Source organism: Streptomyces sp. HUAS TT11 (genome assembly GCF_051553595.1).
In the GTDB taxonomy this organism is placed as follows: domain Bacteria; phylum Actinomycetota; class Actinomycetes; order Streptomycetales; family Streptomycetaceae; genus Streptomyces.
Window position 1 is genome coordinate 6,158,423 of sequence record NZ_CP196184.1, and the last position, 115,343, is coordinate 6,273,765.

93 protein-coding genes and 3 tRNA genes (2 of these 96 running past the window's edge) are annotated in these 115,343 nt (G+C 71.5%); 39 read left to right on the top strand and 57 right to left on the bottom strand.

The window, feature by feature from the left end; genetic code table 11:
* The 6 genes from ACSHXN_RS27390 to ACSHXN_RS27415 all read left to right on the top strand — a co-directional run.
* Positions 1-796 carry the 3' portion of a sensor histidine kinase gene (locus ACSHXN_RS27390; RefSeq protein WP_356293455.1) on the top strand. Its footprint begins 410 nt before the window's first position, so the window shows 796 of its 1,206 coding nt (coding positions 411-1,206); its start codon lies off the left edge, out of view; it ends in the stop codon at positions 794-796.
* Positions 793-1,449, top strand: a complete 657-nt coding sequence (locus ACSHXN_RS27395) for a response regulator (RefSeq protein ID WP_059131491.1) — start codon at positions 793-795, stop codon at positions 1,447-1,449. Before ACSHXN_RS27390 ends, ACSHXN_RS27395 begins: the two co-directional genes overlap by 4 nt.
* Positions 1,450-1,713: 264 nt before the next feature.
* Entirely contained in the window at positions 1,714-1,893 is a 180-nt protein-coding gene (locus ACSHXN_RS27400; RefSeq protein WP_356114930.1) for a hypothetical protein, read from the top strand.
* Positions 1,893-2,111 carry a hypothetical protein gene (locus ACSHXN_RS27405; protein WP_355139447.1) on the top strand — a complete coding sequence of 73 codons (219 nt, stop codon included), beginning with the start codon at positions 1,893-1,895 and terminating at the stop codon, positions 2,109-2,111. The genes ACSHXN_RS27400 and ACSHXN_RS27405 overlap by 1 nt, the downstream gene beginning before the upstream one ends.
* 687 nt (positions 2,112-2,798) lie before the next feature.
* Positions 2,799-3,545 carry a DNA repair protein RecO gene (gene recO / locus ACSHXN_RS27410; RefSeq protein ID WP_355139449.1) on the top strand — a complete coding sequence of 249 codons (747 nt, stop codon included), beginning with the start codon at positions 2,799-2,801 and terminating at the stop codon, positions 3,543-3,545.
* A gap of 32 nt (positions 3,546-3,577) precedes the next feature.
* Positions 3,578-4,411: an isoprenyl transferase gene (locus tag ACSHXN_RS27415; protein WP_355139451.1), complete on the top strand. Its 834-nt coding sequence runs from the start codon at positions 3,578-3,580 to the stop codon at positions 4,409-4,411.
* 344 nt (positions 4,412-4,755) lie between these two features.
* On the opposite strand, the gene ACSHXN_RS27420 is transcribed toward ACSHXN_RS27415, so the two are convergent.
* The 4 genes from ACSHXN_RS27420 to ACSHXN_RS27435 all read right to left on the bottom strand — a co-directional run bounded on the left by ACSHXN_RS27420 (position 4,756) and on the right by ACSHXN_RS27435 (position 7,952).
* Positions 4,756-5,175 (bottom strand): Fur family transcriptional regulator, encoded by a 420-nt coding sequence (locus ACSHXN_RS27420; RefSeq protein WP_355139453.1) that lies wholly within the window; start codon positions 5,173-5,175, stop codon positions 4,756-4,758.
* Between the two features lie 136 nt (positions 5,176-5,311).
* A complete protein-coding gene (locus tag ACSHXN_RS27425) occupies positions 5,312-6,214 on the bottom strand; it encodes a metal ABC transporter permease (RefSeq protein WP_355139455.1) in 903 nt (300 codons plus the stop codon).
* Entirely contained in the window at positions 6,214-6,978 is a 765-nt protein-coding gene (locus ACSHXN_RS27430; protein WP_355139457.1) for a metal ABC transporter ATP-binding protein, read from the bottom strand. The genes ACSHXN_RS27425 and ACSHXN_RS27430 overlap by 1 nt, the downstream gene beginning before the upstream one ends.
* A gap of 17 nt (positions 6,979-6,995) precedes the next feature.
* The gene (locus tag ACSHXN_RS27435; RefSeq protein WP_355803599.1) at positions 6,996-7,952 is read right to left on the bottom strand and encodes a metal ABC transporter substrate-binding protein; all 957 of its coding nucleotides are present in this window, start codon (positions 7,950-7,952) and stop codon (positions 6,996-6,998) included.
* A gap of 198 nt (positions 7,953-8,150) precedes the next feature.
* On the opposite strand from ACSHXN_RS27435, the gene ACSHXN_RS27440 reads away from it, so the two are divergent.
* The gene (locus ACSHXN_RS27440; RefSeq protein ID WP_355139461.1) at positions 8,151-9,533 is read left to right on the top strand and encodes a glycine--tRNA ligase; all 1,383 of its coding nucleotides are present in this window, start codon (positions 8,151-8,153) and stop codon (positions 9,531-9,533) included.
* A gap of 139 nt (positions 9,534-9,672) precedes the next feature.
* Here the strand turns inward: ACSHXN_RS27440 and ACSHXN_RS27445 are convergent, their stop codons facing one another.
* The gene (locus tag ACSHXN_RS27445; protein WP_438303938.1) at positions 9,673-10,725 is read right to left on the bottom strand and encodes a chitinase; all 1,053 of its coding nucleotides are present in this window, start codon (positions 10,723-10,725) and stop codon (positions 9,673-9,675) included.
* A 219-nt stretch (positions 10,726-10,944) separates the two neighbouring features.
* On the opposite strand from ACSHXN_RS27445, the gene ACSHXN_RS27450 reads away from it, so the two are divergent.
* Both ACSHXN_RS27450 and ACSHXN_RS27455 read left to right on the top strand, forming a co-directional pair.
* Positions 10,945-11,949 carry an aldo/keto reductase gene (locus ACSHXN_RS27450; protein ID WP_438303940.1) on the top strand — a complete coding sequence of 335 codons (1,005 nt, stop codon included), beginning with the start codon at positions 10,945-10,947 and terminating at the stop codon, positions 11,947-11,949.
* A gap of 26 nt (positions 11,950-11,975) precedes the next feature.
* Positions 11,976-12,581 carry a TetR family transcriptional regulator gene (locus tag ACSHXN_RS27455; protein ID WP_355135096.1) on the top strand — a complete coding sequence of 202 codons (606 nt, stop codon included), beginning with the start codon at positions 11,976-11,978 and terminating at the stop codon, positions 12,579-12,581.
* On the opposite strand, the gene ACSHXN_RS27460 is transcribed toward ACSHXN_RS27455, so the two are convergent.
* From ACSHXN_RS27460 to ACSHXN_RS27470, 3 genes are all read right to left on the bottom strand, one after another.
* The gene (locus ACSHXN_RS27460) at positions 12,578-13,033 is read right to left on the bottom strand and encodes a VOC family protein (RefSeq protein WP_355135094.1); all 456 of its coding nucleotides are present in this window, start codon (positions 13,031-13,033) and stop codon (positions 12,578-12,580) included. The two genes, ACSHXN_RS27455 and ACSHXN_RS27460, sit on opposite strands and share 4 nt — an antisense overlap.
* Positions 13,034-13,122: 89 nt before the next feature.
* Complete coding sequence (locus tag ACSHXN_RS27465) at positions 13,123-13,329, bottom strand: hypothetical protein (protein ID WP_355135092.1); 207 nt, start codon at positions 13,327-13,329, stop codon at positions 13,123-13,125.
* 97 nt (positions 13,330-13,426) lie between these two features.
* Complete coding sequence (locus ACSHXN_RS27470) at positions 13,427-14,854, bottom strand: MFS transporter (protein WP_359449276.1); 1,428 nt, start codon at positions 14,852-14,854, stop codon at positions 13,427-13,429.
* 113 nt (positions 14,855-14,967) lie between these two features.
* Between ACSHXN_RS27470 and ACSHXN_RS27475 the strand changes: the two genes are divergently transcribed.
* Positions 14,968-15,885 carry a helix-turn-helix transcriptional regulator gene (locus tag ACSHXN_RS27475; protein ID WP_383353755.1) on the top strand — a complete coding sequence of 306 codons (918 nt, stop codon included), beginning with the start codon at positions 14,968-14,970 and terminating at the stop codon, positions 15,883-15,885.
* 4 nt (positions 15,886-15,889) lie between these two features.
* Here the strand turns inward: ACSHXN_RS27475 and ACSHXN_RS27480 are convergent, their stop codons facing one another.
* Complete coding sequence (locus ACSHXN_RS27480; protein WP_355135090.1) at positions 15,890-17,335, bottom strand: MFS transporter; 1,446 nt, start codon at positions 17,333-17,335, stop codon at positions 15,890-15,892.
* Positions 17,336-17,433: 98 nt separating this feature from the next.
* Here ACSHXN_RS27480 and dusB point away from each other — a divergent pair, with 98 nt between their 5' ends.
* Positions 17,434-18,597, top strand: coding sequence for a tRNA dihydrouridine synthase DusB (dusB, locus tag ACSHXN_RS27485; RefSeq protein ID WP_355135088.1), 1,164 nt, complete (start codon positions 17,434-17,436; stop codon positions 18,595-18,597).
* A 12-nt stretch (positions 18,598-18,609) separates the two neighbouring features.
* On the opposite strand, the gene ACSHXN_RS27490 is transcribed toward dusB, so the two are convergent.
* Positions 18,610-20,265, bottom strand: coding sequence for a hypothetical protein (locus ACSHXN_RS27490; RefSeq protein WP_356293509.1), 1,656 nt, complete (start codon positions 20,263-20,265; stop codon positions 18,610-18,612).
* A 785-nt stretch (positions 20,266-21,050) separates the two neighbouring features.
* Positions 21,051-22,988 (bottom strand): amylo-alpha-1,6-glucosidase, encoded by a 1,938-nt coding sequence (locus ACSHXN_RS27495; RefSeq protein WP_355135086.1) that lies wholly within the window; start codon positions 22,986-22,988, stop codon positions 21,051-21,053.
* Positions 22,989-23,839: 851 nt separating this feature from the next.
* On the opposite strand from ACSHXN_RS27495, the gene ACSHXN_RS27500 reads away from it, so the two are divergent.
* Together ACSHXN_RS27500 and ppdK are read left to right on the top strand one after the other, a co-directional pair.
* Positions 23,840-25,060, top strand: coding sequence for an ROK family transcriptional regulator (locus ACSHXN_RS27500; RefSeq protein ID WP_355135084.1), 1,221 nt, complete (start codon positions 23,840-23,842; stop codon positions 25,058-25,060).
* Between the two features lie 430 nt (positions 25,061-25,490).
* Positions 25,491-28,232, top strand: coding sequence for a pyruvate, phosphate dikinase (gene ppdK / locus ACSHXN_RS27505; protein ID WP_356113047.1), 2,742 nt, complete (start codon positions 25,491-25,493; stop codon positions 28,230-28,232).
* Positions 28,233-28,386: 154 nt separating this feature from the next.
* On the opposite strand, the gene ACSHXN_RS27510 is transcribed toward ppdK, so the two are convergent.
* The 7 genes from ACSHXN_RS27510 to ACSHXN_RS27540 all read right to left on the bottom strand — a co-directional run bounded on the left by ACSHXN_RS27510 (position 28,387) and on the right by ACSHXN_RS27540 (position 35,429).
* A complete protein-coding gene (locus tag ACSHXN_RS27510) occupies positions 28,387-29,151 on the bottom strand; it encodes an SDR family NAD(P)-dependent oxidoreductase (RefSeq protein WP_355135080.1) in 765 nt (254 codons plus the stop codon).
* Positions 29,152-29,221: 70 nt separating this feature from the next.
* Complete coding sequence (locus ACSHXN_RS27515) at positions 29,222-29,803, bottom strand: TetR/AcrR family transcriptional regulator (protein ID WP_355135078.1); 582 nt, start codon at positions 29,801-29,803, stop codon at positions 29,222-29,224.
* A 29-nt stretch (positions 29,804-29,832) separates the two neighbouring features.
* On the bottom strand, positions 29,833-30,204 hold the full coding sequence (gene nirD / locus ACSHXN_RS27520; RefSeq protein ID WP_355135076.1) for a nitrite reductase small subunit NirD: 372 nt from the start codon (positions 30,202-30,204) through the stop codon (positions 29,833-29,835).
* Positions 30,201-32,816: a nitrite reductase large subunit NirB gene (nirB, locus tag ACSHXN_RS27525; RefSeq protein ID WP_356293462.1), complete on the bottom strand. Its 2,616-nt coding sequence runs from the start codon at positions 32,814-32,816 to the stop codon at positions 30,201-30,203. Before nirB ends, nirD begins: the two co-directional genes overlap by 4 nt.
* Positions 32,816-34,051, bottom strand: coding sequence for an NAD(P)/FAD-dependent oxidoreductase (locus ACSHXN_RS27530; protein WP_438303948.1), 1,236 nt, complete (start codon positions 34,049-34,051; stop codon positions 32,816-32,818). Before ACSHXN_RS27530 ends, nirB begins: the two co-directional genes overlap by 1 nt.
* Before the next feature lie 68 nt (positions 34,052-34,119).
* The gene (locus ACSHXN_RS27535) at positions 34,120-34,788 is read right to left on the bottom strand and encodes a class F sortase (RefSeq protein ID WP_438303950.1); all 669 of its coding nucleotides are present in this window, start codon (positions 34,786-34,788) and stop codon (positions 34,120-34,122) included.
* A gap of 116 nt (positions 34,789-34,904) precedes the next feature.
* Complete coding sequence (locus tag ACSHXN_RS27540) at positions 34,905-35,429, bottom strand: hypothetical protein (RefSeq protein WP_438303952.1); 525 nt, start codon at positions 35,427-35,429, stop codon at positions 34,905-34,907.
* 341 nt (positions 35,430-35,770) lie between these two features.
* On the opposite strand from ACSHXN_RS27540, the gene ACSHXN_RS27545 reads away from it, so the two are divergent.
* Positions 35,771-36,370 carry an NADPH-dependent FMN reductase gene (locus ACSHXN_RS27545; RefSeq protein ID WP_355135066.1) on the top strand — a complete coding sequence of 200 codons (600 nt, stop codon included), beginning with the start codon at positions 35,771-35,773 and terminating at the stop codon, positions 36,368-36,370.
* 47 nt (positions 36,371-36,417) lie between these two features.
* Here ACSHXN_RS27545 and ACSHXN_RS27550 read toward each other — a convergent pair whose 3' ends face one another.
* Positions 36,418-37,308, bottom strand: a complete 891-nt coding sequence (locus ACSHXN_RS27550) for an aminoglycoside phosphotransferase family protein (RefSeq protein WP_438303954.1) — start codon at positions 37,306-37,308, stop codon at positions 36,418-36,420.
* 100 nt (positions 37,309-37,408) lie between these two features.
* Positions 37,409-39,055, bottom strand: coding sequence for a M4 family metallopeptidase (locus ACSHXN_RS27555; RefSeq protein WP_383353768.1), 1,647 nt, complete (start codon positions 39,053-39,055; stop codon positions 37,409-37,411).
* Between the two features lie 179 nt (positions 39,056-39,234).
* Between ACSHXN_RS27555 and ACSHXN_RS27560 the strand changes: the two genes are divergently transcribed.
* Both ACSHXN_RS27560 and ACSHXN_RS27565 read left to right on the top strand, forming a co-directional pair.
* Positions 39,235-39,672, top strand: coding sequence for a gamma-glutamylcyclotransferase family protein (locus ACSHXN_RS27560; RefSeq protein ID WP_355135060.1), 438 nt, complete (start codon positions 39,235-39,237; stop codon positions 39,670-39,672).
* Positions 39,673-39,862: 190 nt separating this feature from the next.
* Positions 39,863-40,771 (top strand): protocatechuate dioxygenase, encoded by a 909-nt coding sequence (locus ACSHXN_RS27565; RefSeq protein ID WP_438303958.1) that lies wholly within the window; start codon positions 39,863-39,865, stop codon positions 40,769-40,771.
* On the opposite strand, the gene ACSHXN_RS27570 is transcribed toward ACSHXN_RS27565, so the two are convergent.
* Positions 40,751-42,928 carry a molybdopterin oxidoreductase family protein gene (locus ACSHXN_RS27570; protein WP_383353772.1) on the bottom strand — a complete coding sequence of 726 codons (2,178 nt, stop codon included), beginning with the start codon at positions 42,926-42,928 and terminating at the stop codon, positions 40,751-40,753. The two genes, ACSHXN_RS27565 and ACSHXN_RS27570, sit on opposite strands and share 21 nt — an antisense overlap.
* Positions 42,929-43,056: 128 nt before the next feature.
* Positions 43,057-43,752, bottom strand: a complete 696-nt coding sequence (locus ACSHXN_RS27575; RefSeq protein ID WP_355135054.1) for a SanA/YdcF family protein — start codon at positions 43,750-43,752, stop codon at positions 43,057-43,059.
* A gap of 278 nt (positions 43,753-44,030) precedes the next feature.
* Here ACSHXN_RS27575 and ACSHXN_RS27580 point away from each other — a divergent pair, with 278 nt between their 5' ends.
* The 6 genes from ACSHXN_RS27580 to ACSHXN_RS27605 all read left to right on the top strand — a co-directional run bounded on the left by ACSHXN_RS27580 (position 44,031) and on the right by ACSHXN_RS27605 (position 51,644).
* Positions 44,031-44,933 carry a sirohydrochlorin chelatase gene (locus ACSHXN_RS27580; protein ID WP_383353774.1) on the top strand — a complete coding sequence of 301 codons (903 nt, stop codon included), beginning with the start codon at positions 44,031-44,033 and terminating at the stop codon, positions 44,931-44,933.
* Between the two features lie 85 nt (positions 44,934-45,018).
* Positions 45,019-46,392 (top strand): deoxyguanosinetriphosphate triphosphohydrolase, encoded by a 1,374-nt coding sequence (locus ACSHXN_RS27585; protein ID WP_355135050.1) that lies wholly within the window; start codon positions 45,019-45,021, stop codon positions 46,390-46,392.
* A 104-nt stretch (positions 46,393-46,496) separates the two neighbouring features.
* Positions 46,497-47,762 (top strand): NAD(P)/FAD-dependent oxidoreductase, encoded by a 1,266-nt coding sequence (locus tag ACSHXN_RS27590; RefSeq protein ID WP_355135048.1) that lies wholly within the window; start codon positions 46,497-46,499, stop codon positions 47,760-47,762.
* A 141-nt stretch (positions 47,763-47,903) separates the two neighbouring features.
* Complete coding sequence (dnaG, locus tag ACSHXN_RS27595) at positions 47,904-49,811, top strand: DNA primase (protein ID WP_355135046.1); 1,908 nt, start codon at positions 47,904-47,906, stop codon at positions 49,809-49,811.
* A gap of 109 nt (positions 49,812-49,920) precedes the next feature.
* Entirely contained in the window at positions 49,921-50,250 is a 330-nt protein-coding gene (locus ACSHXN_RS27600) for a hypothetical protein (protein WP_438303962.1), read from the top strand.
* Positions 50,251-50,351: 101 nt separating this feature from the next.
* Positions 50,352-51,644 carry an RNA polymerase sigma factor gene (locus ACSHXN_RS27605; RefSeq protein WP_355135042.1) on the top strand — a complete coding sequence of 431 codons (1,293 nt, stop codon included), beginning with the start codon at positions 50,352-50,354 and terminating at the stop codon, positions 51,642-51,644.
* Between the two features lie 35 nt (positions 51,645-51,679).
* On the opposite strand, the gene ACSHXN_RS27610 is transcribed toward ACSHXN_RS27605, so the two are convergent.
* The 4 genes from ACSHXN_RS27610 to ACSHXN_RS27625 form a co-directional block, all read right to left on the bottom strand.
* On the bottom strand, positions 51,680-53,608 hold the full coding sequence (locus tag ACSHXN_RS27610) for an ABC transporter ATP-binding protein (protein WP_356113063.1): 1,929 nt from the start codon (positions 53,606-53,608) through the stop codon (positions 51,680-51,682).
* Complete coding sequence (locus ACSHXN_RS27615) at positions 53,608-55,341, bottom strand: ABC transporter ATP-binding protein (protein WP_355135038.1); 1,734 nt, start codon at positions 55,339-55,341, stop codon at positions 53,608-53,610. The genes ACSHXN_RS27610 and ACSHXN_RS27615 overlap by 1 nt, the downstream gene beginning before the upstream one ends.
* Before the next feature lie 226 nt (positions 55,342-55,567).
* On the bottom strand, positions 55,568-57,013 hold the full coding sequence (locus tag ACSHXN_RS27620; RefSeq protein ID WP_355135036.1) for an FGGY family carbohydrate kinase: 1,446 nt from the start codon (positions 57,011-57,013) through the stop codon (positions 55,568-55,570).
* A 117-nt stretch (positions 57,014-57,130) separates the two neighbouring features.
* Positions 57,131-57,436: a YtxH domain-containing protein gene (locus tag ACSHXN_RS27625; RefSeq protein ID WP_355135034.1), complete on the bottom strand. Its 306-nt coding sequence runs from the start codon at positions 57,434-57,436 to the stop codon at positions 57,131-57,133.
* A gap of 165 nt (positions 57,437-57,601) precedes the next feature.
* Here ACSHXN_RS27625 and ACSHXN_RS27630 point away from each other — a divergent pair.
* The 4 genes from ACSHXN_RS27630 (at position 57,602) to ACSHXN_RS27645 (ending at position 59,202) form a co-directional block, all read left to right on the top strand.
* Positions 57,602-57,674: transfer RNA gene (locus ACSHXN_RS27630), tRNA-Asn, on the top strand.
* A gap of 5 nt (positions 57,675-57,679) precedes the next feature.
* A tRNA-Asn gene (locus ACSHXN_RS27635) sits at positions 57,680-57,752 on the top strand.
* Positions 57,753-57,918: 166 nt separating this feature from the next.
* Positions 57,919-57,992 (top strand) — tRNA-Ile (locus ACSHXN_RS27640).
* Positions 57,993-58,278: 286 nt separating this feature from the next.
* Positions 58,279-59,202 carry an alpha/beta fold hydrolase gene (locus tag ACSHXN_RS27645; protein WP_355135032.1) on the top strand — a complete coding sequence of 308 codons (924 nt, stop codon included), beginning with the start codon at positions 58,279-58,281 and terminating at the stop codon, positions 59,200-59,202.
* 33 nt (positions 59,203-59,235) lie between these two features.
* On the opposite strand, the gene fxsT is transcribed toward ACSHXN_RS27645, so the two are convergent.
* From fxsT to fxsBH, 4 genes are all read right to left on the bottom strand, one after another.
* A complete protein-coding gene (gene fxsT / locus ACSHXN_RS27650; protein WP_355135030.1) occupies positions 59,236-63,171 on the bottom strand; it encodes an FxSxx-COOH system tetratricopeptide repeat protein in 3,936 nt (1,311 codons plus the stop codon).
* Complete coding sequence (locus ACSHXN_RS27655; protein ID WP_355135028.1) at positions 63,168-64,484, bottom strand: TIR-like protein FxsC; 1,317 nt, start codon at positions 64,482-64,484, stop codon at positions 63,168-63,170. Before ACSHXN_RS27655 ends, fxsT begins: the two co-directional genes overlap by 4 nt.
* Positions 64,485-64,591: 107 nt before the next feature.
* On the bottom strand, positions 64,592-65,356 hold the full coding sequence (locus tag ACSHXN_RS27660) for an AAC(3) family N-acetyltransferase (RefSeq protein WP_356113068.1): 765 nt from the start codon (positions 65,354-65,356) through the stop codon (positions 64,592-64,594).
* A gap of 1 nt (position 65,357) precedes the next feature.
* Entirely contained in the window at positions 65,358-67,523 is a 2,166-nt protein-coding gene (gene fxsBH, locus ACSHXN_RS27665; RefSeq protein WP_438303968.1) for a radical SAM/SPASM protein FxsBH, inactivated beta-hydroxylase extension form, read from the bottom strand.
* Between the two features lie 565 nt (positions 67,524-68,088).
* Here fxsBH and ACSHXN_RS27670 point away from each other — a divergent pair.
* Positions 68,089-69,003 (top strand): DUF4231 domain-containing protein, encoded by a 915-nt coding sequence (locus ACSHXN_RS27670; protein WP_355135022.1) that lies wholly within the window; start codon positions 68,089-68,091, stop codon positions 69,001-69,003.
* Between the two features lie 43 nt (positions 69,004-69,046).
* On the opposite strand, the gene ACSHXN_RS27675 is transcribed toward ACSHXN_RS27670, so the two are convergent.
* From ACSHXN_RS27675 to ACSHXN_RS27690, 4 genes are all read right to left on the bottom strand, one after another.
* Positions 69,047-69,514 (bottom strand): hypothetical protein, encoded by a 468-nt coding sequence (locus ACSHXN_RS27675; RefSeq protein ID WP_355135112.1) that lies wholly within the window; start codon positions 69,512-69,514, stop codon positions 69,047-69,049.
* A 296-nt stretch (positions 69,515-69,810) separates the two neighbouring features.
* Entirely contained in the window at positions 69,811-70,848 is a 1,038-nt protein-coding gene (locus tag ACSHXN_RS27680; RefSeq protein WP_355135020.1) for a rod shape-determining protein, read from the bottom strand.
* A 231-nt stretch (positions 70,849-71,079) separates the two neighbouring features.
* Positions 71,080-72,426, bottom strand: a complete 1,347-nt coding sequence (locus ACSHXN_RS27685) for a carboxyl transferase domain-containing protein (RefSeq protein WP_438303971.1) — start codon at positions 72,424-72,426, stop codon at positions 71,080-71,082.
* The gene (locus ACSHXN_RS27690; protein WP_355800818.1) at positions 72,419-73,867 is read right to left on the bottom strand and encodes an acyl-CoA synthetase; all 1,449 of its coding nucleotides are present in this window, start codon (positions 73,865-73,867) and stop codon (positions 72,419-72,421) included. Before ACSHXN_RS27690 ends, ACSHXN_RS27685 begins: the two co-directional genes overlap by 8 nt.
* 545 nt (positions 73,868-74,412) lie before the next feature.
* On the opposite strand from ACSHXN_RS27690, the gene ACSHXN_RS27695 reads away from it, so the two are divergent.
* Positions 74,413-75,294, top strand: a complete 882-nt coding sequence (locus ACSHXN_RS27695) for an ATP-grasp domain-containing protein (protein WP_438303973.1) — start codon at positions 74,413-74,415, stop codon at positions 75,292-75,294.
* Here ACSHXN_RS27695 and ACSHXN_RS27700 read toward each other — a convergent pair.
* Positions 75,278-75,874, bottom strand: a complete 597-nt coding sequence (locus ACSHXN_RS27700) for a hypothetical protein (protein ID WP_438303975.1) — start codon at positions 75,872-75,874, stop codon at positions 75,278-75,280. The genes ACSHXN_RS27695 and ACSHXN_RS27700 overlap by 17 nt on opposite strands.
* A 336-nt stretch (positions 75,875-76,210) precedes the next feature.
* Here ACSHXN_RS27700 and ACSHXN_RS27705 point away from each other — a divergent pair, with 336 nt between their 5' ends.
* Positions 76,211-76,984 carry an IclR family transcriptional regulator gene (locus tag ACSHXN_RS27705; protein ID WP_355135010.1) on the top strand — a complete coding sequence of 258 codons (774 nt, stop codon included), beginning with the start codon at positions 76,211-76,213 and terminating at the stop codon, positions 76,982-76,984.
* Positions 76,981-77,826: an SMP-30/gluconolactonase/LRE family protein gene (locus ACSHXN_RS27710; protein ID WP_355135008.1), complete on the top strand. Its 846-nt coding sequence runs from the start codon at positions 76,981-76,983 to the stop codon at positions 77,824-77,826. The genes ACSHXN_RS27705 and ACSHXN_RS27710 overlap by 4 nt, the downstream gene beginning before the upstream one ends.
* 43 nt (positions 77,827-77,869) lie before the next feature.
* Here the strand turns inward: ACSHXN_RS27710 and ACSHXN_RS27715 are convergent, their stop codons facing one another.
* From ACSHXN_RS27715 to ACSHXN_RS27760, 10 genes are all read right to left on the bottom strand, one after another.
* Positions 77,870-80,821, bottom strand: a complete 2,952-nt coding sequence (locus tag ACSHXN_RS27715) for a beta-galactosidase (RefSeq protein ID WP_438303978.1) — start codon at positions 80,819-80,821, stop codon at positions 77,870-77,872.
* Positions 80,822-81,573: 752 nt separating this feature from the next.
* On the bottom strand, positions 81,574-83,154 hold the full coding sequence (locus tag ACSHXN_RS27720) for a substrate-binding domain-containing protein (RefSeq protein ID WP_438303981.1): 1,581 nt from the start codon (positions 83,152-83,154) through the stop codon (positions 81,574-81,576).
* Positions 83,155-83,327: 173 nt separating this feature from the next.
* Positions 83,328-84,983, bottom strand: a complete 1,656-nt coding sequence (locus ACSHXN_RS27725; protein ID WP_438303983.1) for a pyridoxal phosphate-dependent aminotransferase — start codon at positions 84,981-84,983, stop codon at positions 83,328-83,330.
* A 164-nt stretch (positions 84,984-85,147) separates the two neighbouring features.
* Positions 85,148-86,302 carry an aldose epimerase family protein gene (locus tag ACSHXN_RS27730; protein WP_438303985.1) on the bottom strand — a complete coding sequence of 385 codons (1,155 nt, stop codon included), beginning with the start codon at positions 86,300-86,302 and terminating at the stop codon, positions 85,148-85,150.
* A gap of 57 nt (positions 86,303-86,359) precedes the next feature.
* Positions 86,360-87,604, bottom strand: coding sequence for a multiple monosaccharide ABC transporter permease (mmsB, locus tag ACSHXN_RS27735; protein ID WP_438303987.1), 1,245 nt, complete (start codon positions 87,602-87,604; stop codon positions 86,360-86,362).
* Positions 87,601-89,151 (bottom strand): multiple monosaccharide ABC transporter ATP-binding protein, encoded by a 1,551-nt coding sequence (gene mmsA, locus ACSHXN_RS27740; protein ID WP_355134996.1) that lies wholly within the window; start codon positions 89,149-89,151, stop codon positions 87,601-87,603. Before mmsA ends, mmsB begins: the two co-directional genes overlap by 4 nt.
* A 44-nt stretch (positions 89,152-89,195) precedes the next feature.
* Positions 89,196-90,302: a multiple monosaccharide ABC transporter substrate-binding protein gene (chvE, locus tag ACSHXN_RS27745; protein WP_355134994.1), complete on the bottom strand. Its 1,107-nt coding sequence runs from the start codon at positions 90,300-90,302 to the stop codon at positions 89,196-89,198.
* A 5-nt stretch (positions 90,303-90,307) separates the two neighbouring features.
* The gene (locus ACSHXN_RS27750) at positions 90,308-91,312 is read right to left on the bottom strand and encodes a hypothetical protein (protein ID WP_438303990.1); all 1,005 of its coding nucleotides are present in this window, start codon (positions 91,310-91,312) and stop codon (positions 90,308-90,310) included.
* Between the two features lie 124 nt (positions 91,313-91,436).
* Positions 91,437-92,441, bottom strand: coding sequence for a zinc-dependent alcohol dehydrogenase (locus tag ACSHXN_RS27755; protein WP_355134990.1), 1,005 nt, complete (start codon positions 92,439-92,441; stop codon positions 91,437-91,439).
* Positions 92,438-93,595 carry a mandelate racemase/muconate lactonizing enzyme family protein gene (locus ACSHXN_RS27760; protein ID WP_355134988.1) on the bottom strand — a complete coding sequence of 386 codons (1,158 nt, stop codon included), beginning with the start codon at positions 93,593-93,595 and terminating at the stop codon, positions 92,438-92,440. The genes ACSHXN_RS27755 and ACSHXN_RS27760 overlap by 4 nt, the downstream gene beginning before the upstream one ends.
* Positions 93,596-93,863: 268 nt before the next feature.
* On the opposite strand from ACSHXN_RS27760, the gene ACSHXN_RS27765 reads away from it, so the two are divergent.
* Positions 93,864-94,646 carry an SCO2400 family protein gene (locus tag ACSHXN_RS27765; protein WP_438303992.1) on the top strand — a complete coding sequence of 261 codons (783 nt, stop codon included), beginning with the start codon at positions 93,864-93,866 and terminating at the stop codon, positions 94,644-94,646.
* Between the two features lie 119 nt (positions 94,647-94,765).
* Here ACSHXN_RS27765 and ACSHXN_RS27770 read toward each other — a convergent pair whose 3' ends face one another.
* On the bottom strand, positions 94,766-95,200 hold the full coding sequence (locus tag ACSHXN_RS27770) for a MarR family winged helix-turn-helix transcriptional regulator (protein WP_355134984.1): 435 nt from the start codon (positions 95,198-95,200) through the stop codon (positions 94,766-94,768).
* Between the two features lie 100 nt (positions 95,201-95,300).
* Here ACSHXN_RS27770 and ACSHXN_RS27775 point away from each other — a divergent pair, with 100 nt between their 5' ends.
* Entirely contained in the window at positions 95,301-96,323 is a 1,023-nt protein-coding gene (locus tag ACSHXN_RS27775; protein WP_355134982.1) for an NADP-dependent oxidoreductase, read from the top strand.
* Between the two features lie 183 nt (positions 96,324-96,506).
* On the opposite strand, the gene ACSHXN_RS27780 is transcribed toward ACSHXN_RS27775, so the two are convergent.
* Positions 96,507-97,418, bottom strand: a complete 912-nt coding sequence (locus ACSHXN_RS27780; protein WP_438303995.1) for a hypothetical protein — start codon at positions 97,416-97,418, stop codon at positions 96,507-96,509.
* A 406-nt stretch (positions 97,419-97,824) separates the two neighbouring features.
* Between ACSHXN_RS27780 and rfbA the strand changes: the two genes are divergently transcribed.
* The 4 genes from rfbA to rfbD all read left to right on the top strand — a co-directional run bounded on the left by rfbA (position 97,825) and on the right by rfbD (position 101,453).
* A complete protein-coding gene (gene rfbA, locus ACSHXN_RS27785; RefSeq protein ID WP_355134978.1) occupies positions 97,825-98,769 on the top strand; it encodes a glucose-1-phosphate thymidylyltransferase RfbA in 945 nt (314 codons plus the stop codon).
* Between the two features lie 50 nt (positions 98,770-98,819).
* Positions 98,820-99,449 carry a dTDP-4-dehydrorhamnose 3,5-epimerase family protein gene (locus ACSHXN_RS27790; protein ID WP_438303997.1) on the top strand — a complete coding sequence of 210 codons (630 nt, stop codon included), beginning with the start codon at positions 98,820-98,822 and terminating at the stop codon, positions 99,447-99,449.
* Between the two features lie 130 nt (positions 99,450-99,579).
* A complete protein-coding gene (gene rfbB / locus ACSHXN_RS27795) occupies positions 99,580-100,554 on the top strand; it encodes a dTDP-glucose 4,6-dehydratase (RefSeq protein ID WP_355800791.1) in 975 nt (324 codons plus the stop codon).
* The gene (gene rfbD, locus ACSHXN_RS27800; RefSeq protein WP_355134972.1) at positions 100,551-101,453 is read left to right on the top strand and encodes a dTDP-4-dehydrorhamnose reductase; all 903 of its coding nucleotides are present in this window, start codon (positions 100,551-100,553) and stop codon (positions 101,451-101,453) included. The genes rfbB and rfbD overlap by 4 nt, the downstream gene beginning before the upstream one ends.
* Before the next feature lie 109 nt (positions 101,454-101,562).
* On the opposite strand, the gene ACSHXN_RS27805 is transcribed toward rfbD, so the two are convergent.
* Entirely contained in the window at positions 101,563-102,837 is a 1,275-nt protein-coding gene (locus ACSHXN_RS27805; RefSeq protein ID WP_355134970.1) for a glycosyltransferase, read from the bottom strand.
* A gap of 6 nt (positions 102,838-102,843) precedes the next feature.
* Entirely contained in the window at positions 102,844-103,455 is a 612-nt protein-coding gene (locus ACSHXN_RS27810) for a tetratricopeptide repeat protein (protein ID WP_355134968.1), read from the bottom strand.
* Positions 103,456-103,774: 319 nt separating this feature from the next.
* Here ACSHXN_RS27810 and ACSHXN_RS27815 point away from each other — a divergent pair, with 319 nt between their 5' ends.
* Positions 103,775-104,566 (top strand): EI24 domain-containing protein, encoded by a 792-nt coding sequence (locus ACSHXN_RS27815; protein ID WP_356113089.1) that lies wholly within the window; start codon positions 103,775-103,777, stop codon positions 104,564-104,566.
* On the opposite strand, the gene ACSHXN_RS27820 is transcribed toward ACSHXN_RS27815, so the two are convergent.
* Positions 104,553-105,818 carry a pyroglutamyl peptidase gene (locus ACSHXN_RS27820; RefSeq protein WP_355134964.1) on the bottom strand — a complete coding sequence of 422 codons (1,266 nt, stop codon included), beginning with the start codon at positions 105,816-105,818 and terminating at the stop codon, positions 104,553-104,555. The genes ACSHXN_RS27815 and ACSHXN_RS27820 overlap by 14 nt on opposite strands.
* A gap of 149 nt (positions 105,819-105,967) precedes the next feature.
* Positions 105,968-106,546, bottom strand: coding sequence for a TetR/AcrR family transcriptional regulator (locus ACSHXN_RS27825; RefSeq protein WP_355135110.1), 579 nt, complete (start codon positions 106,544-106,546; stop codon positions 105,968-105,970).
* A gap of 102 nt (positions 106,547-106,648) precedes the next feature.
* Here ACSHXN_RS27825 and ACSHXN_RS27830 point away from each other — a divergent pair, with 102 nt between their 5' ends.
* Positions 106,649-109,105, top strand: a complete 2,457-nt coding sequence (locus ACSHXN_RS27830; protein WP_438304003.1) for a beta-glucosidase H — start codon at positions 106,649-106,651, stop codon at positions 109,103-109,105.
* A gap of 84 nt (positions 109,106-109,189) precedes the next feature.
* Here ACSHXN_RS27830 and ACSHXN_RS27835 read toward each other — a convergent pair whose 3' ends face one another.
* Together ACSHXN_RS27835 and ACSHXN_RS27840 are read right to left on the bottom strand one after the other, a co-directional pair.
* Entirely contained in the window at positions 109,190-110,200 is a 1,011-nt protein-coding gene (locus tag ACSHXN_RS27835; RefSeq protein ID WP_356113095.1) for an aldose epimerase family protein, read from the bottom strand.
* 10 nt (positions 110,201-110,210) lie between these two features.
* A complete protein-coding gene (locus tag ACSHXN_RS27840; RefSeq protein WP_438304005.1) occupies positions 110,211-111,113 on the bottom strand; it encodes an SGNH/GDSL hydrolase family protein in 903 nt (300 codons plus the stop codon).
* A 240-nt stretch (positions 111,114-111,353) separates the two neighbouring features.
* Between ACSHXN_RS27840 and ACSHXN_RS27845 the strand changes: the two genes are divergently transcribed.
* Entirely contained in the window at positions 111,354-111,848 is a 495-nt protein-coding gene (locus ACSHXN_RS27845) for a DUF3145 domain-containing protein (protein ID WP_355134956.1), read from the top strand.
* Between the two features lie 72 nt (positions 111,849-111,920).
* Here ACSHXN_RS27845 and fabF read toward each other — a convergent pair whose 3' ends face one another.
* The 4 genes from fabF to ACSHXN_RS27865 all read right to left on the bottom strand — a co-directional run.
* Complete coding sequence (gene fabF / locus ACSHXN_RS27850; protein WP_355800777.1) at positions 111,921-113,192, bottom strand: beta-ketoacyl-ACP synthase II; 1,272 nt, start codon at positions 113,190-113,192, stop codon at positions 111,921-111,923.
* Between the two features lie 122 nt (positions 113,193-113,314).
* Entirely contained in the window at positions 113,315-113,563 is a 249-nt protein-coding gene (locus tag ACSHXN_RS27855) for an acyl carrier protein (RefSeq protein ID WP_043440034.1), read from the bottom strand.
* Between the two features lie 103 nt (positions 113,564-113,666).
* On the bottom strand, positions 113,667-114,698 hold the full coding sequence (locus tag ACSHXN_RS27860; RefSeq protein ID WP_355800775.1) for a ketoacyl-ACP synthase III: 1,032 nt from the start codon (positions 114,696-114,698) through the stop codon (positions 113,667-113,669).
* A 16-nt stretch (positions 114,699-114,714) separates the two neighbouring features.
* Positions 114,715-115,343, bottom strand: partial view of an ACP S-malonyltransferase gene (locus tag ACSHXN_RS27865; RefSeq protein ID WP_355134950.1) — the 3' portion only. It continues 286 nt past the right edge of the window; the window shows 629 of its 915 coding nt (coding positions 287-915); its start codon lies beyond the right edge, outside the window — the gene reads right to left on this strand; the stop codon is at positions 114,715-114,717.

Sequence of the window (115,343 nt, forward strand, 5' to 3'; positions counted from 1 at the left end):
CGCGTACATCGCCACACGGCTGCTGTGCGGATGGGCCGTCGGCATGTCGGCGGAACTGGCCGTGGTCCTGGTGTCGGTGATCAGCTGGCTGCTCGGCGACTCGGCACACCAGGCCCGCGTACACGCCGAGCGGCTGAGCGCACAGGCCTCGGCGCAGGCGGTGACGGCCGAACGGCTGCGTATCGCCCGGGAGATGCACGACACGGTGGCCCACAGCATCGGCATCATCGCCCTCCAGGCAGGGGCGGCGGCCCGGGTGACGGCGACTCAGCCGGAGGCGGCGCGCGAGGCGATGCGGGCGGTGGAGACGACGGGCCGTCAGACGCTGGCGGGGCTGCGGCGGATGCTGGTCGCACTCCGTGCGGCCGACGCGGGGCACGGGGACGGCACGGCCGCGGAGGCACGGCCCGCGGGGCTGGCCGACGTGGACCGGCTGGCCGCCGCGACGACCGCGGCGGGCGTACGGGTCGAGGTGAGGTGGCTCGGTGAGCCCCGCCGGCTTCCGCCCGACATCGACCTGTCGGCGTTCCGGATCGTCCAGGAGTCGGTGACGAACGTCGTACGGCACTCGGGGACGCACGCGTGCCGGGTGACCGTGGACTACGGCGAGGACGACATCTCCCTCGAGGTGACGGACGACGGCCGGGGGCACGGCACGTCGACCGACACGGGCTTCGGGCTGGCGGGCATGCGCGAGCGCGTGGCGCTGCTGCACGGCAGGTTCAGCGCCGAACCCCGTCCGGAGGGCGGCTTCCGGGTCGCGGCCCGGCTGCCCGTGCCGGTGTCCGTCCGATGACCGTCCGGGTGGTTCTCGCCGACGATCAGGAGCTGATCCGTACGGCGCTGCGCATGGTGATGGCGGACATCGAGGACATGGACGTGGTCGGGGAGGCGGCCACCGGCGCGGAGGCCGTGGCCCTGACCGGGGAACTCGCCCCGGATGTGGTCGTCATGGACATCCGTATGCCGGAGATGGACGGCATAGAGGCGACGCGCCGCATCACCGCCGGGTCCACGGACACCCGGATCGTGGTCCTGACGACCTTCGACGACGACGACCACGTGTACGGGGCGCTGCGCGCCGGTGCGTCGGGCTTCCTGGTGAAGGACATGGCGCTGGACGACATCATCGGCGCGGTACGGGTGGTGGCGGCGGGCGACGCACTGATCGCCCCCGGTGTGACGCGCCGGCTGATCCAGCACTTCGCTGCGCGTCCCGGGCCGGCACGCGGACGCCGGGAACTGCGGGGCATCACGGACCGGGAACGGGAGGTCCTCACCCTGGTCGGCACCGGCCTGTCCAACGCGGAGATCGCCGCCGAACTGTGCATCAGCGTGGCGACCGCGAAGACGTATCTGACCCGTCTGCTGACCAAACTGGACGCGCGGGACCGCGTGCAGTTGGTCATCACCGCGTACGAGGCGGGGCTGGTGTCGGTGGCGGGCTGACGTCGTCGGACGCACTCCGCCCATGCCGCCGGGCCGGTGATCCGGTCACTCCCGTGGTACACGCGTTCCCGGTCCGCCCGGGCCCAATACCCCTTTGCGCTTGCGCACTCGCCGGGCGCAGGCACCTGCCGAGTGTATATGCAGAGCGTCATCAGGGTGATGCGAAGAGTAAAAACAGGGTGGGCCGGGCAGCAGGCTGGCTGCAGTACACGTACCACTCGGGGGACGACATTCGGCGTGCTGCGCCGAAGAGGCGGAGGAGCAGTGAGGGAATCGCGGGCGGCGCTCGCAGACGCACGGACCGTGGTGCCGTCGCTCCGGCTCGACCCGGCGGGTCCCGCGCGCGGGATTCCCCGTCCGCCCGCCGAACCGGGCGGCCGCCGCGTCGACTTCGCCGCCCGGCGGGTGGCGGCCATGCGCGCACGGCGGGCCGCGGAGGCGTGATGGAGAGGCCGCCGATCGGTTCGTACGCCGTCGACGTCCGCACCGGGCGGGTGGGCGTGGTGATGGGACACGAGGGTCCGTACGTCCAGCTCAGACCGTACGGCGGGGGCAAGGAATGGGACGTGGAGCCGGAGGCGGTGCGCAGTGCGACCCAGGCGGAGCGGCTGAGGGCCGCGACCGCGTACGCGAACGCCCGCAGTCGGGGCGAGGTCTCTTGAGGCGGCTCGGGCCGCTGCTCCCGCGCAGGGCATGACGTGGCGCCCAGAGGCACGGTCCGGTCAGGCCCGACGCGGTGGAGGAAGCGGCGGGCAGAGCGCCGGTGGCCCGCCCGGTCCACGCGGTGCCGGCTGTGGACGGTGCCGTCGAGCGCGCCGGCCGGCGGTGACCGGGACGCCTCACGGACCGCCCGTCACCCCCGCGCGGCTCGGCGACGACGCGGCGGGCAGAGCGCCGGTGGCCCGCCCGGTGCCGCGCGGTGCCGGCTGTGGACGGTGCCGTCGAGCGCGCCGGCCGGCGGCGACCGGGACGCCTCACGGACCGCCCGTCACCCGCGCGCGGCTCGGCGACGACGCGGCACGGCGGTGACCGGGCGGCCGGGGGGAGAGCGCCTCGTGGGAGATCGGGCCGCCCGGCGACCCGGCGGGCACCGGCTGCCGGGCACGGGCCCGACGGCTCCCGGGTATCTCGCCGCCGGCCCGGGACGCGGCCCCGTGCGCCGACTTCACCCGCCGGGGCGCCGGCCGCGAAGAGCCGGCCCACCACGATGCCGCGCAGGCCGTCGCCGAGGTGCGTCCGCCCGTCCTGCTCGACCCGGCGGACCGGTCCCGGTCGCGGGAAACCGGCTCCGACGGACGGCATGCACCACCCCGGCCACGCGCGCCGACGCCGTACGCGAGAATGGCCGCATGAGTCTGTTCCGCGACGACGGCATCGTGCTGCGCACCCAGAAGCTGGGTGAGGCGGACCGGATCATCACGCTGCTCACCCGAGGTCACGGGCGCGTGCGCGCCGTGGCACGCGGAGTGCGGCGGACCAAGTCGAAGTTCGGGGCCCGGCTGGAGCCCTTCTCGCATGTGGACGTGCAGTTCTTCGCGCGCGGCAGCGAACTGGTGGGGCGCGGGCTGCCGCTGTGCACGCAGAGCGAGACCATCGCTCCCTACGGGGGCGGGATCGTGACGGACTACGCGCGCTACACGGCCGGGACCGCCATGCTGGAGACCGCCGAGCGGTTCACCGATCACGAGGGCGAGCCGGCGGTGCAGCAGTATCTGCTGCTCGTCGGGGGTCTCAGGACTCTCGCCCGCGGTGAGCACGCGCCGCATCTCGTCCTCGACGCCTTTCTGCTGCGTTCCCTCGCCGTCAACGGCTACGCGCCCAGCTTCAGCGCCTGCGCGAAGTGCGGCATGCCCGGGCCGAACCGGTTCTTCTCGGTGGGCTCGGGCGGGGTCGTCTGCGGCGACTGCCGGGTGCCCGGCAGCGTCGTACCCTCACCGGGGGCCCTCGAACTGCTCGGCGCGCTGCTGACGGGAGACTGGGAGACCGCGGACGTGTGCGAGCCGCGGTACGTCCGGGAGGGCAGCGGACTGGTGTCGGCGTACCTGCACTGGCACCTGGAGCGCGGACTGCGTTCGCTCCGGTACGTGGAACAGTAGAGCGATCTGAGATCGAGGGAGACGAGAAGCACATGGCTGTACGCGGGTTCCTGGGGCGGCAGCGCCGCGAGGTCAAGACGCCGGAGCCGCACCCGTCCGGGGCCCGGCCGCCGAAGATCCCGGGTGAGCTGGTCCCGAATCATGTGGCGATCGTCATGGACGGGAACGGCCGGTGGGCCAAGGAACGGGGCCTGCCGCGCACCGAGGGGCACAAGGTCGGCGCCGAGCGGGTGCTGGACGTGCTGCAGGGCGCGATCGAGATGGGCGTCGGCAACATCTCCCTGTACGCCTTCTCCACCGAGAACTGGAAGCGGTCGCCCGACGAGGTGCGCTTCCTGATGAACTTCAACCGCGACTTCATCCGCAAGACCCGGGACCAGCTCGACGAACTCGGTGTCCGGGTGCGCTGGGTGGGCCGGATGCCCAGGCTGTGGAAGTCCGTGGCCAAGGAGCTCCAGGTCGCCCAGGAGCAGACCAAGGGCAACGATCTGCTGACGCTGTACTTCTGCATGAACTACGGCGGGCGGGCCGAGATCGCGGACGCGGCGCAGGCGATGGCCGAGGCCGTGCGGCAGGGCACGCTCGACCCGGCCAAGATCACGGAGAAGACCCTGGCGAAGCACATGTACTTCCCGGACATGCCCGACGTGGACCTGTTCCTGCGGCCGAGCGGCGAGCAGCGCACCTCCAACTTCCTCCTCTGGCAGAGCGCCTACGCCGAGATGGTCTTCCAGGACGTGCTGTGGCCGGACTTCGACCGGCGTCACCTGTGGCGGGCGTGCCTGGAGTTCGCCTCCCGCGACCGCCGCTTCGGCGGCGCCATCCCGAACGAGGAACTGCTGGCCATGGAGGGCAGGCAGGAGTAGCCCGCCCGCTGCCCGTCAGGGGCGTGCCACGCGGTGGGGACAGCGCCGGTGTCGCGTTCGGGGTGCGGTTCGCCGTGCGACGGGCGCGGCTGTCCCCGGCGCCCCGCGCATCCGCGGGCCGGCTGCCGTGGGTTGGACGGTCCGCGCCCATCTCGACTCGCGCAGGGCGTGGGACGGTTGCGGCAGTGGCGCCGGGGCCGGTCGCCGCCGCGTGCCGCGCGGCCCCGACCGGGCCGGTACCCGTGCGGTGGTGGTGCTCGTCGACCGGGGCACACACGCCCCGCAGGACGTGGAGCGGTCGCGCACCCCGCCGGACGGCGGACCGTCCCGGATCCGAGTCCCGCTCAGCCCTGGGCGGCCGCGGCGCAGTCCGCGCACGTGCCGAAGATCTCCACCGTGTGGGCGACGTTGACGTACCCGTGCTCCGCGGCGATCGCCTCGGCCCACTTCTCCACCGCGGGGCCCTCGACCTCTACGGCCTTGCCGCAGATCCGGCAGACCAGATGGTGGTGGTGCTCGCCCGTCGAGCACCGGCGGTAGACGGACTCCCCGTCGGAGGTGCGCAGGACGTCGACCTCACCGGCGTCGGCGAGGGACTGCAACGTGCGGTAGACCGTCGTCAGGCCCACCGAGTCGCCCTTGTGCTTCAGCATGTCGTGAAGCTCCTGCGCACTGCGGAACTCGTCGACCTCGTCGAGCGCCGCAGCCACGGCGGCACGCTGGCGAGTGGATCGTCCCTGTACGGGCTGGCCGGCGGTCGTCACCGTTGCCTCCTTCGTGATGGCTCGCTCGCCTACGGGGCGCCTTGAGTCGCTGCCGGGACCGCGGCGCCCCTTCGGCTCTCGCACGGCTCACGTCTGCGCCTTGCCGGGCCATTGTGCCAGCCCGGCCCGTGCCCGGTCAGGCTCCGACCTCCTCCGCGGCCCCCCGGGTGGCCGGAATCGCGCACTCCACGGGGTCCCCGGCGGAGTGCGCGGCGGCGGACGCACGGGCGCGGCGGCGGGCCAGGGGAGTGGCCAGCGCCGTCAGGACGACGAACGCGGCGATCGTCAGCAGCACGATCGTCGCGCCGGGCGGAACGTCCTGGTAGTACGACGTGACGGTGCCGCCGAGGGTCACGGTCACGCCGATGGCCACGGCGATCGCGAAGGTGGCCGCGAAGCTGCGGCCCAGCTGCTGCGCCGCGGCCACCGGGACGACCATCAGGGCCGAGACCAGGAGCAGGCCCACCACCCGCATCGCGACCGTCACCGTCACCGCCGCCGTGATCGCCGTCAGCAGGTTCAGCGCGCGCACCGGCAGGCCCGTGACCCGTGCGAACTCCTCGTCCTGGCTGACCGCGAAGAGCTGGCGGCGCAGGCCCAGGGTGACCAGGACGACGAAGGCCGCCAGCAGGCAGATCGCCACGACGTCCGACTGCGAGACCGTCGAGAGCGAGCCGAACAGATACGACGTCAGATTGGCGTTGGAGCCACCCGGCGCGAGGTTGATGAACATCACGCCGCCGGCCATGCCGCCGTAGAAGAGCATGGCGAGCGCGACGTCGCCGCGCGTCCTGCCGTACCAGCGGATCAGCTCCATCAGGATCGAGCCGAGGACGGAGACGGCCGTCGCCATCCACACCGGGGAGGTGGAGAGGAGGAAGCCGAGTCCGACGCCCGTCATCGCCACATGGCCGATGCCGTCGCCCATCAGGGCCTGGCGGCGCTGCACGAGGTAGATGCCGACGGCCGGCGCGGTGATGCCGACCAGCACGGCGGCGAGCAGTGCCCGCTGCATGAAGGCGTAGTCCAGGAAGTCCATCAGCTCAGCAGTCCCGTACGGCTCGGTGCGGCGCCCGCCGCATGCGGGTGCACATGGTCGTGACCGGGCAGGGCGTGCTGGCCGACGGCCTTCGGAGGCGGTCCGTCGTGCAGCACACAGCCGTCGCGCAGGACGACGGCCCGGTCGATCAGCGGTTCGAGGGGGCCCAGCTCGTGCAGCACCAGCAGCACGGTGGCACCCGCGTTCACCTGGTCCCGCAGCGTCCTGGCCAGCACCTCCTGGCTCGTCAGGTCCACGCCCGCCATCGGCTCGTCCATGATCAGCACCTCGGGCTCGGAGGCCAGCGCCCGGGCGATCAGCACCCGCTGGTGCTGGCCCCCGGAGAGCGCGTCGACGGAGTCCTTGGCGCGGTCCGCCAGGCCGACCATGTCCAGGGCCCGTCGTACGGCCTCGTGGTCGGCCTTGCGCAGAACTCCGAAACGGGTCCGGGAGAGCCGGCCGGAGGAGACCACCTCGGTCACCGTGGCGGGCACGCCGCCCGCGGCCGTGGTGCGCTGCGGGACGTACCCGACCCGCCGCCAGTCGCGGAAGCGGCGCAGCGGGGTGCCGAACAGCTCGATCTCGCCGGCGCTCGGCGGCACCTGCCCGATGATGCTGCGCACGACCGTCGACTTGCCCGAGCCGTTCGCCCCGAGCAGCGCGACGACCTCACCGCGGTGCACGGCGAGGTCGATGCCGCGCAGAACGGGGCGCGAGCCGAGGTCGGCGCGGATGCCGCGCAGGGTGATGAGGGGCTCGGTCATACCGTCCTCCATGACGATCACTTGGCGCCCAGGGCCGTCTGCAGCGCCTTGAGGTTCGCCTCCTGGACCGCGAAGTAGTCCTTGCCGCGCGACTTCGGCGTGATGCCCTCGATCGGGTCGAGGACATCGGTCTTGAGGTGCGCGTCCTGGGCGATGGTCCTGGCGGTCTTGTCGCTGACGAGCGTCTCGTAGAAGACCGTCGTGACGCCGTCGGCCTTCGCCATCGTCTCGAGGTCCCGGACGCGGGCGGCGCTGGGCTCGGACTCGGGGTCCAGACCGTTGATGGCCTCCTCGGTGAGGCCGTAGCGCTCGGCGAGGTAGCCGAAGGCGGCGTGTGTGGTGACGAAGACCTTGCCCGCGGTGTTCCGCAGCCCGGACGCGAACCGCGCGTCGAGGTCGTCGAGCTTCTTGACCAGGGCGTCCGTGTTCGCCCTGTAGGTGTCCGCGTGCTTCGGGTCCGCCTTCTCGAAGGCCGTGCCGACACCCTTGGCGACCGCGGCGTAGCGCACCGGGTCGAGCCAGATGTGAGGGTCCTTGCCGCCCGGTTCCTCCCCTTCGTGGGAGTCGTGGGCGGCCGCGTGCCCGCCGACCTCGTTGCCGTGCTCCTCGAGGGTGGTCAGGGAGGCGGCGTCGATCTTGGTCCCGATCTCGGACTGGGCCACCGCCTCGTCGACGGAGGGCTGGAGGTTCTTGAGGTAGAGCACCGCGTCGGACTCCTGGAGCTGCGCGGTCTGCTTGGCGCTGATCTCCAGGTCGTGCGGCTCCTGACCGGGCTGGGTCAGACTGGTCACGTGGACGTACTTCCCGCCGATCTGCTCGGCGAGGAAGGCCATGGGATAGAACGAGGCGACGACGTCGAACTTTCCGGTGCCCCCGGCCGCGGTGCTCGAGGAGCAGGCGGAGGTCGCTGCGAGGGTCAGTGCGGCGACCCCGGTCAGGGCGGTCACGGGTATCAGGCGTCGGCGTACGTTCATGACAGTCATTTTCATCAAATATGGAAACCGTTGTCAATAAGTTCTCGGGGCTTGGACCGGGCCGACCCGGGGACCGGCTTCAGGGCCCGTACCGATTTGATTGGAGGGGAGCCCCCGCCGGTAACCTGAAGCATTCGCTCTGAAGCAATGCTCTGAAGCAGTCGCTTCGTCGCCCGTCGTCGTAATGAAGAGAGCACCGTGGCCGCCGACAAGATCGACACCATCGTCAGCCTGAGCAAGCGCCGTGGCTTCGTATTCCCCTGCAGCGAGATCTACGGCGGCCAGCGCGCCGCCTGGGACTACGGACCGCTGGGTGTCGAGCTCAAGGAGAACATCAAGCGCCAGTGGTGGCGCTACATGGTGACGTCGCGCGAGGACGTCGTCGGTATCGACTCGTCGGTGATCCTGGCGACCGAGGTCTGGGTGGCCTCCGGACACGTCGCCACCTTCACCGACCCGCTCACCGAGTGCACCTCCTGTCACAAGCGTTTCCGCGCCGACCACCTGGAAGAGGCGTACGAGGCCAAGCACGGCCGCCAGCCGGAGAACGGCCTCGCGGACATCAACTGCCCGAACTGCGGCAACAAGGGCATGTTCACCGAGCCCAAGCAGTTCTCGGGTCTGCTCTCCACCCACCTCGGTCCGACGCAGGACAGCGGCTCGATCGCGTACCTGCGCCCCGAGACCGCCCAGGGCATCTTCACCAACTTCGCCCAGGTCCAGCAGACCTCGCGCCGCAAGCCGCCGTTCGGTATCGCGCAGATGGGCAAGTCGTTCCGCAACGAGATCACGCCGGGCAACTTCATCTTCCGCACCCGCGAGTTCGAGCAGATGGAGATGGAGTTCTTCGTCAAGCCGGGCGAGGACGAGAAGTGGCAGGAGTACTGGATGCAGGAGCGCTGGAACTGGTACACGGGCCTCGGTCTGCGCGAGGAGAACATGCGCTGGTACGAGCACCCGAAGGAGAAGCTCTCCCACTACTCCAAGCGCACGGCCGACATCGAGTACCGCTTCCAGTTCGGCGGCTCCGAGTGGGGCGAGCTCGAGGGTGTCGCCAACCGCACCGACTACGACCTGGGCGCCCACTCCAAGGCCTCCGGTCAGGACCTGTCCTACTTCGACCAGGAGGCGAGCGAGCGCTGGACGCCGTTCGTCATCGAGCCCGCGGCCGGTGTCGGCCGCGCGATGCTGGCGTTCCTGCTCGACGCCTACGTCGAGGACGAGGCGCCGAACGCCAAGGGCAAGATGGAGAAGCGCACGGTGCTGCGCCTGGACCACCGCCTGGCGCCCGTGAAGGTCGCGGTGCTCCCGCTGTCCCGCAACCCGGAGCTGTCCCCGAAGGCCAAGGGCCTGGCGCAGGCGCTGCGCGGGCACTGGAACATCGAATTCGACGACGCGGGCGCCATCGGCCGCCGGTACCGCCGTCAGGACGAGATCGGCACGCCGTACTGCGTGACGGTCGACTTCGACACGCTCGAGGACAACGCGGTGACCGTGCGCGAGCGTGACTCGATGAAGCAGGAGCGCGTGTCCCTCGACCAGATCGAGGGCTACCTCGCGGGCCGCCTCGTCGGCTGCTAGTCGCCACCCGAACGCCGGGCGGGCCGGATCGATCCGGCCCGCCCGGCGTTTTCGGCAGGGTCCCGGCAGGGGGCCCGCTCCGGGACCGCGGTGCGTCCGTCGGGGGTTCCCCGCCGACCCGACGTGCGCGGCCCGGCCGTCAGCGGCCCTGCAGGGACTTCACGTTGTCACCGAAGGTCCAGTTCTTGGCGCCGTCCCAGTTGATCGACCAGGTCATCAGGCCCTTGAGCGAGGTGCCGTAGTGGCGCCAGGCCTGGGAGACCAGCGCCGGTGACATATAGCCGCCGCCCGCCCCCGACTGGGCGGCCAGGCCCGGTACCTGCTTGTCGTACGGGACCTTCACCGTGGTGCCCTGTACGACCAGTCCCTTGTTCAGGCAGTCCGTCTGCGCGGTGAAGCCCGCCACGGTGCCCGCCGCGTACGAGTCGCCGGAGCAGCCGTACATGCTGCCGTTGTAGTACTGCATGTTCAGCCACCACAGCCGGCCGTTGTCCGCGTACTTCTTGACGATCGGCAGATAGGCACCCCAGATCGAGCCGTAGGTGATGCTGCCGCCGGTGACGTAGGCCGTCTCCGGGGCCATCGTCAGACCGAAGTTCGACGGCATCTGCGCCAGCACTCCGTCGATGATGCGGATCAGGTTGGCCTGGGACGTGGAGAGCCGGCCGATGTCGCCGCTGCCGACCAGGCCCGTCTCGATGTCGATGTCGATGCCGTCGAAGTTGTACTTCTTCAGGATCGGCACGATCGTCGAGACGAACCGGTCGGCGACCGCCGTGGAGCTGAGGTCGATGCCCGCCGCCGCGCCGCCGATCGACAGCAGGATCGTCCGTCCCGCGGCCTTCGCCGCGCACATCTCCGCCGGGGTGGCCACCTTCACCCCCGCGTCCATGCCGTCCTCCCACAGCGCGGTGCCGTCGGAGCGGATGACCGGGAACGCCGCGTTGATCACGTTGTAACCGTGGGTGGCGATACGCGAGTCGGTGATCGGGGTCCAGCCGAAGGGTGGGTGGACGCCGTTGGCCGCGCCGTCCCAGTTCTCCCAGTAGCCCTGGAGGACCTTGCCGGGCGGGCGCGACTTCACGGCGCAGGTGTCGGCCGCGGATGCGGCGGGGGCGGTGGCGATCGACAGTGGTGCGAGAACGGCCGCGGTGAGCGCGGCGGCGAGCAGGCGCAGCCTGTGGCGGATCATGCGAGGCCTCCCGGTGGGGGTGCGGTGAGGTGTCGTAGGCATGACAGTGCTCGTGGTCCAGACCTCTCGTCAATAGGTCTGGACCAGATCGGCCGCAGACGTATCGCTTCGTGTAACAGGTGACAGATGACAGATATTGAAATCTGTCATCTGTCATGCGAGGCTGGAGTCAGACGTCCTGAAACGGATACCCCTGAAACGGATACCAAGGAGTTCCTCATGCACACCCGCACCCTCGGCACCACCGGTCCCCGGGTCTCCGCCCTCGGCCTCGGCACCATGGGCATGTCCGCGATGTACGGCGAGGCCGACCGGGCCGAGTCCGTCGCCACCGTCCATGCCGCCCTCGAAGCGGGCGTGACCCTGCTCGACACCGGTGACTTCTACGCCATGGGCCACAACGAGATGCTGGTCGGCGAGGCGCTGCGCACCGCGCCCGCGGCACGCCGCGAACAGGCGCTGGTCAGCGTGAAGTTCGGTGCCCTGCGGGATCCCGGCGGCAGCTGGCTCGGCTACGACGGCCGTCCCGCCGCCGTGAAGAACTTCGCCTCGTACTCGCTCCAGCGCCTCGGCGTCGACCACATCGACATCTACCGGATCGCGCGCCTCGACCCCGCCGTGCCGATCGAGGAGACGGTCGGTGCGATCGCCGAGCTGGTGGAGAAGGGGTACGTCCGGCACATCGGGCTCAGCGAGGTCGGCGCCGACACCGTCCGCCGGGCCGCGGCCACCGCCCCGATCTCCGATCTCCAGATCGAGTACTCGCTCATCTCACGCGGCATCGAGGAGCACATCCTGCCCACCACACGCGAACTGGGGATCGGTGTCACGGCCTACGGTGTGCTGTCCCGTGGCCTGATCTCCGGCCACTACACCCGGGACCGGCAGCTGGCCTCCAACGACTTCCGCTCCTTCTCGCCCCGGTTCCAGGGCGAGAACCTCGACCACAACCTCGGTCTGGTGGAGGCCCTGCGGAAGATCGCCGGCCAGAAGGGCGTGAGCGTCGCACAGCTCGCGATCGCCTGGGTCCTCTCGCGCGGCGAGGACATCGTCCCGCTGGTCGGCGCCCGCACCCGCGAGCGCCTGTCGGAGGCGCTCGGCGCGACCGCCGTGACCCTGGAGGAGGCCGATCTGGCGGCGATCGAGGCGGCCGTGCCGTCGGACGCGGCGGCCGGTGACCGCTACCCCGCGGCCCAGATGACCCACCTCGACAGCGAGCGCTGACACCGGCCCCGGGTACCGTCTCGACCATGGCACCGACCACCGAGACCCTGACCGCCGAGCGCATCCTCGAAGCGACCGAGGAGGTGCTGCGCCGCCACGGCCCCGCCAAGGCCACCGTGGTCGACGTGGCCCGTGCGCTCGGTGTCAGCCACGGCAGTGTGTACCGCCACTTCCGTACCAAGGCGGCACTGCGGGAGGCGGTCACCAAGAGGTGGCTGGACCGTACGGCGCTCAGGCTCTCCGCGATCGTCGGTCAGGACCGCCCGCCGGAGACGCTGCTGCGGGAGTGGCTGGAGGCCCTGTTCGACGCCAAGCGCCGCAAGGCCGGTGACGACCCCGAGCTGTTCGCCACGTTCAGCGTGCTCACCGACGAGAACAGCGGCGTGGTCGATCAGCACATCGCGGACCTCACCGCCCAGCTCACCGAGATCGTCCGCAACGGCGTCGCGCGCGGCGCGTTCACGGCGAGCGACCCCGCTCTCGCGGCCCGTGCCGTCTTCCAGGCGACGGGCCGTTTCCACGATCCCGCCTATGCGAGCCGATGGCTGCAGCCCTCTGTGCGGACCGAGTTCGATGCGGTGGTCGACCTCCTGCTGAGGGGGCTGCGGGCGGCCGACCACCCCGCTGGCTAGGCCACGCAGAACTCATTGCCCTCGGGGTCCCGCATGACCGTCCAGCGGCCCGCCGGGCCCTTGTCGACCTCCTCGACCCGGGCCGCGCCCAGGGACTCCAGGCGCACGACCGTCGCGTCCCGGCCGTCCGGGCCGGAGTGCACGTCGATGTGCAGACGGTTCTTCGCCGTCTTGGACTCGGGGACGTCCTGGAACAGGACGCGCCGGCCGTGGCCGATGCCCGTCTCCGCGTCGTACGGGTCCAGGGGGTGCCGAATCGCCGCGAAGCCCCGGAAGACGCGGATGCCGTTGTGCTCGGCGACCGCCTCCTCCGGCAGCCGGCCGGCTGCCAGCAGACGGGAGATCAGAGCGCTGTTGTCCTCCACCTCGTAGCCCAGCGCCATCGCCCAGAAGTCCGCGAGGGCGGTGGCGTTGCGCGTGTCGACGACCAGTTTCCAGTCCAGAGCTGCCATGCGACCAGTTCTATCGTCGCCGGCTTGCACCGGGGGCCCGGAGCCGGAAACCGTCTCCCGCGGGCGACCGGGTGTCCCCCGGGCACTGGCTACTCGTCCGCGGGATCCACGGTCGCCTGGTGCGCCTCGGCGAGGTGTTCCTCCGCCTTGAGCCACGGAAGGAACTGCGCGCTCTTGCGCCAGCCGCACGTGTCGCACCTGATCGTGCGCTGCGCCCCGGTCCGCTGGACCCGCACGACGTGTTCCCGCCCGTGCTGGTCCCAGCGGCTGACCTTGCTCGTGTTGATCTGCAGCATGACGCCTCCAGGAAGTACCTGTCCGCTTGCGCAGCAAGGAGTGTGCAGCAACTGGAAGATCAATGGGGGTTCTTGAACGACGACTTGACGCGGCGCGTCAGCCGATCGTCCGCGGCAGGCGCAGACTCAGGGCGATCGTCAGGGCGATCCCGGCCAACTGGACCAGGAGCGTGATCACCAGCGCGTCCCGCATCCCCAGGCCCGGCACCAGGGCCAGGAACAGGGAACCGAGCGTCGCGACGCCCAGCGCCAGCGCCGACTGCTGGGTGGTGATCATGACGCCGCCGCCGACGCCCGCCCGGGCCGGCGGCACCTCCGACAGGACGAGCCGCAGGACGACCGGGAGCTGGAGCGCCTGGCCCGCACCGGCCACCGCCGCGCCCGGCAGCAGCTCCAGCACGCCCAGATGCGGCCAGGCGCGCCAGGCCGCGAGCACCATCAGGGTCACGCCGACCGCCTGGACCGCACCGCCGGCGCTGACCACCCGGGTGCCGAAGCGGGCCACCAGCCGCGGTCCGCACAGCGACACCACGAAGAACGCCACCGCCATCGGCGTCAGTGCCAGACCCGCCGAGACCGGACCGAGCCCGGCGCCCTGCTGGAGCGCCACCGCGATCACGAACATGAATCCGCTGAAGCCGATCGAGAACGGCACGATCATCACCAGTCCGCGGCGCAGCGACATCAGCGCGAACAGACTGGGCGGCACCAGCGGCGTACGGCCGTGCCGGTCCGCGCGGCGCTCCACCGCGTAGAACGCCCAGGCCGCGAACGGGAAGACGGCGAGCGCGAGCCAGGTCCACAGCGGCCAGCCGGCCGCGCGGCCCTCGGTGAGCGGAGCGAGGAGGGTGACCAGCGCCACGGCGAGCAGCACGGTGCCGGGGCCGTCCACCGGCTCGGGGTGCTGGGAGCGGGTCTCCGGCACGGTCCGTGCGGCGAGGAACAGGCCGACGACGACGACCGGGACGTTGACGAGGAAGACCGAGCGCCAGCCGGTGCCCGCGATGTCCGCGGCCACGAGCACACCACCGAGGATCTGCCCGGCCACCATGGAGAGTCCGGCCGTGGCTCCGTACAGGCCCATCGCCTTGGCGCGGCGCGGGCCGCTGGTCGCCGACTGGATCGTGGCGAGCACCTGGGGGAGCATCGCCGCGGCCGCCGCGCCCTGCGCGACACGTGCCGCGACCAGCGTCCACGCGTCGGGCGCGAGTCCGCACGCCAGCGAGGTCACGCCGAAGGCCGCCATACCGCCCAGGAAGAACTCGCGGCGCCCGAAGAGGTCGCCCAGCCGTCCGCCGAGGACGAGCAGGACGGCGTACGAGAGCCCGTACCCGGCGACGACGAGTTCGAGGACGGCCTCGCTCGCGTGCAGGTCCCTGCCCATCGTCGGGAGGGCGACGTTGACGATGAAGAAGTCGATGAGCGGCAGTGCCGCCGCCAGCAGCACCGTGAAGAGTCCGAGCCCGCTCAGCCCCGGTGCCGTCACCGGCGAGCGGGCGGTACGGGAGGTCAGGGTCGAAGACAGTGATTCGGTCACGCCGTCGAGCCTCCGTCGACCCTCAGCGTGGTACCAGAGTGTCCTTATCCTGGTACAAGCACTACCTGGCAACAGGGTCGGGGGCACGGCAGGCTGAGGACATGGCGACCATGGTGCAGGAGACGGCGACAAGCCGGAAGACCGGGGACCGCAGGCTTCACGAGACACCGGCGTCCGAGGTGCGGCGGCACGAACTGGCCGCCTTCCTGCGGCACCGGCGCGAGCACATCACCCCCGAACAGCTCGGGCTGCCCCGCGGCAGGCGCCGCCGTACCCCCGGGCTGCGGCGGGAGGAGGTCGCGCACCTCTCCGCGGTCGGTGTCACCTGGTACACCTGGCTGGAGCAGGCCCGGGACATCCAGGTCTCCGTCCAGGTCCTCGACGCCCTCGCCCGCACCCTCCTGCTCGACGCCAGCGAGCGGGCCCATCTGTTCAATCTGGCCGGGGCCGTCGACCCCGCCCCCGGCTCGCACTGCTCGTCCGTCACGGACGCCCAGCGCATTGTGCTCGACCAGTTGGAGCCGCTGCCGGCCTGCATCACCAACAGCCGGTACGACATCCTCGCCTACAACCGCACATACGGGCTGCTGATGTGCGATCTGGACGCCGTCCCTCCGATGGACCGCAACTGCATGGTGCTCTGCTACACCAACCCGGACTGGCAGGCGGCGACCGTCGATCTCGAGGGCGCCATGCGCCTGATGGCCGCCAAGTTCCGCGCCAATATGGCCGAACACCTGGGCGAGCCCGCATGGAAGATCCTGCTCAAGCGGCTGATGACCGAGTCCGCCGAGTTCCGCGAGGCCTGGGAGCGGCACGAGGTGGTGCGATCCCTGACCAAGCGCAAGCAGTTCCTCAACGCCCATGTGGGCCATCTGAACCTGGACCACACGGACCTGTGGCTCGGCCCGCACAACGGGGCGCGCATGGTGACGTACGCGCCGGCCGACGAGGAGTCGCGCAGGAGGCTCGAGCAGCTCCGGACCATTGCCCTCGGGCGGGGGCGCGCGGCGGCCTGACGTCCTACGCGCCGACCCCCGCCGCGTCCCGAATCTCCGAGGCCTGGAGCCGGTCCGCCGTGCGCTCCGCCGTCCCGCGGGCCCAGCGACCCGTCGTCAGGGCGCCCAGCAGCAGGACCGCGAGCCCGCAGGCCGTGAGGATCCACCAGCCGGGGCGTGCGGCGGAGACGAAGACCTCCCGGTAGGGGCCCGTGTGCACGCCCGAGGCCAGGACCGAGCCGACCACCGCGACGCCGAGGGTGCCGCCGATCTGGCGGCTGGTGGAGGCGACGGCGGCGGCCACACCCGCCTGGGTGCGGGGCATGCCGGACACGGCCGTGTTGGTGATGGGCGCGTTCACGAAGCCGAAGCCCAGGCCGAAGAGGACGTAGCCGATCACCAGCGTGACGTCGGACGTCTCCGCCTCGAAGGCGGCGAACAGCAGGCCGCTCGCCGTCATCGCGATCCCGGCCGTCACGAGGGAGAAGCGCGGGCCGCGGCTGCCGACCAGACGTCCCGAGAGCGGGGCGCACACGAAGCACATGACGGCCATCGGCAGCATCCACAGGCCCGCGTGCAGCGCGTCCAGACCGCGTACGTTCTGCAGGTACAGCGTGGACAGGAACAGGAAGCCGCTGAGTGCCGCGAAGGCGCTGACCGCGACGACCGTCGCCCCGCTGAACGGCGCCGATCGGAAGAAGCGCAGGTCGATCAGGGGTTCGTCCCGCCGCGGCTCGTACCACAGCAGGGCGAGCAGTGCGATCAGCGCGACCGCGGCGAAGGCCAGCACGCCTGCGGCCGACGAGCTGGGCGCCTCGATGATGGCGTAGGTCAGGGAGCCCAGCAGGGCGATCACCAGGAGCTGGCCCACCGGGTCCGGGCGGCGGGCCTTCGGTGCGCGGGACTCGGGCACGAACAGAACGGTCAGCAGCAGCGCGGCCAGCCCCACCGGCAGGTTGATCCAGAAGATCGAGCGCCAGCCGACCGAGTCGACCAGCAGCCCGCCGACGATCGGGCCGGCGGCCATGGATATGCCGACCACACCGCCCCAGACGCCGATCGCGCGAGCGCGCTCGCGGGGGTCGGTGAAGGTGTTCGTGATGATCGACATCGCGACCGGGTTGAGCATCGAGCCGCCGACGGCCTGCACCATGCGGAAGACGATCAGCGAGTCCAGGTTCGGGGCGAGGGAACAGAGCAGCGAGCCGATCGTGAAGATCACGAGGCCCGCCTGGAAGACCCTGCGGCGGCCGATGCGGTCGGCCGTCGAGCCCGAGAGCATCAGCAGCGAGGCGAGGACCAGGGTGTAGGCGTCGATCGTCCACTGCAGGCCGGACACGCTTGCGTGCAGTTCCTTCTGCATGGAGGGGAGTGCGACGTTCAGGACGGTGTTGTCGAGGCTCACGATCAGCAGGCTCATGCAGCAGATCGCGAGCACCAGAAGACGTCGTCGGTGGCTGAGCTCGGGCATGGGACCCATCGTACGCCGATGTCGATAGTGCGGTTAACTAATGACCTCTACACGATCACAGGTGCCGAGTACCCGCCGATGTACGTGACAATGGGGGAATGTCCACGCCCACGACGAACCCGACCACGACGGACCCGGCCCTGCGGATCGGCCCGCACGACGCGCGGGTCCCCGTCGTGCTCGCCCCCATGGCCGGGATCACGAACGCGCCGTTCCGCACGCTGTGCCGGGAGTTCAGCGGCGGCAAGGGCCTGTTCGTGAGTGAGATGATCACGACCCGGGCGCTGGTGGAGCGCAACGAGAAGACCATGCAGCTGATCAGGTTCGACGCGACCGAGCGGCCGCGCTCCATCCAGCTGTACGGCGTGGACCCGGCGACCGTCGGCAAGGCCGTCCGCATGATCGCGGAAGAGGACCTGGCCGACCACATCGACCTCAATTTCGGCTGCCCGGTGCCGAAGGTGACCCGCAAGGGCGGCGGTTCCGCGCTGCCCTACAAGCGCAACCTGCTGCGGGCGATCCTGCGTGAGGCCGTGAGCGGCGCGGGTGACCTGCCGGTCACGATGAAGATGCGCAAGGGCATCGACGACGACCACATCACCTACCTGGACGCCGGGCGGATCGCCGTCGAGGAGGGCGTGACGGCCGTCGCGCTGCACGGTCGCACGGCCGCCCAGCACTACGGCGGCACTGCGGACTGGGACGCCATCGCGCGGCTGAAGGAGCACGTGCCGGAGATCCCGGTGCTCGGGAACGGCGACATCTGGTCGGCCGAGGACGCGCTGCGGATGGTGCGTGAGACGGGCTGCGACGGAGTCGTGGTGGGCCGCGGGTGCCTCGGGCGGCCCTGGCTGTTCGCGGATCTGGTGGCCGCCTTCGAGGGGCGGACCGATGACATCGCGCGGCCGGTGCTCCGCGAGGTCGCGGACGTCATGGTCCGGCACGCCACCCTGCTCGGCGAGTGGATCGGCGACGAGTCGCGCGGGGTCATCGACTTCCGCAAGCACGTGGCCTGGTACCTGAAGGGTTTCGCGGTCGGCTCGGAGATGCGCAAGCGGCTCGCGATCACCTCCTCGCTCGCGGAACTGCGGGCCGGCCTGGACGAGCTCGACCTCGACCAGGCCTGGCCGGTGGGCGCCGACGGACCCCGCGGCCGCACGTCCGGCAACAACCGCGTGGTGCTGCCGGACGGCTGGCTGAAGGACCCGTACGACTGCGCGGGGGTCGGCGAGGACGCGGAGCTGGACACCTCCGGGGGCTGAGCCCCGGCGGGGTCAGCGCCCCGACGGATGCGGGGTCGAGCCGTACGCCGTCAGGAAGCGGTCGCGGAACGAACTCATCTTCCACACCGGGGCGTTGTGGGCGGGCCGCAGGCCGTCCGTCCAGCCCCAGTCGGCGATCTTGTCGAGCACCTTCGGGTCCTTCGCGACGATCGCGCAGGGCACGTCCCGGCTGGCGTGGTTCCCGCTCACCCGGGAGATCGGCTGGTGGTCGCCGAGGAAGACGAGCACGGTGTTGTCGTTGCCGTAGCGCTCGAGCCACTGGGTCAGGGCGGTCACCGAGTACTGGACCGACTTGCCGTACCCCTCCTTCGACCGGGTGGAGTCGGCGATGACGTCCGCCGGCTTGGTGCCCGCCTTCTCGATGGCGTCGAAGATCGAGCCGTTGCCCAGCTGGTCCCAGTCGACCATCTTGGGGATCGGCGCCCAGGGCTGGTGGCTCGACGTCAGGATGACGAACGAGGCCAGCGGCTTGTCCCGCTTCTTGCTGTGCTCCAGCTTCTGGAACTGCTCCAGCGTGAACTGGTCCGGCATGGTCGACCAGCTGAACTTCGGGCCCTGGTAGCCGAGCTGGAAGGCGTTGCGGACCTTGTCGAGGCCGTACCACTTCGCCTCCGGCCAGCCCTTCTGCACGCCGGGCATGATGCCGACCGTGTCCCAGGCGCCGGTCTTCTTGAACGCCTCGGTGAGGGTGAGATGGTCGCTCGAGGTGACCGTGCGATAGCGCTGCTGGTTGTCGACCCACAGGCCCGACATGAACGTGGAGTGCCCGAGCCAGCTGCTGCCGCCGTAGGTCGCCGACGTCAGCCAGCCGCTCTTGGCGTGGAAGCCTGCCTGCGCCAGGGCCTGAGTGCTCGCGTCGAGCGTCCTGTCGACGCCGGGGGCCATGATCGGGTCCTCGACGGCACTGCGCCCGTAGCTCTCGATGAACGTGAAGATCATGTCCTTGCCGCGCAGATCGGGCACGAGCTGGGAGGCAGGGGTGTTGCCGAACTTGTCGGCCTGCGCGGTCCTCGTGAACTCCCGCTCGTCGCGGAGCGTGGTGCGAACGTTCTCGGCACGTGCCTGGAGCAGCGTGACGGTGCGGTCCGAGGCCAGTTGCGTGCCGCCGACCTGGAGGCCGAGGGCCGTGGAGGTCATCCACACCAGGCTGAGGACGAGCACGGTACGGGTGGTGGCGGCACGGTGCCGGGCCATCACATTGCTGACCCGGACGACGGACAGCGCCGAGACGGCCGGTATGAACAGGACCAGCGCGATGACCGCTGCCAGGGCCCCCAGGGCTCCCGTGCCGCCCAGGGTGTCCTTGAGGTAGGCGTAGGCGTCGGCGAAGAGCGACCAGTCGAGGATGATGTTGAAGCCTCGTCCGAGGTACTGGTAGAAGCCGATGTCGAGCAGGTTGAGCAGGGTCAGCACACCGAGCACGATCCCGCCGAGCCAGGCCAGGACCAGCCGCGGCCGCCGCGGCAGCGCGGTCAGCACGACGGCGCCGATCAGCGCCTCCACCGGAACGCTCAGGAACAACGCGGGCCGGACGTAGGGCTTGTTGGGCAGGAGGAGCGAGGCGACGACGAGCGCACCGGCGAGCACGGTGACCGTGATGCCGATGGCGCGGGCGGCCACGGGGTGGTCGGCACGCCAGTTGCGCAGACGGCGCGGCCGGGGACGGGCGGCGGGCGGCGGGTCGGCGTCGGCGCCGCCGTCCGCCGCGGCGTCGGAGTCTCCTTCGGCGGCGGCCCCGCCGTCCACTGTGCCGGCTGCGGGTGCGTCGGTGTCCGCGGTGGTGGCATCGGAGTCGGCTTCGGCGGAGGGTGCGTCGGGGTCTGCGGTGGTGGCAGTCGACTCGGTGTCGGCGGGGGTGTCGGTGCCGTCGGCTTCGGCCCGGCCGTCGCCGGCTTCCGTCCCGGCCTTCGCCGCCCCGCCGGTCGCGGATTCGCCGCTGCTCTCCGATTCGGGTGCCTGCGCGGTGGTGGCCTCGGCGTCCGGCTCGGGCACCTGCGCGGTGGTGGCGTCGGCGTCCGGCTCGGGTGCCTGCGCGGTGGTGGCCTCCTCCTGTTCGGACACGGCGTCGGACCCGGGTTCCGGTGAGGGCTCCCGGGCGGGTGCGGGTACGGACGCGGTGGACCCGGTGGCCGGTTCGGACCCGGCGTCCGGGCCCTGGAGCTGCTCCTCCGCCGTCTCCGACCGTTCCGCCTCCCCCGGCAGTGCCTCGTCCGTGGCTGCCCCAGCCTTGTCCGTCTTCTGTGGTGAGCGCGTGTTGAGAGGCAACCCGAGGGTCCTTCCGTGCGAAGCCCGTGGTGGAGGGGCGGGCCACGCTGGGGAGGCCGGACCCGCCGTCATCCCGTACGGGCGCTCGCACGGATGTGTTCAAACAGGGCGCCCCAGCGCCCGGCAAACACTCGGCAAATCCCAGGTCAACACGGTTCGGTGCCGGGTCAGGCGCCCCCGACCGCGGTGAGCAGGGCCAGCGGCGTCGCCGCCGAGCGGGATTCGCGGACGCACGCGTGGGGGTACGGCACCGGCTCCGGATGGGTGTCGCGGCCGTACCCGGCGAGCACCTCCGGGAGCCGGTGCCCCGTCGCCATGGCCGCGTCGACCAGCCCGTGCGCGACCGTGCGGGCCTCGTCGTGCAGCCCGTAGCGGGCGAGCCCCAGCGCGATCAGCGCGTTGTCGTGCGGCCAGACCGAGCCGCGGTGGTACGACATCGGGTGGTACGCGGCCTGACCGGCGGCCAGGGTGCGCACACCCCAGCCCGAGAAGAAGTCGGGTTCCAGCAGGCGCCGGCCCACCAGCTCCCCGTACTCCTTGTCCAGCAGACCCGACCACAGCAGATGGCCCGCGTCCGACGCGAGGGCGTCGACCTGACGGCCGTCACCGTCCAGGGCCAGCGCCGGGAAGGCGCGCGCGTCCATCCAGAAGTCCCGCTGGAACCGGTCGCGCAGATCTCCGGCCGTCTGCTCGAGAAGCGCCGCGTACACCTCGTCGTCCCACACCGTGCGCGCCAGATGCGCGGTGCGGCGCAGCGCGTCGTACGCGTACCCCTGGGCGCCCGCCGCCATCACCGGGCCGCCCGGACGGCTGCCGTCGGCCCAGCAGATGGCGCCGGGGGAGTCCTTCCAGTTCTGGTTGGCGAGGCCGCCCCGATCGGCGCGGTAGAGGAGATAGCCACGCGAGGTGAGCCCGCCGTGGTCCAGCATCCAGCCGATCGCCGCGCGGGCATGGGGCTCCAGGCGGCGGGCGGCCGTCACATCACCGGTCTGCTCGACGTACGCGCCGAGCAGCACGAGGAACAGCGGGGTGGCGTCGACGGAACCGTAGTACCGCCCGTAGGGGACCTGCCCGAAGTGCGCCAGCTCCCCGTGCCGCACCTCGTGCACGATCTTCCCCGGCTGGGCCACCGACCGTGTGTCCACCGCGGTCGCCTGGGTCGCGGCGAGTGCGAACAGCGTGGCCGCGGCCGACCTGGGACGGTAGGGCAGGGCGAAGAGCGAGGTGAGGAGTGCGTCGCGACCGAGGAGCGTGAGGAACCAGGGCGCCCCGGCGGCGGGCACGTGCAGTTCCTCCCCGTCCGGGCCCGTCGCCGGAACCTGGAGCGCGGCGAGGTCGGACAGTCCCCGCGCACAGGCAGCCGCCAGCTCGGGCCGGCCGGTGGCGAAGGCCACGTCCTCCATGAACTCGCCCTCCAGTGCGAGCAACTGGCCGCCTGCGACGGCCGGGGACGCCGGGATCGAGGGTGCCGCTGCCGCGCCGTGCGGCCGTGCCGCGACCCGTAACGCGAGGTGTGTCGAGCCGTGCGGCTCCAGGTCCAGCGTCCAGCAGAGGCGGCGCGCGCCCGTGCCGGTCTCCTCCACGGCGTCCGGCGGAGGGTCCGCCGTCACGGTCGTACGGGACCACCACTCGCCGCGCCGGTAGCCGAACTCCACGCCGTCCTCGAGGACCTGACGGGAGCGAACGGCACCCGACTTGGCGTACGTACGGTGGTCGGACCGCAGTTCGAACTGGTCGGTGAAGTCGGCGTCCGCGGTGACCGCGACGCGCACCGTGGTCGGCACCGGGCGGTTGCTGGTGACGCGGAGCGACTCCACGAATGCCGCTTCGACGACGGCCTGTTCACGGAAGAGGGTGTGCGCGGGCGGCTCGTCTCGGCCGCCGCGCGGCACCAGGACACAGCGGGCGGTGTCCCCGCCGGCGACCGGTGCGAGCGTCTCCGGCACGGCTCCGTCGACGGTGAGCTGCCACCGGCTCAGATGCCGTGCGTCGCGTACGAACAACCCCGCCGGGGAACCGACGCCCCGCACCCCGCTGATGTCCCCGCTGTCGCCCACGGCGGCGAACGTCCCGCCGCGCACGAGCAGATGATGCCGGTCCGTCATCCCCGGTCCCCTTCCTCGTCACTCCTGTCGAACGTGTCGATGCCCATGGAGGGCACGGACAGCAGCCCGGCCCGCGACCGGTCTCCTTCGCAGGGACACCCTCGCCGAGCGACTCCGGGACCCCGCTTCCGGCCCGGGATCGCCGAGGCGAGCCCGGCACCGCCCGGGTGGCGGCGGTGCGGCGGCCATCCGGGCCAGGAGGCCGACCCCGGTGGAGCCGGGACGGAAGGCCGCGTGTCCGGGACGGCCGGGGCACGGACCGGTGCACCGCCCGGGCGGCCGGCGCGTGCACCGGTGGCCGCGCGACGCCCGGGGTCTGTACGGTGCGCGGGGCGCCCGCAGCGCGCCCGTCGGCCGGGGCGCGACGGAAGCCGGGGCCCGGGAACCAGCAGTCCAGCGGCGTGGAGAGGTCGGGAGCGATGGACACGATCCGCCCGTCCCGGCGCCCGGACGCCGAGCGGTGTCTCCGGCTCATTCCGCGGCGGCGACGGCCGACGCGGCCCGCGCACGATGAACGCCGAGTCCCAGGAGCGCCGGTGCGGATACGGCCCGCGCGACGGCAGGGTGGACGTCCCGGTGTGCAAGGACCTGTGCAAGGACCCGACGGGCCCGGGCGGACGGTATGCACCGGACCCGGGGCCGATGTCCTCCCGCGGACCGGGCGCCGTCGGCGGCCCGGCGGCGCCCACGGCACCCGTGCGGTGGGCGGTGAGTCGGGTTGTGCGGTCCACTCAGGTCTCCCCGAACGACGTCCGGCCGAGCGGTTCGGCCCCAGCTACCGTAGAGTTACGTCTATTTGACGCGCAAAACCCAGCATGTAATGCAAGGTTGACGAACGCAAGGGGGTGCGCATGAGCGCGAGGGCCGGGAAGGCGGGCGGTCAGGCCAGTGCGGGAGATCTGCTCGAGCTGGTGCGCAGCGGCCGCGCGACGACACGGGGTGCCCTGCAGCAGGCCACGGGGCTGTCCCGGGCCACGGTCGGTCAGCGCCTCGACCGGCTCTTCCGCGCCGGCTGGCTGCGCGAGGGTGCGGGTGGACCGGTCGGCTCCCCGCTCGGCGGCCGCCCCTCGATCACCCTGGAGTTCGACGACGCCCACGCGGTGGTGCTGGCCGCCGACCTCGACACACGACACGGCCGCGCGGCGGTGCTCTCCCTGGCCGGCGAGATCCTGGCGGAGCACTCCGCGCCCCTGGTCGTCGAGGACGGCCCGGACGCCGTCCTCGGGGAGCTGGGCCGCTGGTTCGCCGAACTGCTCCCGAAGGCGGGGCGCGGGGCGCAGGAGGTCTGCGGGATCGGGCTCGCCGTTCCCGGACCGGTGGAGCGTGACACAGGCCGGGTCGTCCAGCCGCCGATCATGCCGGGCTGGGACGGCTTCGACATCCGGGGGCGGCTGGGCCGGGCCTTCGCCGAGCATGCGCGCTCCGGCGCCGACGTGCCCGTCCTGGTCGACAACGACGCCAATCTGATGGCCTACGGCGAACAGCGCACGGGACATCCGGACTGCTCGGCCTTCGTGCTGGTCAAGGTCTCCACCGGTATCGGCGCGGGTGTGATCGTCGACGGGCGCATCTACCGCGGCATCGACGGCGGCGCCGGGGACATCGGGCACATCCGCGTCCCCGCGGGCGCGGAGGCGTTGTGCCGCTGCGGCTCCTACGGCTGCCTGGCCGCCGTGGCGAGCGGCGGAGCCGTGGCGCGACGGCTCGCGGAGGCGGGCGTTCCGGCCGCCTCCGGATCGGACGTACGGGACCTGCTGACCGCCGGGCACCCGGAGGCCGCCGCGCTCGCCCGGGAGGCCGGGCGGCAGGTCGGGGACGTTCTGGCGACCGTGGTGACGCTGCTGAATCCGGGAGTACTGATGATCGCCGGGGATTTGGCCGGAACCCCCTTCCTCACGGGCCTGCGGGAACTGCTGTACCAGCGGGCGCTGCCGCGCTCCACCGCGCATCTGGACGTGGTGACCTCGCCGCTCGGGGAGCGGGCGGGCCTGGTGGGGGCGGGTGCCCTGGTCGTCGAGCATCTCTACGCCCCGGACCGGGTGGAGGAGCGGCTGCTCGCGCTCGGTGTGTGAGGGGCGTCCGCAGCCTGCGACGGGAAAGCCGTGTTTCCGCCCGGATCCCCGTCCACATGGTGAAACCGGACCGCTCCGTATAGCGTGATTCTCGCCACCCTTGATAGGGGCTCCGCTCAGATGAGCGGATCATGTCCGGCTGCACTTCTCCAAGGAGTGGCACTGAGTGCCACCCGCCGATCGTTCATCGATCGAAATCAGACGTGTGGCGAGCTGCTCATCTGAGCAGAAAATCCGGACTGCTGGACGGTGATGCGTTCAAGAAGTGAAAACCTCACCCGATGGGCGGTTGCCAAGCTTTGACTTTCGATCCGGTGGCGGACGAGTGGTTACAGCGGCATGACGCACAAGTGGACGTACCCAGACGCCTTTGATCTGGGTATGTTCCTCGCCGTCAGGGCAGCCACCGCGTCCTCGAGGAGTCGAGACCGTGTCGGAAAACAAAGATCCCCACGTAGCTGAAAACGGCGCCGAGGGCGTGAAGTTCGTTTACGACTTCACCGAAGGCAACAAGGACCTCAAGGACCTCCTCGGTGGCAAGGGTGCCAACCTCGCCGAGATGACCAACCTGGGTCTGCCCGTCCCTCCGGGTTTCACCATCACCACGGAGGCCTGCAAGGTCTACCTGGACAGCGGTGAGGAGCCCGCGGCACTGCGTGACGAGGTGAGTGCGCACCTCGCGGCGCTCGAGAAGCGGATGGGGAAGAAGCTCGGCCAGGCCGACGACCCCTTGCTGGTTTCGGTGCGTTCCGGTGCGAAGTTCTCGATGCCCGGCATGATGGACACGGTCCTGAACATCGGTCTCTCCGACAAGTCGGTGCAGGGTCTGGCGAAGCAGGCCGGTGACGAGCGCTTCGCCTGGGACTCCTACCGCCGCCTCATCCAGATGTTCGGCAAGACCGTGCTCGGTGTCGAGGGCGACCTCTTCGAGGACGCGCTCGAGGCGGCCAAGCACTCCAAGAAGGTCTCGGTCGACACGGAGCTGGAGGCCGCGGACCTCAAGAAGCTGGTCACCAAGTTCAAGAAGATCGTCAAGACCGAGGCCGGGCGCGACTTCCCGCAGGACCCGCGCGAGCAGATGGACCTGGCCATCAAGGCGGTCTTCGACTCGTGGAACGGCGACCGGGCGAAGCTCTACCGGCGCCAGGAGCGCATCCCGCACGATCTGGGCACGGCCGTCAACGTCTGCTCGATGGTCTTCGGCAACCTGGGCCCCGACTCGGGCACCGGCGTGGCCTTCACCCGCGACCCCGCCTCCGGCCACCAGGGCGTGTACGGCGACTACCTGCAGAACGCGCAGGGCGAGGACGTCGTCGCGGGCATCCGCAACACCGTGGTGCTCGCCGATCTGGAGCAGATCGACAAGAAGTCGTACGACCAGCTGATGCAGATCATGGAGACGCTGGAGAACCACTACAAGGACCTGTGCGACATCGAGTTCACCATCGAGCGCGGCCGGCTGTGGATGCTGCAGACCCGCGTCGGCAAGCGCACCGCGGGCGCGGCCTTCCGCATCGCGACGCAGCTCGTGGACCAGGGCCTGATCGACGAGGCGGAGGCGCTGCAGCGGGTGACCGGTGCCCAGCTGGCGCAGCTGATGTTCCCGCGCTTCGACGAGCACGCGAAGGTCGAGCAGGTCGGCCGGGGCATCGCGGCCTCGCCGGGCGCGGCGGTCGGCAAGGCGGTCTTCGACTCGTACACCGCGGTGAAGTGGTCCCGCTCGGGCGAGAAGGTCATCCTGGTGCGCCGCGAGACCAACCCCGACGACCTGGACGGCATGATCGCGGCCGAGGGCATCCTGACCTCGCGCGGCGGCAAGACCTCCCACGCGGCCGTCGTGGCGCGCGGCATGGGCAAGACCTGTGTGTGCGGCGCCGAGGAGCTGGAGGTCGACACCAAGCGCCGGCGGATGACCGTGCCCGGCGGGCACGTCGTCGAGGAGGGCGACCTCATCTCGATCGACGGATCGAGCGGCAAGGTGTACCTCGGTGAGGTCCCGGTGGTCCCCTCACCGGTCGTGGAGTACTTCGAGGGCCGGATGCACGCGGGTGCCGACGACGCCGACGAGCTGGTCGAGGCCGTGCACCGGATCATGGCGTTCGCCGACCGCAAGCGGCGCCTGCGCGTACGCGCGAACGCGGACAACGCCGAGGACGCGCTGCGCGCGCGGCGCTTCGGGGCGCAGGGCATCGGCCTGTGCCGCACGGAGCACATGTTCCTCGGTGACCGGCGCGAGCTGGTCGAGCGCCTGATCCTGGCGGACACCGAGGCCGAGCGCGAGGAGTCCCTCAAGGAGCTGCTTCCGCTGCAGAAGCAGGACTTCGTGGAGCTCTTCGAGGCGATGGACGGCCTCCCGGTGACGGTCCGGCTCCTGGACCCGCCGCTGCACGAGTTCCTGCCCGACATCACCGAGCTGTCGGTGCGCGTGGCGCTTGCGGAGTCCCGTCAGGAGCCGCACGAGAACGAACTGCGCCTGCTCCAGGCCGTGCACCGCCTGCACGAGCAGAACCCGATGCTGGGCCTGCGCGGCGTGCGCCTCGGCCTCGTCATCCCGGGACTGTTCACCATGCAGGTGCGGGCCATCGCGGAGGCGGCCGCCGAACGCAAGGCCGCCAAGGGCGACCCGCGCGCGGAGGTCATGATCCCGCTCGTCGGCACCGTCCAGGAGCTGGAGATCGTGCGCGAGGAGGCCGACCGGGTCATCGCCGAGGTCGAGGCGGCCTCCGGCGCGACGCTGAAGCTGGCCATCGGCACGATGATCGAGCTGCCGCGCGCCGCGCTGACCGCCGCTCAGATCGCCGAGGCCGCCGAGTTCTTCTCCTTCGGCACGAACGACCTCACCCAGACGGTGTGGGGTTTCAGCCGGGACGACGTGGAGGCGAGCTTCTTCACGGCATACCTGGAGAAGGGCATCTTCGGCGTCAGCCCGTTCGAGACGATCGACAGGGACGGCGTCGGTTCCCTGGTGGAGGCCGCCGCCACGGCCGGCCGCGCCACCCGCCCCGACCTCAAGCTCGGGGTCTGCGGCGAGCACGGCGGCGACCCCGAGTCGGTCCACTTCTTCCACGAGGTCGGCCTCGACTACGTCTCCTGCTCCCCGTTCCGGATCCCGGTGGCCCGCCTGGAGGCGGGCCGGGCGGCATCGTTGGCGGAGGGCAGCGACCACCGCTGACGCCGGCGCGAGACCTCCGGGGCCGTCGTCGGTCACCCCGACCCTCACCGAACCGACACGAGGGCGGTACCGGACACCGAGAGGGGGCGGCACCCCTGTGCGGGGGGTGCCGCCCTCTCGCCGTGCCCGGTCCGTGCGCGGTGGGCCGCGGGCGTCAGAGCGAGCCGCCGCTGTCCACCACGAGGTCGGTGCCGACGACGGAGGCGGCGTCGGCGGAGGCGAGATACAGCACGGCGGCGGCCACCTCCTGTGTCGCCGAGATCCGGCCCAGTGGGAGCGTGGCCCTCGCGCGCTCGGTGCGCCCGGCCTCCGTCTCGCCCGATCGCAGTGACATCGGGGTGTCGGTGGCGCCCGGGCTGACCACGTTGATACGGACCCCGTCGCGGATGTGGTCCAGGGCGGCGCCGCGGCTGAGCGCGGTCACGGCGGCTTTGGAGGCGGAGTAGGCGGCGGCCCCGGGGGTGGTGGTGTGCGGTCCGAAGGTGGAGGAGACATTGACGATGGCGCCACCCGACGGCTGGGTCCGCATCCGGCGGATCTGGGCCCGCAGAGCCAGGAACATGCCGCTGACGTTGGTGTCGAGCTGGTGGTGCCAGTCGGCCTCCGGAAGGTCGGCCAGGGGCTGTCCGCCCCGGAAGACGCCGGCGTTGTTGACCGCCACGTCGAGCGAGCCGTAGTGGTCAACCGCCGTCCGGACCAGTGCCTCGGCGTCGCCGGGGCGTGCGACGTCGGCGGTCGCCGCGAGCGCCGTCCCGTGCCGATCCTCGATGAGCCGGACGGTCTCCTCCAGCGGTCCGCGCCGTCGTCCGGCGACGACGACCCGCGCGCCCTCCGCGGCCAGCGCCTGCGCGATCGCCCGGCCGATGCCGGAGCCGGCGCCGGTGACGAGGGCGGTGCGGCCGGAGAAGCGAGTGCTCATGGTCTCTCCTTTTTTGGACCGATCGATTCAGTATGGCGGCATGCAGGGGGCCAGGACCGCGCGAGTGCAGTCAGTCGAGCACGGACAGCGCCTGCTCCGCCGCGTCCCGCACGCGCGCGGGGTCCGACGAAGCCTTCCCGGCGACCCGCAGCCCCTGCATCACCACCAGCAGCATGCGGGCGAGGGCGCGCGGATCGCGGTCGCCGGACAGTTCCCCCTGTGCCTGTGCGCGGGCCAGCGCCGAGTGCAGCAGGGTCTCGGTGCAGTCCCACCGCTGCTCGACGCGGCGGGCCGCCTCCGGGTCGTGAGGTGCCAGTTCGGCGGCCGTGTTCGTGACAAGACAGCCGCTGAACCGCTCCTCGGCGGCCGCCTCCGCGGCGAACCGGCGCAGGACGGCCCGCACGGCGGGCAGCGCGGGCCCCGGCTGGGACAGCTCCCGCAGCAGGACGGCGTCGCGGTTCTCGCCGTAGCGGTCGAACGCCTTGAGGTAGAGCTCGTGCTTGCTGCCGAACGTCGCGTACAGGCTGGCGCGCCCGATCCCCAGGTGCTCGACCAGGTCGGACATGGACGTCGCCTCGTAGCCGCGCCGCCAGAACAGCTCCAGGGCGGCCTGCAGCGCGGCGTCGGGGTCGAACTCCTTGGTCCTCGCCATATGCGGGAGCCTAGGATTTTCCGGAACGATCAGTCAAGCAAAGGGTCGAGCGCGGTACGCACCTCATAGGTCGCCACCCGTACCGCCTCGTCGTCCAGGCACCGGCCGGAGAGCAGGTCGAAGCGCTGCTTCAGCAAGGGGGAGGCGACGAACGGCCGGCCGTCGTGGGTGCCCGTCAGACCGCGGGAGAGCACCGCCGCGCCGCCGAAGGGGTCCCGGTTGTCGATGCCGTACAGCCGGCCGGAGCGGTCGCGGAAGAGCGCCACCTGGCGGCCGTCCGGCAGCAGCGCCGCCACGCCCCTGCCCGCGGTCAGCAGGCTCAGGTCGCAGACCGTGAACCAGCCGTCCCCGTCGAGGCGGAGCTGGACCTTCGGACCGGTCGTCCCCGATGCCAGGGTCATCGTGCGGCACTTCCTTCCAGGACGTCCTCGGCGGGACGGGTGCCGATGGCGAGCAGCGGCAGGTCGGGCTTGATCTGGTCGCGCTCGGGCACGAACCCGACGACGGGGTCCGGGGTGTCCGGCGCGTTCACGAACGACACGAAACGGGCCAGCTTCTCGGGGTCGGCGACGGTCTCGGCCCACTCGTCGCGGTAGTTCGCCACATGGGCCGCCATCAGGGACTCGAGCTCCGCACAGATGCCGAGGGAGTCGTGGACCACCACGTCCCGTACGTGGGCCAGGCCCCCCGGGATCCGCTCCAGCCACACCGAGGTGCGCTCCAGCCGGTCGGCGGTGCGGATGTAGAACATCAGGAAGCGGTCGATCGTGCGGACGAGCTCGGTGTCGGAGAGGTCCTGGGCGAGCAGATCCGCATGGCGCGGGGCGGCACCACCGTTCCCGCCCACGTAGAGGTTCCAGCCGTTCGCCGTGGCGATCACCCCGAAGTCCTTGGACCGGGCCTCCGCGCACTCGCGGGCGCAGCCGGAGACCGCCGACTTCAGCTTGTGCGGGGACCTGAGTCCCCGGTAGCGCAGCTCCAGGTCGATCGCCATGCGCACGGAGTCCTGGACGCCGTAGCGGCACCAGGTCCGGCCCACGCAGGACTTCACGGTGCGCAGCGCCTTGCCGTAGGCATGGCCGGACTCGAAGCCGGCGTCGACCAGCCGTGTCCAGATCAGCGGCAGTTGCTCCACCCGCGCGCCGAACATGTCGATGCGCTGGCCTCCGGTGATCTTCGTGTAGAGGCCGAAGTCACGGGCGATCTCACCGATCACGATCAGCTTCTCCGGGGTGATCTCACCGCCGGCGATACGGGGCACGACCGAGTAGGAGCCGTTCTTCTGCAGGTTGGCGAGGAAGTGGTCGTTGGTGTCCTGAAGTGCCGCCTGCTCGCCGTCCAGCACATGTCCGTCGGCGCCGAGTGCCGGGGCCAGGGAGGCGATGATCGAGGCGACCGTGGGCTTGCAGATCTCACATCCGTCCCCGCCCCGCGCGTGTTGGTGCCCGAACCGGTCGAGCAGCCGGCGGTAGGAGGAGATCCGCAGGCTGAGGACGATCTCGTACAGCTCCTCACGTGTCTGCGGGAAGCAGCCGCACAGGCCCTTGTCGGCCTCGACACCGCTCGCCGCCAGCTCGTCCGAGAGCAGGCCGCCGAGCACCTTGACGCAACTGCCGCAGCCCGTGCCCGCCTTGGTGCACTTCTGCACCTCCGGCACGGTGGTGCACCGGTGCCCGGTGATCGCGTCGCGGATCGTGCCCTTGGTGACGTTGTGGCAGGAGCAGACGACCGCCTCGTCCGGCAGCGCGGACGGGCCGAGCGGGGCGGGGGCCCCGGCTCCGGCGGGCAGCACCAGCGACTCCGGTGGGACGGGCGGCACCGAACCGGTGAGCGCGCGCAGCGTCCCGTAGGCCTCCGCCTCACCGACCAGGATGCCGCCGAGCAGTTCCCCGTCCCGGCCGACGACCAGCTTCTTGTACGTGCCCGAACGCGAGTCCGCGTAGGTGACGTCGAGTGAGCCTTCGGTGGTGCCGTGCGCGTCCCCGAAGGACGCGACGTCGACGCCGAGCAGCTTGAGCTTGGTGGACAGGTCGGCCCCGGTGAACGCGGCCTCGTCGGCGGCGATCGTGGCCGCGGCCGTCTCCGCCATCTCGTAGCCCGGCGCGACCAGCCCGTACACCCGGCCGTCGGAGGCGAGCGCGCACTCGCCGATCGCGAACACCCGGGGGTCCGCGACCGTGCGGCACTGCTCGTCCACGGCGATGCCGCCGCGCTCGCCCACCGTCAGCCCGCAGTCGCGGGCGAGCCGGTCGCGCGGGCGGACACCGGCCGAGAACACCACCATGTCGGTGGCCAGCTCGGAGCCGTCGGACAACTTCATGGCCGTCACCGCGCCGTCCGCACCGGCGACGATCTCCTGGGTGCCCGTGCCGGTGTGCACGGTCAGGCCCATGTCCTCGATGGTGCGCAGAAGGGCGGCCCCACCGCCCTCGTCGACCTGCACGGGCATCAGCCGCGGCGCGAACTCCACGATGTGCGCGGAAAGGCCCAGCCCCTTGAGCGCGCCCGCCGCCTCCAGGCCGAGCAGCCCACCGCCGACCACGGCGCCCGTGCGGGCCCGCGTCCTCGCGTACTCCTCGATGGCCAGCAGGTCCTCGATGGTGCGGTAGACGAAGCAGCCCTCCGCGTTCTTGCCGGGGACCGGCGGGACGAAGGGGTAGGAGCCGGTGGCGAGGACGAGCGTGTCGTACCCGACGGTGAGCCCGGAGCGCGCGGTGACCGTGCGGGTGTCCCGGTCGATCCTTCCGGCGGGGTCGCCGATGTGGAGTTCGATCCCGTGCCTGTTGATGAACTCCGGGTCGGCCATGGACAGTTCCTCGGGCGTGGTGCCCGAGAAGTACGAGGTGAGCCGGACCCGGTCGTAGGCGGGACGCGGCTCCTCGCACAGCACGACCACGCGGTGTGTGGCGGTCAGGCCGCGCTCGGCCAGCGCTTCCAGGAAGCGCTGGCCGACCATGCCGTGGCCGACGAGCACGATCGTGGGGCGGCCCCCGCCGCATGCGGTCGTGGACATCAGGAGCCTCCATCGGTGGTGAGCAGATGCAGCAGCGGGGCGCCGCCCATGGGAAGCGGCTCGGCGCCCTCCCAGGCGCGGGCGAGGGCGCCGACGGTGCCGAGGTCGCCGACGAGCACCCCGCCGACCAGGCGGTCCTCACGGACGACGACCTTGCGGTAGGTGCCGCGGGTGGCGTCGGCGAGCCGTACGACGTCGTCGCCGGGGCGGGGGTCCGGCTCGCCGAAGGCGGCGAGGTCGAGGACGTCCCGTCCGGCGAGGGTGAGCCGGGTGAGGGAACGGGTGCCGGTGTAGCGGCGGGCCGGGTCTCCCGCGCCGCCCGCCCCGCCCGCGAGCAGCTCGGCGAGGACGGCGGCCTGTTCGAGTGCCGGGGCGGCGAGCCCGTACACGATGCCGGCGTGCTGGGCGCAGTCCCCGATCGCCCGGATGTGCGGGTCCGAGGTGCGCAGTTCGTCGTCGACGAGGACGCCGCTGCCCACGGCCAGGCCCGCCTGCCGAGCCAGGCCCACCCGCGGAAGGACACCGCAGGCCAGTACCACGAGGTCGGTGTCGAGGGCGTAGCCGTCGGCCATCTCCACGGAACGGACCGCGCCGGCCCGGGTGCGCACACCGCGGGCCCGCGTCTCGGTGTGCACCTCGACACCCAGGCCGGTGAGATGGCGGTGCACCAGCGCCGAGGCGGCCGGGTCGAGCTGGCGTTCCATCAGCCGTTCCGCCTGCTGGGCGAGGACCACCTGGGTGCCGCGGGCGGCGAGGGCGCGGGCGGCGGAGACACCCAGCAGCCCGCCGCCGACGACAACGGCCCGCACGCCCTCGCGTACCGCCCCGGTGAGCCGGAGGCAGTCGTCCATGGTGCGGAACGCGTGCACGCCCTCGGGCAGTTCGGTCCGGCCGGGGGCGAGCAGGCCGCGCAGGGGAGGAAGCACCGGGTTGGATCCGGTGGCCAGGACGAGCGTGCCGTATGCGATCACCGAGCCGTCGGAGCAGTGGAGCTCACGGGCGGCCCGGTCGATCCGGGTGACCCGGGTGCGCACCAGGCGCTCCGGCGCCGGCAGGGAGATCACCTCGGGTGGGTAGCGGCCGGCCAGGACGTCGGCCAGCAGCACGCGGTTGTACGGGGGGTGCTCCTCGTCGCCGACGAGCAGGGCGGGCGTGCCGAGTTCGCCGAGGCGCCGGGCGAGACGGACGCCCGCGAGCCCGGCTCCGATCACCACCACACGCGTATTCGAGGTCATGCATCGCAGCGTGCGGTGCCGACGTTACCCGCCCGCATCATGGCTGTTTCCCGTGCGGAACGCTGCCCTCAGCCGAGGCGGAGCGGGAGTGTGAGGGCCGGGTGGCCGAGCGTGAAGCGGGCGAAGACCACCACGTTCCCCCGGTAGCCCGTCCTGCGGGAGTAGCCGCCGCCGCATGTGATCACCCGGAGCTCGGGGCGGGCGGCGGGACCGTAGACCTTGGCGTCGGGGAAGTCCTTCTGCTGGAAGACCTGGACCGCGTACACGGTGAAGACGGCGGTCGAGCCGTCGCGCCGGTGCACATCGATCGTGCTGCCCTTCGTCAGCGCGCCGAGGTCGTAGAAGACGGCGGGGCCCGCCGTGTTGTCGACGTGGCCGGCGACGACCGCGGTGCCCGCTTCGCCGGGCGTGGCGCCGTTCTCGTACCAGCCGGCGAGGTTCTTGTCGGCGGCGGGTGGGGCCTGGAGCGCCCCGGTGCCGGTCAGGCCCAGGCCGGTGAGGGGGGCGTCGACGTGCAGGGAGGGGATGCGGATGCGGTCCGGCGGCGAAGGCGGCAGGGCGGGTGGGCCGAACCGCTCCTGGTCCGTGCCGAGGGCGGCCTGAGCGGCCGTCGGCTGCGGGGGCGACGCGGGCTCGGTGGCGCCGTGCAGCAGCCATATGCCGGCCAGGAGGGCGACCGTCGTGACCGACGCTATCGCGGCGTCACCGGCGGTGCGGGACGTGCCGACCTTGCGCACATGAGCCTCCTTGCGGGATGGGGGTCTCCCGGGCCCCCTCCGGGCCGCGAGGGGCATCGGACCCGGAGGGGGAGCGGGGTTGGCGGTACCGGCCGACGGACCGCGGAGGGTGTCCGTCAGATCCCGTCGCCCTTCACCCGGCGATGCAGGAGCCAGGTACCGCCCGCGGCCGCGACGGCAAGAGCCGCCACGCCGGCCGCGGTCTTCACGGGATCGGGGCCGAGTGCGCCGCCGACCCCCGTCTTCACGCTTCCCTGCGGAAGCGCCGGGTCCTTGACCGCGGTAAGGGAGACCACCAGGTCCCCGGTCACGGTCGTGTGCTGCTTGCCGGAGCACGTCGCGACGATCTCGTACGTCCCCGGCTGGGCGCCCGCGGGCACCCGGAACCGCGCCGTCGCCTTCTCCTCGTGCGTGCCGGGCACGAGCGTGAACGTTCCGGCGCCGACCGCCGAGGCGTCGCCGGCCGCCGAGCCGTCCGGGCCGCAGGCCGTCGTGTCGACGGTGACCTGTTCCCCGGGCACGGCGATCGTGGGAGAGACCGCCAGCTCGTCGTTGTTCACGCCGTACGCGGGTGCGGCGGCGAGCGCCGCGGCGGCGACGGCGAGCGCGGGACCGGTGACCAGGCGGGCCGTTCGTCGCATCGTGGTGCTCCTCGGAGCGAGAGCACGGCCCGCGACATCCCGAGTGTGCCGCTGCGTAGGTCGTGCCCCTGCCCTTTCGAGGAAAGCGGCAGTCGACCGCTCCCGCTTTCTGACGGAGCGTCAGAAATACGGTGAACGGGTGCCCGTCCCGGCGTCCCGGGGGTCGTTCCTGGTGACGTTTCGGCAGGTCACCGATGTATTTCCGACGGGTCGTCAGAGAACACCCGAAGGGCGCAGGGGTGGCTGCGAAACGGGTGACGCGGGTGGATGGCCCGTGGGGCGGCGTCCGGTCGGCGGTGCCACTTGACCTCAAGAAAGGTCGAGGTACAAGGGTGGAGGCCATGAACACCACCACGCATCCCCCCGTCGTCCCACCCGTCCGCGTCGCCGTCGTTGTCGGCAGCAACCGGCAGGGCCGCTTCGGGCCCGTCGTCGCCGACTGGCTGCTCGGCCGGGTCGGGGAACGGGACGACCTCGTACCCGACGTCGTGGACGTGGCCGAGGCCGCCCTGCCGACGACGCTGTCCCCGACCCCGGAGGCGAAGGACGCGCTCGCCGGGGTCACCCCGAAGCTGGCCGGCGCCGACGCGTACGTCGTCCTGACCCCCGAGTACAACCACTCCTTCCCGGCCGGGCTGAAGAACCTGATCGACTGGCACTACACCGAGTGGCGCGCCAAGCCCGTCGCCCTCGTCTCGTACGGCGGCGTCTCCGGAGGCCTGCGCGCGGTGGAACACCTCCGTCAGGTCTTCGCCGAGCTCCATGCGGTCACCGTGCGGGACACGGTGTCCTTCCACGGTGCGGGCGCCGCGTTCGACGCGCAGGGGCAGCCGCGCGACACGTCCGGGCCCGCCGCGGCGGCCAAGGTGATGCTCGACCAGCTGGTCTGGTGGGCACGGGCGTTGCGGGAGGCGAAGGAGAGGAGCCCGTACGCCGGCTAGCGCCGTGCGCCGCGTTGCCGTAGGTGTCCTGCGGCGTACGGGAGCCGTCAGCCGAGAAGCGCCTCGGCCACCGTCCGATGGGCCACGGCCGCGAGCACCGGATTGGTCGTCCGGTAGTAGTGCTCCGCCATGAGGCCGAAGCACAGCGCCCAGCCGCGCCCCCGCTGCCAGGTGGCCTCGTCGACCTCGGCCGCCTCACGGAACAGGTCGCGGGTGCCGGCCGTGAAGACCGCCCACGCCGCCAGCGTGTCGGCCGCCGGGTCGCCCACTCCCAGGCCACCGAAATCGATCACCGCGGTGAGCCGGCCGGCCGAGGTCAGCAGGTTGCCGGGCAGCAGGTCGCCGTGCAGCCAGACGGGACCGCGGTCCCAGTGCGGCAGCCGGACGACCTCCGCCCACAGCGCGGTCGCCGCGGCCGGGTCCACCCTGCCGCAGGTGCCCAGGTCGCGGATCGCCGCGCGGACGTACGCGTCGTTCGCCTCGACCGGGCCGCCGCGCCAGGAGGCCGGGCCACCGGTCGCGTCGACCCTCCGCAGCGCCGCCACGAAGCGGCCCAACCGAACTGCGGCATCGGCGAGTTCGGTGATCGGGGCGTCGTAGGCGTTCTCGCCGTCCAGCCAGCGCAGCACCGACCACGGCCCGCCGTACCCCGGGGCCGGCTCCCCCCTGCCGAGCGGCACCGGAACCGTCAGCGGCAGGTGCGGGGCGAGCCGGGGGAGCCAGCGTTGTTCCTCGGTCACCTGCCGGGCCCCGTCGGGGCGGCGGGGCAGCCGTACGACCATGTCGTCGCCCAGCCGGAACATGGCGTTGTCCGTCCCGGCGGACGGGACCTCGGCGACGGGCAGCCGCGCCCACTGCGGGAACTGGTCGGCGACCAGACGGCGCACCAGGGCGTCGTCGACGTCGAGTTCGTCGGCGTGCAACTTCGTGGTGGGCATGGGACTCCGCGGGGCCGTGGACCGGTCGGGTCCCGGAGCGTAGGCGCTCCGGGACCCGACCGGCCACGGGTTTTCCCGCCGGAACCGGAGCCCGGGCCGGTCAGCCCACGCCCACCGCGCTCCACGCCGCCGCCACGGCGTTGTACTCGGCGCTGCCTGCGCCGTAGAGGTCCTTCGCCGCGCTCAGCGTCGCCGTGCGGGCGCCCGCGTAGTCGGTCGAGGACGTCATGTAGACCGTCAGGGCCCGGTACCAGATCTTGCCGAGCTTGTCGTGGCCGATGCCGGTGACCGTCGAGCCGTTGCAGGTGGGGGAGTTGTAGGACACCCCGTTGAGTGTCTTCGCGCCGCTGCCCTCCGCGAGCAGATACGCGAAGTGGTTGGCGACGCCCGAGGAGTAGTGGACGTCGAGGTTCCCGACCGACGAGCTCCAGCAGTCCGCGGAGTTCCCGTCCTTGGAGGGCTTGTCCATGAACCGCAGCGCCGGTTGGCCGAAGCCCGAGCGGACGATCTTCTCGCCGATGAGGTAGTCACCGAGGTCGGAGGAGTTGTTCGCGTACCACTCCACCAGCGTCCCGAAGATGTCCGACGTCGCCTCGTTCAGGCCGCCCGACTCGCCGGAGTACGTCAGCGCCGCCGTCTTCGACGTCACACCGTGCGACATCTCGTGGCCCGCCACGTCCAGCGCCACCAGCGGGCCGAACGTGCTCCCGTCGCCGTCGCCGTACGTCATGCAGAAGCAGGTGTCGTCCCAGAACGCGTTGTTGTAGTTGGTGCCGTAGTGCACGCGGTTGTACGAGCCCTTGCCGTCGCCCGCGATGCCGTTGCGGCCGTGGACGTTCTTGTAGTAGTCCCAGGTCTCGTCGGTGCCGTACTGCGCGTCCACCGCCGCGGACGAGCGGTCCGTCGCCGTCCCCGTGCCCCAGTGGTTGTCCGCGTCGGTGAACAGGGTTGCGGGTGCCCGGCTGAGGCAGATCCCGAGGAAGCACAGGTCCGTCTTGTTCGCCGCATCACCGGTGTAGGTGTTGCCGCGCGTCGGGTCCTTGAGCTGGTAGGTGGAGCCGGACTGCGTGGTCTCCAGGCCGACCGTGCCGCTGTAGAGGGACTTCCCGTCACCGGTCGCCGTCTCGATGCTGTCCCACGCGTCGATCTGCTTCCCGGTGCGGGCGTCGGTGAGGACGGTGCGGGCGACCGGGTTGCCGAGCGAGTCCTGGCCGACGACATCGGTGCGCCAGGCGAGCTTCGGCGCACCGTGCAGGGCGTCGACGACGAGCTGCGGCTTGGCGGTCACGCGCTTGAGCAACTCGCCGGCGTTCACGGCGCGCAGCGCGGCGGTGGCCAGGTCGGCCGCCTCGGGTGCCTTGACCGTGGGGGTGGTCGTCGGCACGGTGATGGCGCGCCCGGTGGCCCGGTCCGCACTGCGGTAGGCGCCGCCGGGGGCGAGGTGGACCACGAAGTCCCCGCCGAGGACGGGGAGCTGACGGTACGTCCGGTCGTAGCGCACGTGCTGGCTGCCGTCCGCGTCCACGACGACGTCCCGTACGGTGGTGCCCTGTGCCGAGGTGAGGCCGAGGCGCGCCGCCTGATGCACCAGTGCCGTCGCGGCGTTGGCGATCGCGGTGGCCCGGCCGGGTCTGTCGGCGGCGCCGGCGGGAGCGGGGGCGAGGGCGGCGGCCAGCAGGGCCGCGGTGGTCGCGGCCGTGCCGGCCGCGGCGAGGCGGGAACCTCGGATGTGCCGTATCCGACTCATCGGTCTCCTCGGGAAGGCGCGTGGGGGCGCATGTGGGGGTCGGGGGCGGCGGCCCCGGACGTCTCCCCGGTTTAAGGGTTCATGACATGTCATGTCCATAGCGCGTTCGAGGAGATGTGTGAGGGGGGTGAAAATCGTTTCTGCAGGGACTCGGCACGGGTGCGAAGAGGAGACCGATCATGGTGGCGGCCCAGGGGAGCGGGCAGGTGGGACTGCCGTTCTTCGTGTACGGGACACTGCGCCCCGGTGAGCGCAACCACGACGTGTTCCTGCGCGGGCGCACCCGCTCCGAGGAGCCGGGCCTGCTGCCCGGGGCCCTCCTGTACGACGGTCCCGGATACCCCTACGCCGTGGAGCAGCACGGCGGCACGGTCACCGGTGAGATCGTCACCGCGCTCCCCGAGGCGTACGGCGAACTGCTCGACGCCCTCGACCGGTTGGAGGAGTACGTCCCGGGCGATCCCCGCAGTCTCTACGAGCGGGTGGACCGGGACGTGACGGCGTCCGACGGCAGGGCGGTCCGGGCGTGGGTGTACCTCGCCGCGCCCGCCGTCGCGGCACGGCTGCGCGCGCACGGCCGACCGATCGAGGGCGGGGACTGGCTGGCCCGGCCCTGAGACGGCGGCCGAGGGGGCCCGGAGAGGAGGAGCCGTCGGAAGGCGCCCGTCCCGGTCCCCGACGGATTCACCTCGGCGGCACGGTCTCCCCAGGCGGACGCGGCCGCCCCGGGCGGCCCGGTCGCTCGTGCGGGCGACCGGGCCGTGATTTCCCTCCCACCGCGGAGCCGCGCGTCCTAGGGTCCCGGCCATGACCGACAGGGACATCTCCCGGCGGCGGGTGCTCGTGCTGGGCGGCGCCGCCGGCGCCGTGTCGGTGCTCGGGGCCGGCGCCTGTTCCTCCCCGGGCCGCGGCTCCCGCGCCCCCGGGTCCCGCAAGGCGCCGAGCCCCGGCTCCGCCGGTGAGTTGTGCGTGCTGACACCGGGCACCGCGGCGGGGCCGTACCACCTCCGGGGCGCGCCCTTCCGCAAGGACATCGCCGACGGCAGGCCGGGAGTGCCGCTCACGGTACGGCTGACCGTGCGTGACGAGCCCCACGCCTGCGCCCTCCTCGCGGGCGCGGCCGTCGAGATCTGGCACTGCGACGCCCGGGGCCACTACGCCGGCTCACCCGGCGGCACGCGAGGAGACGCGTATCCGAGGGGCTTGCAGCAGACCGGCGCCGACGGCGTGGCCGAGTTCGTGACCGTCTTCCCCGGCTGGTACGCCTCGCGCGCCCCCCACATCGACGTCAGGGTGCACACCGGCGGCCGCAGGACCGCAGGCACCTACGAGGGCGGCAGGATCAACTGGACCGGGCAGCTCTTCTTCGACGACCGCCATGCCCACGAGGTGTACGCGAGGTCCCCGTACACCCGGCACAAGGGGACGCCCGGCCGGCTCGCCCGGGACCCGGTGTACCGCGGGGGCGGTGCGAGGGACGGGCTGATGACCGTCACCGGGGATGTGGACCGAGGGCTGCTCGCGACCCTGACCGTCGGGATCGACACCACACGGAGCAGCGGGGCAACCGACGGCGACCGCCCACGACCGCCCGCCGTCCCGACCCCGGCCGGGACGCCCGGCGCCCCCTCGGCGACCGCACCTGCCGGGGGAGCGGCATCGAGCACGCCGCCGCCGGACAGCGCCGCCAGCGCCTCACACACGCCCAGCCCCTGAACCACCCTCAGGGGCGTGTCGCACACGTTCCAGCCGCACCGCGCACACCTTGAACTCCGGCATGCGGGAGGTGGGGTCGAGGGCCGGGTTCGTCAGGGTGTTGGCACGGCCCTCGCCCGGCCAGTGGAACGGCATGAACACGGTGTCGGGCCGGATGGCGGGGCTGATCCGTGCGGGCGCGACCGCCCGGCCCCGCCGCGACACCACGGCCACCGGCTCGCCGTCCGCCGCGCCGAGCCGCTCGGCCAGCCGCGGGTGCATCTCCACGTACGGGCCGGGCGCGGCGGCGTTCAGCTCGTCGACGCGCCGCGTCTGCGCCCCGGACTGGTACTGGGCGACGACCCGTCCCGTGGTCAGCAGCACCGGGTAGGCCTCGTCGGGTTCCTCCGCGGAGGCCCGGTACGACACGCCGGCGAACCGCGCCCGCCCGTCCCCGGTGGCGAACCGGTCGAGGAACAGACGGGGCGTGCCGGGGTGGACGGCGGACGGTGACTCCGCCTGCGCCGGATCGTCCGTGAGCACACCCGGCGGCACACCCGCCCCCGCACCGGGCGGCGCCGGACACGGCCAGAACACGCCGTTCTCCTCGGCCAGTCTCCGGTAGGTGATGCCCGAGTAGTCCGCCGGGCCGCCCGCCGTGGCGCGGCGCAGCTCGTCGAAGACCTCCTGCGGTTCCACGGGGAAACCCTTCTCCACGCCCAGCCGGGCGGCCAGTTCGTGCAGCACCTCCAGATCGCTGCGGATCCCGGCCGGCGGCCTCAGCGCGCGCCGGCGCAGCAGGACCCGGCCCTCCAGGCTGGTCGTCGTGCCCGTCTCCTCCGCCCACTGCGCGACCGGCAGCACGACGTCCGCCAGCCGGGCCGTCTCCGAGAGGACCACGTCGGCGACCGCGAGGAAGTCCAGCGAGCGCAGCCGCTCCTCGACATGGGCCGCGCGAGGCGCCGACACCACGGGGTTGGAGCCCATCAGCAGCAGGGCACGGATGTCCGTGCCCAGCGCGTCGAGGAGTTCGTACGCGCTGCGGCCGGGGCCCGGCAGGGTGTCGGGATCCACCCCCCAGACCTCCGCCACATGCCGGCGTGCCGCCGGATCCGTCAGTTTGCGGTAGCCGGGCAGCTGGTCGGCCTTCTGGCCGTGTTCGCGGCCGCCCTGCCCGTTGCCCTGGCCGGTCAGGCAGCCGTAGCCGGAGTACGGGCGCCCCGCACGGCCGGTCGCCAGGCACAGGTCGATCCAGGCGCCCACCGTGTCCGTGCCCTTGGACTGCTGCTCGGGTCCGCGCGCGGTCAGCACCATCGCGCTCTCCGGCGCGCAGAACAGCCGTACCGCCTCACGCAGTCGGGGGACGGGCACCCCCGTGATCCGCTCCACGTACTCCGGCCAGTGCGCCATCGCGGCAGCCCGCGCCTCCGCCCAGCCGCTGGTGCGTTCCCGGATGTAGGCCTCGTCCGTGCGGCCCTCGGCGACGACGAGGTGCAGCAGACCGAGCGCCAGCGCCAGATCCGTGCCCGGCCGCGGGGCCAGATGGAGGTCGGCCTGCTCGGCCGTGCGGGTGCGGCGCGGGTCGACGACGATCAGCGTGCCGCCGTTCTCCCGCAGTTCCGTCAGATGGCGCAGAGCGGGGGGCATCGTCTCCGCGAGGTTGGAGCCGACGAGGATCACGCAGCCGGTGCGCGGAACGTCCTCCAGCGGGAACGGCAGCCCCCGGTCGAGCCCGAACGCCCGGACGCTCGCGGCAGCCGCCGACGACATGCAGAACCGCCCGTTGTAGTCGATCTGCGAGGTGCCGAGGACCACCCGGGCGAACTTCCCGAGCGCGTACGCCTTCTCGTTCGTCAGGCCGCCTCCGCCGAACACCCCGAGCGCGTCGGGGCCGTGTTCCGCCCGTGTCCGGGAGAGCCCCTCGGCGACGCGGTCCAGGGCCTCGTCCCAGCCGGCCGGCCTGAGCACGCCCTGCGAGCGCACCAGCGGCGAGGTGAGCCGCACCTCGGGGGACAGCAGGGCCGGCGCCGTCCTGCCCTTGCCGCACAACGCGCCCCGGTTCACCGGGAAGTCCGCGCGCTCCGTCACCTCGACGCCTCCGCCGGGCAGGGGTGTCAGATTCATCCCGCACTGCAGGGCGCAGTACGGGCAGTGGGTGGGCGTCGAGGTGGTCCGCATGCCGCCCAGCGTGCCGGTGCCGTGTTTCGCGCCGGGCCGCCCGCCGTTACACCGCCGGGACCGGGACCTCCCCGCGGGGCGTGCGGCGGCGTGAGGTCCGGCGCGGCGGGACCCGGGACCCGCCTCGGTCAGCCCCGCGCCGCGGCCAGCGCCCTGGCGACGCCGTGCTCCTTGGGTCCGAGGAACCGAGGGCCCGGGTGGAACAGCACGTCGACGGCCGCCTTGCCCGCCGCGAAGATCTCCCGGGTGCCGCCGTAGTACCAGGTCGCGTCGTGCTTGTCGTCGACGCCGACACCGTACGAGGTCACGCCCGCCGCCCGGCACAGGGCCACCGCGCGCCGGATGTGGAAACCCTGGCTGATCAGGACCGCCCGGTCCACACCGAAGATCTTCTTCGCCCGGACGCAGGAGTCCCAGGTGTCGAAGCCCGCGTAGTCCGTCACGACCCGGGCGCGCGGCACCCCGTGCCCGGTCAGATAGGCGCGCATCGCACTCGGCTCGTCGTAGTCCTTGCGGCTGTTGTCGCCGGTGACCAGGACGACCTTGATCCGGCCCGCCCGGTACAGCTGGGCCGCCGCGTCCAGCCGGTGGGCGAGATACGGCGAGGGCTCGCCGTCCCACAGGCCGGCGCCGAAGACCACGGCCACCTCCGTGCGCGGCACGTCCGCGGTCGTGCGCAACCGGCTGCCCGTGGTCAGGTACATCCACGTCGCCGGCAGGAGCGCCAGCACGCACAGCAGGACGAGGACCTGCACGGCCCGGCGTCGCCCCGCACGCGTACGCGGCAGCCTCGGCCGGCGGATCCTCAGGCGCGGCAGGCCCATCGGCACGCGTCCCCCCAGGTCGATCGCTTCACCGTGTCGCCAGTGTGGACGCAGCGTACGGTGATCCGGTTCGCCCGGACCGCGAGACGTGCCTCACGCGCACCGCCGCCCTCCCGCGCGGCGTCGTGCGCGGACGTACCCGCGCCTGTGGCTCGGGGTGTGCGCGCACCCGACGGCGCCTGCCTCACACCACAGGTCCCCATGCTGTGAAACCCCGGAAAACAACCCGGTCATGGCCGTGCAACGGGGCGGCAACCTCCCCCCGCCAGTATCGCTCCATGACGGCGTCGAACCCTTCTCGCGACGAGTCCCACGCCCGCCCCGGCGGGCTGCCGCCCGGTGACGCACACCTCGACAGTGCGGCGCAGCTCATGAACCGGATCGGCAGTCAACTCGGCAGCCGGCTCGGCCTCGTGTCCCTCGACGGCACCCGTCGACCGGCCCCGCCCGCGCTCGTCCTCGTGGCGCACGGCAGCCGTGACCCGCGCGCCCTGTCGACCGTGCGCACCCTGGTCGAGCGCGTCCGCGAACTGCGCCCCCTGCTGCCGGTGCGCCTCGGCCACATCGAGCTGAACGAGCCGCTGCTGCCCGACACACTCGCCTCGCTCGGCGACGGCCGCGCCGTCCTCGTACCCCTGCTGCTCGGCCGCGGCCAGCACGTCAAGCGGGACATCCCCGAAGCCGCCGCCGCGGCGCGGGCGGACACCCGCGTCGCCGCCCCGCTCGGCCCGCACCCCCTCCTCGTGGAGACCCTCTACGCCCGGCTGGTGGAGGCGGGCTGGCGCACGACGCTCAGTGACGCCCAGCGCCGGGCGAGCGCCGTCGTGCTCGCGGCCGCCGGCTCCCGCGACCCCGACTCCGCCACCGACACCCGGCGCACCGCGCAGCTGCTCGCCGAACGCCTCGGTGTCCCGGTCGTCCCCGCCTACGCCTCCGCCGCCACGCCCACCGTCGCCGGCGCGGTGCGCGCGCTCACCGCCCGCGGACGCCACCGGATCGCCGTCGCCTCCTACTTCGCCGCGCCCGGCCGCTTCGCCGGGGAGTGCGCCGGGGCCGCCCCCGGGATCGCCGCGGCCCCGCTCGGCGCCCATCCGGCGATGGCCCGCCTTGTCCTGCACCGCTACGCGCAGACCCTCGCGGCCCCGGAAGCCGCCGCCGAACACGCGCTGACCTCCGCCTGAACGACCGCCTCCACGGCGCGAAACGGCCCGGCGGGAGACGGACGCCCGGATCCCGATTGTCGCCCGGTGCGTTTACTGTCGGGTCATGGACGGCACTGCACCGAAGGCCTGCGAGACTTCCGCGCGGTACGAGAACGGCTCGGCCGGCTCGGCGTACGACTCCGCGGCGGCCGAGCGCTGGGCGCCCGAACCCGACAAGCGCCCGGGCCGCACCGCCTTCCAGCGTGACCGCGCGCGGGTGCTGCACTCGGCCGCACTGCGCCGTCTGGCGGGCAAGACCCAGGTCGTCACGCCCGGCACGATCCCCCAGGTCCTCGGTTCCGCCCGTCCAGGGGGGACCCCCGTCGAGACCTGGGACGCCAGCCCCCGCACCCGGCTCACCCACTCGCTGGAGTGCGCCCAGGTCGGTCGGGAGCTGGGCGCCGCCCTCGGCTGCGACCCCGACCTCGTCGAGGCCGCCTGCCTCTCCCACGATCTGGGCCACCCGCCGTTCGGACACAACGGCGAACAGGCACTGAACGAGTTCGCGCGGGACTGCGGCGGCTTCGAGGGCAACGCCCAGTCCCTGCGCCTGCTCACCCGCATCGAGCCCAAGCGGTTCGTACGGAGCGAGGACACCGGCGACTTCGTCAGTGTGGGCCTGAACCTCACACGTGCCGCCCTCGACGCCGCCACCAAGTACCCCTGGCCGCGCGGCGCCCACCCCATCGACCCGACGTCCCGGAAGTTCGGGGTCTACGAGGACGACCGCCCCGTCTTCGACTGGGTCCGCAAGGACGCCCCGGGCCACCGCACCTGCTTCGAGGCCCAGGTCATGGACTGGTCCGACGACGTGGCCTACTCGGTGCACGACTTCGAGGACGGCCTGCACGCCGGGCACATCGACCCGGGCTGTCTGCACGCCGCACCCGAGCGTGCGGCCGTCTTCGCCGTCGCCCGCGGGCGGTACGTGCCCGCGGACACCGACCCCGAGGAGCTGGCGGAGGCCCTCGACCGGCTTCTCGCCCAGGAGTGGTGGCCGCGCGGCTACGACGGATCCGCCGTTGCCCAGGCCCGTCTGAAGGACGCCACCAGTCAGCTCATCGGCCGCTTCTGCCTGGCCGCGGAGGGCGCCACCCGGTCGGCGTACGGCAGCGGGCGTCTCACCCGGTACGCCGCCGAGCTCGTCGTCCCCGCGGACGCCCGCATGGAGTGCGCGGTCCTGAAGGCGGTCGCCGACCTGTACGTGATGCAGCGCGCCGAGCAGGAGCGGCTGCGCGCCGACCAGCGCGTCGTGGTCGCGGAGCTGGCCGCGGCCCTGACCGGGCGGGCACCCGACGGGCTCGATCCGCAGTTCCGGGCGCTGTTCCAGGAGGCGCCCGACGACCGGGCGCGCAAAAGGGTCATCGTGGACCAGATCGCCTCGCTCACGGACGCTTCGGCGCGGTCCCTGCACGAGCGGCTGACGGGGCGCACCTGAGCCGGACGTGACCGGGAGTGGCCTGATCGGGCCACTCCCCCTTCCCGCTGCACGCTGCGTGCGGGACGCTCGCATATGGCGACATCATTAAGAGGAGGCATCAAGTGGTCGACGCGGATCAGACATTCGTCATCGTCGGTGGAGGTCTTGCCGGTGCGAAGGCGGCCGAGACACTCCGCGCGGAGGGCTTCACCGGCCGCGTGATACTGATCTGCGACGAACGGGACCACCCCTATGAGCGGCCGCCCCTCTCCAAGGGCTATCTGCTCGGCAAGGAGGAGCGCGACAGCGTCTTCGTCCACGAGCCCGCCTGGTACGCGCGCAACGACATCGAACTGCATCTCGGTCAGACCGTCGACGTGGTCGACCGCGCCGCCAAGACGGTCCGTCTCGGCGACGACGGCACCCTCGTGCACTACGACAAGCTGCTGCTCGCGACCGGCGCCGAGCCCCGGCGTCTCGACATCCCGGGCACGGACCTCGCCGGTGTGCACCATCTGCGGCGCCTCGCCCACGCCGAGCGTCTCAAGGGCGTCCTCACCACGCTGGGCCGCGACAACGGCCATCTCGTGATCGCGGGTGCCGGCTGGATCGGCCTGGAGGTCGCCGCGGCGGCCCGTGAGTACGGCGCCGAGGTCACCGTCGTCGAGCACGGGCCGACCCCGCTGCACACGGTTCTCGGCCCCGAGCTGGGCAACATCTTCGCCGAACTGCACCGCGAGCACGGTGTCCGCTTCCGCTTCGGCGTGCGGCTCACCGAGATCGTCGGCCAGGACGGCATGGTGCTGGCCGCCCGCACCGACGACGGTGAGGAGCACCCCGCGCACGACGTGCTCGCGGCGATCGGCGCCGCGCCGCGCATCGGGCTCGCCGAGGCGGCCGGCCTGGAGATCGCCGACCGCGCGCAGGGCGGGGGCGTGGTGGTGGACCAGCAGCTGCGCACCTCCGACCCCGACATCTACGCCACCGGCGACATCGCCTCCCTCCACCACCCCCTCTTCGGTACCCGGCTGCGCGTGGAGCACTGGGCGAACGCACTGAACGGCGGTCCGGCGGCGGCCCGCGCGATGCTCGGGCGCGAGGTGACGTACGACCGGCTGCCCTACTTCTTCTCCGACCAGTACGACCTCGGGATGGAGTACTCCGGATGGGCGCCGGCCGGGTCGTACGACGAGGTGGTGATCCGGGGCGACGCCGGGAAGCGGAACTTCATCGCCTTCTGGCTGAAGGAGGGGAGGGTGCTGGCGGGGATGAACGTCAACGTGTGGGACGTCACAGAGCGAATTCAGGACCTGATCCGTTCGAGGTCCGTCGTGGACCAGGAGGCGCTGGCGGACCCGGGTGTGCCGCTGGAGAGCCTGGTCCCGTGACCCGAAGGCCGCCGTCCGCGGCCCGCATGCCGTGATCCCCCCGGGGCAGTGCGTCACCCGGCTCCCGCGCGGCGGGCCGGCCCCGGCGGGGGCCGGCCGTCCCGCCCCGGGAGTGTCGGTTCTGCCCCGTAGACTCACCTCGTGGCAGGACGGATCAACGACGAGGACGTGAAGGCGGTACGGGACGCGGTCCCGATCGACGCCGTCGTGTCCGAGTACCTCCAGCTGCGCAACGCGGGCGGCGGCAACCTCAAGGGCCTGTGCCCGTTCCACGACGAGAAGTCCCCGTCCTTCCAGGTCAGCCCGAGCAAGGGCCTGTTCCACTGCTTCGGCTGCCAGGAGGGCGGCGACACCATCACGTTCGTGATGAAGGTCGACCACCTCTCCTTCTCCGAGGCGGTCGAGCGCCTCGCGGCCCGCGCGGGCATCACGCTGCGGTACGAGGAGGGCGGGTACAACCCGACCCACCAGCGCGGCGAGCGCATCCGCCTCGTCGAGGCCCACCAGCTGGCCGCCCAGTGGTACGCCGAGCAGCTCGACGCCGGCCCCGAGGCCGAGGCGGGGCGGGCGTTCCTGGCCGAGCGGGGCTTCGACCAGGCCGCCGCGGTCCACTTCGGCGTCGGCTACAGCCCGCAGGGCTGGGACCACCTCACCCGCTACCTGCGGGGCAAGGGTTTCAGCGACAAGGAACTGCTCCTGTCGGGACTGTCCCAGGAGGGCCGGCGCGGGCCCATCGACCGGTTCCGCGGCCGGCTGATGTGGCCGATCCGCGACATCGGCGGGGACGTGGTCGGCTTCGGCGCGCGAAAGCTGTACGAGGCCGACAACGGGCCCAAGTACCTGAACACCCCCGACACGGCGATCTACCGGAAGTCACAGGTCCTGTACGGCATCGACCTGGCGAAGAAGGAGATCGCGAAGTCGAGCCGGGCGGTCGTCGTCGAGGGCTACACCGACGTCATGGCCTGCCACCTCGCCGGTGTCACCACCGCCATCGCCACCTGCGGCACGGCTTTCGGCGGCGAGCACATCAAGATCCTGCGCCGGCTGCTGATGGACAACGGCTCGGCGCGGGTGATCTTCACCTTCGACGGTGACGCGGCCGGCCAGAAGGCCGCCCTGCGCGCCTTCGAGGACGACCAGAAGTTCGCCGCCGAGACGTACATCGCGATCGCACCGGACGGCATGGACCCCTGCGAGCTGCGTCTGGCCAAGGGCGACGACGCGGTCGCCGACCTGGTCCAACCCCGGACACCGCTGTTCGAGTTCGCGCTCCGCCAGATCCTCGGCCGCTACGACCTGGAGACCCCGGCCGGGCGCGCCGCCGCGCTGGACGAGGCCGCGCCGGTCGTCGCCCGCATCAAGAACAGCGGTGCCCAGCACGAGGTCGCGGTGCAGCTCGCGGGCATGCTCGGCATCCTCGACACGCAGTTCGTGGTCAAGCGGGTGGCGCAGCTCGCCCGTTGGGCGCGTGACCGGGGCGGTCGGGGACCGGCGCCGGCCGGGCACCGTGCCCCGCAGTCCTACCAGGCGGTCTCCCGCCCGGCCGCCACGGGCCCGGCGCTGAACCTCCGCAACCCGGTCTACGCGACCGAGCGCGAGCTGCTCAAACTCGCGCTGCAGAGGCCGGAGCTGGTCTCTCCGGCATTCGACGCGTACGGGGCCGACGAGTTCACCGCGCAGCCGTACGTGGCGGTCCGCGAGGCGATCCTGGAGGCCGGCGGCGCGGAGTACGGCGCGCAGGACCCGCAGGAGTACCTGATCCGCGTGCGCGAGGCGGCCCCCGACGACACGGTGCGCGCCATGGTGACGGAACTGGCGGTCGAGGCGATCATGCTCCGCAAGGAGGTGGACGAGACCTACGCGGGCGCCCAGTTGGTCACGGTCCGCCGCCGCGCCGTGGAACGCCGCGTCCGCGACGTCCAGAGCACCCTGACCCGCCTGGGCGCCTACGCGGACCCGGCTCATCTGTCCGCCGTACAGAACGAACTGTGGGTGCTCCAGCAGTACGACCAGGCGCTGCGGGAACGCGGGGCGGCGGCGCTGTGAGCGCCGCCGCGCGGAGTCCGTGGTCCGCCGGGGCCGACTCGGGCGCGGTGATCCCGAGGCGGCCAAGGATCGCGGACCGACCTGCGGCCGGGGACCGCATCATCGTGCCGTGACCGGCGAGGACCCGACCGTGCTCGACCTGACCGGCCACGAGGGCTCCCATCAGCTCGCCGTGCTGCTGCAACGTCCTGCCCTGCCGGGTGTCCCGCAGGGCCCGGATCAACTGCATCTCGGCGCGCCGCTGTTCCTGGAGCGCGGCGACGTCCCGATCGGATCCGACGGCGAGGTCACTCGTCGTGGCCTGCTGTTCCACGACCTCGTCCACGCGCGCCTCGAGTGTCTCGAGTGCCTCGAGACGACGCCGCAGCCCTCGTTCTCGCTCATGTTCCCCATCGTGCCCGATCGGTCCTTCCCCGATGCTCCCGGTCGTCCGGTGTGATGGTCAAACGATCTGAGTAACCGGCCGGTCACGCACCGGACTCAAAAAGTGGCCGCACGCCCCTCGTGGCAGAGATGTGTCGTACCCCACACTGGGGTGCGGTGCCTGAGTCCCCGGAGCGCGGCCGACCCGCCCATGGCGGGTCCGACACCCCCGCGATTCCGCTCAACGACTACGGGACGGCCGGCGGGCGGACCACCGGCCGTATCCCCGACGTACCGCTGCCGCATGCCTCAGCAGCGACATTCCTGGAGGTCGCCCCCGTGCAGACCCAGACCCTCACACAGACCGACATCCGTACGGACGAGCCGGATGCGGAGACCGACGTCCTCGCGGGGGTCCCTCCGCAGACCCGGCCCGCGCACCACCCCGAGACGGAGGCAGAGCCGCAGGAACCGCCCGAGAGCGAGGAGCCGCCCGCCGGTGAGGTCTCCGAGGCGCCCGAGCCCGCCGAACCGCTCCGCGGCCGCGCCGACACCAGCGGGCCCTCCTCGGACCTGTTCCGTCAGTACCTGCGCGAGATCGGCCGCATCCCGCTGCTCACGGCCGCGGAGGAGGTCGAGCTCGCCCGCCGCGTGGAAGCCGGTCTGTTCGCCGAGGAGAAGCTCGGCAACACCCCCGACCTGGACAGCGAACTCGCCCTGGACCTCGACCGGCTCGTGGTCATGGGCCGGGTCGCCAAGCGCCGGCTCATCGAGGCCAACCTGAGGCTCGTCGTCTCGGTCGCCAAGCGCTACGTCGGCCGCGGGCTGACCATGCTCGACCTCGTCCAGGAGGGCAACCTCGGGCTGATCAGGGCCGTCGAGAAGTTCGACTACGCCCGCGGGTACAAGTTCTCGACGTACGCGACCTGGTGGATCCGCCAGGCGATGTCCCGCGCCCTGGCCGACCAGGCCCGCACCATCCGCGTCCCGGTCCATGTCGTCGAGCTCATCAACCGGGTCATCCGGGTCCAGCGCCGCATGCTCCAGGAGCGCGGCTACGAGCCGACGCCGGAGGAGGTGGCCGCCCACCTCGAACTGCCGGGCGAGCGGGTCACCGAGGTGCTGAGGCTCGCCCAGGAGCCCGTCTCGCTGCACGCGCCCGTGGGCGAGGAGGACGATGTGGCCCTCGGTGACCTCATCGAGGACGGCGACGCGGCGAGCCCGGTCGAGTCCGCCGCGTTCCTGCTGCTCAGGGAGCACCTGGACGCGGTCCTCTCCACCCTCGGCGAACGGGAGCGGAAGGTCGTGCAGCTGCGCTACGGGCTGGCCGACGGCCGCCCCCGCACGCTGGAGGAGATCGGCCGCATCTTCGGCGTGACCCGTGAGCGGATCCGCCAGATCGAGTCGAAGACCCTGAACAAGCTGCGCGACCACGCCTTCGCCGACCAGTTGAGGGGCTACCTGGACTGAAAGGGGACCGCCCGCACGGGGCGGTCCCCCCGGAATCAGTCGACCTCGGCCACCGCCTGGGCGAACTGCGCCCTGTACAGCCGCGCGTAGGCACCGTCGGCGGCCAGCAGCTCGCTGTGCGAGCCCTGTTCGACGATGGAGCCGTTCTCCATCACGAGGATCGTGTCCGCGTCCCGGATCGTGGACAGCCGGTGCGCGATGACGAAGGACGTCCGTCCGTGCGCCAGTTTCGCCATCGCCTTCTGGATCAGGACCTCCGTCCGGGTGTCCACCGAACTCGTCGCCTCGTCCAGCACCAGGATCACCGGGTCGGACAGGAAGGCGCGCGCGATCGTGATGAGCTGCTTCTCACCCGCGCTGACCCCGGTGCCCTCGTCGTCGATCACGGTGTCGTAGCCGTCCGGCAGCGTGCGGACGAACCGGTCCGCGTGCGCCGCGCGCGCCGCCTCCTCGATCTCCCCGCGCGTGACCTCGCGCGCGGCACCGTAGGCGATGTTCTCCGCGATCGTGCCCCCGAACAGCCAGGTGTCCTGGAGCACCATCCCGATCGAGGCCCGCAGCTCGTCCCGGGACATCTTCGCGATGTCGACCCCGTCGAGCGTGATCCGTCCGCCGCTGACCTCGTAGAACCGCATCAGCAGGTTGACCAGTGTGGTCTTCCCGGCGCCCGTCGGGCCGACGATCGCGACCGTGTGCCCCGGCTCGACCTTCAGCGACAGGTCCTCGATGAGCGGCTTCTCGGGGTCGTACCGGAACGACACGCCCTCCAGCGCGACCCGGCCGCGCAGTTCCTGCGGCCGCAGTCCCTCCTCGGGGTCGGCGCCCTGCTCCTCCGCGTCCAGCAGCTCGAAGATCCGCTCCGCCGAGGCGACACCCGACTGCACGAGGTTCGCCATCGACGCGACCTGCGTCAGCGGCATGGAGAACTGCCTCGAGTACTGGATGAAGGCCTGGACGTCACCGATGGACAGGGCGCCGGAAGCGACCCGGAGACCACCGACCACGGCCACCAGCACGTAGTTCAGGTTCGACACGAACATCATCAGCGGCTGCATCACACCGCTGTTGAACTGCGCCTTGAATCCGGCCTCGTAGAGCTTCTCGTTCTGCTCCGCGAACAACTTGGCCGACTCCTCCTGGCGTCCGAACACCTTCACGAGCGTGTGCCCGGTGTACATCTCCTCGATGTGCGCGTTGAGCGCGCCGGTCGTGCGCCACTGCTGCACGAAGTGGGGCTGCGAGCGCTTGCCGATCCGCGTGGCCACGACGAAGGAGAGCGGCACGGTCACCAGCGCGACCAGCGCCAGCAGCCACGACACCCAGAACATCACGATCAGCACGCCCACGATGGTCAGCAGCGAGTTGATGAGCTGCCCCATCGACTGCTGCAGCGTCTGGCCGATGTTGTCGATGTCGTTGGTGGCGCGGCTGAGCACCTCACCGCGCTGCCGCTTGTCGAAGTACGACAGCGGAAGCCGCGACAGCTTCGCCTGCACCTCCTCGCGCATGCGGTAGACGGTCTTGTTGATGGCCCGGTTGGAGAGCCGGGTGGAGACCGCCATCAGCAGGCCGGCGAACAGGAAGGCGACAAGGGCGAACAGCAGGACCCGTCCCACGGCATCGAAGTCGATGCCCTTGCCGGGGGTGAAGTCCGTACCGGAGAGCATGTCGGCGATGCCGCCGTCGCCCCGCTTCCGCATGGACTCGAGGACCTGCTCCTTGGTCATGCCCGCCGGCATCTGCCGGCCGATGATGCCGGCGAAGACGAGGTCGGTCGCCCTGCCGAGGATCTTCGGGCCGATCACGGACAGCCCCACGCTCAGCACACCGCAGACCAGCATCGCGATCATGAGGGTGCGTTCGGGCTTGAACAGCGACAGCAGCCGCTTCCCGGACCCCTTGAAGTCCATCGAGCGCTGGTCCGGGCTGCCCCCGGCCATCATGCGTCCCATGGGCCCGGCCATCAGGCAGCCTCCGCTTCCGTGAGCTGGGAGAGCACGATCTCCCGATACGTCTCGTTGTCTGCCATCAACTCGTGGTGGCGGCCGGTGCCGACGACCCGGCCCTCGTCGAGGACGACGATCCGGTCGGCGTCACGGATGGTCGCCACCCGCTGGGCGACGATCACCACCGTCGCCTCGGCGGTCTCCCGTGAGAGCGCCGCGCGCAGCGCCGCGTCCGTCGCGTAGTCGAGCGCGGAGAAGGAGTCGTCGAAGAGATAGATCTCCGGGTGCTGGACCAGAGTGCGGGCGATCGCGAGGCGCTGCCGCTGGCCGCCCGAGACGTTCGTCCCGCCCTGGGCGATGGGGGAGTCGAGACCGTTCTCGAGTTTCGACACGAACTCCTTGGCCTGCGCCACCTCCAGCGCGTGCCACAGTTCCTCGTCGGTCGCGTCGGGATTGCCGTAGCGCAGATTGGTGGCGACCGTGCCCGCGAACAGGTACGGCTTCTGCGGGACGAGCCCGACCGTCCGCGCCAGCAGCTTCGGGTCGATCTCCTGGACGTTCACGCCGTCCACGAGCACCTCGCCCTCGGTGGCGTCGAAGAGGCGGGGCACCAGGCCGAGCAGGGTCGACTTGCCGCTGCCGGTGGAGCCGATGACGGCGGTGATCTCACCGGGCCGCGCCACGAGCTCGACGGCCTTGAGGACCGGCTCCTCGGCACCCGGGTAGCGGAACCCGCCTTCGCGGATCTCCAGGTGGCCGTGACGCCGCAGCTCGGACACGGGTGCGAGGGGCGGAACGACGCTCGACTCGGTGTCGAGCACCTCCTCGATGCGCTCGGCACAGACCTCCGCGCGCGGCACCATCATGAACATGAAGGTGGCCATCATCACGGACATGACGATCTGCATGAGGTAGGCGAGGAACGCCGTCAGATCGCCGATCTGCATGCCGCCGCTGTCGATGCGGTGCGCGCCGAACCAGACCACCGCGATGGACGAGAGGTTCACCACCGTCATCACGATGGGGAACATCAGCGCAAGCGTCCGGCCGGTCTTCAGGGACACGTCCGTGAGGTCGGTGTTCGCGCCCCGGAAGCGGTCCTTCTCGTAGCCGTCGCGGACGAACGCGCGGATGACGCGGTTACCGGTGATCTGCTCGCGCAGCACCCGGTTCACCGTGTCGAGGCGGACCTGCATACTGCGGAACAGCGGCCGCAGCCGGCGCACGATCAGCGTCACGGAGATGCCGAGCACCGGTACGACCGCGACCAGCACACCGGACAGCGGCACGTCCAGACCGAGCGCCAGGATGATGCCGCCCACGCACATGATCGGCGCCGACACCATCAGGGTGAACGACAGCAGGACGAGCATCTGCACCTGCTGCACGTCGTTCGTGGTGCGGGTGATCAGCGTCGGCGCGCCGAAGTGGGCCACCTCGCGGGAGGAGAAGGACTGCACCCGGTCGAAGACGGCGGCCCGCACGTCCCGGCCGAGGGCCGACGCGGTACGGGCGCCGAAGTAGACGGCGCCCATGTTGCACAGCACCTGGCCGAGAGAGACCGCGATCATCAGACCGCCGAAGGTCAGGATGTAGTCCGTGTCCCCCTTCACGACACCGTTGTCGATGATGTGCGCGTTGAGGGTGGGCAGGTAGAGCGTGGCGCATGTCTGCAGCAACTGCAGCAGCACCAGCAGGGTGATCGGGTTTTTGTACGGGCGCAGGTGGGCCCTCAGAAGTCGTATGAGCACGCGGGATCTCTCGGAGTCGTCGGCGGACGGCGTGGCAGACGGTGCTGCACCACCCCCTATCGTCGAACATTCCACCCGCGTTACCTCAACCGATTTATCCAACGGAGGCTGAACTACTGACCTGGATTCAGTCATGGACCGGGGGCGGAGCGGGGCTGGGGCAGGTGGCGTAGCGGACCCACCCGCGCGGGTACGACGCCGTGCGCGCCGTACGACGGAGCGCCGCCTAGGAGCGGAACGCCCCCGGATGCGTCTGCTCGCGGACGGACACGTACTGCTGGCGCACGGCCTGGCCCACCGCCAGCTCGTCGCCCGGGTCCAGGACCTGGGCGACCGCGCCCTGCCAGACCGGCGGGGTGCGCGGGTCCAGGGTCCCCTGCGACACGCCGAGGGACCAGGCCGCCTGCCGGGCCGCGCCGATCGCCGCGTAGTCGGCCGGCTGGGGTACCACGACCTGCACGCCGAAGAGCGCGGGCGCCGCCGCCTGCACGGCGGACAGCTCCGCGGCCGCGCCGAGCAGGAAGATCCGGCGCACCTCGACACCGCGTCCGCGCAGTACGTCCAGCGCGTCCGCGAGCCCGCACAGCATGCCCTCGAAGGCGGCCCGCGCCAGATGCTCGGGCTTCATCGACTCGCGCCGCAGTCCGGCCAGGGTGCCCGCGGTGTGCGGGAGGTTCGGGGTCCGCTCGCCTTCCAGATAGGGCAGCAGGACGAGCCCGTGCGAGCCCGGCGTCGACTTCATCGCGAGGTCGGACAGGCCCTCCAGGTCGGGCACGCCGAGCAGTTCGGCGGTGCCGCGCAGGGTGCGCACGGCGTTGAGCGTGGTCACGACCGGCAGATGCATGCCCGTCGCGTCCGCCAGTGAGGTGATCATCCCGGTGGAGTCGACAAGTGCTTCCGGGTGCACCGCCATCACCGATCCGGAGGCACCGAGCGAGACGACCGCGTCGCCGAGCCCGATGCCGAGGCCCAGGGCGGCGGCCATCGTCTCGCCGGTACCCGCGGAGATCAGCAGCCCCTCCGGTGTCGTCCCCGCCGCCTCGGACGGCCCCAGCACCTCGGGCAGCCCGGCCTGGTGCCCGAGCGCCAGCTCCACGAGGTCGGGACGGTAGGCGCCGGTCGCCGCCGACCAGTACCCGGTCCCCGAGGCGCCGCCGCGATCCGTGGTCCTTCTCACAGGCCGGCCGAGCAGCTGCCACACGAGCCAGTCGTGGGCCTGCAGGAGTACGGAGACGCGCCGCGCATGGTCGGGCTCGGCCTTGGCGAGCCAGCGCAATTTGGTCACGGCCCGAGCGGCCTGCGGCACACAGCCGACCGCCTCGGCCCAGGCCTGCCGTCCGCCGAGGGCGTCGATGAGGTCGGCCGCCGCGACCTGCGCCCGCTTGTCGCCACCGACCAGCGCGGGCCGCACCGTGGCCCCCTGGGAGTCGAGCGGGACCAGCGCGTTCTGCTGCGACGACACGCCGATGGCCTGCACGCCTTCCAGGAGGCCACCGCCGGCGGCTTCCCCGAGGGACAGCAGCCAGGCCTGCGGGTCGACGTCGGAGGGACGGCCGTCACCCTCCACCGGGTGCGGTGCGTATCCCTGCCTGAGCACGGCGCCCGTTTCCGAGTCGCAGACGACGATACGAGTGAAATCGGGCGAACTGTCCAACCCGGCGACTATCCCCATGGCGGAAATTCTGCCGTACGGAGGGGGTCGGGCGCGCCTCGCCGGGAGGAGTGGGGCGGCGCGCCCGGCGCGGCGGATGCCGACGGCCGGCCGGGCGGCGCCTGCGACCCGGGGCGATCAGGTGTTGCTGGTGCCCCAGTCGTCCTCGACGCTGCCGTTCGCGTTCCGTTCACGAAGCGAGCGGACCCGGCCCGCGACCGAGGCGGGCATGCGGTCGCCGACCTTGTCGCTCACGACGTGGAACGCCTTGCCGGCGATCTCCCGTCCCTGGTGGGCCGCGGTCTCGGCCGTGTTGCGCACGGCCGGGTTCTGCGCGACCTGGCGGGCGGACTTCTTCAGCTGCTCGTACCGTTCTCGCCCGGCCCGCGTGCCCAGCACGTAGCCCAGAACCAGCCCGGCGACGAACGTGAGCCGATAGCGCATGGCGGCCACCCTTCCCTTGCGTCTGCGTCGTCCCTTTGCGTGGGCGTCGGTCGTGGGGAGTACTGATTGGCGGAGCACCCCCCTGCTTGCGCTAATGTATGTGTCGCAGCGAGCGCGCGCTCCCTGGCGAATACCCAGGTAGGTACGTTCGATGCAACGATGCATTCCTCCGTAGCTCAATTGGCAGAGCAGCCGGCTGTTAACCGGCAGGTTACTGGTTCGAGTCCAGTCGGGGGAGCTCGGTCCTCCGTAGCTCAATTGGCAGAGCAGCCGGCTGTTAACCGGCAGGTTACTGGTTCGAGTCCAGTCGGGGGAGCGCTGAACGAGGGCCCCACAGGGGTCCTTTTTCATGTCCGCAGGAACCGTCGCCCGCTCGGTCGAGTCCTCAAGGTCATGTGTAGCCGACCATCCGAAGCAGGAGATCGTATGAGCGGCTATGCTGCGGCAGACGGCGCGCACACATGTACGCGACGCGCCGTAACGGGGCGGTAGCTCAGCCGGTTAGAGCAGCGGACTCATAATCCGTCGGCCGTGGGTTCGAGTCCCACCCGCCCCACCGCACGCTACGCGTGGAGAAGCGATGTGATCAGCGGATCCGCTTGTCACGCCGAACAAGTCTGGGGCCCAGGGACGGCTCCCGATGGCTTCGGCCGCCCGTTTCGCCGGATGTGTACCCGGTCGGGGGAACGCCGCCGGGGCCGTCCGCTCGGGCCCCTTCTCCGGCCCGCCCGGACGATCGCTCGCAAGGTCCGGCTGACCTGCTGATTCGTTTCGCAGTCAGGGACTTGGGGCAATCTTCTGGCAGCGTCCCGGTCCACGGACCGAGGGAGGGGAGCGCGACGGTGCCTGACCATGTGCGGACGGCGGACGGGCGTCGATTACGGGTGGACATCACGGGGGACCCGCACGGATGTCCCGTGTTCCTCCTGCACGGCATGCCGGGCAGCCGCGTGGGGCCCAGGCCCAGGTCGATGTTCCTGTACCAGCGCGGAGCCCAGCTCATCAGCTATGACCGTCCGGGCTACGGCGGCTCGGACCGCAAGCCGGGCCGCCGGGTGGTGGACGTCGTCCAGGACGTGGCGGTGGTCGCCGACGCACTGGAACTCGACCACTTCGCGGTGGTCGGCCGCTCCGGTGGCGCCCCGCACGCGCTGGCCTGCGCCGCGCTGCTCCCGCACCGGGTGACGCGCGCGGCAGCGCTCGTCGGTCTTGCCCCGCGGGACGCGGAGGGCCTCGACTGGTTCGCGGGTATGGCGCCGCACAACGTGGACGAGTTCCATACGGCGTTCACCGACCCGGAGCGGTTCGCGGCCCGCCTCATCCCACGGTCGGCGGCGATACGGCGTGATCCGGCCCGGCTGCTCGAGGAGTTGCGGCGCGACCTCACGGACCTCGACCGCTTGATCGTCTCGGACACCGCGATGCGCTCGATGATGCTGCGCAACTTCCGGGAAGCGCTGAGGAATTCGCCGTACGGGTGGATCGACGACGTGCTGGCGCTCACCGGGCCCTGGGGCTTCGACCCCGCTGACATCCGCGTGCCCGTCCTGCTCTGGCACGCGGCCAAGGACGTCTTCTCCCCCGCCTCCCACGCGTCCTGGCTCGCTGCCCGCATTCCACGCGCCAGGACGGTCGTCGACCCCACGGCAGCACATTTCACCGCCCTGCGGGCGCTGCCCAAAGTGATCGACTGGCTCATCGAGGACGTCGTCGTCCGACCCTCGGGAACGACCGGCCCGAGGGCGCCCCGTGGCGGCGCGTGGTGACGGCGGGGCGTCCCGGGCCGGGGTCGACGGCGGTCAGACGGCCAGCGGTTCGAGGTCGCGGTAGATGCGGCGGCCCTCCGACGCCACCTGGATGATGCCGTTGTCGTCGCCGAGCAGCCGGCGCAACTCGGCCAGCGTCTCCTCGCGCAGATGGCGGGCCTCGTCCGGGCGGCCGAGTGCCGCGAGGGTCAGGGCGAAGTTGGCGACAACGGCCAATGTCTCCGGATGGTGCTGGCCGAGCACGGTGCCGAGTGCGGCCATCGCCTTCTCCTCCAGTTCCCTGGCCTCTTCGAAGCGGCCCTGGTCCGCGAGGACGTTGGCGTAGTTGATCCCGCAGAACAGGGTGTGCGGGTGACGTTCCCCCAGGACTTCCGCCATGCGCGGCAGCACCTGCTGGAACACCTCCTCCGCCTTCGCGACGTCTCCGCAGCCCCAGTGGAAGATGCCGAGGTTGTTGAGCGCGGCCTGCGTGTACGGGTGGGCCTCTCCCGGCACCTTGACGTACTCGCTCAGCGCCTCCCGGGCCACCTCGCGCGCCGGCTCTCGCTCGTCCGCCGCGAACAGATCGGCGGCGAGGTTGAGATCGCAGGCGAGGGAGTCCGGGGTCGGCTTCGGGTACTGCGCCCGGTACTGGCCGCGGGTCGCCGTCGTGAGCCGCCGCGCGTCCTCGAACTGCCCCGCGCGGCGCAGCGAGACGGCGAGCGACTTGGCGCACCGCAGGGTGCCGGGGAAGTCCTTGCCCAGGATGCGCTTGTGCGCGTCGTACGTCCGGGAGAGCAGCGCCACCGACTCCGAGTAGCGGCCGACCTCACGCAGGTCGCGGCCGAGGCGCTCGGCCGAGGCCAGTGTGTAGGGGTGATCCGGTCCCAGGACCTCTATACGGCGGTCGAGGGTGTCCTGGTCCAGAACGCGTGCGTCGCTGTAGCGGCCGACCATGCGCAGCGCCAGCGCGAGGTTGTTGGCGGCGCTCAGGGTCCTCCGGTGCGACTCGTGGAAGATCTGGCTGAACCCCTCGTGCGCCTCGCGCGCGAGGTCCACCGCCGACCGGTACTCCCCGAGCGCCGCGAGATCACTGGCCAGATTGGAGGTCGTCACATACGTGTGCGGGTGCGAGGGTCCGAGCACCCGGCGCTGCCGCTCCAGGAGTTCGGTGTCGATCCCGCGGGCCTCCACGTAACGTCCCTGGGAGCGCAGCACGCTGGCGAGTTGGCACCGCAGATACAGGTACTGCACGTCGTCCTCGCCGAGCAGGTCCTTCCAGTGGGCGAGCAGTTCCTCGGCACGGCGCTGCGCGCCGGGGAAGTCACCGCGCTTCCAGAGGTAGCGGACGCGGTCGATGAGCAGTCGGCGGGTCGGGGCGTCGGTGCAGTTGCGGGCGTCGGAGGCGGTCAGATGAGGCCAGATGACGGCGAAGCGCGGCCAGGTCTCGGGGTCGTCGATGGGTTCGTCGCCGTCCGGGCGCGCACCGGCCAGCACGGTGTGCACGACGTGGCGGGCCTCCCGCTGCTCCTCCTCGGACAGCTGCGAGCGGATCACCGCCTGTACCAGCCGGTGGACCTGGATGCTGTTGCTGACCTGGTCGACCTTCGCCAGCGCGAACCGGCCGATCTCCCGGATGATGCGCCCGAGCAGCAGACTCTCCTGGAGCGAGGAGTCGTACGGGCGCAGGGCGTCGATCATCTCCTTGCTGTAGAGCAGGTGCGAGGAGATCGGCTCGGGGGCCAGGAAGGCGCACAGCTGGAGGAGCCGCACCGAGGCGGGGGACCGTTCCGCGAGCCGGGCGATGGAGATGTTCCATGTCGCCGCCACCGAGTGGGAGTAGTCGGCGGGCTGGTTGAGGGCCAGCACATCGGTGGTCTGTTCGGCCAGCTGCTGCAGGTAGTCCTCGATCGGCGTGGCCGTCTCGGCGAGCCAGGCGGCCGTCTGCTCCACCGCCAGCGGCAGGTCTCCCACCGCGTTCGCCACCTGGTCGGCTTCGGTCGTGGTCAGCCCGGAGGCCCTGCGCGTCAGGTGCTCCACGCTCTCCTCGCGCAGGAAGACCTCGATGGGTACGGAGGTTCCCTGTTGCGCCCAGGCCTGGTTGCGCGAGGTGACGAGGATGTGCCCGCCGCCGCCCTGGGGGAAGTAGCGGGTGAGCCACGCCGGGTCGTCGGCGTTGTCGAAGACGAGGATCCAGCGTTTGGTCGGCAACCCCCGGGCGAGCATCTGAACGGCTTCCTGGCCGGCCAGTGTCATGTCCTCGCCGCCGGGCGCGCCGATCCGGGCACCCAGTTCGGCCAGCGAGGCGACCACGTTGTCCTCGTGCTCGGCCGAGGTCCACCACACCAGGTCGTAGTCGGCCATGAAGCGGTGCACGTACTCGATGGCGACTTGCGTCTTGCCGACCCCGCCGAGGCCGAACAGGGCCAGCGGCTGCGGCACGACGCCGGACATGCTGCCGGCGAGGTCGTCGCGGACCCGGTCGAGGATGAGGTTGCGGCCGGTGAACGTGCTGTTGCGCAGCGGCACGTTCCAGTGCGCCGGCGTGTTGCCCGGGAAGCGCGGGCCGGTGGTACCGGCGTCGACCGGCTGGCTCGGCAGGCCGATGGCCCCCAGCAGTCCGGCGACGCACTGGGTCTCGTCCAGCCGATGGAGGTCGACCGGGTTGTGGTCGAGGTACGAGGTGAGCAGCCGGACCTCGTCGACGCGGAGCGGGATGACCGAACCGCTCGGGGTGTCCGGGTCGGACTCCGTCAGGGCGCGCCAGACCGCGTCGGCGTACCGGGACTTCTGGAAGGCGTTGGACAGGAGGACCACGGTGCGTGTTGCGGGGTTCGGGCGTTCGACGGGGCCTGCCGAGGTGTCGTGCAGGGTCACGTGGCAGCCGACCCGCTTCAGCAGGGCCTCGACCCAGTCGGCCCACATGCGGTTCTCCGCCGCGTAGGCGATGACGACGTCCGCCGTGCTCGTCATGGGCCGCCGCCGCAGGAACGCGTCACGGCAGCGCAGCCGCACCGGTTCGGGGATCGGCGGCAGGGACGCGATCTCGCCCTCGGAGACGACGGCGGTGAGGCGTTCGAAGGCGGAGAGCAGTGAGTTGGCCAGGCCGCTCTCGTCGCCGACCGTGGCCAGCGTCTCCTCGTAGGCGTAGTAGGGGCGGTAGGGGATCTCGATGTTGCCCCAGTAAGCGGTCTGCTCCTCCGGACTGAGATCGCCGTCGTCCGGTCCCTTGGGCAGCCCCTCGAACTTGAGCCTGGCCAGTGCCCGTCCGGCGTCGACCTTCTCCTTCTCGCCCTCGTCGATGCGCATCGGGACGGGAAGCACCCGGATCCTGCGCTTGCGGTAGCCGTCCTGGACGCTGCGGGCCACGGCGGCGGCGCCGTCCATGGACTGGTCGCTGAGGGTGAAGCAGTCCACGAGCACGTCCGGCATCTGGATGGTGCAGATGTCGGCGCTGTCCGACAGTCCCGTGCGGCTGTCGATCAGGACGTAGTCGTACGACGCCTTCATGCTGTCGCGCAGCGCGTCCAGGAAGAGTCCGCCGCCCAGCCGTTCGTAGAAGTTGTCCCACTCGAACGAGGAGACGGTGGCCGAGTAGGTGCGGTCCTGGCGGCCTGCGGACAGGAAGTCGAGCGAGCCGCCCTCCGCGAAACGCAGCCCGAGTCGCTCCGGCGTCAGCGAGATGGCGTGCTGCTCGACGTCCGCGTAGTCCACGTGCCAGGGTCCGGAGCGCTGGGCTCCGGTGGTCGCCGCCCAGGCGTACTCGTTGATGATGTCGATGACGCCGGTGGTGGCCGCGAGCGCGTTGGAGTCGAGGAACGGGTGGAAGAAGCGGTGCAGGCCCGGGGCTTCCAGGTCCCAGTCGACGGCCAGGACGCGTTTGCCGTTGGCCGCGAGGATCCACGCGGTGTTGGCCAGGGCCATCGTGCGGCCCGTTCCACCTTTGTACGAGTAGAAGGTGATGATGCGTCCGTCGTGCGCGGCCGTCATGCTTCTCCTCCGTTGTCGGGTCCCGCGTCCAGGTAGGGCGGCTGGTGGGTCGGGCCCATGAGTCGGGGCCGGGGCACGTGCGGGCCGGCGGGTGGATGGGCCGTCGCGTGCTTGAGGTACTGCCGGAACGTGTGCGCCACGACCAACGGGAGCACGTCGGTGAAGGCCTTGAGACTGGGGATGCCGTTGACGGCCATGCGGCAGTCGGTGCGCCGGCCCCGGTCCAGGATCATCGGCAGGGTGTTCTCCAGTTTCTCCGCCAATTTGCGTCCCTCCGCGCCGTGGCACTGGACGTCGGACCTGTTCCAGGGGACGACGGCGTTGACCCAGGGCCGGGCCTTGGAGTCGAACTCCGCGAGCCTGCGACGGCGTTCCTCGTCGGTGAGGACCCATCGGTCGACGAGCAGAATGCCGGGCCGTCCCGACGGTGCCTTGGCCACATCGTCCTCGTCGGTGTCGCCGGTGTCCTCGTCGTCGAAGGAGGAGACCGTGATGCGGTAGTCGAGGGACCGGATCAGCTCTTCGGCGAGGGTGGACAGCGGGCGGGTGCTCTCCGAGTGGTAGGGGTTCCAGTCCTGGGCGTCCTCACCGTACGGCCGGACGTCGCGGTGCTGGGGAAGGCTGTCGCGGGTGGGGGCGGCCACGGTCAGATGGATGTGGCGGGGCCCCTCACCACGTGGCTTGAAGGCGCTGGGCGTGGACTCGTACGGGCGGGGTCTGCTGGGCGGCAGCGGCGACTCGTGGGCGACCCGCACGATGCGCTGAGCGAGACCCAGCACTATCTCCTCGTACTCGTCGCGCAGTCGGTTGAGTTTGATGAGCCCGTATATCCCGTGCGCTGTGTAGCGTTCCCCGAAGGCGCCGTGGTCGATGTGGATATGCCGTACGGAGTCGGGAAGCTGGGCGTAGTCCACGCGTGTCCACAGGGCCGGGACGATGGCGGGGACATCGCCCTCGCCCGCGGCCCGGGCGCGCAGGATCCGCTCGTGGAAGGCGAACCACTCGCGCCCGCACATCTCACTGGTGAAGTAGCGCGGGGAGAAGAGCGGAACGAACACGCGGCAGGTGGCGAGGTTCTCGCTGAGCTTCTCCGGCCAGCCGTCCCCGGAGCGCAGTTCCCGGTCCATGAAGCCCGCGGGGGTACCGGCCGGGAGATCGGTCAGCGCCATGATGTGGTCGCACAGGTCCGTGAAGAGCACGTGCACCCAGTGGTCGGGGTCGCCGCCGCCCGATCCCCAGGGCGGCGTGTGGGCGTAACTCAGAAAGAAATACGGCCGGTTGTCCGACTCGCGACCCCGCTCGGATCCGTTCACACGCCCCCCCGCCAGTGGATGACCCGCGCCCCGCCGACGGTGTCATCCGGCCAGAACCAACAATGTGCACGACGACATGGCGGTACGTGTCATTGGTTTCACGTCATTCAGTGGCGATATTCAGACATCCGTGAACAGGCGAAGTCGACGGCGGGTCGCATGTCGAACAAGGTGACCCGTCTGCCTGCCAGTTCGCCCTGGGCCTGCACCTCCGGGGGAAGTCCGGCTCCGAGGGCGGCGAAGTCCGAGTCGTTCAGGGATGTGTCCTCGTACGAGACCCAGTTCCCCGGCTCGCCGACCACACAGTGGTACATGCGCCGTGGACGGGGCGGTGTCGTTCGGTACTCGGCGAGATGGAACGCGGTGCACACCTCGAACCCCACGCGCAGCAGCAGGATCTGGGCGTCGGCGTCGTACAGCCGGGCGAGCGGCGAGCGCTCTCCCAGCAGGCACTGCGGGTCGTGGTCACCGAGCAGCTCCGCCGCCCGCGGGCCGAGAGCGGCAAAGGAGGTCTGCGGGTGGGAACTGCGCACCGCGCCGGCGGAGGTGCGCACGCACTCGGCGAGCATTCCCATCGCCGGACAGGGAGTCGTGCCCGGATCGAACGCCGGCATCGAGGCCCGGTACTGCTCCTGCTCCCGTTCCGTCATGCCGGCTGTCAGCGCCCGATAGGCCCGTGAGGTGCGGGAGTTCTCCTGTGTGAAGGCGGGCACGACGAGGGTGCCGTCCGGACCCAGCGCACCGAGCAGGGCGTCGCGCACGGCGGTGGCCCGCAGCCCGCTGCCCCCGAGTGAAGCGTGCACCATGAGGACGCCGTTCGGGCGGACACCCGACTCCTTCAGAAACAGGCCGAGTTCATGGGAACCGGTCATGCTATCGGGTCCATTCGCGCCATTCGGACCACCACTGGCGTACCAGAGCCGCGCCGGTCCTGCTGAGGTCGCGCTCCGGCTCCGCGTCCAGTGCGGTGAGCGCGCGATGGGCCTCCTTCAGCGCGATCTCCCTGACGGCGGTGTCAGGCCGGTCGACCAGGTCCGGGGCGGAGGCGTCGGCGAGAGCCTCGGCGGCCTCCAGGAGCAGCCGGGCGGTCGGGCGACCGGGCACTGCGAGGTCCGTGGTCTCCCGCAGGGCCGTGTACCGGGCCCGCCGACCGAGGCGCGGCAGTTGCTGCGCGATGTCTTCCGGCTCGGCGTCCACGGCGACTCCCACGGCGCCGGGGGCGTAACCGCCGAGCTGGACGCCCGCGCCCCTCGCCAGCGGCGTCACCACCCGTGGCAGGAGCGTCTGCGGGTCGCTGCGCCATGCGGGCAGACGCTCGTCCAGGAGGTCGTGGGCCCGGCGGATGCGCTTGCCGAAGAGCTCGCGTTCATCGGAGGTCAGCGGCGCGTGGACTGCGGCGGGGAAGGCGTCCCGGAACGGGTCGGCGTCGTCCAGCAGCGGCCCGCCGTCGACGGAGTGCAGAGGGCGCCACAGAGGATGTTCGGTGGTGGCGGTGCGTACCTGCTCCGTTCCACCCGGGTGGCGTACCCGCATGCCGTCCGGACATGTGGTGACCTCGACCCGGCCGGGGCCGGGCAGGCGGAGCGTGCCCAGTGTCGGCAGGTGCAGCTGCCGGTCGTGCTGGTCCCAGGCCAGCGTCACCTCGACGTGTGCCCGCACGGCTGCCGCCGCGGTGAGCCGGCCGAGCCAGGCGGACAGAGTGCGGCCGCTCCCGGCCTGACGCAGCGCACGGCGGACGTACGGATGCGACTGCACCAGGTCCACCAGGGGTCCGGCGTCGGCGTCCTGGTCCAAGCGGGCCAGCACGTGCCAGGCGCTGTCCCAGTCCGTGTCGCCTGCGGCCCTGCTGTTCGCGTCTCTCAGCAGCTCGCGCGTCAACTCTGCCTGTTCAAAACGGAGTTCGATGCTGTCGTACACGGCGGGCGAGAGCTCCGGGGTGTACATCCGTGCTGCGACGCCGTCGACGAAGGCCCGCAGGTCCGCGCAGTAGACGGAGGGGTTGTCGAAGCCTCGTTCGGAGCTGTATCGGTGGGTGTAGAGCCCGCCTCCGCAGGACTCGACCACGGGGCAGCGCCGGCAGGTGTCGCTGAGGCCGTCGATGCCGAGCTGTCGCGCGCGCACGCCCGGGTGGTGTGCGAATTCCTCGAACGTGTGATGGAAGACGTCGTAGCCCGTGGCCGGGGCGCCGTCATAGGCCGCCTTCAGCGAGTCGGCCTGCTCGATGGCACCGTCGGTCTCCACGACCGCGAGTTCGGACGGTGCAAGACCCATGGCTTCGGTGAGGCTGGGGCCGCCGCGCAGGGTGCTCAGCACCGAGTCGAAGGTGCGCACCTCCATCGGGCGGCCCTGCTCCAGCCAGCGGTCGAAGATGCGCAGCAGCCAGTCGGCATACGGAGTAGTGGATTCCGAAAATCCCGGTGGGGGATTGTCCCAGGTGGAATGCGGCAGCAGGTAGTCGATTCGGGGCGGCTGTAAAGCCGTGAGTGCGTCGTGGACGGCGACCGGGTCGTTCTTGATGTCGACGGTGCACAGGATGCCCTGGAAGAGGTGGCGGTATTCAGGCGCCCGCAGACGCTCGATTCCACTCAGCACTCTTTCGTGACTGCTGCGCCCACGTCTGTCCAGCCGGTGAAGGTCGTTGGCCGCCTCGTCGCCGTCGAGTGAGATACCGACCTTGACACCGAATTCCCGTAGGACCTCCAGATGCCGTCCGCGCAACAGGACGCCATTGGTGTGCATGATGAGGTTCACCGTGGTGACGGGGGACAGGATGCGGGTGATTTCCGCGCAGATGCGCCGCAGTCGCTCGGGCCCCACGAGGAGGGGTTCGCCGCCGTGAAGAATCACTGCAACGGATTCGAGTCGATGTGCCGCCGCATAGGCGGAGAGGCGCAGGGAGACCTGTGTGACCGTCTCCTCGGAAATCACGACCGGTCGCGTCTTCCAGCTCTGGTCGGCGAGCTCGTACATATAGCAGTGATCGCAAGCGAGATTGCATCTGCTATGGATCTTCAGGACCAGTTCCTGGATTTGCGTCACCGAGACATACTACGGGGAGCCGGAGGCCATGATGACCTCAAGTGCTCACCCAAACAGGTGAGTTGGCGACTGGGCACCGTAACCGGGGCCCCCGACGATCGGTCCGCCGGGGAGCTCCGGGTCGTGCGCTCACCTACCGCTCAAAGCGCGGCGTCAAAGGCGATGGGCTTCTTCGAACGCCATCCTTCGGCGTCCGTCAGGCGACTCGTCGACCTCACCGCGGAAGTCTTGTCGGCGGCGGCGGAGGCAAGGGGGGTGAGGCGGCGAGCCGGTCGGGGTTCGACCGATTCGTGCTGGATCTTGGTGGCCGTCGAGTTCATGGCTTTCTCATGGCTCCAGTTCGGCTTGTTGACAGATCCAGCCCGTTTCCCGTCGCAAGGTAGGGATGACCGTGTGGGCGTTGGGACCTGTAGACGTCTGGAGACAGCCTGAGACCTGTTGACGGATGCTCTTGGCGGGAACGCTAACACGGTGGGCATGCAATCGCCCACCGGGGGTGTCCAAATGCTCCACTCGTGGAGCAGGATTTTTCCAGTTGTTCGCTTGCCGGCAGTCGGGGGAGAGCATGCGAGCTGGAACTCCGGGTCCCACCGTGACGTTGGGCGACGGCGATCTTCCGCCACTCTTTCGTGTCAGTGACCGAAGAGCGTTGGCCCGTCAGGGGGAATCCTTCCGCGCCGTCCGCACCCAACTGGTGGTTCTTCTCATGGCCGCCGCGGCCGCGATGCTGGCCGAACATCTCCACAGTCATATTCCGGCGGCAATCGCGGCCGTGCTGTACGCCCTGACCATCGTCATCGGCCTGCGCACCTCCCGGCGCCGCGCCCGCGCGCACTGGCAGGCGCACCGTGCGGTCGCCGAGCTGCTGAAGTCGCTGTCCTGGCAGTACATGGTCCACGGGGGGCCGTTCCACTCGAGGGTGGCCAATCCCGAGGCGCTGTTCGCGGAACGACTGGAGGAGCGGCTGCGGGAGTTGCGCAAGGTCGGGTGGGAGGACGAACGGAACGGGGCCGGTGCGCGTGGCGCCGGGCAGATCACGCCGGTGATGCGGGCGGTGCGCGGGAAGCCGTACGAGGTGCGCCGGGACATCTATCTGCGGGACCGGCTCCTGGAGCAGCACGCCTGGTACAAGCGCCGGGCCGCTCAGACCCACCGGTCCTCAACGCGCTGGTCCTCCGTCACGGCCGTGCTGTCGCTGCTCGCGCTCGTCGCGGCGGTGCTCCGGGCCGCGGGCGTCATCGAGGGCTGGGATCTGACCGGGTTGCTGAGCGCGGGCGCCGCGGCCGGAGTGGCCTGGCAGGAGGTGCGCCGCCATCGGCCGCTGACGTACGCGCACTCGCTCGTCGAGCAGGATCTGGAGACCCTGCGGATCACGATGAGTACGACCGTGACCGAGGAGCGGTGGGCCGAGGCGGTGGAACAGGCGGAGCGGCTGGTGTCGCCGCAGCACTCGGACTGGCTGGTCAAGTTCGGACATTGAGGCACTGCCGGGCGGCCTGTGACGAGAGCCGGTCGGTCGGCCGTCAGTCGCGTCCCACGCCGGGCTGCCACAGCACGGTCACCGGCACCCCGGTGCACCGCGCGTATGCCACCACGTCGCCGGTGCCGCCGGGGCCCCGGGCGGGGCGACCGTCCCAGACCGCGACCAGCCGGTCGGAGTGGTCGACGATCCAGCGGCCCGCCGCGTGGTAGGCCTCTTCGTGCGTGTCCTCGGCCGGCAGGTCCACCCGGGTTGCGCAGGAGCCGAGCAGCCGGCGATACGCGGCCCGCGTCTCGGCGTCCCCGAGATGCGCCTCGTAGTCCATCCCCGGGATCACGGCCGTGACCGGTACGCCGTTGGCCAGGGCGATGTCGGCGAAGAGCTGGTCCGCGCCCGCCGCCAGGCTGCTGAGGGCCTCCAGGCGGCCCTCGGCGCTGAGTTGCCGGCGCATGCCGGACAGCACGGACGGCAGGACGGCGGCCGGGATCGACCGGTGCCCGGTGACGCCGATGCGGGTGACCCGGGTCCGGGTGGAGGAACGCGGGGACGGAGGCGTCCGGGGCGCGGTGGTGAACCCTGCGGCGGTGTGCCGTGGGGTGATGGCGCCTCGCGCGGCGGCGTCGGTCGTACCGGTTCCGGTCACGGGTACGTCCTCCCCATCGCCGTACCTGAACACACCCCGGTGGGCAGGGGCGCACGGCGGCAGGCCCGGCGCAGGGCCGCGCGCCGGACGCGTGTACGGGGCGCCTTCGGGGCCGGGGTGCCGCGAACGGCCCCGGCCCCGGACGGCCCCGGCCCCGGACGGTGTCAGGCCGCCAGCGGATTCAGTACCAGCGGCTGGATCCTGCCCTCGAGCATCGCGCCCAGGCCCTGGACCGCGCAGATGTCCGGGCGTTCGGCGATGTGCACGGGCATGCCCGTCGCCTGGCGGAGCATCTGGTCGAGGCCCGGCAGCAGGGCGCTGCCGCCGACCATCATGATCCCCCGGTCCGCCAGGTCGGCCACCAGGTCGGGCGGGCAGTCCCGGAGCACCTTGCCGATGCCGTCGAGGACGGCGGTCAGCGGGGTCTGGATGGCGTCCCGCACGGCGGCGGTGTCGACCAGCACGGAACGGGCGAGACCGGTCGCCACGTCCCGGCCCTGGATCTCGGTGGCCGCGGGTCCGTGCGGGGTCAGCCCGTTGCCGGAGAGGGCGACCTGCAGCGGACGTACCGACTGACTCGGCAGCATCAACGCGTGTTCGTGCCGCAGATGCTGCACGATCGCGTGGTCGACCGCCTCGCCGCCCACCGGGACGCGCTCGGCGGTGACGATGTTGCCCAGCGACAGCACGGCGATCTGGGTGGCGGCCGCCCCGCACACCATGATCATGGAAGCCTCGGCCTGTTCGACGGGCAGCCCGCAGCCGACGGCGGCCGCCACGAGCGTGTCCACGAGCTCCACCCTCCGGGCCCCCAGCCCGACGAGGGTCTCGATGGTCGCGCGCTGGGCCAGCGGGTCCGCGTCGTGCGGGGTGCAGGCGGCGGCCCGCAGCCGGGGCTTGCGGCGCAGTTTGCGGCGCAGCCTCTCGCCGAGCAGATGGCGCAGCATCCGCTGGGCCATCTCGATGTCCACGACCGTGCCGCCGGAGACGGGCCGTACCACCCGGATGTACGAAGGCGTGCGTCCCGTCATCTTCTCGGCGAGTTCACCGACCGCTATCAGCGCACCGTTCCGCGTGTTGACGGCGGCAGCGCTGGGCTGATCCACCACCAGCCCGGCACCCTTGACGTACACACGGGTCCGGGCCGCCCCCAGGTCGACGGCGAAATGGCAACGGCGCAGCTGGTCCAGACTCACGGTCATGGCGGTACCTTCCGAAACAGGCCGCGGGTGGCCGCCGGGCGGCGGGCCACTCCTCCCCCATCGTGTGCCGCGGGCGGGGACCGCGCCTCTCGAGGTGGGCCGGGCGGGGCGGCTCCGGGCGAGTGATCCCGAGCGCGCCGGGCGCCCCGGAAGTCCGTGCGCGACCGGACCTCGCCGCCGCGATACTCGAGCGCGCGGCGCCCGGGTCCGGGGCGGAGCGCGCCCGGGAGATCATCCGGCCGGTGCGGTACCCCCGCCGACGATCCCCCGTACGACGCCGAGCGCCACCAGGTCCTGGGGGCGCAGCCGGAGCTGGTCCGCCGTGGAGCGCACCTCGTGCGCCGGGCGCTTGAGTATCGCGGCGGCGAGCTCCGGCGCGATGACGGAGAAGTAGCTGTCCGGGGTGACCCACGTGTTGCCGGGCGCGGCGGGTGCGAGGGCGCCGCCGGAGCCGCCCTCGCCGATCACCAGCGTCGTGAGCGGTGTACGGGCGGTGGCGACCGCGGCGAACAGGTCCGCGATGGCGGCGCCCGCGCCGTGCCGCTCGGCCTCCGCGTCGTTGGCGGCGCCCGGTGTGTCCACCAGCGTCAGCACGGGGATCGACAGGGTGTCCGCCAGCCGGATCAGACGGGAGGCCGTGCGGTATCCCGCGGGGCGGGTCGCGGCGCCCGTCTGGGCGGCGTAGGCGATCGTACGGCCGTCGTGGGAGCCGAAACCGCACAGCATGCCCGCGTCGAGGCCACCGCGGCGGTCGCCGCCGAGGGCCACCCGGCGGGTGAAGTAGGCGTCCAGGTAGGCCTGCGCCCGTGGACGCAGGGGGTCGCGGGCGCGCCGGACGGCGTCCCAGCCGGTCGCCGGAAGGTCCACCCGGCCGAGCGCTCCGGGCACCGGAGCGGGGTCGGACGACGGCGCGGTCAGCAGACCGAGCCACCGGCCCACCGTCTCCCGCAGTTCCCCGGGCCCTACGACGGCGTCGACCGTGCCGGCCGCCACCTGCGCCTCCGCCGTGTACGCCGCCGGGTCCGCGTCCGCCGGGCGCACCCGGGAGCCGGCGAATCCCACCTGGACGCCCGGCAGGGCGAGGACCACGTCGGCGCCCGCGCCCAGCGTGGCCCAGCCGCCGCCGGTCGTCGGGTCCCGCAGGACGGACAGCTGCGGCAGGCCGGCGGCGCGGGTGAGCGCCGACTGCCGGGCCACGCGCTGGAGCTGGGTGAGCGCGAGCATGCCCTCCTGCATCCGGCTGCCGCCGGTCGCGACGAGCGAGACGACCGGGAGCCGGTGCTCGCGGGCGTGGACGTGCGCAGCCTCCAGCCGGTCACCGGTTCGCTCGCCGAGGGAGCCGCCGAGGAAGCCGAACTCGAACGCGATCAGTACGGCCGGGGTGCCGCCGACGGTCGCGTGCCCGCAGACCACGGACTCGTCCTCGCCGGTGCGGGCGGCGGCGCGGGCACGCGAGGCGCCGTAGCCGGCCCACTCCAGCGGGCCGTCGGGTCCGGAGGTCCCGGCCGGGTGGGGGAGTTCGGTGAAGTCGTCGGTGAGGAGGGCGAGGGCCTGCCGTGCGGTCGGGCGGTCAGGCATCGCCCAGCGCCCGCTTCATGATCTTGCCCATGTCGTTGCGGGGCAGGGCGTCGAGGTAGTGCACGACGCGTGGGCGCTTGTGCGGGGCGAGCCGCCGCGCCACATGGCCGGCCAACTCCTCCGGGCCGGGCGGGTCCCCGGCGTCCGCCGGCACCACCCATGCGACGATCCGCTCGCCGAGGTCCTCGTCGGGTTCCCCGGTGACGGCCGCCTCCCGTACTCCCGGGTGCTCCAGCAGCGCGTTCTCGATCTCGCCCGCACCGATCTTGTAGCCGCCGCTCTTGATGAGGTCGGTGGCCTTGCGGCCCACGATGCGCACGTATCCGCCGGCCTCACGGACCGCCATGTCGCCGGTGCGGAACCAGCCGTCGGCGGTGAACGCGGCGGTGGTGGCGTCGGGACGGTTGAGGTACTCGGTGAACAGGTTCGGGCCGCGGACCTGGATCTCGCCCACCGTCTCCCCGTCGTCACCGGCGATCGGCGAGCCGTCCTCCTCGACGAGCCGCAGCTCCACACCGGGCAGCGGCACGCCGACCGTGCCCGGGCGCGCCTCCCCGTCGGCGCGCACGCTCGTGTTCATCAGGGTCTCCGTCATCCCGTACCGCTCGACGACCCGGCGGCCGGTGGCGGCGGCGATCCGCTCGTGGTCGTGCACCGGCAGCGCGGCGGACCCGGAGACCAGGAGCCGGGCCCGGCCCAGTGCCTCGGCGAGGGCGGGGTCGCCGGGCAGCGTCTCCGCGATCCGGTGGTACATCGTCGGTACCCCGAACAGCATGGTCGCGCCGGCGCCCAGCTCGCGCGCCACGCCCGCGGTGCTGAAGCGGCCCAGGTGCCGCACGGATCCGCCGCGCCGCAGCGGGCCGAGCACACCGAGCACCAGACCGTGCACATGGAACAGGGGCAGCCCCTGCACCAGCACGTCGTCCCCGGTCCACTTCCAGGCGTCCGCGAGCGCGTCGAGGGTGGCGGTCACGGCACGGCGGGGGATGACGGCGCCCTTGGGCGGTCCGGTGGTCCCGGAGGTGTACACGACGAGGGCGGGGCTCTCCTCGTCCATCTCGGCGGGAGCGTACGTCCCGGTGTCGCGCACGTCGACCGGCACGCGCTCCAACGCGGCGACCGGCGGGGGGAGTTCGTCGCCGGGAGCGGCCAGCACCACGGACGGGACACTGTCCGAAAGGATGTGCCCCAGCTCCTTCCCCCCGGACTTCGGGTTGAGCGGGACGACGGGCACACCGGCGGTCAGCGCGGCCACCACCGCGACGGCGGTCTCCAAGGACGGCGTGGCCCACACAGCCACCCTTCCCGCACCGCCGATCCGCCCGGCGAGCGCGCCGGCCGCCGCGGCGAGCTCCGCGTACGTCAGGGCCCGCTCACCGAAGCACAGGGCGGGCCGCCGCCCGGCCGAGGGCTCGGTCAGGGCCGGAAACAGGGTGGACACGCGGGGTACTCCTGGGCTCGAAGCGGACGTACGGACTCAAGGACCGTTCCTACATCAGGGCCGGCGAAAACCCCTCCCCGCGGTGACGGACACCTCATCCCGCCCCGGCAGGTACCGGTGCGCGCCTGCCTACGACCGTGCCCTCCTCGGGAGCCGCCCGCAGCTCGACCGTCCTCGGGGCCGGATGCCCCGGCCGGCCGCGGCGGGCCGTGTCCGGGACATGCCGTGCGGCGGTGGCCTGCCGTCGCCGGGGCGAGGTCGTCGGCGACCGTGCCGCGGGGCCGGGCGGGGAGCCGGGTGACGTCCGTGGGGGAGGGGTGACCCGGCCGCCGCTGTCCGGGACCGCCGGGTCGCAGGGGCCTCGCCCCCCGAAGCGCGGCCGGTCGGCGTGGCGGATCTCGACGCACTCCGCCCTTCCGGCCGTTCCCCGTTCCGTCCACCGATGCCGTGGCTTCACCGAAGGTGAAGGTCAACAAGGTTGCCGCGGTTCCCCGGCCCGTTGTTAACCTGCGCCCAGCAGCCGCCGTACGAACAGGAGTGCAGACGTGCCCCGCTCCGCAGCCCGAGTCGCACTGGTCACGTGCCGTCCCCGGCCGGAGGTCTCGGTCGACCGGGATCTGCCGGGACTGGTCGCGGAGTTGAGGGCGGCCGGGGCGGCCGCCGACGCCGTGTACTGGGACGACCCCGACATCGACTGGGCGGCCTACGACCTGGCCGTGATCCGCTCCACGTGGGACTACAGCTGGCGGGCGGCGGAGTTCACGGCGTGGGCCGAGCGCTGTGCGAGGGCCACACGGCTGGCCAATCCGGTGGAGGTCGTGCGCTGGAACACCGACAAGCGGTACCTCGGCGACCTGGTCGCGGCCGGCGTCCCCGTCGTCCCCACGCGGTACATCGCCCCCGGCGAGCCCGCCGAGCTGCCCGACGACCACGAGTACGTCGTCAAGCCCACCTCGGGCGCGGGCGCCCGCTTCGCCGCCCGGTACACCCCGGCGGAGCGGGCCACCGCCGTACGGCAGCTGGAGCGGATGCACGCTGAGGGGTTCACCGCGATGGTGCAGCCCTATGTGAGGAACATCGACGTCAGCGGGGAGCGGGCGCTGCAGTTCTTCGGCGGGCGGTTGCTGCACGCCAGCCGGAAGGGGGCCGTTCTCACGCCCGGAACGCCGTACGACGAGAAGAAGGTGGCCCACCCCCGCCTGGAGGCATGGACCCCGGCCCCGGAGGAACTCGCCGTCGCCGAGCGGGCCCTGGCGGCGATACCGGGCTCTGCTGAACTCCTCTACGCCCGGGTCGACCTCGTCGACGGCGCGGACGGCGGTCCGTGCGTGATGGAGCTGGAGCTGGTCGAGCCCAACCTGTTCCTCGGTCTGCACGCGGGGTCGCTGCCGTCGGTGGTGGAGGCCGTCCTCACGGCCGCCCGCTGACGCCCGTCCGCTGCAACAGCCCCCAGGTGAACTCCGCGGCCACGTCGTGCCGCTCACCCGAGGCGTCCGGCGCGGTGAAGGCCAGACCCCAGCGAGTGGGGGCCGTGCCCTCCAGCGGGCGGGCGGGCGAGAAGGCGCGCGCCACCTCGTCGACCGTGCTGGACCAGGGGGTGAGGTCCTCCAGGGCCTTCAGCTCCGGGCCGGGCGCACCCGGCGCCCGTACCAGCCACTCGTTCCACACCACCCCGTTCGGCGCCACCAGGATCTCGAAGCGCAGATCCGGCCAGAGCGGCACCGGCCAGAGCATCGCCCGGCAGTCCAGGTCGCCGATCCTGCGGGCCTGCGTCGACTCGGGTTCGCCGAGGACGGAACGGTAACGGGAGGCGGCGGCGCGGGCGCGAGGGGAGTGCAGCATCGCCTGCCAGCGCCGGTTGGCCTCGCGCATCTCGGCGATCGAGACCCCCAGTTCGTGGCGGGCGCTCTCGACGAGGTCCGGATTGTGGTCGGCCATGCGGCGCAGCAGGACCAGCTGGAAGTCGACGGGTGTGAAGGGGCCGGTGGGGCGCTTCGCGGACGGCATGCACACCATCCTCGCCCACGGCCACGGCACCCGGACGGCGACCGCCCCTCGGGACGGGTCCGGCCAGGGGAGGACGGTACGGAGAGCCGCCCGGAGGTGGAGGGCCGTACGAAATCGGCAGAAGGCAGGGCTCCACGAGGAGGGGGCTCCGTCGAGAGCGGGCCGGGCGGACGGGGCGAGGGCCGCCGAAAAGCGGTCGCCCGCACGGCAGTCCGCGGGCCGTCCCCGGGACGTCACCTGGATCGGGCCATTGCCCGGCCGAGTCCACTGTGATTAGCCTGTGTTCGCCATGCCGATCGCCGGTTGAAATTTCGAACGCAAGGGAGGGGGCCGGTCGTGGGACGCCTTGTACCTGCGGTGACCCGGGCTCTCGACATATTGGAGCTCTTCCTGGACGGGGACGGAACGCTCTCCGCCCCCGACATCGTGCGCAAGCTCCAGCTGCCGCGTACCACCGTGCACGAGCTGGTCACCACGCTCGCCGCACGCTCCTACATCGTCCAGGTGCCGGGGCAACCGGGACGCTACCGGCTCGGCGTGCGCCCCTACCAGCTCGGCAGCCGCTACGCCGAGCAGCTGGACCTCGCCGCCGAGGGGCAGCACGTCGCCCGGTCGGTCGCCGAGACCTGCGACGAGACGGTGCACGTGGCGATCCTCGAGGGCACCGACGTCATCTACATCGCCAAGGTCGACTCCACGCACGCCGTGCGGATGGTGTCGGCGGCCGGTCGCCGGCTGCCGGCCCACTGCACCTCCGTCGGCAAGATGCTCCTCGCCTCCCTCCCGGCGGAGGAACTGGCCGCCCGCATCCCCGACGACGCGGAGCTCGTCGCGATGACCCCCAACAGCATCACCGACCCGGCGGTCCTGCGCACGGTGCTGGGCGAGATCCGCGGACGCGGTCTCGCCGTGGAGACCCGCGAGTCCAACCCCGACGTCAGCTGCGTCGCCGCCCCGGTGCGCGACCGCACCGGGAAGGTCGTCGCCGCGCTCTCGATCTCCGTACCGATGATCCGCTGGAGCGACGAGCGCCGTGCCGAGCTCGAGCAGCTCGCCGCGAAGGGCGCCGCGGAGCTCTCCGAGAGGCTCGGCCACCGGGGTGCCGCATGACGGGCTACGAGGTCGCCGTACGGGCGGAGGCGGCCCTGGGCGAGGGGCCGACGTGGGACACCGGCGCGCAGCGGCTGATATGGATCGACATCCTGGGCTCACGGGTGCACACCTATGATCCCGCCTCCGGCCGCCGCACGGTCATGGCCACGGAACAGCACGTGGGGGCCGCCAAGCCGCGCGCCGGCGGCGGTCTGGTGGTGAACCTCCGCGACGGAGTCGGCCTGTACGGGCCCGACGGCAGCGACTTCCGCTGGCTGCACCGCGAGGTCGTCCCGGGCCGCCGCGCCAACGACGCGGCCGTCGCCGCCGACGGATCGCTGTGGGCGGGCACCATGCGGTACGACGAGGCGCCGGGTGGTGGCACGCTGTCCCGGATCACACCCGACGGCACGGTCCTGACGGTGCTGGACGACGTCGCCGTCAGCAACGGCACGGGCTGGAGTCCCGACGGCCGGCTGATGTACTACATCGACTCGCCGACCCGGCGGGTCGACGTCCTCGATGTGCGCGACGGCGGGCTCCCGGCAGGCCGGCGCCCGCTGGCCCACGTCGACCGCGGCTTCCCCGACGGGCTCGCCGTCGACGCCGACGGCTGTGTCTGGGTCGCACTGTGGGACGGCGGCGCGGTACACCGCTACACCCCCTCCGGCGTGCTGGACCGCGTCCTCGAACTGCCCGTCCGCCGTCCGACCGCGTGTGCGTTCGGCGGCCCGGAGCTGGCCGACCTGTACATCACCACGGCCCGTACGGGGCTGGACGCGCCGCATCCGCTCTCCGGTTCGGTGCTGGTCGTGCCGGGCGCCGGAAAGGGCCTGCCGCAGCCCGCGTTCGCCGGCTGACCTGGTCGAGTGCCCCGGCCCGCCGGGCCGGGGCACTCTCTCGTCAGTGCGCGGCGCGGGGGGAGTCCACCAATGCCACCGGGACCCCTCCCGCGGCCTTGCCGAGCAGCGTCAGCCGCACGGCCCCGGGTCCCGCCGGCGTGGTCCCGTCGGAGAGGACCGCGAGGGCGAGCGTGTTCTCCCCACGGGTGTTCAGCACCCCGTTCGGCAGGACGAACGTGTGCTGCGGGCCCACGTCGTTGATGTACTGGCCCATGTTCCAGCCGTTGAGGAAGATCTGCACCCGGTAGGCGCGGGCCGGGTCGTCGGTGAGCGTCAGCCCGATCGACGCGTCCGTTCCCGGATCGACGGCCGCCCGGAAGGCGGTCCGGTACCAGACGACGCCCTGCCGCCGCTCGCCCCGCGGCAGTTCGGCGGGCTCCCAGCCGCCGTCCGCGAATCCGGGCAGATGCCAGCCGTGCCGCTCCCCGTACAGACCCCCGTTGTTGATCGGTCCGCGCACGGGATCGGGTGCCGCCTCGCCCTGGATGCGCCATCTCACCCGCGGTGTCGCACCGTCGAAGGCCACCGAGACGAGCCCGCGTCCCGCCTTGTGGGTGTCGTCGGCCCGTCCGTCCTGGTCGTGCTGCATGCGGCGGACGAGGACGGACAGGACATGGGGCCCCTTCCCCGGTGCGACCGGGAACGCGGCCGTCGCCGACCATGTGCCCTGCCGGACCGTCTTCTTGTCCGGCACGGGCATCCGGTGCGTCCCCAGGGGCTTGCCGTCCAGCCACGCCATCAGCAGGCCCTGGGTGCCGGTGACGTACGAGAACGACACCGCTGCGGCGCCGGCCGCGTCCTCGAAGCGGCCCCGGTACCAGACGTCCCCGTAGTGGAAGCCGTAGTCGTCGGCGAACAGGACGGGTCCCGGCGCCGGCACCGGGGTCGTACTGGAGGAGGTGGCCCGGTCGGCCGTCCGCCACGCCGAGTCGTCGAAACCGGGAGCCGACTCGGGGTTCTCGGCGCGGCGGCGCCACCCGGTCAGCGCGGGCAGCCGGACCGCTCCCGCGCCGGGCAGCCGGTGCGTGGCACGCAGGCTGCCCGAGCGGGTGGTGTGCGTGGGCACGCGCCGCCCGTTCCAGAAGACCTCCGTCACACCGCGCGGCAGCCACGCCTCCAGGTCCGCCTCCTCGACCGTGTCGCCGCCCAGGTGCGCGGTCGTACCGCTCAGATCGGCCGTGCGCAGCAGCTCGGGTCCGTAGACCAGGACGGAGCCCGACGGGGTGTCATGGCGCCACAGACGCACGGATGTTGCGTCGTCGACGAGCAGGAGCAGCAGGGGGCGCGGCACCCCGCCGCCGTCCACCAGCACCCGGACGAGCCCGCCGAGCCGGGCGTGCACGTGCAGCGCGCCGTCCCGGTACTCGCAGCGGGCCTTCCCCTCGAGCACGGTGAAGACCGGTTCGGCCGCGGCCTCGACGACGGTCTCCGTCGTCTCGCCTGCGCGGCCGGTGAACACCGCGACGTCCTGGGGGCCCGCGGCCAGGCGCAGCATCGGCTGGGCGGTGGAGTGACGCAGCGTGCGCTGTCCCAGGGAGATCCCGGTGGCCAGCAGCCGGGCGTCGAGGCCGGGGACGGGCACCCGGACGGTCGTCCCGGCCAGCGGGACGGCGGCGACACGTTCGTCGGCGGCGTCGTTGCGCAGGATGTGGACGTGCGCCCGCGTCCTTGCGTTGACGAGGTGGTACGCCCTGAGCCCCGGGCCGCCGCCGACGGCGAGGTCCTCCGCACGGTCCAGCTCGGCCAACTCGGGCACGCTGTGCAGCAGATGACCGAGCTGGTGCATCGGGACCAGCTTGGCGGTGGGCTGCCGGGCCTCGTCGAGGGCGGCCCCGTAGTCGTACGACGTGTAGACGACCGGTGCGGGCAGCCAGCCCCAGGAGGTGCCGCCGAAGGTCATATAGACATTGTGGATCGTGATGCCGTTGGCGAGGTTGGTCAGATAGAAGCGCCGCTCGTACGCCGCGTCCCGGGTACGGCGCGACTCGGCGTACCCCTTGCCGTCGAACTCGGCTCCGCCCCACGGATCGAACCAGCCGCCCCCGAACTCGGCCAGGAATCCCGGGGTGCCCGGGCTCGCGGACGCTCCGCCCCCGGCCCCGCCCGGGCCGAAGTATCCCCAGTCCGGCGGGGTCCGGAACGGTGAGGGATAGCCGTCGAAGGCGTAGAGCCAGTGCCCGCTCTCACCGCCGGTGTCGAACGTGCCGGGCGCCCAGTGGCCGTTCCTGCCCTTGTCGTTGTGGAAGAGCGGCACGTCGACGCCGTCGGTGCGGACCTTCCGGTACAGGTGGGCCATGTAGTCGCGGCCGGCCGCCTCGGTGACGTGGTCCGCGTACTCGTTCTCCAGTTGGTACAGCACGACCGTGCCGGTTCCGGCGGTGTACTGGTGGCGCACCGCGATCCGGTTCACGGCGGTCAGCCACTCGTCCACGTACGTCAGGTACGTCGGATCGGAGGTGCGGGCCCTGCCCTTCGTGGCGGTCAGCCAGCCGGGGAAACCGCCCGCGTCCACCTCGGCGTTGATGTACGGCCCCGGGCGCAGGATCACATAGAGGCCCACCTCGGCGGCCGTGCGCAGGAACAGGTCGAGGTCGCGCACGCCCGTGAAGTCGTAGGAGCCGGGGGCGGGGGAGTGGTAGTTCCAGGAGACGTAGACGCTGACCGTGTTGTAGCCGTGGGCGCGCATCTTCTGCAGGACGTCCCGCCACAGCGACGGACTCGGCAGCCGGAAGGGATGGACCTCTCCGGACCACAGCACGACCCGTCCGCCGTCGACGATCATCGAGTGTCTGTCGAAGCCCACCGTGTGCCGCCGTCCGTCCGCACGCGGCGGCCCGGGTGCGGGGCCGGTGGGCGCTGTCGCGGCGCTGCACTGCCCGGCGCTCGCTCCGAGCGAGAGCCCGAGCGCGGCGGTTCCGACGATCGCGCTGAAGGCGCGTCTGCTCAACACCAAGGCGGTCTCCTCAGGGTCGCGGATGCCGTCATTGTCACCGGTGCCCGGCACCAGGAGGGCCCTTGAGGGACTCGCCACGGGCGGATTACGCGGTACGGGCGGTACGAAGCCGTCGCGCACACATGGGTCCGGCGCCCGCGTCGCGGGGGCAACGGGGGCCACGGGGCGGTCCGTTCCGCCGACGCGGGCGGGCGGCCGCCGACGGTCCTGTTCGCCCGTCATCGTGCTCGGGCCCGCGTGTCGCCCTGCCGGAGGGGAGTTTTGGGGCATGCGGCCGGTGTTCCACCGCCGAAGGGGACACCGCCGGGTACGGAGTGCCGGCGGTCGGTCGCCGGTGACGGCGAGGGCGCAGAGGCGGGTCGTCCGGCGCAGGCCGTTGCCGTCCTCCGAGACCGGGTGCAGGCCACGCCGGCCGCGACGGGGTCCCTGTGCCGGGCGGGGGTCGAGGACGAGGCCCTCGACGTCGTGCGGCAGCAGGTTGTCCCGGGGCTCCTTCCACCGCGCTCCGGACGGCGGGCACGTGCCCCGTCCACGACCGTGCTCCCGCGGGCGAGGGCGGAGACGGTTTCGGCCGGAGGGGCGCGGCCGATGACACGGCAGGCAGGCCGCCGGCGCCTGGCACCCGTCCGCCCCGCGCCGGGCGGGCGGACCGCGGCGGGGGCTCGCCCGCCGCCCCGCGTCCGGCGTTCCCGGGCGCGCCCGGGCCCCTGTTCCGGTGTTCCGGGACGTCGGCGTGATCCGAGCGACAGGCCCTAACTCGGCCGGCAGAGCAACGGCTTGGCCAGCTCCGAGCAGGGCCGGTCCCCGTGGGAGCGGATGATGTCCTTGCCGACCTCGTCGGCCAGGTAGCGCAGGAAGCCCGCGGCCATGGAGTCGGCCGGCGGCTCGCCGTAGGTGTAGGCGAACTCCGTCTGCCAGTAGGGGTAGGCGCCCTCGTCGGCACCTTCGAGGGTGGCCGGGTAGCCGTCGATCCGCACCTCCTCGACACCGTCCTGCGCCGTGGCGGCGCCGACCTCGCTGTGCCCGAGGGCGCCGGGCGTGGAGGCCACGGTGTCGAGGAGCGTCTCCGTGTCCGCGACCTCGCAGCGTCCCGGCTCGGCCGCCGTGAGGGACGCGCAGTCGCTCACCGTGGCAGCCGGCAACGACGTGCCGCCGAGGACCTGGTGCTCGAGGGTGGTGCGGGTGCCGGAGCCGGGGTTGCGGCTGACCAGGTGGATCGGCACGTTGTTGCCCTTGACCTGGTTCCAGTTGGTGATCTTCCCGGCGTAGATGTCCCTCACCTGCTTCCGGGACAGGTCCTTCACGCCCGCGTCCGGGTTGACGACCAGCGTGAAGAGGGAGAGCGCCACGGGGCGGGGCAGCAGCTGCGGGCGCCCGTCCTCGCTCTTCGGGCCGTCGCTGAACGCCAGCCGGTCGCCCAGGCCCTGGCTGCCCGTGAGGCCGGCCTTCTTGCCCGCCGCGGCGAGGGCGCTGAGGCCCGGGACACTGCCCTGGAAGGTGCGATCGGACAGGGGTATGCGCGCATCCGGGCAAGCCTTCTCGTACTGCCGTGCGGCCTCGCGCAGCACCGGCGCGAACGCGGTGGAACCGGACAGCGTGAGCGTGCCGCGCGCGCAGTCCAGCGGCGCGGGCTCGGGGTCGCTGCGCAGGAGCATGAAGAGGGACTCCCCGATGAGCACCAGCACCAGTACGACGAGCAGCGCCCGGACCGGCTTGGCGGCGAACGGGTAGTACTCGGTCTTCCGCATCCTGCCGCGACGGACCCCGCCCACGATGCCGCCGACCACCTCCGGGTCCGGGAACGCCTGCTCCCTGAAGTCCTCCTCGCGCTCCAGCACCGCCAGGACCTTGTAGTGGTCGCGGCGGTTGAGCTTCACCTTGGGCAGTTCGATGAGTCCGTCGCTGACGCCGAGGCCCGGCACCTGCTGCGGGCTGCCCGGGCCGTGGTCGTCGGGAGTGAAGAAGCTGCCGAGTTCGCTGCGGCTGAGTTCGGTGACGACCATGCCGACGACACGGCGGCCCCGGAAACTGACCCGGATGCCTGCCCGGGCGCCGTCCGGCGCCAGATAGTCGTCCTCCACGATCGGGGCCCGGCCGCTGTTCTCGATGCGCAGCAGGACGAACGAAGGATCACGCAGGGATGTGCCGTTGTGCTGCATCTGCTGCAGCACTCCCGCGTAGGGCGCGGCGGCCGCGTCCTGGGCGGTCGTGTCCATCTGCACGCGGTAGCCGAGCAGTTTGCGGCCGACGAGCGTGAACTCCCACACGGCGGCGGCGCCGGAGACGGCCAGACCGAAGACGGCCAGTGCGGTGTCCCAGGGAATGCCGCTCACGGTCAACTCCTGCAGCAGGCGTGATGATCGGAGAGGCCATGGTGAGTGGAGCAGGCACCTGGTTGCCCGGGGAAACCGAGATCCTCCCGACCATGTTCACCGGCGCGTCAACTGGGACACCCGGGGTTCGCCTGCCGGGGCGGCGAGGACCGCGCCGCCCCCGCCGCGCCGGCTCAGCCGACCTGGTTGTACATCGCGCCCGCCGCCGGCCAGCCCGTCGGCTCGGGGACCGGCTCCGGCTGGGTGCGGCCGCGGACCTGGGCGGCCGTGAGACCGCCCGCGGCGGGCATTCCGCGCCGGTTCTGCGCGGCCGCCGCGAGTCCGGGCAGGCCGGTCTGCGGGACCGGCCGCAGACCGGCGGCGGGGGCCGGGGCGACCCCCGGCGGCATCCCGGGCAGCTGCGGAGCGGCGGCCACGGCGGCGGCCGGCGCCGGCATCGGAGCGGGTGCCGGTGCGGGCATCGGGGCAGGGACGGGAGGTGCGGGCAGCGGAGTCGGTGCGGGCAGCGGGGGTGCCGCGGGCAGGGGCGCGGGCATCGGGGCGGGCATCGGCACGGGGGCCGGTGCCGAGCCGGGGGCGAGCGGCATCGACCACGCCTGGGAGGCGAGCCCCATGACGCCCGCGCCGTTGGTCTGGCTGACGAGCCGGTCCACCGCCGCCGTGCCCGAGCTGTAGCCGGTCCCTGTGCTCGGCTCGGGCACGGCGGCTCCCCTCCTGGTCCCGTAGAGCACCTCTTCCATGGCGGACACCAGGCGACGCACGTCCACCTCGGGGCGCACCACGAGCCGCAGGAAGCGACTGGATGAACCGATCTTGTTGCCGCACTCGCGGACGAGGATCCGGTGCTCGGTGAGCAGCCGGTCACGGACGACGGTGCCCTCGGCACCCAGGGGCAGGCGTACGAAGAGGAAGTTGCCCTGGGACGGGTAGACCGTCAGACCGGGCAGCTGGGAGAGCTGCCGGGACATGTCCAGACGGTCGCGGCGGACCTGGTGCAGGCTCTCCATGTACTCGGCACCGTGCTCCCTCAGCATGAACACGACGTGCTCGGCGAAGGAGTTGAGGTTCCACTTCGGCAGCATCGAGCGGACCCGGCCCGCGAGCGAGGGATTGGCGACCAGGTAGCCGAAGCGTATGCCGTGCAGTCCGAAGTTCTTGCCGAGGCTGCGCAGCACGATGACGTTGGGCCGCATCACGGCGTCCTGGACGACGCTGGGTTCGTTCTCGGCGTCGGCGAACTCCAGGAACGACTCGTCGATCACCACCAGGTCCAGGTCCGCCATCGCGTCCATGAACTGCACCAGCGCCTGGCGGGGCACGAATCCGCCGTCGGGGTTGTTCGGATTGCAGACGACGGCGACGCGGGTGCCGCGCTTTCGGATGAACTCCGCGTACTTGGCGAGGTCCAGGGCGAAACCGCTGGACTCCTGGAGCGGGAACATGTCGACGCGCTTGCCGGTCTCCATGGGCTGGTCGGTCCAGCGGCCGAAGGTGGGAACGGGGACGGCGAGGGACTCGCGGACCAGCAGGTGGTCGATCCAGGTGATCAGTTCCGTCGAGCCGTTGCCCATCGCCACGCAACTGGGCGGCAGCTGGAGCAGGTTGCACAGCTCGGCGGTGATCGTGTCGGCGCTGCTCGGATAGTAGGTGATGATCTCGCGCAGCCGGCCCGCCAGCTCGTCGAACATGGCGGGTGTGGGGAAGTAGGGGTTGCAGGGGATGCAGAAGTCCACGGGACCCGTTCCGTCGCCGCCCTCGCGCGTCAGCGCCGCCATCGAGGGACTGTGCGCCGCGGTACCGCGGAACAGCGAGGTGACGGTGTCGCCCATGGAACCTCCGTATGAGGCGGGCCCGGTGGGGACGGCGGGCCCGTCGTCTGTGGGTGGCCCGCGCGGGGGAGCGCGGGCCACCCAGTCATACGGACAGGGGAGGGACGGTGTTCAACTCGTGTGAAGCCGGTGTGATTTCCGGAACCGGTCCCTCCGGTGGCGTGTCACACGCCGAACGAGTGGATCGTCGTCGTCCGGTAGGTCTGCCCGGGCCGCAGCACGGTCGACGGCCACGACGGCTCGTTCGGGGAGTCCGGGAAGTGCTGGGTCTCCAGGCACAGGCCATCGCCCTGCCGGTAGGTGCGGCCGGAGGTGCCGACGAGGGTGCCGTCGAGGAAGTTTCCGGAGTAGAACTGCAGGCCCGGCTGGTCGGTGGCGATCTTCAGGGTGCGGCCGGAGCGCGGGTCGCGCAGAGTGGCGATGTGCACCGGCTTCGCCGTGACGCCCTTGTCGAGCGCCCAGTTGTGGTCGAAGCCCTTGGCCTGCACCTGCTGGGGGTGGCCCGCGCGGATGTCCCGGCCGACCGGCTTGCTCTCGCGGAAGTCGAAGGGGGTGCCGGAGACCTTCGCCAGTTCGCCCGTGGGGATCAGGCCCGTGTCGGTGGGCGTGTAGCGGGAGGCGGCGATCGTGAGCTCGTGGTCCTCGATGGTGCCGCTGCCCTCGCCGGCGAGGTTCCAGTACGTGTGGTTGGTGAGGTTGACGACCGTCGGCCTGTCGGTGGTGGCCTCGTAGTCGATGCGCCAGTCGCCGTCCCGGTTCAGGGCGAAGGTGACCTTGGTCCTGAGCGTGCCGGGATAGCCCATCTCGCCGTCGACGCTGGTGTCATACAGGTGCAGGCCCACGTCCGAGCCGGAAGTGAAGCCCTCGACGTCCCACACCTTGGTGTTGAAGCCCTTGGCGCCGCCGTGCAGGCTGTTCACGCCGTCGTTGACGTTCAGCTGGTACTTCTTGCCGTCCAGGGTGAACTGGCCCTTGGCGATGCGGTTGCCGTAGCGGCCGATCGTGGCGCCGAAGAATGTGGTGCCGGCGACGTAGGCCGCGAGGTTGTCGTAGCCGAGCGAGACGTTGGCGTAGCGGCCGTGCCGGTCGGGGATCTCCAGGGACTGGATGATGCCGCCGTAGGACAGGACCTTCAGCCGGGTGCCGCCGTTCTGCAGGGACCAGCGGTAGACCTTCGTGCCGTCGTCCAGCTTGCCGAAGAGCTCCTTCACCGGCTTCCTGCCTCCCGGGGCGGCCTCGGCGGTGCCGGTGCCGAGGGTGGTCGCGGCGATGCCCGCGGCCGCGGCGCCCGCGATGACTGTGCGTCTGTTCAGTTCCATGTGCGGCTCCCGTGAAGGGTGGGGCCCCGTCGTCGCGACGGGGCCCGAGCTGACGTGTTACGAACCGGACTTGCGCTTGTTCCACACGTCGAAGCCGACCGCCACCAGAAGGGCGAGGCCCTTGATGACCTGCTGCCAGTCGGTGCCGACGCTGAGGAGGTTCATGCCGTTGTTCAGCACGCCGAGGACGAGCCCACCGATGATCGCGCCGAGGACGGTTCCCACACCGCCGCTCATGGACGCGCCACCGATGAACGACGAGGCGATGGCCTCGAGTTCGAAGTTCACACCCGCCTTCGGCGAGGCCGCGTTCAGACGGGCGGCGACCACCAGCCCCGCCAGGGCCGCGAGCACGCCCATGTTCAGGAAGACCTGGAAGGTGACCCTCTTGTCCTTGACGCCGGACAGCTTCGCCGCCGGCAGGTTGCCGCCGATCGCGTAGATGTGGCGGCCGAAGACGGCGTTGCGCATCACATAGCCGTAGCCGACCACCAGCACGCCGAGGATGATGAGCACGATCGGGGCGCCCTTGTAGCTGGCGAGCAGCAGCGTCAGCACGAGGATCGCGGCGACCAGGGCGACGAGCTTGAGGGCGAACAGCTTCGCCGGCGGCACGTCGAGGGCGAACTCCCGCTGGCGGCGCCGGTCCTGAGTCTCCTGCCACACCACGGCGGCGACCAGCACGAGGCCGAGGAGCAGCGTGAGGTTGTGGTAGTTGGTGTTCGGACCCGCCTCGGGCAGGAAGCCGTTGCCCATCTTCTGCAGCCCGTCCGGGAACGGGCCGAGGGTCTGCCCCTTGAGCAGGATCTCCGTCAGACCGCGGAAGAGCAGCATCCCGGCGAGGGTGACGATGAACGACGGTATGCCGAGATACGCGATCAGGAATCCCTGCACCGAACCCGCCACCGCGCCCACCAGCAGGCACAGCACCAGGGCCAGGGGCCACGCCATACCGTGCTGCACCGTGAGCACGGCCGCGAACGCGCCCACGAACGCCGTGAGGGACCCGACCGACAGATCGATGTGCCCGGCGATGATCACCAGCATCATGCCGATCGCGAGGATCAGGATGTAGCTGTTCTGCATCACCAGGTTGGAGACGTTGCGCGGCAGCAGCAGGTCGCCACCGGTCCAGATCTCGAAGAGGACGACGATCAGACCGAGCGCGATCAGCATGCCGTACTGCCGCATGTTGCGGCGCAGCCCGTTCAGCATCAGCTGGAGCAGACTCCCGCCCGTGGCCGATCCGCTCTTGCCCGGCGGCGCGGGGGCCGGGGTCGTGGCGGTCACATCCGTGCTCATCGCGTTACCTCTTTGTCCTTCGTCATATGACGCATCAGCACTTCCTGCGTGGCCTCGGCCCGCGGTACCTCACCGGTCAGCCGTCCTGCGGCCATCGTGTAGATGCGGTCGCACATGCCGAGCAGCTCCGGCAGTTCGGAGGAGATGAAGACGACCGCCTTGCCCTGGGCGGCCAGCCGGTCGATGACCGTGTAGATCTCGTACTTGGCGCCCACGTCGATACCGCGTGTGGGCTCGTCCAGGATCAGCACCTCCGGGCCCGCGAAGATCCACTTGCTGAGGACGACCTTCTGCTGGTTGCCGCCGGACAGCTTGCCCACCGGTTCGAAGACCGTCGGCGCCTTGATGTTCATGGACGTCCGGTAGCCCTCGGCGACCTGGCGCTCCTCGTGCTCGTCGACCACCCCCCGCCTGGACACCTTCTTCAGGGCGGTCAAGGAGATGTTGCGGTTGATGGTGTCGATGAGGTTGAGCCCGTAGTGCTTGCGGTCCTCGGTGACGTACGCGATGCCGTGGCCGACCGCCTCGGCCACGGTCCTGGTCCGGATCTCCTCGCCGTCCTTGAGGACCGTGCCCTGCGCGTACCGGCCGTAGGTGCGTCCGAAGAGGTTCATCGCGAGCTCGGTGCGCCCGGCGCCCATCAGTCCCGCGATGCCGACGATCTCCCCGCGCCGTACCTGGATCGACACGTCGTCGACGACCTTGCGCTGCTGGTCGATCGGGTGGAACACGGTCCAGTTGCGGATCTCGAGCGCCGGGGCGGCCCCCTCCTCCGGCTCGTGCGGGGTGCGCTCGGGGAAGCGGTGGTCGAGGTCGCGGCCGACCATGCCGGCGATGATCCGCTCCTCGGTCGTCTCCGGCGCCTTCACGTCGAGCGTCTCGATGGTGCGCCCGTCGCGCAGGATGGTCACCGAGTCGGCGACCCTGCGGATCTCGTTGAGCTTGTGGGAGATGATGATCGAGGTGATGCCCTGGTTCTTCAGCTCCAGGATCAGATCGAGGAGTTTGCCGCTGTCCTCGTCGTTCAGCGCGGCCGTCGGCTCGTCGAGGATGAGGAGTCTCACCGACTTCGACAGGGCCTTCGCGATCTCGACGAGCTGCTGCTTGCCCACGCCGATGTCGGCGACGCGGGTCTCCGGGTGCTCGTCGAGTCCGACACGGCGCAGCAGTTCGGTGGCGTGCTTGAGGGTGTCGTTCCAGTTGATGAACCCGCGCGTGGCGTGCTCGTTGCCGAGGAAGATGTTCTCGGCGACGGAGAGGAACGGCACCAGTGCCAGCTCCTGGTGGATGATGACGATGCCGTGGTGCTCGCTCGCCCGGATGTCCTTGAAGCGGCAGACCTCCGAGTCGAAGAGGATCTCGCCCTCGTAGGTGCCGTGCGGATGGACGCCGGAGAGCACCTTCATGAGGGTGGACTTCCCGGCGCCGTTCTCACCGCAGATGGCGTGGACCTCGCCCTGGCGGACGGTCAGATTGACGTCCGACAGCGCCTTGACGCCGGGAAAGGTCTTGACGATCGAGCGCATTTCCAGGACGGGTCCCGCCATGGTCGTGCCTTCCAATCAGTGTGGGGTCGGGTACGGCCGCGGGGTCACTTCAGTTCGGCGTCGGTGTAGTAGCCGCCCTTGACCAGGGTCTCCTCGTAGTTGGTCTTGTCGACGCTCACCGGCTGGAGCAGGTACGAGGGGACGACCTTCGAGCCGTTGTCGTAGGTCGTGGTGTCGTTGACCTCGGGCTTCTTGCCGGTCAGCACGTCGTCGACCATCGCCGAGGCGACCTCGGCGAGCTTGCGGGTGTCCTTGTAGACGGTCTGCGTCTGCTCACCGGCGATGATCGACTTGACGGAGGCCAGCTCGGCGTCCTGACCGGTGACGACCGGGAGCGGCTTGCCCTTGCTGCCGTAGCCGTCGGACTTCAGCGAGGACAGGACACCGATGGAGATGCCGTCGTACGGCGACAGGACGGCGTCGACCTTCTGGCTCTTGTACGAGGAGGTGAGGATGTCGTCCATGCGCTTCTGCGCGGTGGCGCCGTCCCAGCGCAGGGTGGTGACCTTGTTGAGCGCGGTCTGGCCGGACCGGACGACCAGCTTCTTGCTGTCCATGTACGGCTTGAGGACGCTCATCGCGCCGTTGAAGAAGTACTTGGTGTTGTTGTCGTCGTTGGACCCGGCGAACAGCTCGATGTTGAAGGGGCCCTTGCCGTTCTTCAGACCCAGCTTGTCCACGATGTAGTTGGCCTGGAGTTCGCCGACCTTGGTGTTGTCGAAGGAGGCGTAGTAGTCGACGTTCTTCGTGCCGAGGATCAGACGGTCGTAGGCGACGACCGGGATCTTGGCGTCCGCGGCCTCCTGGAGCACGTTGTTCAGCGACTTGTTGTCGATGGCCGCGACGATCAGGCCCTTGACGCCCTGGGTGATCAGGTTCTCGATCTGCGAGACCTGGGTGTCCGGGTCGTCCTCGCCGTAGACGAGCTTGGTCTTGTAGCCCTTGGCCTGGAGGTTCTTGACGACGTTGTTGCCGTCGGAGATCCAGCGCTCGGAGGACTTGGTCGGCATCGCGATGCCGATGGTGCCGCCCTTGGTGCTTCCCTTGTCCTCCTTGCTTCCGCCCTCGCTGTTCTGGCCGCAGGCGGACAGGGTCAGGGCGAGCGAGGCGGCCGAGGCCATAGCGGCGAGAGCGGCTCTGCGAGTGCGCATGGTGATCAGTCCTTGTTCTTCTCGTCGTTGAGAGCGGCCGGCGGTCGGTCGCCGGTGGGGAAGCGGTGCAGCGAGCCGGGCAACCGGGTGCCGAGCGGCGCCATGTCGCCGTCCGCGCCGTGCCGGGCCAGCAGGTCGAGAGCGAGCCGGCCGCGCCGCACCCGCTCCCGGGCGGTGTCCAGGGTCAGGTCCCGCAGATGGGTGCCGTACGGGTAGATCCCGGGGGCCCTGGACAGACCGAACTTCAGATACAGCGGTGCGCCGCGCCGGATGAGCTCGGCGACCTCGTACATCCGCACATAGCCTCCGAGGTCGTCGGGGGCCTCGATGTACATGTCCATGGGAGCGGCGGAGACCCGCCGGATCTCCGTCAGATGATCGAGCGTCAGGTCGCTCGGCACGTTCACGGAGTCGGCGCCGAGGTGCTCGAAGACGGCGTACGACGCCGGGTTGACCGGACCGACGAGCGCGGACACCTTGAGGGTGGTGTAGGCCGGGATGATTCCCGCCGTGCGTGCCCGGTGCAGGGTCCACAGCACGCCCTCGTCGGCGACGAGCAGGCATTTCACGCCCAGTTCGGTGGCCCGCACGGCGTCCTCGACACAGCCGGCGACGGCGTCGTGGCCGCGGGCGCGCAGCCCGGCCCCGCGTGAGTCCGAGCGTACGGAGGCGCCGGTGTCCCAGGTGCCGCGCGGCCCCGTGAACAGGCACAGCTCGATGTCGCGTTCACCGGTGGCCTCGACCATCTCGGTGATCTCGGAGTCGGTCAGCATCCATACGCCGCTGCCCTGGCTGATGCGGTGGATGGGCACGTCGAGCCTCGAGGACTCCTTGAGGACCACCGCCAGTGCCTCGGGGCCCTCGCACGAGGGGATCTCGGTGCGCCAGCGGCCGCCTCCGGGGAAGGTGTGAGGGGAGGCGTCGGCGGGGGAGAGAGCGGGCGCGCCGAGGCCGAGCGCGGCGAGGACCTGCTCACCGGGCCTGCGGGCTGCCGTAGCGGGGTGGGTCACAAGGCGTCCTTCATGTTCGGTATTTCGGACAAGGTTCGCGACTCTGGGCGTGAAGAGACGTGTGGTGGTACGCCGGAACGGAGCACGTCAGGTGACTCCGTACCGGCGCACGGTCCGGGAGATGTCACGGTCGCAACAGGACCTTGCCGACCTTCGGGTCGCCGGCTCCCACCAGCTCGATGGCCTGGGAGAACTCGGCGAGGGGCAACTCGTGGGTGACCAGCGGCAACGGATCGAGCAGTCCGGCCCCGAAGACCCGTACCGTGTGCGCCCAGGCGTCCGGCGGCGCCCCGAACACGGTGTGCACCTCCAGCTGCCGTACGACGAGTCCGGTGGGGTCGAGGCCCTCGGCGCCCGGCGCCGGGATGCCGGTGAGGACCAGGCGTCCGCCGCGCCTGAGCAGGGAGGCCGCGGTGCGCGCGGCGGACGCGGACCCGGCGGTCTCGACGACGACGTCGAAGTCGGGGGTGAGTTCCTGGTCCTTGGTGCGGAAGTCGGTGGCTCCGAACCGCCGGGACAGCGCCTCGCGGTCGGTCCCCGAACCGACCACCAGCAGTTCGGCGGGGGAGGCGGCCTTCAGGAACTGCACGGCGAACATGCCGAGCGTGCCGGTGCCGACGACCGCGACCCGCTCGCCGGGCCGCGCGTTCGCCTTCAGCGCGGCGGCCGCGACGCAGGCGGCGGGTTCCAGAAGGGCCGCGGCCGTCAGGTCCGCGTCGTCCGGCAGCACGTGCAGCAGCCGGGCCGGCAGTGTGAGCGTGGCGGCCATGGCGCCCGGCCGGGTGAAGCCGGTCTCCTCGTAGCCCGCGGTGCACAGCGTGGTCTCACCGGCATGGCAGCGGTCGCAGACCTGGCAGTTGCGAAAGCCCTCCCCGACCACCTTGCGGCCGACCAGGCCCTCGGGCGCCCCGGCGCCGACCGCCTGGACCGTGCCCGACCACTCGTGCCCCGGGGTGAGGGGGTAACGGACGTACCCCTCGGGCCGGTTGCCCTGGTACACCTCGCGGTCGCTGCCGCAGATGCCGACGGCGTGCACGCTCACCAGCGCCTCGCCGGGCCCCGGCGCGACGGGGTCGTGGGGCGCCAGGCGGTGCGCGCCCGGCGCCTCGACGACGACCGCGGTGCTCACTTCGTCCCCTTGGGCTTGCGCTGCTCCCAGCCGTCGGCCCACAGGTCGAACCGGGCCTGCTGCTGGGGGAACTCGGCCGCGGCGTCGACGTCCAGCTCGACACCGAGCCCGGGGGCGTCGGAGAGGTGGAAATAGCCGTCGACGACCTCGGGCGCGCCCTTGACCACCTTCTTGATCTCCGCGTCCGCGAAGTCGTTGAAGTGCTCGAGGATCTTGAAGTTCGGGGTGGTGAAGCCGACCTGGAGGGAGGCCGCGGTGAGGACGGACCCGCCCACGTTGTGCGGGGCCACCAGCATGTAGTGGGTCTCTGCGGTCGCGGCCAGCTTCCGGGTCTCCCAGATGCCGCCGATGTGGCCGACGTCCGGCTGGATGATGTCGACGGCCTGGCTCTCGAACAGCTCGCGGAACTCGATGCGGTCGTGGATCCGCTCGCCGGTGGCGACCGGCAGGTCCACCTTCTGGGCCACCTTCTCCAGCGCCTTGAGGTTCTCCGGCGGGACCGGCTCCTCCAGCCAGGCCGGCTCGAACGGCGCGAGCTCGCGGGCCAGCCGGACGGCGGTGGCGGGGGAGAAGCGGCCGTGCATCTCCAGCATCAGCTCCGTGTCCGGCCCGATGGCATCCCGCACCGCCTCGATGAGGGAGACGGAGTAGAGCGTCCCGTCGTGGTCGAGCTCGAAGTGTCCGGTGCCGAACGGGTCGATCTTCAGGGCCTTGTAGCCCCGGGCGACGACCTCCTGGGCTGCCTTGTGGTAGGCCTCCGGGGTCCGCTCGGTGGTGTACCACCCGTTGGCGTACGCCTTGACCCGGTCGGTGACCTTGCCGCCGAGGAGCTGCCAGACGGGGACGCCGAGGGCCTTGCCCTTGATGTCCCAGCACGCCATCTCCACGACCGCGATACCGGACATGACGATCTCGCCCGCACGTCCGTAGTCGCCGTACTTCATCCGGCGTACGAGGTCTTCCACGGCGAACGGATCGGAACCGAGAATGTGGTTGGCCTCCGCCTCCCGCAGATAGCCGATCAGCGCGTCGGTGTGGCCCAGCATCCGGGTCTCGCCGACTCCGGTGATGCCCTCGTCGGTGTGCACCTGGACGTAGGTCAGGTTGCGCCACGGCGTCCCGACCACGTGTGTGCTGATTCCGGTGATGCGCACGGCAGTTGCCCCTTGCTGCGTCGTCGGTGCTTCGTCGGCCCAGGTGGCGTGTTCGAAATTTCGTCACGCGTTCGAAATGCTGGCGTGACAGTAAGGAGGGGGCGGTGGGGGTGTCAATGGGCTGTGCGCATAACGGTTTCGGCAAGGGTTTCGACAACCTCGTCGCACGCCGTGTTCAACTTGCCACACAGTAACGAGCGATTCCGCACACAATTTTCACAGCTACCCCTAGGAACGTTACCTGCGGGGAACTTAGTCTTCCCGCGTCATGGACTACTGCCACCCGTGCCGAAGGCACCTCAACGGCGCCCTCGCCTGCCCGGGGTGCGGCACGCCGGTCGACGAACTACGCGCGCACACCCGCACGGATGCGGCCGACGCGCCCGCCGGCGGCCGCGACGACGATCAGGGATACGACGGCACGGACAGCTCCGACGGAGCCGAACCGCCGGACGAGGACGAGGACAAGGGCGAGCCGACGGCGTCCGGTCGGGCGCAGAGCCGGCGGCGGTCGCAGCGGCGCGGGCCGTCCGGCGACGCCGACGACGCCTCCGTGGGGCGGTCGGGTCGTCGCGACCGCAAGGCCGCGGCCCATCGGCGGCGCCGTAGGCGCGTGCTGTTCGTGGGTGCCGGACTGTTGCTGGCCGCGGGGGCGCTGAGCCTGGCCGAACTGGGCACGGACGCACCCGGGACCACCCCGAAGACCGCAGCCGCCGGGGGCGAGACGGCGGACGGCGGTGCCGCGTCAAAGCAGAGCGCCACGCCGTCCGGCGACGGCGCCGGGGGCGCGGCCTCGCCTTCCTCCTCGGTCTCCGTGTCCGCGTCGGCCTCGGAGTCCGCCAAGGACAAGAAGGACAAGGACAAGGAGACCGACGCGGCCACGCCGTCGGTGACCGCGGCGAGCCTTCCGCCCCGTTCGAACCCGGCCCCCTCGACCACGCCGTCGTCCGTGCAGAGTTCGGCGCCGTCGAGCCGCCCGCCGGCGGCGAGCCCGACTCCGCACCCGTCGCCAACGAAAACCTGCAACCGTTTCCTGTGGTGGTGCACGTAGTGCCTGCTCGGTGCGCGCATCCGGGGGCCGCGCGGTCCCTCCGGTGCACGGAGGCCGTGCGGTAGGAACCGGCGGTGCGCCGCGGGCCGAAGCCCCGGTGCGGTGCCCGGCGCCGGAGGCTACGCCTCCAGCATCCGGTTCAGCAGGTCCCGCAGCGACAGACGTTCGTCATCGGACAGTCCCGCCAGGGGCTCCCGGGCGAAGTTCAGCGAGTCACGCAGCCCGCGCGCCAGCCGCCTGCCCTCCTCCGTCGCCGCCGCCAGCTTCACGCGGCGGTCCGCCGGGTCCGGGCGCCGTTCCACCAGTCCCCGCGCCTCCAGCCGGTCCACGATCCCGGTGACATTGGACGGCTCGCACTTCAGCTTCTGCGCGAGCCGCCGCATCGGCAGCGGCTCCAGCGACAGCAGGCTCAGCAGTCGTGCCTGGGCCCCGGTCAGCGCGTGCTCGGCCGCCGCCTCCTCGTACTCCTCGTGGTAGCGGGCCACGACAGCACCGATCAGTTCCACGACCTCCAGGGTCAGCGGGTCCATGCGGGGGGTCTTCTGCGCGGCCATGCGGTCCAGGCTACCCCTTTGCTTGACATCCTGAAATATTCAGGAGCATGGTTGTTTCAGGTACTGAAGTATTCGGATCGCAACCCGGACGAGAGGCGCCATGAGCGACATCCCCACCCTCCCCGCCGTCAGCCGTGCATGGCACCTGCTCAGCCGCCCGGTCGGCTGGCCCAAGGCCGAGGACTTCGCCCTCGTCGAGGCGGAGCTCCCCCAGCCGGGCGAGGGCCAGGTCCTGGTGCGGAACACGTACGTGTCCGTCGACCCGTACATGCGCGGCCGTATGAGCGCCGCCAAGTCGTATGCCGCGCCGTACGAGCTGAACCAGCCGATGCAGGGCGGTGCGGTCGGCGAGGTCGTCGTCTCCCGTGCCGAGGGGATCGAGGCCGGCGACCATGTGCTGCACTTCTTCGGCTGGCGCGAGTACGCCGTCGTGGACGCGGCGCAGGCCGTCAAGGTCGACGCCGACGCGGCGCCGCTGTCCACGTACCTGGGTGTGCTGGGCATGACGGGGCTCACCGCGTACGCCGGTCTGCTGCGGACCGCTGCCTTCAAGGAAGGCGACTCCGTCTTCGTGTCGGGCGCGGCCGGAGCCGTCGGCAGCCAGGTGGGTCAGATCGCCAGGCTGAAGGGCGCCTCGCGGGTCATCGGCTCGGCCGGATCCGACGAGAAGGTGAAGCTCCTGGTCGAGGAGTACGGCTTCGACGCGGCCTTCAACTACAAGAACGGACCCGTGAGCCGGCAGTTGCGCGAGGCCGCCCCCGACGGCGTCGACGTGTACTTCGACAACGTCGGCGGTGAGCACCTGGAGGCGGCCATCGGCTCCCTCAACCGGGGCGGCCGCGTCGCCGTCTGCGGCATGATCTCCGTCTACAACGACACCGAGCCCTCCCCGGGTCCGCGGAATCTCGCCCGTCTGATCCAGACCCGTGGCCGCATCGAGGGCTTCCTGGTCGGGGACCACTACGACCTGCAGCCGCAGTTCGTCCAGGAGGTCGGCCCCTGGGTCCGCTCCGGCGAGCTCAAGTACCGCGAGACCGTGGTCGAGGGCATCGAGAACAATGTGGAGGCGTTCTTCGGCGTCCTGCGCGGCGACAACATCGGGAAGATGATCGTCAAGCTCTGACGGACGATTTCACCGTGACGTCTGCCTGATCGGGGTCGTTCGATACGACGGGGCCGCACCCTTGGACGTGGGGTGCGGCCCTCCGGCTTCCCCGCCTTGTGCCCGTCTGGACGGGCACAAGGCGGGCCGCCGCCGCAGAAGGACTGCGACGACGGCCCCTTCGGGTGAGCTGCCTACCAGTGGCTACGGCGCGGGCTGGGCGTGGCAGATCACGTAGGCCTGGAACCCTCCGCCGAGGACGGTGGCGGATGCCGTGGTCTGCCATCCGGTCGCTGGGCCGGACTGAGTGCCCACGCCCACGGGCACCGGATTGTTGGCGGTGACATTGAGCGGCGCCAGGACACCGGTGGCCATGTAGCCGCCACCGGTGGCGGAATCGTCGTCCAAGCACTGGGCGGTCGACTGTACGCCCAACCCGACGGCGTTGTTGCCCTTGATGACGTAGGTGTCCAGAATCGCCCCGCCCGGGTCGCCCGGCAGACCTTGTGTTCCCGCGGTGCCCTGCGGGCCCTGTGTTCCCGTGGTGCCCTGCGTTCCCGGGGTGCCCTGCGGACCCTGTGTTCCTGTGGTGCCCTGCGTTCCCGGGATGCCCTGCGTTCCCGGGATGCCCTGCGCGCCCTGTGCTCCTGTGGTGCCCTGCGTGCCGGTGACACCCTGGGAACCCTGTGTTCCCGGAACTCCCTGGGAACCCTGTGTTCCCGGAACGCCCTGCGCTCCCTGTGTTCCCTGAGGGCCGCCGAAGGCTCCCTGCGCTCCCTGTGTGCCCTGGGGCCCCTGGGTGCCGACACCGGGGACGCCTTGCGGGCCACGAATACCCGGTACGCCCTGGGGGCCCTGGAAGCCGCGCGGACCTGGCTCGCCGCGGTCACCGCGTTCGCCGCGTGGACCCTGTGGGCCGCGGTCGCGGTCGTTGGCCCTGACCGTCGTAGCACCGTTCGGCCCCGGCAGCCCCAGGCTGTGCTGGGAGCCCGAGCGCTGGACGGCATCGGCGATGGCCACCGTGCTCGGGACGACGTTGAGCACCGCAGCGAGGGTGCCTGCCGAAACCAGGGTGACGGTTCTCACCCGGTTGCGGCCGATGGTTTTACGGTTCACCAGACATCCTTCCGTGAAGAACATTGGAGTGGGCCGTGGCCGCCCGTGCGAGGCAGGCCGAGGAGCCCGCGTGGTTGCCGCGGAAACACCAGGCGCCCGGAGAAGGCTCACGGCCTTCACTGCGGGCGACGGCAATGCGATCGAATGGTGTGTTTGTGCGGCGTTCGTGGAGAGTTACGGACGGCGTCATTGTTCACAGACGATCAGGTCCGCCTCATTCGCGGCCCGCGCCGGACAGACAAGATCACCCGTGTGGCAGGGTGGAAAGATGCAAACCTGCCGCTCGTTCGGCTGCACTCTTGAACCGTGTGACGGTGGAATTGGTATCCATAAAGGCTTGACCGACTGCAAATCGCGGCTCGTGTCAGCGTATTGAAGGTGTGTCAGGCTCCTCTATGGTGGCGCCATGCGTGGAATTCTGCTGGCAGGCGGCACCGGCTCGCGACTCTGGCCGCTGACCCGATCCGTTTCCAAACAGCTTCTGCCGGTGTTCGACAAGCCCATGGTCTATTACCCGCTTTCCACACTGGTGTTGGCGGGGGTCAGTGAAATCCTCGTCATCACGACCCCGGGCGACCAGCAGCAGTTCCGCTCGCTGCTCGGCGACGGGAGCCAGTTGGGTCTGCGCATCGACTATGTGACGCAGGAGCGCCCCGAGGGAATCGCCCAGGCTTTTGTACTGGGCTCCGAATTCATCGGGGACGAATCCGTGGCGCTGATCCTGGGCGACAACATCTTCCATGGCTCGGGCCTCGGCGCCCGGCTGGCGCACGAGGACGGGATGCGCGGCGGCCAGGTGTTCGCCTACCAGGTCGCAAACCCGTCGGCCTACGGTGTGGTCGAGTTCGACGAGCAGGGCCGTGCACTCTCCGTCGAGGAGAAACCGGCTCGGCCGAGATCCCCGTACGCCGTGCCCGGACTGTACTTCTACGACAGCCGGGTCGTGGAGATCGCCCGCGGACTGCGGCCCAGCGCACGTGGCGAGTTGGAGATCACGGACCTCAACCGGGTCTACCTCGACGCAGGTGAACTCCGCGTCACCCGGCTCGACCGGGGCACCGCCTGGCTGGACACGGGGACCTTCACGTCCATGGTGCAGGCCTCGGAGTTCGTCCGGGTGATCGAGGAGCGCCAGGGTCTCAAGGTCGGCTGTGTCGAGGAGGCGGTCTGGCGGGTCGGACTGATCGACGACGACCAGCTGCGCGAACTGGCGCGGCCGCTCCTCAAGAGCGGGTACGGCCAGTACCTGCTGGGGCTGCTCGACGACGAATGGTGCACCGTCGTGCCGCAGCGCGGCGGCGGACCGCGCCAGGGGGAGCCGTTCCGGGCGCAGCCCCTCGCGGTCAAGTGACAGTGGCCGGGACTCGGCCGCACGTGCCGTCTGTGGAAGGAATGCATCGGGTGAGACCGCTTGGCATCGAAGGGGCCTGGGTGGACACGCCCCGGGCGTTCACGGACCGGAGGGGCCGCTTCCATGAGTGGTTCAGGGCCGACCGGTTCCGCGAGGCGACCGGTCACACACTGCGGCTGGAGCAGGCGAACTGCTCCCGGTCCCTGCGCGGCGCTCTCCGCGGCGTCCACTACGCGTCGGTCCCGCCGGGGCAGGCCAAGTACGTGACGTGCATCGGCGGAGCGGTGCTCGACGTGGTCGTGGACATCCGTACCGGCTCCCCGACCTTCGGCAGCTGGGAGGCGGTCCGGCTGGACGACCAGGAGCACCGGGCCGTCTACCTCTCCGAGGGTCTGGGTCACGCCTTCATGGCGCTGGAGGAGGGCTCCACCGTGGTCTACCTCTGTTCCGAGGGATATGCGCCGCAGCGGGAGTTCGGTGTTCATCCCCTCGACCCGGCGCTGGCGATCGAATGGCCCACGGATCTCGGTCCCGAACTCTCCGACAAGGACGCCGCGGCTCCCACACTGGCGGAGGCCGAGCGGCAGGGACTGCTGCCCTCCTATGCGGAGTGCGTCGCACATCGACGGCGCCTGCGGACCCTGCCGGACGAACACCCGGTCGCGGTGTCGCCGGCGTGAAGCGAACCCGCAGCGGTGCCCCGGTCCCGGTGTCGCCGGCGCTCGGCGCGCCGTCGTCCCGCGTTCCGGCCCCATCACGAAGAAGCAGTCACCCGGCCGTAGTTCCGGCACGTCAGAGCATCGGAGAACCATGCGCATCCTTGTGACCGGCGGGGCCGGCTTCATCGGTTCGGAATTCGTCCGGAGGTGGCTGAGTTCCGATCCGACGGCACACGTCACGGTCCTGGACAAACTCACCTATTCCGGCGTCGAGGAGAATCTCGCGTCCGTGGCCCGGCATCCCGGTTACCGCCTCGTGCGCGGCGACACGTGCGATCCCGATGTGGTCGACCAGGTGACGGCGGGTCAGGACGCCGTCGTGCACTTCGCCGCCGAGTCGCACGTGGACCGGTCGATCGCGGGAGCCGGGCCCTTCGTCCACACCAACGTCGTCGGCACCCAGGTACTGCTGGACGCGGCGCTCCGCCACCGTGTCGGCCGGTTCCTCCAGGTCTCGACGGACGAGGTGTACGGCTCGATCAGCGAGGGGTCGTGGACCGAGGAGTGGCCGCTCGCGCCCAACTCCCCCTATTCCGCTTCGAAGGCGGCGGCCGACCTCCTCGTGCTCGCCTGCCACCGCACGCACGGCATGGACGTGGTCGTGACCCGGTGCACCAACAACTACGGGCCCCACCAGTTCCCCGAGAAGGTCGTTCCGCTGTTCATCACCAACCTGCTCGACGGGAAGAACGTCCCCCTCTACGGGGACGGCCGCCACATCCGCGACTGGCTGCACGTCGCGGACCACTGCCAGGGCATCGAACTGGTCCTGCGCGGAGGGAGGCCCGGGGAGGTCTACAACATCGGCGGCGGAACCGAGGTGAGCAACCACAAGCTCACCGGCCTGCTGCTGGACGCCGTCGGGGCCGACTGGGACCGGGTCACGTACGTGACCGACCGCAAGGGCCACGACCTGCGCTACTCGCTGGACGACAGCAAGATCCGCGAACAGCTCGGCTACGCGCCCCGGTTCCCGTTCACGGAGGGGCTCGCGGCCACGGTCGCCTGGTACCGCGACAACCGCTCCTGGTGGGAGCCGCTCAAGACCAGAGGGGAGCGGGGATGACCACGAAGTGGCTGGTGACCGGTGCGGGCGGGATGCTCGGCCGGGACGTGCTGACGGAGCTCGCCGCCGAGCCGGACGCCGAGGTGACCGCCCGGACGCGCAGCGGGCTCGACATCACCGACCCGGAGGCCGTGCGCGCGGCCGTCGCCGGGCACCACGTGGTGGTCAACTGCGCCGCGTGGACGGACGTCGACCGTGCCGAGCAGGAGGAGGAGGCCGCGACCGCCGTCAACGGCGCCGCCGTGCGCCATCTCGCGAGCGCCTGCGCGGACGCGGGGGCCGTCCTGCTGCATGTCTCCACCGACTACGTCTTCAGCGGCGACACCGGGTATCCCTACACCGAGGACGCGCAGACCGGCCCGCTCAACGCCTACGGCCGGGGCAAGCTGGTGGGGGAGCGGGCGGTGGCCAAGCTGCTGCCCCGCACCGGCTACACGGTACGCACCGGCTGGCTCTACGGGACGCACGGGCGCAACTTCGTGGCCACCGTGCTCGAACTCGCCGGCCGGCGCGCGACCCTGGACGTGGTCGCGGACCAGTACGGCCAGCCCACCTGGTCCGGTGCGCTCGCCCGGCAGTTGGCCGCGCTCGGCCGCGCCGCAGTGGCCGGCCGCGCGCCGGCGGGCATCTACCACGGTACGTCCGCCGGCCGGACGACCTGGTTCGGACTGGCCCGGGAGACCTACCGGCTCAGCGGCCTCGACCCCGAGCGCATCCGCCCGGTCGGTTCGGAGGCCTTCCCGCGCCCCGCCCGCCGTCCGGCGTTCGGGGTGCTGGGGCACGGCGCCTGGCCGCGCGCCGGTGTCCTCTGTCAGCCACGCTGGCAGGAGCAGCTGTCGGCGGCCCTGGACACGTCCCGGTTCGCGGAGCTGGCCGCCGCGGCCCGTGTCCCGGGCTGACCGGGCGGCCCGGTCAGCCCGGAGGTCCGGGCGAAGCGGGTGGACACGCGGTGGACGCATGGTGCCCGCCCTGCCCGTGCGGTTCCGGGCAGGGCGGGCACCGTCGGTCTCAGACCAGCAGCGGCCCGCCGTTGCGCACCGCGCCCTCCTTCATGGCGATGAGGTTCGCCACGACGTAGGAGATGTTGTTCGTGGAGTGCCACTCGGTCGGGAAGTACGTCACCAGCCGGGAGCTCTGGAAGCGCGCCTCGATCTCGGGGACGAACGCCCGGTACTGGTTGTCGGTGTAGTACCAGAACGAGTTCTCGTTGTAGAACGCGACGTGTGTGGGGTCCTGGTAGGCACCGCGTCCGTCGGAGCTGGGCGTCATGGTCAGCAGCATGCCGCCCGGCGCGAGGAGCCGGTACAGCTCGTTGATCAGTGGCACCTTGGCGGGGACGTGCTCGAGGAAGTCCACCGCCCGGATCAGCCCGACGGACGCGTCCGGCAGGTCCAGTCTGTCGGGCAGCGTCGCCACGAGGTCGACGCCGTCTCCCGGGTGCTGGTCCACTCCCAGGTAGCCGGGCGGCTTGCGGTGGGCCGCGCCGAGGTCGAGCGCCACCAGCCCGCGGCGCTGGGTCCAGGCGAGGGCGTTGGCCTCGATGTACTTGTCGTAGAGGGCGACCGTCTCACGCTGGATGTGCGCGTTGATCTCCTTGTCGCGCTGGGTGTTCGCCCCGTGCATGCGCTGGAGGTAGAGGCAGCGCTCGATGTGGTGGAAGTCGCCGGCCTGGAAGAGCCGGGACATCATGTCCTGGTCGTCCAGCACCGTGCGGGTGGCGTCGTAGCCGCCGACCTTCTCGTAGACGTCCCTCCGGAACGAGCGCACATGATTGGGCGCGTACCAGATGTACGAGACGTTGTGCGGCGTCGGTGCCATGGTCCTGGCCGCCAGCAGCCGCCGGCCGTCGACGTCCACCTCCTCGTACTTCCAGCCGTACGTCTCGTTGAACCGGGAGTCGTCCCGTCCGCCGTCCTCGGTGATCTGGGCGGTGTTGCTGTAGACGAAGACGACGTCCGGGTGCTCGTCGAACGCCTTGCCGATCTCGGCCAGGCAGTCCCTGGCCAGCAGGTCGTCGTGGTCGAGTTCCACGAGGATCTCGCCGCAGGCGAGTTCGCAGGCCCTGCGCTTCGCCGCCCCGACGCCCCTGACGTCGTCCGCGATCTCCACGCGGACCCGCTCGTCGGGCCGTTCGGGTCGCCAGCGGGCCCCGTTGTTGAGCAGGACGATCCACTCCCAGTCCGAGCAGGACTGCGCCTGCAGCGTCGTCAGGCACTCGTCCAGGAAGCTCGGCCGGTGGCTGGGGGTGAAGACGGAGAACCTGGGTGTCGCATTCGACGTCATCTGGGGCTACCTGCCTGAGGTCTCGGTGGATTCGGAGCTGGTTTCGACGGAGTCCTTGAAGGGCTTCGGTACTTGGGAGCGCAGGGAAGGGTCGAGGTCGACGGCGTGCTGGTAGGCGTCCTGTGCCTTTTTGTCGAGGCCCTTGATGGCCATCGTCTCGCCGATCTGGAAATAGGCGGTGGAGGCCTTCGGGTTGACGGAGACGGCCCGCTGCAGCAGCTCGAGTGCCCGGTCGGGGTCGCTCTTCTTCAGCAGCAGGGCCTTGTTGAAGAGAGCCGATGTGAACGACGAGTCGGCCTTGAGAGCGGAGTCGTACGCCTTGAGGGCGTCCGCTCGCCGGCCCTCCCTCTCGGCCACGACGCCCATGTTGTACCAGGCGAGTTTGTTGTGCGGGTCCAACTCCAGGACGCGTTTGAAGGTGGCTTTCGCACCGTCGAAGTCCTGGTACTGCACCTGCAACAGACCTGCCTGCATGAGTGCGTCGGCCTTGAGCGCGGTACGGGGAGCGTCGTCGGACTTGGCATCCGGAGCCTTGGCCGGCTGCGACATGATGGCCCAGGTGGCCGTTCCTGCGGCGACCGCGACCGCTGCGCCGACGCCTGTCCACAATCTTTTCACTTGTCACATCTCAGGGAGTCGGGATGGGATCCGGCTGCGTGAGGAGCCCGGTGGACGAGGCCGGGTGTCATGGCACCCGACGGTCGTCATGGCGGCCAAGGTAACGATGCGCCCGATATGTCGTCATCTGCCGTAGGTGATCAACTGCCGCAGACCACCCGAACGTACGTATACCGGACGGGAGGAGTGGCATCGGACCGTGAATTCCGTTGTATTAAAGGGTCATTAGTCGAGCGCCCGGTTGATGTCGCCGCAGGCCGGCCGCTACGGCCGTGGCACCGGCGCGGGGCCGGGCGAGCGCCTCGGTAAAGTTCTCCCCATGCGTGATCTCGGGGTGGGATTCGGTCGTCTTCTGTCGGGCCAGCGATGGGTGGCCCGGCACGGCAGGCAGTACGGCATCGGCCTGCTGCCGGGGCTGATAACCCTCGTCCTGTACGCGGCGGCGCTGTTCGCCCTGGCCCTGTGGGGCGAGGACGCCGTGGCCTGGGCGACGCCGTTCGCCGACGGCTGGCCGAGCCCTTGGCTCGGCCTCTTCCGCGGCTTCCTCACGGTCGTGCTCTTCGCACTCGCCCTGCTGCTGGCCGTCCTCACCTTCACCGCCGTCACGCTCGTCGTCGGCCAGCCGTTCTACGAGAGCCTCTCGGAGGCGGTCGACCGCGACGTCTCGCCGGACGGCACGGCCCCGCAGTCCGGTCTGCCGCTCCACCGCGACCTGTGGATATCGATCCGGGACAGCGCCCGCATCCTCGTCCGTGCCATGGTCTGGGGTGTTCTCCTCTTCGCCCTCGGCTTCCTTCCGTTCGTCGGCCAGACCGTCGTGCCCGTGATCGGCTTCTTCGTCACCGGCTTCTTCCTCGCGGAGGAGCTCACCGCCATCGCCCTTCAGCGCCGCGGGGTGGAACTGCGGGAGCGCCTCGCGCTGTTGCGCTCCCGCAAGCTGCTCGTCTGGGGTTTCGGCACGCCGCTCGGCCTTGCCTTCCTCGTCCCGTTCGTCGCCGTGTTCCTGATGCCGGGCGCGGTCGCGGGCGCCACGCTGCTGGCCCGCGACCTGCTCGCTGAGGATACGGCCGAGGAGCGGGAACCGGAGGGGGAGCAGGTCACCCCCGCCTGAGGCCGGGTCCGGAGGCGGAGTTCGCCGCCACCGTCACGATCGCCCGGATCTGCGCGATGATGTCGACCCGGTTGCGTACGAACTCGGGGTCGGTGACCTTCCCCGTCGCGGGGTCCGTGTTCCCCGCCCCGAACTGCAGGACCGGTGTGTGGACATGCCCGCCGGGCAGAGTCCCGTGCAGTCCGAGACGGTCCCGCAGCAGCGTCGCCCGGTACGCGATCTCGTTGGAGAGATAGTCGCCGCCGCCTCCTGCCCGCGCCGTCGAACCCGGGGTCGGGCCGTCCGCCCGTACGACGGGGGTGCTGCCGCCCGCCGGGATCTCGGTGACCTCCGTGTGGTCGTAGACGGGGAAGCGGCCGGTGTCCGCCGCGACGATCGCACGATACGGAAGGGTCGTCGACGTCCACTGAGGCTGTGTGGCCGGGTGGGCGACCGGGACCGTGCCGGTGCTGCTGACGTCGGCGTTGTCCGGGAAGCCGCCCCGCCAGCCCCCGTTGGTCCGCTCGATGTCGAAGCGTCCGACTCTGCCCTGGCTCACGGTCGTGAACAGGTCGACCTTCGGCAGGTACGGCCGCAGTGACCGCTCCACCGTCATGTCGGCGAAGTCCTGCCAGCGCACGGGGAACACCATGGTCTCGATGCGGGCGGGACCGTCCGCCGTCCGGACCGTGGTGCCGTCCAGCGCGAGCGCCCCGGCCCCGGAGGGGTTGGAGATCCGGATGTCCCGGTCCAGCGTGAACGGGTCGAACCCGGTCAGCAGGATCCGCTTCACACCTCCCTCGTGCGGGTACCGGACGGTGTCCTGACCGCGCGAGGTGGTCTCCAGCTCCGACAGGAGCCTCGCGCGTCGGCCGTCGGACAGGCCGAAACGCGGCTCCCACGACCGTACTTCCCGGGTCATCGCCAGCCGTGCCCAGTACAGCGGCCGGTCGTCGTCCCGGCTCAGGTCCCCGCCCATCGGCCCTCGCCCCTGCGCCCGGTCGACGGCCCGCTGCCACAGCCGTGATCCCCGCCGGGCGACGACGCGTTCGGCCTGTGCGTAGGAGTGGCTCCTCGCCAGTGCCCGGGCGAACTCGGGTGCGACGGAGGCGAATCCGGATCGCCTGAGGATCTCTTGCGGGACCGCGCCGTCGAGTCGCTGTTCCTCGACGGTCGCGGTGGGGGCCGGGCCGGCGGTCGCCGTCTGCGGGACGGCCAGTCCCGTGAGAAGGGTCAGTCCCAGGACGCCGAGCCGAACACATTGGGAGATCAAGGGAGTTCAGGTCCTTCCGGTCGCAGTGGGGTGCGTGGTGCCGGACCGTCGCAGTATCGCCTGAGGGAAGCGGTGGATGCCATGGGGCGGAAGTGGGGGCGGCGGAGCTGCCGCGCGCCTCGCCGGCCGGACGTGGAAGGAGGCGCCCCCTACTCCGCCTCGCCGAGGAGCACCAGGAAGTCCCGGAACGCCGCCGGCATGTCCACCGAGTCCGGGTCGAGCAGCCACTGGTACTGCAAGCCGTCCATCACCGCCACCAGCAGCGGTGCGGCACGCTCCGGGGTCAGGCCGCTCGGCAGCAGGTCCCCGTACTCGGAGCGGAGCGTCGCCGCCATGCTCGACCGCACGTCGCGGTACCGCTCGGTGAAGTACCCGCGCGCGGGATGCCCCTCGGTGACGCTCTCGCCGAGCAGGGCCGAGAACGTCTGCACTATGCCGGGCCGCATCGCGTTGTACTCCACGAGGGCGGCGAGCAGTTCCAGACGCCAGCGGCCGTCCGGGACCGCGTCCCACTGGTCGCGCTCCTTGAGCACCGCGACCAGCAGTGTGTCCTTCGTCGGGAAGTAGTGCAGCAGCCCCTGCTGGGTCAGGCCCACCCGCTCGGCGACGGCGGCCATGCTCGCGCCGCGGTAGCCGCGCTCCGCGATCACCTCCAGGGCCGCGCGCACGATCTCGGCGCGCCGCTCCTCGTTCCTGGCCCGGGCCGTCATGGCGTCACCGTACGGCATGCGACCCCTCGTCATATTGCGACGGGATAACGAAACCTACCGCTCCACAGGCATCGGGTGCACGATGGAGACCGCCGATGGCTTTCGACGAGGAGGTGCCGCATGGCGAGGACGGCAGCCAGGACAGCGAAGACCCCGCGGGACGAGGCGCGTGAGGCCGTGGTCGAGGCGGCCCTCGGCAAGCTCGGGCTGGACGCGAAGGCCCGACTGCTGGCCGGCCAGGACATGTGGTCCCTTCCCGCCCTCCCGGAGATCGGCCTGACGTCGCTGGTGATGTCCGACGGCCCGATCGGCGTCCGCGGGGTGCGCTGGACCTCCGACGACCCGTCCGTCGCACTGCCGTCCCCGACCGCCCTCGCCGCCACCTGGGACCCCGGCCTGGCCCACCGCGCCGGTGTCCTCCTCGCCCAGGAGGCCCGCCGCAAGGGCGTCCACGTCCTTCTCGCGCCCACGGTCAACCTGCACCGCTCCCCGCTGGGCGGCCGGCACTTCGAGGCCTACAGCGAGGACCCGTACCTGACCGGACGGATCGGCACCGGATACGTCCAGGGGGTGCAGTCCGGCGGCGTCGGCACCACGGTCAAGCACTTCGTCGCCAACGACGCCGAGACCGATCGCTTCACCGTGAACAACGTCGTGGACGAACGCACCCTGCGCGAGCTGTACCTCGCGCCCTTCGAGGCCATCGTCACCGGTGCCCGACCCTGGGGCATCATGACCGCCTACAACACGGTCAACGGCACGACGATGACGGAGCACGGCCGCCTGGTGGACGGGGTCCTGCGCGGCGAGTGGGGCTTCGACGGATTCAACGTCTCCGACTGGACGGCGGCCCGCTCGACCGTTGCCGCCGTCGAGGGCGGCCTGGACGTCGCCATGCCCGGTCCGCGCACCGTGTACGGCGAGGCCCTCGCCCGGGCCGTGCGCGACGGACGGGTCGAGGAGGCCAGGGTCGACGACGCCGTGCGCAACGTCCTCCGGCTCGCCGCCCGCGTCGGCATCCTGGAGGGCGCCGAACCCGTCGTGACCCGTCTTCCCGAGCAGGTCGACGGCGAGGCCCTGGCCCGTGAGACGGCCCGCCGCTCCTTCGTGCTCGTGCGCAACGAGAACGCCGCGCTCCCGCTGAGGCCGCACGGCACGGTCGCCCTGATCGGCGCCGCGGCCCGTGACGCCCGCGTGCTCGGCGGCGGCTCCGCGACGGTCTTCCCGCCCCGGATCGTCTCGCCGCTCGACGGTCTGACCGCCGCCCTCCCCGAGGGCAGCCTGACGTATGCCGTCGGTGCCGACCCGACCACCGAACTCGCCGTGGCCGACCAGGGCTTCTCGCTTCGGGCGGTCTGCCGTGACGCCGAAGGGAACGTCCTCGGCACCGGATCCGCGCCCAGCGGGCACATCCAGTGGATGGGTTCGGACCTCCCCGAGGGCGTCACCCACGAGGCCCTGCACAGCGTCGAGCTCACCGGAACGTTCACGCCCCGCGCATCCGGCCCGCACATCTTCGGCGTCAAGGGCGTCGGCGCCTTCCGGCTCGTCGTCGACGGCACGACCCGCTACGACGGCGTCCAGCACCCCGCCGTCGAGGGCAACCCCTTCGAGGCGCTGTCCGGCGCGCCGGTGCCACGGGCCCGGGCCGAACTCACCGCCGGGACGGCGGTCGAGGTGTCCCTCACCCATGTGGTCGAATTCCCCGACCGCATCCCGATGAAGGTCGTCGGATTCACGCTGGCCCACCAGGAGCCGCAACGCGACCCCGACGCATTGATCGCCGAGGCCGTCGAGGCCGCCCGCGGCGCCGACACCGCCGTCGTCGTGGTCGCCACCACGGAGCGCGTGGAGTCCGAGGGATTCGACCGCACGGACCTCCGGCTCCCCGGACGGCAGGACGACCTGGTGCACGCCGTCGCCGCCGTCAACCCGAACACCGTCGTGGTCGTCAACTCGGGATCCCCGGTGGAGTTGCCGTGGCGTGACGACGTCGCTGCCGTGCTGCTGAGCTGGTTCCCCGGCCAGGAGGGCGGCGCCGCGCTCGCCGACGTCCTCACCGGCGCCCATGAGCCCGGCGGTCGGCTGCCCACCACCTGGGGGCCGCTGGAGGATGCCCCGGTCACCCAGGTGGTTCCGCAGGACGGCGAACTCCACTACACCGAGGGGGTGTTCATCGGACACCGCGCCTGGGAGAGGGCGGGCAGGGAGCCCTCGTACCCCTTCGGCCACGGCCTCGGCTACACCGACTGGACGTATGAGTCGATCGAGGTCGACGGCACGACGGTCAAGGTCCGCGTCCGCAACGCGGGCTCACGGCCCGGGCGTGAGGTCGTCCAGGTCTATCTGGGCCCGGCCGAGCCGGACGCCCTGCGTCCGGTCCGCCGGCTGGCCGGTTTCGCGGGCGTCGAGGCGGCTCCGGGGGAGAGTGTCGACGTGGTCGTGGAGCTACCGCGGCGGGGTTTCGAGATCTGGGACCAGGTTTCGAACATGTGGTCGTTTGTGAAGGGTTCGTACGAGGTTGCGGCAGGCCGCTCGATCGCGGACCGCCGCGTCACGGTGACGATTAACGTCTGACCCGGGAGAAGTCCTCCACGAGCAGCCCCGGTCCGGGACCTGACCCCTGGACCGGGGCTCGTGGCGTACCCGCCGCGGTGCCGGCTAGTCGCGGGTGCCGAAGCCGTACACCGTCTGCGAGCGGTAGAGCTCTCCCGGCCGCAGCACCGTGCTCGGGAACGCCGGGCGGTTCGGGGAGTCCGGGAAGTGCTGCGTCTCCAGTGCGATCCCGTCGCCCGGTGCGAACGGGGCACCGAGGTGGTCCCCGGTGTAGAGCTGGAGACCGGGCTCGGTCGTAGCGACGGTGAGCACCCGCCCGGACGCCGGGTCGTGCAGCTCGGCCACCTGCTCGGGGGCGGCGGTCACGCCCTTGTCCAGCACGAAGTTGTGGTCGTACCCCGGGCCCGCCTTCCGCGGCGTCCGGAAGTCGAAGCGGGTGCCGGCCACGTCCTGGAGCTCGCCCGTCGGGATCAGCTCCTCGTCCACCGGAGTGATGCGCGAGGCCGAGATCGTCAGCTCGTGCCCGCCCGTGTGCCCCGAACCGGCCAGGTTCCAGTACGAGTGGCTGGTCATGTTGACGACGGTCGGCGCGTCCGTGACCGCCTCGTACGCGATCCGGAGCGCCCCGCCCGGTCCGAGGGTGTACGTCGCGGAGACCTCGAGGCGGCCCGGGAAGCCCTCCTCGCCGTCCGCGCCGACCCGGGACAGCCGTACGCCGTGCTGGACGGGCTCCACGTCCCACACGCGCTTGTCGAAGCCCCGCGCACCGCCGTGCAGCGAGTTCGGCCCGTCGTTCGGCTCGAGCACGCAGGTCCGGCCGTCGAGCGGGAAGCGGGCGCCCCCGATGCGGTTGGCGTAACGCCCGATCAGCGCCCCCAGGAACGGCTCGGGGTGGGCGAGGTAGCCCTCCAGGTCCGGGAAGCCCAGGACCACCTCCGCCGGGTGGCGTCCCCCGCCGCCGGCCCCGCTCGAGCGCTCGGACCCCCACCGGTCCGGGACCTGGACCGACTGCACGATCCCGCCGTACGACAGGATGCGCACCCGCACCCCGTCCCGCTCCAGCGTCCAGCGATGGACCGGTGTGCCGTCGGGAAGTGTGCCGAAGAGTTCGCTCATACGGGAAACCCTAGGTCACCGGGTCTTTCGCGGTGATGGTGCGGTAGGCGATCTCCGCCAGCCGCGCCTGGCCGTTCCGGCTCGGATGGAACCAGTCCCACTGGCTCAACTGGTCGGTGCCGAAGCGGTAGTCGAAGACGGCGTTTCCGTCGAAGCGGCACCGCCGGTCCTTCTCGCACACATCCTTCAGGACCCTGTTGTAGGCCTCCACCCGGGCCTGCACCTTGGCGCGCCGGTCCGTGGCCGCGGCGTCCAGGGCGTCCGCGTTGCCCAGCATCGACGGGCAGACGCCCAGCTTCCACACCTGCTTGCCGATCGGGCTGGTGCGGCCCTGCGACCACAGCCGCTTCAGGTTGGGCACGCTGGAGACGTACACCTGCGTCCGGGGCAGCTCCCCGCGCAGCGCGTCCATCGCCTCCTTGAACTGGGCGCGGAAGTCGGTGACCGAGGTCATCGCGGAGACGGTGGAGCGGCAGGCGTCGTTGGCGCCCGCCATCACCGTCACCAGCTCCGGCTTCCGTTGCGCCGCCTGCTCCATCTGTGCGGCGACATCGGACATCCGGGCCCCGGTCACCGCGAAGTTCCAGCTGTTGAGCGAGGCCCCGCTCGCCCCGAGGAGCCGTACCGCGAGGCTGTCGACGTGGGCGTCGCTGCCCGTCGCCCACGACACCTCGGGGCAGTCGGACAGCACGGTGCAGGCGTCGAAACCACGGGTGATGGAGTCACCCACCGCGGCGATCGAGCCGGGGCGGCGGTCCCAGAGCGGCGAGGGCCTCGGGGACGGCTTCGGCTGAGTGGTGGTGGCCCGGGGAGAGGACTCCTCGCCGCCGGTGGCGTCGCACGCCGCGAGCCCGAGGACGGCGGCCGTGGCGAGCGCCACGACGGCGCGCGAGCGGTGGCTTCGCTTCCGCATCCCTGGTCCCCTCGTTCGTGGTCCACCACCGGCCGGCCGGTGGACGCCGTCGTTCGGCGGCGCTTCGAACACGCTGGGTCGGTCCCGCGTCCCCTTGGGTGAAACCTCGGTGTTCGGTGCCGTCCGGACCGACGGTACGTCACACTCCTTGCGCCGCCGCACGGTAGCCTCGCCCCGTGGCCGCCCCGCCACGCTCCTTCCGTAAAGTTACAAGATGTCGCGGTCTGCCCGGAGGTTCAGGTGACGACACGTGGAGTCCTGTACGTGCACTCCGCGCCACGCGCACTGTGCCCGCACGTCGAGTGGGCAGTCGCGGGCGTGCTGGGCACGCGCGTCAACCTCGACTGGATCCGGCAGCCCGCCGCACCCGGCACCTGGAGATCCGAGTTCTCCTGGCAGGGCGAGGCCGGCACGGCGTCCAAACTGGCATCCGCGCTGCGCGGCTGGCAGCTGCTGCGCTTCGAGGTGACCGGGGAACCGTGCCCGACCGCGGAGGGCGAGCGCTACAGCTGCACCCCCGACCTCGGCATCTTCCACGCGGTCACCGGCATCCACGGTGACATCCTGATCCCCGAGGACCGGCTGCGCGCCGCACTGGTGCGCTCCCAGCGCGGCGAGACGGAGCTCGAGGCCGAGCTCGCCAGACTGCTGGGCAAGCCGTGGGACGACGAGCTGGAGCCGTTCCGGTACGCGGGAGAGGGCGCGCCGGTGCGGTGGCTGCACCAGGTCGTCTGAAGGCCGTCCCCCGACAACGGCTGAAGGGCCCCCACCGGGTGGTGGGGGCCCTTCAGCGTGTCGGGCGCCGCGTCAGATCGTGCGGAACGCCAGGACGACGTTGTGGCCGCCGAAGCCGAACGAGTCGTTCAGCGCCGCGATACGGCCCTCGACCGGCAGCTTGCGGGCCTCGCCGCGGACGATGTCGGCACTGGCCTCGGCCTCGGGGTCGAGCTCGCGGACGTTGATGGTCGGCGGGGCGACCCGGTTGTACAGGGCGAGGACGGTCGCGACCGACTCCACACCGCCCGCACCACCGAGGAGGTGACCGGTCATCGACTTGGTCGCGGAGACCGCCATGTGGTCGGCGTCGTCACCGAAGACCTTGCGCAGCGCCTTCAACTCGGCCACGTCACCGGCCGGGGTGGAGGTGGCGTGCGCGTTCACGTGCACGATCTCGGCCGGGTCCAGGTCGGTGTTGTCGAGCAGGTTCTGCAGGGCGCGCGAGATGCCGCGGCCCTCGGGCTCCGGCTGGACGATGTCATGGCCGTCGGCGGAGATGCCCTGGCCGACCGCCTCCGCGTAGACGCGGGCACCGCGCTGGGCGGCGTGTTCGGCCGACTCCAGCACCAGCACGCCGGCGCCCTCGCCCAGGACGAAGCCGTCCCGGTCCACGTCGTAGGGCCGCGAGGCGCCCTGCGGGTCGTCGTTGTTCTTGGACATCGCCATCATGTTGCCGAACGCGGCGATGGGCAGCGGGTGGATCGCGGCCTCCGTACCGCCGGCGACGACGACGTCTGCGCGGCCGGTGCGGATCATCTCGATGGCGTAGCCGATGGCCTCGGCGCCGGACGCGCAGGCGGAGACCGGGGTGTGCACGCCGGCCCGGGCGCCCACGGCGAGGCCCACGTTGGCGGACGGGCCGTTCGGCATCAGCATCGGCACGGTGTGCGGGGAGACGCGGCGGACGCCCTTCTCCTTCAGCACGTCGTACTGATCGAGGAGGGTCGTCACACCACCGATGCCGGAGGCGATGACCGCGCCGAGGCGGTCGGGGTCGACGGCGGGGTCCTCACCGGCCTTGTCGGTGAAACCGGCGTCCGCCCAGGCCTCCTTGGCGGCGATCAGCGCGAACTGCGCCGAGCGGTCAAGACGGCGGGCCTGCGGACGCGGGATGACCTCGGACGGTTCCACGGCGATCTCGGCGGCGATGCGGACCGCCTGCTCGGCGGCCCACTCGTGCTCGAGGAGGCGGACACCGGACTTGCCGGCGACCAGGCCCTCCCAGGTGGAGGCCGCGTCGCCACCCAGCGGTGTGGTTGCGCCGATACCGGTGACGACCACGGTGCGATTGGTCGAGCTCACGGGAATTCTTTCTCCAACGTGTACGAGGATTCGGCGGCGCCACCGCCGGGTGGCGGGGCAACGGCCCGCTGGACAGCTCGCAGCCCGTCATCGGGCTGTCGTCTGTCCAGGTGATCGGTTGATCAGGCCTGGTGCTTGAGGATGTACTCGGCGGCGTCACCGACGGTCTTGAGGTTCTTGACGTCGTCGTCGGGGATCTTCACGTCGAAGCGCTCCTCGGCGGCGACGACGACCTCGACCATGGACAGCGAGTCGACGTCCAGGTCGTCGGTGAAGGACTTGTCCAGCTGGACGTCCTCGGTGGGGATCCCGGCGATCTCGTTCACGATCTCGGCGAGACCGGCGACGATCTCTTCCTGGGTGGCGGCCATGTCAGGCGCTCCTTCGTATGTATCCAGAGGGTGTGGCGCCCGCCGCGTCAGCGGCAGGGGTGTGCAGTTCCCGCGCCGGACCGCATGATCCGGCACGGAGTGCCTAGGGGAGGGTAACGACCGTCGCTGCGTACACGAGACCCGCCCCGAAGCCGATGACGAGCGCGGTGTCGCCGCTCTTCGCCTCGCCGGTCGCCAGGAGCCGCTCCATCGCGAGCGGGATCGAGGCGGCCGAGGTGTTGCCGGTCGTGCGCACGTCGCGGGCGACCGTGACGTGCTCCGGCAGCTTGAGAGTCTTCACCATCGAGTCGATGATCCGCACGTTGGCCTGGTGCGGGATGAAGACGTCCAGGTCGTCCGCGCTGATCCCGGCCGCGTCCAGCGCCTGCTGGGCGACCTTCGCCATCTCGAACACGGCCCAGCGGAACACCGCCTGGCCCTCCTGGGTGATCGCGGGGAACTTGACGTTGCCCTCGCTGTCGACCGGGAGCTTGGAGACGTCGCCGAGCCTGAACTCGTTCCACGGCACGGTCTGCTTGATCGTCTCGGACTTGTCGCCCTCCGAGCCCCAGACGGTCGGGCCGATGTGCGGCTCCTGCGCCGGGCCGACGACGACCGCGCCGGCGCCGTCGCCAAACAGGAAGGCGGTGGCCCGGTCCTCGAGGTCCGTCAGGTCGGAGAGCCGCTCCACGCCGATGACGAGGACATACTCGGCGGACCCCTCGACGATCATGCCCTTGGCGAGCGTGAGGCCGTAGCCGAAGCCCGCGCAGCCGGCCGAGATGTCGAAGGCGGCGGCCTTGTCCGTACCGAGCCTGTCCGCGATCTCGGTCGCGATCGCCGGGGTCTGGCTGAAGTGCGAGACGGTGGAGACGACGACCGCGCCGATCTGCTCGGCGGCGATCCCGGCGTCGGCGATCGCCTTGCCGGACGCCTCGACCGACATCGCGGCGACGGTCTCCTCGTCGTTCGCCCAGTGGCGGGTCTCGATGCCGGAGCGGGAGCGGATCCACTCGTCGGAGGAGTCGATCTTCTCCAGGATCACCTCGTTGGGCACCACCCGGACCGGGCGGTAGCCGCCCACTCCGAGGATGCGCGCGTACGGAGCGCCCTTCCGTGCCTTGATCTTCGACATGCTCTGGGGCTCCTAATCAGGCGCTGTGCTCGGCGACGAGGTCGCGCGCCGCGTCGAGGTCGTCGGGGGTCTTCAGGGCCAGGGTCGCGACGCCCGGCAGCGCGCGCTTGGCGATGCCGGTCAGGGTGCCGCCGGGGCACACCTCGATCATCGCGGTCACGCCCAGCTTCTCGAACGTCTCCATGCACAGGTCCCAGCGGACCGGGTTGGCGACCTGGCCGACCAGGCGCTGGAGCACCTCGGCCCCGGTCTCCACGACCTGTCCGTCCTTGTTCGAGACGTACGCGACCCGTGGCATGGCGGGGGTGAGCGCCTCGGCGGCCCGGGCGAGAGCGTCGACGGCGGGCGCCATGTGGTGGGTGTGGAACGCACCCGCCACCTTCAGCGGAACGACGCGGCGCACTCCTTCGGGCTTGTCCGCCTCCAGCGCGGCGAGTTGCTCCAGGGTGCCGGCGGCGACGATCTGCCCGGCACCGTTCACGTTCGCCGGGGTCAGGCCCAGACCCTCCAGGTGCGGGATCGTGGTCGTGGGTTCGCCACCGAGCAGCGCCGACATGCCCGTGGGCGTGCTGGCGGCGGCCTCGGCCATGGCCAGGCCCCGTCGGCGCACGAGCGTCAGGGCCGCCGTCTCGTCGAGGACCCCCG

Bases quoted from the DNA above. Each gene is read 5' to 3' on its own strand.
- ACSHXN_RS27530 (WP_438303948.1), bottom strand. From the start codon at position 34,051: ATGACCTCGAATACGCGTGTGGTGGTGATCGGAGCCGGGCTCGCGGGC.
- ACSHXN_RS27495 (WP_355135086.1), bottom strand. From the start codon at position 22,988: ATGACGGACCGGCATCATCTGCTCGTGCGCGGCGGGACGTTCGCCGCC.
- ACSHXN_RS27860 (WP_355800775.1), bottom strand. From the start codon at position 114,698: ATGTCGAAGATCAAGGCACGGAAGGGCGCTCCGTACGCGCGCATCCTC.
- ACSHXN_RS27455 (WP_355135096.1), top strand. From the start codon at position 11,976: ATGGCACCGACCACCGAGACCCTGACCGCCGAGCGCATCCTCGAAGCG.
- ACSHXN_RS27670 (WP_355135022.1), top strand. From the start codon at position 68,089: ATGCGAGCTGGAACTCCGGGTCCCACCGTGACGTTGGGCGACGGCGAT.
- ACSHXN_RS27425 (WP_355139455.1), bottom strand. From the start codon at position 6,214: ATGGACTTCCTGGACTACGCCTTCATGCAGCGGGCACTGCTCGCCGCC.
- rfbA (WP_355134978.1), top strand. From the start codon at position 97,825: ATGCGTGGAATTCTGCTGGCAGGCGGCACCGGCTCGCGACTCTGGCCG.
- ACSHXN_RS27500 (WP_355135084.1), top strand. From the start codon at position 23,840: ATGAGCGCGAGGGCCGGGAAGGCGGGCGGTCAGGCCAGTGCGGGAGAT.
- nirB (WP_356293462.1), bottom strand. From the start codon at position 32,816: ATGTCCACGACCGCATGCGGCGGGGGCCGCCCCACGATCGTGCTCGTC.
- chvE (WP_355134994.1), bottom strand. From the start codon at position 90,302: ATGCGCACTCGCAGAGCCGCTCTCGCCGCTATGGCCTCGGCCGCCTCG.
- ACSHXN_RS27770 (WP_355134984.1), bottom strand. From the start codon at position 95,200: ATGGCCGCGCAGAAGACCCCCCGCATGGACCCGCTGACCCTGGAGGTC.
- ACSHXN_RS27460 (WP_355135094.1), bottom strand. From the start codon at position 13,033: ATGGCAGCTCTGGACTGGAAACTGGTCGTCGACACGCGCAACGCCACC.
- ACSHXN_RS27610 (WP_356113063.1), bottom strand. From the start codon at position 53,608: ATGGCCGGGCCCATGGGACGCATGATGGCCGGGGGCAGCCCGGACCAG.
- ACSHXN_RS27660 (WP_356113068.1), bottom strand. From the start codon at position 65,356: ATGACCGGTTCCCATGAACTCGGCCTGTTTCTGAAGGAGTCGGGTGTC.
- ACSHXN_RS27565 (WP_438303958.1), top strand. From the start codon at position 39,863: ATGACCGACAGGGACATCTCCCGGCGGCGGGTGCTCGTGCTGGGCGGC.
- ACSHXN_RS27465 (WP_355135092.1), bottom strand. From the start codon at position 13,329: ATGCTGCAGATCAACACGAGCAAGGTCAGCCGCTGGGACCAGCACGGG.
- ACSHXN_RS27450 (WP_438303940.1), top strand. From the start codon at position 10,945: ATGCACACCCGCACCCTCGGCACCACCGGTCCCCGGGTCTCCGCCCTC.
- ACSHXN_RS27840 (WP_438304005.1), bottom strand. From the start codon at position 111,113: ATGCGGAAGCGAAGCCACCGCTCGCGCGCCGTCGTGGCGCTCGCCACG.
- ACSHXN_RS27700 (WP_438303975.1), bottom strand. From the start codon at position 75,874: ATGCCGTCCGCGAAGCGCCCCACCGGCCCCTTCACACCCGTCGACTTC.
- ACSHXN_RS27540 (WP_438303952.1), bottom strand. From the start codon at position 35,429: ATGCGACGAACGGCCCGCCTGGTCACCGGTCCCGCGCTCGCCGTCGCC.
- ACSHXN_RS27545 (WP_355135066.1), top strand. From the start codon at position 35,771: ATGAACACCACCACGCATCCCCCCGTCGTCCCACCCGTCCGCGTCGCC.
- ACSHXN_RS27680 (WP_355135020.1), bottom strand. From the start codon at position 70,848: ATGACCGTGAGTCTGGACCAGCTGCGCCGTTGCCATTTCGCCGTCGAC.
- ACSHXN_RS27685 (WP_438303971.1), bottom strand. From the start codon at position 72,426: ATGCCTGACCGCCCGACCGCACGGCAGGCCCTCGCCCTCCTCACCGAC.
- nirD (WP_355135076.1), bottom strand. From the start codon at position 30,204: ATGACCCTGGCATCGGGGACGACCGGTCCGAAGGTCCAGCTCCGCCTC.
- ACSHXN_RS27435 (WP_355803599.1), bottom strand. From the start codon at position 7,952: ATGAACGTACGCCGACGCCTGATACCCGTGACCGCCCTGACCGGGGTC.
- ACSHXN_RS27480 (WP_355135090.1), bottom strand. From the start codon at position 17,335: ATGCCCGAGCTCAGCCACCGACGACGTCTTCTGGTGCTCGCGATCTGC.
- ACSHXN_RS27815 (WP_356113089.1), top strand. From the start codon at position 103,775: ATGCGTGATCTCGGGGTGGGATTCGGTCGTCTTCTGTCGGGCCAGCGA.
- ACSHXN_RS27585 (WP_355135050.1), top strand. From the start codon at position 45,019: ATGGACGGCACTGCACCGAAGGCCTGCGAGACTTCCGCGCGGTACGAG.
- ACSHXN_RS27580 (WP_383353774.1), top strand. From the start codon at position 44,031: ATGACGGCGTCGAACCCTTCTCGCGACGAGTCCCACGCCCGCCCCGGC.
- dusB (WP_355135088.1), top strand. From the start codon at position 17,434: ATGTCCACGCCCACGACGAACCCGACCACGACGGACCCGGCCCTGCGG.
- ACSHXN_RS27405 (WP_355139447.1), top strand. From the start codon at position 1,893: ATGGAGAGGCCGCCGATCGGTTCGTACGCCGTCGACGTCCGCACCGGG.
- ACSHXN_RS27415 (WP_355139451.1), top strand. From the start codon at position 3,578: ATGGCTGTACGCGGGTTCCTGGGGCGGCAGCGCCGCGAGGTCAAGACG.
- ACSHXN_RS27575 (WP_355135054.1), bottom strand. From the start codon at position 43,752: ATGGGCCTGCCGCGCCTGAGGATCCGCCGGCCGAGGCTGCCGCGTACG.
- ACSHXN_RS27550 (WP_438303954.1), bottom strand. From the start codon at position 37,308: ATGCCCACCACGAAGTTGCACGCCGACGAACTCGACGTCGACGACGCC.
- ACSHXN_RS27475 (WP_383353755.1), top strand. From the start codon at position 14,968: ATGGCGACCATGGTGCAGGAGACGGCGACAAGCCGGAAGACCGGGGAC.
- mmsB (WP_438303987.1), bottom strand. From the start codon at position 87,604: ATGAGCACGGATGTGACCGCCACGACCCCGGCCCCCGCGCCGCCGGGC.
- fxsT (WP_355135030.1), bottom strand. From the start codon at position 63,171: ATGACGGCCGCGCACGACGGACGCATCATCACCTTCTACTCGTACAAA.
- recO (WP_355139449.1), top strand. From the start codon at position 2,799: ATGAGTCTGTTCCGCGACGACGGCATCGTGCTGCGCACCCAGAAGCTG.
- ACSHXN_RS27830 (WP_438304003.1), top strand. From the start codon at position 106,649: ATGGCGAGGACGGCAGCCAGGACAGCGAAGACCCCGCGGGACGAGGCG.
- rfbD (WP_355134972.1), top strand. From the start codon at position 100,551: ATGACCACGAAGTGGCTGGTGACCGGTGCGGGCGGGATGCTCGGCCGG.
- ACSHXN_RS27765 (WP_438303992.1), top strand. From the start codon at position 93,864: ATGGACTACTGCCACCCGTGCCGAAGGCACCTCAACGGCGCCCTCGCC.
- ACSHXN_RS27395 (WP_059131491.1), top strand. From the start codon at position 793: ATGACCGTCCGGGTGGTTCTCGCCGACGATCAGGAGCTGATCCGTACG.
- ACSHXN_RS27775 (WP_355134982.1), top strand. From the start codon at position 95,301: ATGAGCGACATCCCCACCCTCCCCGCCGTCAGCCGTGCATGGCACCTG.
- ACSHXN_RS27620 (WP_355135036.1), bottom strand. From the start codon at position 57,013: ATGGGGATAGTCGCCGGGTTGGACAGTTCGCCCGATTTCACTCGTATC.
- ACSHXN_RS27835 (WP_356113095.1), bottom strand. From the start codon at position 110,200: ATGAGCGAACTCTTCGGCACACTTCCCGACGGCACACCGGTCCATCGC.
- ACSHXN_RS27625 (WP_355135034.1), bottom strand. From the start codon at position 57,436: ATGCGCTATCGGCTCACGTTCGTCGCCGGGCTGGTTCTGGGCTACGTG.
- ACSHXN_RS27515 (WP_355135078.1), bottom strand. From the start codon at position 29,803: ATGGCGAGGACCAAGGAGTTCGACCCCGACGCCGCGCTGCAGGCCGCC.
- ACSHXN_RS27555 (WP_383353768.1), bottom strand. From the start codon at position 39,055: ATGAGTCGGATACGGCACATCCGAGGTTCCCGCCTCGCCGCGGCCGGC.
- ACSHXN_RS27855 (WP_043440034.1), bottom strand. From the start codon at position 113,563: ATGGCCGCCACCCAGGAAGAGATCGTCGCCGGTCTCGCCGAGATCGTG.
- ACSHXN_RS27560 (WP_355135060.1), top strand. From the start codon at position 39,235: ATGGTGGCGGCCCAGGGGAGCGGGCAGGTGGGACTGCCGTTCTTCGTG.
- ACSHXN_RS27805 (WP_355134970.1), bottom strand. From the start codon at position 102,837: ATGACGTCGAATGCGACACCCAGGTTCTCCGTCTTCACCCCCAGCCAC.
- rfbB (WP_355800791.1), top strand. From the start codon at position 99,580: ATGCGCATCCTTGTGACCGGCGGGGCCGGCTTCATCGGTTCGGAATTC.
- ACSHXN_RS27445 (WP_438303938.1), bottom strand. From the start codon at position 10,725: ATGATCCGCCACAGGCTGCGCCTGCTCGCCGCCGCGCTCACCGCGGCC.
- ACSHXN_RS27710 (WP_355135008.1), top strand. From the start codon at position 76,981: ATGACGGGCTACGAGGTCGCCGTACGGGCGGAGGCGGCCCTGGGCGAG.
- ACSHXN_RS27510 (WP_355135080.1), bottom strand. From the start codon at position 29,151: ATGAGCACTCGCTTCTCCGGCCGCACCGCCCTCGTCACCGGCGCCGGC.
- ACSHXN_RS27825 (WP_355135110.1), bottom strand. From the start codon at position 106,546: ATGCCGTACGGTGACGCCATGACGGCCCGGGCCAGGAACGAGGAGCGG.
- mmsA (WP_355134996.1), bottom strand. From the start codon at position 89,151: ATGGCGGGACCCGTCCTGGAAATGCGCTCGATCGTCAAGACCTTTCCC.
- ACSHXN_RS27730 (WP_438303985.1), bottom strand. From the start codon at position 86,302: ATGGAACTGAACAGACGCACAGTCATCGCGGGCGCCGCGGCCGCGGGC.
- ACSHXN_RS27570 (WP_383353772.1), bottom strand. From the start codon at position 42,928: ATGCGGACCACCTCGACGCCCACCCACTGCCCGTACTGCGCCCTGCAG.
- ACSHXN_RS27725 (WP_438303983.1), bottom strand. From the start codon at position 84,983: ATGGGCGACACCGTCACCTCGCTGTTCCGCGGTACCGCGGCGCACAGT.
- ACSHXN_RS27430 (WP_355139457.1), bottom strand. From the start codon at position 6,978: ATGACCGAGCCCCTCATCACCCTGCGCGGCATCCGCGCCGACCTCGGC.